The sequence below is a fragment of the Brevundimonas sp. GW821-FHT12C05 genome, from assembly GCF_058807475.1.
This window is the reverse complement of record NZ_JBXAQS010000001.1, coordinates 1,663,471-1,771,389: the sequence shown is the minus strand read 5'-3', so window position 1 is coordinate 1,771,389 and position 107,919 is coordinate 1,663,471. Positions and strand designations below refer to the sequence as shown.

115 protein-coding genes, 1 tRNA gene and 1 riboswitch (2 of these 117 cut by a window edge) are annotated in these 107,919 nt (G+C 68.9%); of the genes, 54 read left to right on the top strand and 62 right to left on the bottom strand.

The window, feature by feature from the left end:
• Positions 1-1,272, top strand: partial view of an acyl-CoA carboxylase subunit beta gene (locus tag AC1RRF_RS08525; RefSeq protein ID WP_492312767.1) — the 3' portion only. It extends 261 nt beyond the left edge of the window; only the last 1,272 of its 1,533 coding nucleotides appear in the window; its start codon lies beyond the left edge, outside the window; it ends in the stop codon at positions 1,270-1,272.
• Positions 1,273-1,274: 2 nt separating this feature from the next.
• Here AC1RRF_RS08525 and AC1RRF_RS08520 read toward each other — a convergent pair whose 3' ends face one another.
• Positions 1,275-1,634, bottom strand: a complete 360-nt coding sequence (locus AC1RRF_RS08520; protein ID WP_492833990.1) for a hypothetical protein — start codon at positions 1,632-1,634, stop codon at positions 1,275-1,277.
• Positions 1,631-2,074: a hypothetical protein gene (locus AC1RRF_RS08515; RefSeq protein ID WP_492833989.1), complete on the bottom strand. Its 444-nt coding sequence runs from the start codon at positions 2,072-2,074 to the stop codon at positions 1,631-1,633. Before AC1RRF_RS08515 ends, AC1RRF_RS08520 begins: the two co-directional genes overlap by 4 nt.
• Before the next feature lie 78 nt (positions 2,075-2,152).
• On the opposite strand from AC1RRF_RS08515, the gene AC1RRF_RS08510 reads away from it, so the two are divergent.
• Positions 2,153-2,476, top strand: coding sequence for a low molecular weight protein tyrosine phosphatase family protein (locus AC1RRF_RS08510; protein WP_492833988.1), 324 nt, complete (start codon positions 2,153-2,155; stop codon positions 2,474-2,476).
• 159 nt (positions 2,477-2,635) lie between these two features.
• Here AC1RRF_RS08510 and AC1RRF_RS08505 read toward each other — a convergent pair whose 3' ends face one another.
• Positions 2,636-3,709: a S41 family peptidase gene (locus AC1RRF_RS08505; RefSeq protein WP_492833987.1), complete on the bottom strand. Its 1,074-nt coding sequence runs from the start codon at positions 3,707-3,709 to the stop codon at positions 2,636-2,638.
• A gap of 108 nt (positions 3,710-3,817) precedes the next feature.
• Here AC1RRF_RS08505 and AC1RRF_RS08500 point away from each other — a divergent pair, with 108 nt between their 5' ends.
• Positions 3,818-4,474 carry a glutathione S-transferase family protein gene (locus AC1RRF_RS08500; protein WP_492833986.1) on the top strand — a complete coding sequence of 219 codons (657 nt, stop codon included), beginning with the start codon at positions 3,818-3,820 and terminating at the stop codon, positions 4,472-4,474.
• A gap of 133 nt (positions 4,475-4,607) precedes the next feature.
• On the top strand, positions 4,608-4,892 hold the full coding sequence (locus tag AC1RRF_RS08495; protein WP_492833985.1) for a hypothetical protein: 285 nt from the start codon (positions 4,608-4,610) through the stop codon (positions 4,890-4,892).
• A 69-nt stretch (positions 4,893-4,961) separates the two neighbouring features.
• On the opposite strand, the gene AC1RRF_RS08490 is transcribed toward AC1RRF_RS08495, so the two are convergent.
• A complete protein-coding gene (locus AC1RRF_RS08490) occupies positions 4,962-5,735 on the bottom strand; it encodes an alpha/beta hydrolase (RefSeq protein WP_492833984.1) in 774 nt (257 codons plus the stop codon).
• A 144-nt stretch (positions 5,736-5,879) separates the two neighbouring features.
• Here AC1RRF_RS08490 and AC1RRF_RS08485 point away from each other — a divergent pair, with 144 nt between their 5' ends.
• A complete protein-coding gene (locus tag AC1RRF_RS08485; protein WP_492833983.1) occupies positions 5,880-6,329 on the top strand; it encodes a MarR family winged helix-turn-helix transcriptional regulator in 450 nt (149 codons plus the stop codon).
• Positions 6,330-6,338: 9 nt separating this feature from the next.
• On the opposite strand, the gene AC1RRF_RS08480 is transcribed toward AC1RRF_RS08485, so the two are convergent.
• Both AC1RRF_RS08480 and AC1RRF_RS08475 read right to left on the bottom strand, forming a co-directional pair.
• Entirely contained in the window at positions 6,339-7,004 is a 666-nt protein-coding gene (locus tag AC1RRF_RS08480) for a hypothetical protein (RefSeq protein WP_492833982.1), read from the bottom strand.
• A gap of 189 nt (positions 7,005-7,193) precedes the next feature.
• Positions 7,194-7,625 carry a MerR family transcriptional regulator gene (locus AC1RRF_RS08475; protein ID WP_492833981.1) on the bottom strand — a complete coding sequence of 144 codons (432 nt, stop codon included), beginning with the start codon at positions 7,623-7,625 and terminating at the stop codon, positions 7,194-7,196.
• Between the two features lie 71 nt (positions 7,626-7,696).
• On the opposite strand from AC1RRF_RS08475, the gene AC1RRF_RS08470 reads away from it, so the two are divergent.
• Together AC1RRF_RS08470 and AC1RRF_RS08465 are read left to right on the top strand one after the other, a co-directional pair.
• Entirely contained in the window at positions 7,697-8,452 is a 756-nt protein-coding gene (locus tag AC1RRF_RS08470) for a MauE/DoxX family redox-associated membrane protein (RefSeq protein ID WP_492833980.1), read from the top strand.
• A gap of 99 nt (positions 8,453-8,551) precedes the next feature.
• Positions 8,552-8,800: a hypothetical protein gene (locus AC1RRF_RS08465; RefSeq protein WP_492833979.1), complete on the top strand. Its 249-nt coding sequence runs from the start codon at positions 8,552-8,554 to the stop codon at positions 8,798-8,800.
• A gap of 4 nt (positions 8,801-8,804) precedes the next feature.
• Here the strand turns inward: AC1RRF_RS08465 and AC1RRF_RS08460 are convergent, their stop codons facing one another.
• Positions 8,805-9,245, bottom strand: coding sequence for a MarR family winged helix-turn-helix transcriptional regulator (locus AC1RRF_RS08460; protein WP_492833978.1), 441 nt, complete (start codon positions 9,243-9,245; stop codon positions 8,805-8,807).
• Between the two features lie 82 nt (positions 9,246-9,327).
• On the opposite strand from AC1RRF_RS08460, the gene AC1RRF_RS08455 reads away from it, so the two are divergent.
• Positions 9,328-10,002: a glutathione S-transferase family protein gene (locus AC1RRF_RS08455; RefSeq protein WP_492833977.1), complete on the top strand. Its 675-nt coding sequence runs from the start codon at positions 9,328-9,330 to the stop codon at positions 10,000-10,002.
• A gap of 1 nt (position 10,003) precedes the next feature.
• Positions 10,004-10,534: a dihydrofolate reductase family protein gene (locus AC1RRF_RS08450; RefSeq protein ID WP_492833976.1), complete on the top strand. Its 531-nt coding sequence runs from the start codon at positions 10,004-10,006 to the stop codon at positions 10,532-10,534.
• 109 nt (positions 10,535-10,643) lie between these two features.
• Here the strand turns inward: AC1RRF_RS08450 and AC1RRF_RS08445 are convergent, their stop codons facing one another.
• Together AC1RRF_RS08445 and AC1RRF_RS08440 are read right to left on the bottom strand one after the other, a co-directional pair.
• Positions 10,644-11,399: a pseudouridine synthase gene (locus tag AC1RRF_RS08445; RefSeq protein WP_492833975.1), complete on the bottom strand. Its 756-nt coding sequence runs from the start codon at positions 11,397-11,399 to the stop codon at positions 10,644-10,646.
• A gap of 1 nt (position 11,400) precedes the next feature.
• Positions 11,401-12,126, bottom strand: coding sequence for a DUF938 domain-containing protein (locus AC1RRF_RS08440; protein WP_492833974.1), 726 nt, complete (start codon positions 12,124-12,126; stop codon positions 11,401-11,403).
• A 118-nt stretch (positions 12,127-12,244) separates the two neighbouring features.
• On the opposite strand from AC1RRF_RS08440, the gene AC1RRF_RS08435 reads away from it, so the two are divergent.
• Both AC1RRF_RS08435 and AC1RRF_RS08430 read left to right on the top strand, forming a co-directional pair.
• A complete protein-coding gene (locus tag AC1RRF_RS08435; protein WP_492833973.1) occupies positions 12,245-14,089 on the top strand; it encodes a phosphoenolpyruvate carboxykinase (GTP) in 1,845 nt (614 codons plus the stop codon).
• Positions 14,090-14,144: 55 nt separating this feature from the next.
• Entirely contained in the window at positions 14,145-15,179 is a 1,035-nt protein-coding gene (locus tag AC1RRF_RS08430; protein ID WP_492833972.1) for an NAD(P)/FAD-dependent oxidoreductase, read from the top strand.
• On the opposite strand, the gene AC1RRF_RS08425 is transcribed toward AC1RRF_RS08430, so the two are convergent.
• Complete coding sequence (locus AC1RRF_RS08425) at positions 15,148-15,891, bottom strand: TonB family protein (protein WP_492833971.1); 744 nt, start codon at positions 15,889-15,891, stop codon at positions 15,148-15,150. The genes AC1RRF_RS08430 and AC1RRF_RS08425 overlap by 32 nt on opposite strands.
• A gap of 172 nt (positions 15,892-16,063) precedes the next feature.
• Between AC1RRF_RS08425 and AC1RRF_RS08420 the strand changes: the two genes are divergently transcribed.
• A complete protein-coding gene (locus tag AC1RRF_RS08420) occupies positions 16,064-16,870 on the top strand; it encodes a transglycosylase SLT domain-containing protein (RefSeq protein WP_492833970.1) in 807 nt (268 codons plus the stop codon).
• A 79-nt stretch (positions 16,871-16,949) separates the two neighbouring features.
• Positions 16,950-18,092, top strand: coding sequence for a SpbR family protein (gene spbR / locus AC1RRF_RS08415; protein WP_492833969.1), 1,143 nt, complete (start codon positions 16,950-16,952; stop codon positions 18,090-18,092).
• A 56-nt stretch (positions 18,093-18,148) separates the two neighbouring features.
• Here the strand turns inward: spbR and AC1RRF_RS08410 are convergent, their stop codons facing one another.
• The 3 genes from AC1RRF_RS08410 to AC1RRF_RS08400 form a co-directional block, all read right to left on the bottom strand.
• Entirely contained in the window at positions 18,149-18,625 is a 477-nt protein-coding gene (locus tag AC1RRF_RS08410) for an Hpt domain-containing protein (protein WP_492833968.1), read from the bottom strand.
• Between the two features lie 78 nt (positions 18,626-18,703).
• Positions 18,704-19,486 (bottom strand): NAD kinase, encoded by a 783-nt coding sequence (locus AC1RRF_RS08405; RefSeq protein ID WP_492833967.1) that lies wholly within the window; start codon positions 19,484-19,486, stop codon positions 18,704-18,706.
• A gap of 31 nt (positions 19,487-19,517) precedes the next feature.
• On the bottom strand, positions 19,518-20,660 hold the full coding sequence (locus AC1RRF_RS08400; RefSeq protein WP_492833966.1) for a DUF2336 domain-containing protein: 1,143 nt from the start codon (positions 20,658-20,660) through the stop codon (positions 19,518-19,520).
• A 146-nt stretch (positions 20,661-20,806) separates the two neighbouring features.
• On the opposite strand from AC1RRF_RS08400, the gene AC1RRF_RS08395 reads away from it, so the two are divergent.
• The 4 genes from AC1RRF_RS08395 to AC1RRF_RS08380 all read left to right on the top strand — a co-directional run bounded on the left by AC1RRF_RS08395 (position 20,807) and on the right by AC1RRF_RS08380 (position 26,850).
• Positions 20,807-21,571 (top strand): class II aldolase/adducin family protein, encoded by a 765-nt coding sequence (locus tag AC1RRF_RS08395; protein WP_492833965.1) that lies wholly within the window; start codon positions 20,807-20,809, stop codon positions 21,569-21,571.
• Complete coding sequence (locus AC1RRF_RS08390; protein ID WP_492833964.1) at positions 21,568-22,350, top strand: hypothetical protein; 783 nt, start codon at positions 21,568-21,570, stop codon at positions 22,348-22,350. The genes AC1RRF_RS08395 and AC1RRF_RS08390 overlap by 4 nt, the downstream gene beginning before the upstream one ends.
• A gap of 103 nt (positions 22,351-22,453) precedes the next feature.
• Entirely contained in the window at positions 22,454-23,617 is a 1,164-nt protein-coding gene (locus AC1RRF_RS08385; protein ID WP_492833963.1) for an efflux RND transporter periplasmic adaptor subunit, read from the top strand.
• Positions 23,617-26,850, top strand: a complete 3,234-nt coding sequence (locus AC1RRF_RS08380; protein WP_492834156.1) for an efflux RND transporter permease subunit — start codon at positions 23,617-23,619, stop codon at positions 26,848-26,850. The genes AC1RRF_RS08385 and AC1RRF_RS08380 overlap by 1 nt, the downstream gene beginning before the upstream one ends.
• A 3-nt stretch (positions 26,851-26,853) precedes the next feature.
• On the opposite strand, the gene AC1RRF_RS08375 is transcribed toward AC1RRF_RS08380, so the two are convergent.
• Positions 26,854-27,591: a metallophosphoesterase family protein gene (locus AC1RRF_RS08375; protein WP_492833962.1), complete on the bottom strand. Its 738-nt coding sequence runs from the start codon at positions 27,589-27,591 to the stop codon at positions 26,854-26,856.
• The gene (locus AC1RRF_RS08370) at positions 27,588-28,103 is read right to left on the bottom strand and encodes a c-type cytochrome (RefSeq protein WP_492833961.1); all 516 of its coding nucleotides are present in this window, start codon (positions 28,101-28,103) and stop codon (positions 27,588-27,590) included. The genes AC1RRF_RS08375 and AC1RRF_RS08370 overlap by 4 nt, the downstream gene beginning before the upstream one ends.
• 155 nt (positions 28,104-28,258) lie before the next feature.
• Here AC1RRF_RS08370 and AC1RRF_RS08365 point away from each other — a divergent pair, with 155 nt between their 5' ends.
• The gene (locus AC1RRF_RS08365; protein WP_492833960.1) at positions 28,259-28,531 is read left to right on the top strand and encodes a FeoA family protein; all 273 of its coding nucleotides are present in this window, start codon (positions 28,259-28,261) and stop codon (positions 28,529-28,531) included.
• The gene (gene feoB, locus AC1RRF_RS08360; RefSeq protein WP_492833959.1) at positions 28,531-30,402 is read left to right on the top strand and encodes a ferrous iron transporter B; all 1,872 of its coding nucleotides are present in this window, start codon (positions 28,531-28,533) and stop codon (positions 30,400-30,402) included. Before AC1RRF_RS08365 ends, feoB begins: the two co-directional genes overlap by 1 nt.
• Here feoB and AC1RRF_RS08355 read toward each other — a convergent pair.
• The 3 genes from AC1RRF_RS08355 to AC1RRF_RS08345 all read right to left on the bottom strand — a co-directional run bounded on the left by AC1RRF_RS08355 (position 30,399) and on the right by AC1RRF_RS08345 (position 31,837).
• Positions 30,399-30,914 carry a hypothetical protein gene (locus tag AC1RRF_RS08355; RefSeq protein ID WP_492833958.1) on the bottom strand — a complete coding sequence of 172 codons (516 nt, stop codon included), beginning with the start codon at positions 30,912-30,914 and terminating at the stop codon, positions 30,399-30,401. The genes feoB and AC1RRF_RS08355 overlap by 4 nt on opposite strands.
• Positions 30,915-31,004: 90 nt before the next feature.
• Entirely contained in the window at positions 31,005-31,634 is a 630-nt protein-coding gene (locus AC1RRF_RS08350; RefSeq protein WP_492833957.1) for a hypothetical protein, read from the bottom strand.
• A gap of 127 nt (positions 31,635-31,761) precedes the next feature.
• Positions 31,762-31,837: transfer RNA gene (locus AC1RRF_RS08345), tRNA-Thr, on the bottom strand.
• A gap of 62 nt (positions 31,838-31,899) precedes the next feature.
• Between AC1RRF_RS08345 and AC1RRF_RS08340 the strand changes: the two genes are divergently transcribed.
• Positions 31,900-32,253 carry a DMT family protein gene (locus tag AC1RRF_RS08340; RefSeq protein ID WP_291840059.1) on the top strand — a complete coding sequence of 118 codons (354 nt, stop codon included), beginning with the start codon at positions 31,900-31,902 and terminating at the stop codon, positions 32,251-32,253.
• On the opposite strand, the gene AC1RRF_RS08335 is transcribed toward AC1RRF_RS08340, so the two are convergent.
• Together AC1RRF_RS08335 and AC1RRF_RS08330 are read right to left on the bottom strand one after the other, a co-directional pair.
• Entirely contained in the window at positions 32,250-32,654 is a 405-nt protein-coding gene (locus tag AC1RRF_RS08335; protein ID WP_492833956.1) for a DUF1761 domain-containing protein, read from the bottom strand. The two genes, AC1RRF_RS08340 and AC1RRF_RS08335, sit on opposite strands and share 4 nt — an antisense overlap.
• An 81-nt stretch (positions 32,655-32,735) precedes the next feature.
• Positions 32,736-33,173, bottom strand: a complete 438-nt coding sequence (locus tag AC1RRF_RS08330; protein ID WP_492833955.1) for an HIT family protein — start codon at positions 33,171-33,173, stop codon at positions 32,736-32,738.
• A 104-nt stretch (positions 33,174-33,277) separates the two neighbouring features.
• Here AC1RRF_RS08330 and AC1RRF_RS08325 point away from each other — a divergent pair, with 104 nt between their 5' ends.
• Positions 33,278-33,640 (top strand): phage holin family protein, encoded by a 363-nt coding sequence (locus AC1RRF_RS08325; protein ID WP_492833954.1) that lies wholly within the window; start codon positions 33,278-33,280, stop codon positions 33,638-33,640.
• A gap of 18 nt (positions 33,641-33,658) precedes the next feature.
• On the opposite strand, the gene AC1RRF_RS08320 is transcribed toward AC1RRF_RS08325, so the two are convergent.
• Genes AC1RRF_RS08320 through AC1RRF_RS08305 form a run of 4 tightly spaced genes read right to left on the bottom strand, consistent with a single transcriptional unit; the run spans position 33,659 to position 36,784 of the window.
• The gene (locus AC1RRF_RS08320; protein WP_492833953.1) at positions 33,659-33,865 is read right to left on the bottom strand and encodes a CcmD family protein; all 207 of its coding nucleotides are present in this window, start codon (positions 33,863-33,865) and stop codon (positions 33,659-33,661) included.
• Between the two features lie 11 nt (positions 33,866-33,876).
• Positions 33,877-35,028: a GNAT family N-acetyltransferase gene (locus AC1RRF_RS08315; protein WP_492833952.1), complete on the bottom strand. Its 1,152-nt coding sequence runs from the start codon at positions 35,026-35,028 to the stop codon at positions 33,877-33,879.
• Complete coding sequence (locus AC1RRF_RS08310) at positions 35,025-35,483, bottom strand: RidA family protein (RefSeq protein ID WP_291838523.1); 459 nt, start codon at positions 35,481-35,483, stop codon at positions 35,025-35,027. The genes AC1RRF_RS08315 and AC1RRF_RS08310 overlap by 4 nt, the downstream gene beginning before the upstream one ends.
• A 53-nt stretch (positions 35,484-35,536) precedes the next feature.
• Positions 35,537-36,784 carry a DNA polymerase IV gene (locus tag AC1RRF_RS08305; protein WP_492833951.1) on the bottom strand — a complete coding sequence of 416 codons (1,248 nt, stop codon included), beginning with the start codon at positions 36,782-36,784 and terminating at the stop codon, positions 35,537-35,539.
• A gap of 212 nt (positions 36,785-36,996) precedes the next feature.
• On the opposite strand from AC1RRF_RS08305, the gene AC1RRF_RS08300 reads away from it, so the two are divergent.
• The 3 genes from AC1RRF_RS08300 (at position 36,997) to AC1RRF_RS08290 (ending at position 39,131) form a co-directional block, all read left to right on the top strand.
• Positions 36,997-37,362 carry a response regulator gene (locus AC1RRF_RS08300; protein WP_291838517.1) on the top strand — a complete coding sequence of 122 codons (366 nt, stop codon included), beginning with the start codon at positions 36,997-36,999 and terminating at the stop codon, positions 37,360-37,362.
• A gap of 6 nt (positions 37,363-37,368) precedes the next feature.
• Positions 37,369-38,733 carry a PleD family two-component system response regulator gene (locus AC1RRF_RS08295; RefSeq protein WP_492833950.1) on the top strand — a complete coding sequence of 455 codons (1,365 nt, stop codon included), beginning with the start codon at positions 37,369-37,371 and terminating at the stop codon, positions 38,731-38,733.
• 146 nt (positions 38,734-38,879) lie between these two features.
• On the top strand, positions 38,880-39,131 hold the full coding sequence (locus AC1RRF_RS08290) for a hypothetical protein (RefSeq protein WP_492833949.1): 252 nt from the start codon (positions 38,880-38,882) through the stop codon (positions 39,129-39,131).
• Between the two features lie 109 nt (positions 39,132-39,240).
• Here the strand turns inward: AC1RRF_RS08290 and AC1RRF_RS08285 are convergent, their stop codons facing one another.
• Positions 39,241-39,426 carry a hypothetical protein gene (locus tag AC1RRF_RS08285; RefSeq protein ID WP_492833948.1) on the bottom strand — a complete coding sequence of 62 codons (186 nt, stop codon included), beginning with the start codon at positions 39,424-39,426 and terminating at the stop codon, positions 39,241-39,243.
• Positions 39,427-39,527: 101 nt separating this feature from the next.
• On the bottom strand, positions 39,528-39,695 hold the full coding sequence (rpmG, locus tag AC1RRF_RS08280) for a 50S ribosomal protein L33 (RefSeq protein ID WP_029417689.1): 168 nt from the start codon (positions 39,693-39,695) through the stop codon (positions 39,528-39,530).
• 128 nt (positions 39,696-39,823) lie between these two features.
• Between rpmG and AC1RRF_RS08275 the strand changes: the two genes are divergently transcribed.
• On the top strand, positions 39,824-40,396 hold the full coding sequence (locus tag AC1RRF_RS08275; protein ID WP_492833947.1) for a hypothetical protein: 573 nt from the start codon (positions 39,824-39,826) through the stop codon (positions 40,394-40,396).
• A gap of 150 nt (positions 40,397-40,546) precedes the next feature.
• Here AC1RRF_RS08275 and AC1RRF_RS08270 read toward each other — a convergent pair whose 3' ends face one another.
• The 4 genes from AC1RRF_RS08270 to AC1RRF_RS08255 all read right to left on the bottom strand — a co-directional run bounded on the left by AC1RRF_RS08270 (position 40,547) and on the right by AC1RRF_RS08255 (position 43,532).
• Positions 40,547-40,957 carry a DUF5990 family protein gene (locus AC1RRF_RS08270; protein ID WP_492833946.1) on the bottom strand — a complete coding sequence of 137 codons (411 nt, stop codon included), beginning with the start codon at positions 40,955-40,957 and terminating at the stop codon, positions 40,547-40,549.
• Position 40,958: 1 nt separating this feature from the next.
• Positions 40,959-41,765, bottom strand: a complete 807-nt coding sequence (locus AC1RRF_RS08265; protein WP_492833945.1) for a hypothetical protein — start codon at positions 41,763-41,765, stop codon at positions 40,959-40,961.
• 80 nt (positions 41,766-41,845) lie between these two features.
• Positions 41,846-42,562 carry an NUDIX hydrolase gene (locus tag AC1RRF_RS08260; protein WP_492833944.1) on the bottom strand — a complete coding sequence of 239 codons (717 nt, stop codon included), beginning with the start codon at positions 42,560-42,562 and terminating at the stop codon, positions 41,846-41,848.
• The gene (locus AC1RRF_RS08255; protein ID WP_492833943.1) at positions 42,546-43,532 is read right to left on the bottom strand and encodes a DUF4424 family protein; all 987 of its coding nucleotides are present in this window, start codon (positions 43,530-43,532) and stop codon (positions 42,546-42,548) included. The genes AC1RRF_RS08260 and AC1RRF_RS08255 overlap by 17 nt, the downstream gene beginning before the upstream one ends.
• Positions 43,533-43,645: 113 nt before the next feature.
• On the opposite strand from AC1RRF_RS08255, the gene AC1RRF_RS08250 reads away from it, so the two are divergent.
• Positions 43,646-44,005 (top strand): VOC family protein, encoded by a 360-nt coding sequence (locus tag AC1RRF_RS08250; RefSeq protein WP_492833942.1) that lies wholly within the window; start codon positions 43,646-43,648, stop codon positions 44,003-44,005.
• On the opposite strand, the gene rnr is transcribed toward AC1RRF_RS08250, so the two are convergent.
• Positions 44,002-46,317: a ribonuclease R gene (gene rnr / locus AC1RRF_RS08245; protein ID WP_492833941.1), complete on the bottom strand. Its 2,316-nt coding sequence runs from the start codon at positions 46,315-46,317 to the stop codon at positions 44,002-44,004. The genes AC1RRF_RS08250 and rnr overlap by 4 nt on opposite strands.
• Before the next feature lie 113 nt (positions 46,318-46,430).
• On the opposite strand from rnr, the gene AC1RRF_RS08240 reads away from it, so the two are divergent.
• Genes AC1RRF_RS08240 through AC1RRF_RS08225 form a run of 4 tightly spaced genes read left to right on the top strand, consistent with a single transcriptional unit; the run spans position 46,431 to position 50,530 of the window.
• Positions 46,431-47,834: a pyridoxal-phosphate dependent enzyme gene (locus AC1RRF_RS08240; protein WP_492833940.1), complete on the top strand. Its 1,404-nt coding sequence runs from the start codon at positions 46,431-46,433 to the stop codon at positions 47,832-47,834.
• Positions 47,831-48,634 (top strand): alpha/beta hydrolase family protein, encoded by an 804-nt coding sequence (locus AC1RRF_RS08235; RefSeq protein WP_492833939.1) that lies wholly within the window; start codon positions 47,831-47,833, stop codon positions 48,632-48,634. Before AC1RRF_RS08240 ends, AC1RRF_RS08235 begins: the two co-directional genes overlap by 4 nt.
• On the top strand, positions 48,621-49,370 hold the full coding sequence (locus AC1RRF_RS08230; RefSeq protein ID WP_492833938.1) for an alpha/beta hydrolase family protein: 750 nt from the start codon (positions 48,621-48,623) through the stop codon (positions 49,368-49,370). The genes AC1RRF_RS08235 and AC1RRF_RS08230 overlap by 14 nt, the downstream gene beginning before the upstream one ends.
• Positions 49,367-50,530: a cystathionine gamma-synthase gene (locus AC1RRF_RS08225; protein WP_492833937.1), complete on the top strand. Its 1,164-nt coding sequence runs from the start codon at positions 49,367-49,369 to the stop codon at positions 50,528-50,530. Before AC1RRF_RS08230 ends, AC1RRF_RS08225 begins: the two co-directional genes overlap by 4 nt.
• A 6-nt stretch (positions 50,531-50,536) precedes the next feature.
• On the opposite strand, the gene AC1RRF_RS08220 is transcribed toward AC1RRF_RS08225, so the two are convergent.
• The 8 genes from AC1RRF_RS08220 to AC1RRF_RS08185 form a co-directional block, all read right to left on the bottom strand.
• Positions 50,537-51,061 carry a hypothetical protein gene (locus tag AC1RRF_RS08220; RefSeq protein ID WP_492833936.1) on the bottom strand — a complete coding sequence of 175 codons (525 nt, stop codon included), beginning with the start codon at positions 51,059-51,061 and terminating at the stop codon, positions 50,537-50,539.
• A gap of 79 nt (positions 51,062-51,140) precedes the next feature.
• Positions 51,141-51,401, bottom strand: coding sequence for a hypothetical protein (locus AC1RRF_RS08215; protein WP_492833935.1), 261 nt, complete (start codon positions 51,399-51,401; stop codon positions 51,141-51,143).
• Positions 51,402-51,477: 76 nt separating this feature from the next.
• A complete protein-coding gene (locus tag AC1RRF_RS08210; protein WP_492312812.1) occupies positions 51,478-51,690 on the bottom strand; it encodes a cold-shock protein in 213 nt (70 codons plus the stop codon).
• Between the two features lie 248 nt (positions 51,691-51,938).
• Entirely contained in the window at positions 51,939-52,151 is a 213-nt protein-coding gene (locus AC1RRF_RS08205) for a cold-shock protein (RefSeq protein WP_291839573.1), read from the bottom strand.
• Between the two features lie 164 nt (positions 52,152-52,315).
• A complete protein-coding gene (locus AC1RRF_RS08200; protein ID WP_492833934.1) occupies positions 52,316-52,528 on the bottom strand; it encodes a hypothetical protein in 213 nt (70 codons plus the stop codon).
• Positions 52,529-52,560: 32 nt separating this feature from the next.
• Entirely contained in the window at positions 52,561-53,283 is a 723-nt protein-coding gene (locus AC1RRF_RS08195; protein WP_492833933.1) for a TorF family putative porin, read from the bottom strand.
• Positions 53,284-53,317: 34 nt separating this feature from the next.
• Positions 53,318-54,250, bottom strand: a complete 933-nt coding sequence (locus AC1RRF_RS08190; protein ID WP_492833932.1) for an NAD(P)H-dependent flavin oxidoreductase — start codon at positions 54,248-54,250, stop codon at positions 53,318-53,320.
• Positions 54,251-54,362: 112 nt separating this feature from the next.
• A complete protein-coding gene (locus AC1RRF_RS08185) occupies positions 54,363-54,998 on the bottom strand; it encodes an energy transducer TonB (RefSeq protein WP_492833931.1) in 636 nt (211 codons plus the stop codon).
• Between the two features lie 87 nt (positions 54,999-55,085).
• Between AC1RRF_RS08185 and AC1RRF_RS08180 the strand changes: the two genes are divergently transcribed.
• Together AC1RRF_RS08180 and queF are read left to right on the top strand one after the other, a co-directional pair.
• Positions 55,086-56,237 carry a M24 family metallopeptidase gene (locus AC1RRF_RS08180; RefSeq protein WP_492833930.1) on the top strand — a complete coding sequence of 384 codons (1,152 nt, stop codon included), beginning with the start codon at positions 55,086-55,088 and terminating at the stop codon, positions 56,235-56,237.
• 31 nt (positions 56,238-56,268) lie between these two features.
• Positions 56,269-56,730, top strand: a complete 462-nt coding sequence (gene queF / locus AC1RRF_RS08175) for a preQ(1) synthase (RefSeq protein ID WP_492833929.1) — start codon at positions 56,269-56,271, stop codon at positions 56,728-56,730.
• A gap of 12 nt (positions 56,731-56,742) precedes the next feature.
• Here queF and AC1RRF_RS08170 read toward each other — a convergent pair whose 3' ends face one another.
• The 3 genes from AC1RRF_RS08170 to AC1RRF_RS08160 all read right to left on the bottom strand — a co-directional run bounded on the left by AC1RRF_RS08170 (position 56,743) and on the right by AC1RRF_RS08160 (position 61,005).
• Positions 56,743-57,804, bottom strand: a complete 1,062-nt coding sequence (locus tag AC1RRF_RS08170; protein ID WP_492833928.1) for an ATP-binding protein — start codon at positions 57,802-57,804, stop codon at positions 56,743-56,745.
• On the bottom strand, positions 57,801-58,487 hold the full coding sequence (locus AC1RRF_RS08165) for a response regulator (protein WP_492833927.1): 687 nt from the start codon (positions 58,485-58,487) through the stop codon (positions 57,801-57,803). Before AC1RRF_RS08165 ends, AC1RRF_RS08170 begins: the two co-directional genes overlap by 4 nt.
• 169 nt (positions 58,488-58,656) lie before the next feature.
• On the bottom strand, positions 58,657-61,005 hold the full coding sequence (locus AC1RRF_RS08160) for a TonB-dependent receptor (protein ID WP_492833926.1): 2,349 nt from the start codon (positions 61,003-61,005) through the stop codon (positions 58,657-58,659).
• Between the two features lie 221 nt (positions 61,006-61,226).
• On the opposite strand from AC1RRF_RS08160, the gene AC1RRF_RS08155 reads away from it, so the two are divergent.
• On the top strand, positions 61,227-62,096 hold the full coding sequence (locus tag AC1RRF_RS08155; protein WP_492833925.1) for a DUF817 domain-containing protein: 870 nt from the start codon (positions 61,227-61,229) through the stop codon (positions 62,094-62,096).
• A gap of 37 nt (positions 62,097-62,133) precedes the next feature.
• Here the strand turns inward: AC1RRF_RS08155 and AC1RRF_RS08150 are convergent, their stop codons facing one another.
• Complete coding sequence (locus AC1RRF_RS08150; protein WP_492833924.1) at positions 62,134-63,030, bottom strand: oxidoreductase; 897 nt, start codon at positions 63,028-63,030, stop codon at positions 62,134-62,136.
• A gap of 142 nt (positions 63,031-63,172) precedes the next feature.
• Between AC1RRF_RS08150 and AC1RRF_RS08145 the strand changes: the two genes are divergently transcribed.
• Genes AC1RRF_RS08145 through AC1RRF_RS08135 form a run of 3 tightly spaced genes read left to right on the top strand, consistent with a single transcriptional unit; the run spans position 63,173 to position 66,423 of the window.
• Positions 63,173-64,069 carry an AraC family transcriptional regulator gene (locus AC1RRF_RS08145; RefSeq protein WP_492833923.1) on the top strand — a complete coding sequence of 299 codons (897 nt, stop codon included), beginning with the start codon at positions 63,173-63,175 and terminating at the stop codon, positions 64,067-64,069.
• On the top strand, positions 64,066-64,782 hold the full coding sequence (locus tag AC1RRF_RS08140) for a class I SAM-dependent methyltransferase (protein ID WP_492833922.1): 717 nt from the start codon (positions 64,066-64,068) through the stop codon (positions 64,780-64,782). Before AC1RRF_RS08145 ends, AC1RRF_RS08140 begins: the two co-directional genes overlap by 4 nt.
• Before the next feature lie 24 nt (positions 64,783-64,806).
• Positions 64,807-66,423: a phytoene desaturase family protein gene (locus AC1RRF_RS08135; protein WP_492834155.1), complete on the top strand. Its 1,617-nt coding sequence runs from the start codon at positions 64,807-64,809 to the stop codon at positions 66,421-66,423.
• A gap of 59 nt (positions 66,424-66,482) precedes the next feature.
• On the opposite strand, the gene AC1RRF_RS08130 is transcribed toward AC1RRF_RS08135, so the two are convergent.
• Both AC1RRF_RS08130 and AC1RRF_RS08125 read right to left on the bottom strand, forming a co-directional pair.
• A complete protein-coding gene (locus AC1RRF_RS08130) occupies positions 66,483-66,860 on the bottom strand; it encodes a response regulator (protein WP_492833921.1) in 378 nt (125 codons plus the stop codon).
• On the bottom strand, positions 66,857-68,362 hold the full coding sequence (locus AC1RRF_RS08125; protein ID WP_492833920.1) for a sensor histidine kinase: 1,506 nt from the start codon (positions 68,360-68,362) through the stop codon (positions 66,857-66,859). The genes AC1RRF_RS08130 and AC1RRF_RS08125 overlap by 4 nt, the downstream gene beginning before the upstream one ends.
• 159 nt (positions 68,363-68,521) lie before the next feature.
• Here AC1RRF_RS08125 and AC1RRF_RS08120 point away from each other — a divergent pair, with 159 nt between their 5' ends.
• The 8 genes from AC1RRF_RS08120 (at position 68,522) to AC1RRF_RS08085 (ending at position 82,412) form a co-directional block, all read left to right on the top strand.
• Complete coding sequence (locus AC1RRF_RS08120; RefSeq protein ID WP_492833919.1) at positions 68,522-70,015, top strand: carboxylesterase/lipase family protein; 1,494 nt, start codon at positions 68,522-68,524, stop codon at positions 70,013-70,015.
• Positions 70,016-70,625: 610 nt separating this feature from the next.
• Positions 70,626-71,705, top strand: coding sequence for a LacI family DNA-binding transcriptional regulator (locus AC1RRF_RS08115; RefSeq protein ID WP_492833918.1), 1,080 nt, complete (start codon positions 70,626-70,628; stop codon positions 71,703-71,705).
• Complete coding sequence (locus tag AC1RRF_RS08110; RefSeq protein ID WP_492833917.1) at positions 71,698-74,655, top strand: TonB-dependent receptor; 2,958 nt, start codon at positions 71,698-71,700, stop codon at positions 74,653-74,655. Before AC1RRF_RS08115 ends, AC1RRF_RS08110 begins: the two co-directional genes overlap by 8 nt.
• An 88-nt stretch (positions 74,656-74,743) precedes the next feature.
• Positions 74,744-76,180 (top strand): glucoamylase family protein, encoded by a 1,437-nt coding sequence (locus AC1RRF_RS08105; protein ID WP_492833916.1) that lies wholly within the window; start codon positions 74,744-74,746, stop codon positions 76,178-76,180.
• Positions 76,181-76,203: 23 nt separating this feature from the next.
• Positions 76,204-77,451, top strand: coding sequence for an extracellular solute-binding protein (locus AC1RRF_RS08100; protein WP_492833915.1), 1,248 nt, complete (start codon positions 76,204-76,206; stop codon positions 77,449-77,451).
• Positions 77,448-78,374 (top strand): carbohydrate ABC transporter permease, encoded by a 927-nt coding sequence (locus tag AC1RRF_RS08095; protein ID WP_492833914.1) that lies wholly within the window; start codon positions 77,448-77,450, stop codon positions 78,372-78,374. Before AC1RRF_RS08100 ends, AC1RRF_RS08095 begins: the two co-directional genes overlap by 4 nt.
• On the top strand, positions 78,371-79,186 hold the full coding sequence (locus AC1RRF_RS08090; protein WP_492833913.1) for a carbohydrate ABC transporter permease: 816 nt from the start codon (positions 78,371-78,373) through the stop codon (positions 79,184-79,186). The genes AC1RRF_RS08095 and AC1RRF_RS08090 overlap by 4 nt, the downstream gene beginning before the upstream one ends.
• Before the next feature lie 13 nt (positions 79,187-79,199).
• Positions 79,200-82,412 (top strand): discoidin domain-containing protein, encoded by a 3,213-nt coding sequence (locus tag AC1RRF_RS08085; RefSeq protein WP_492833912.1) that lies wholly within the window; start codon positions 79,200-79,202, stop codon positions 82,410-82,412.
• Between the two features lie 6 nt (positions 82,413-82,418).
• Here the strand turns inward: AC1RRF_RS08085 and AC1RRF_RS08080 are convergent, their stop codons facing one another.
• From AC1RRF_RS08080 to AC1RRF_RS08035, 10 genes are all read right to left on the bottom strand, one after another.
• Entirely contained in the window at positions 82,419-82,817 is a 399-nt protein-coding gene (locus AC1RRF_RS08080; protein ID WP_492833911.1) for a hypothetical protein, read from the bottom strand.
• Between the two features lie 5 nt (positions 82,818-82,822).
• Positions 82,823-83,950 carry a hypothetical protein gene (locus AC1RRF_RS08075; protein WP_492833910.1) on the bottom strand — a complete coding sequence of 376 codons (1,128 nt, stop codon included), beginning with the start codon at positions 83,948-83,950 and terminating at the stop codon, positions 82,823-82,825.
• Positions 83,951-84,071: 121 nt separating this feature from the next.
• Positions 84,072-85,556 (bottom strand): replicative DNA helicase, encoded by a 1,485-nt coding sequence (locus tag AC1RRF_RS08070; RefSeq protein ID WP_492833909.1) that lies wholly within the window; start codon positions 85,554-85,556, stop codon positions 84,072-84,074.
• A gap of 118 nt (positions 85,557-85,674) precedes the next feature.
• The gene (locus AC1RRF_RS08065) at positions 85,675-86,049 is read right to left on the bottom strand and encodes a hypothetical protein (protein ID WP_492833908.1); all 375 of its coding nucleotides are present in this window, start codon (positions 86,047-86,049) and stop codon (positions 85,675-85,677) included.
• A 95-nt stretch (positions 86,050-86,144) separates the two neighbouring features.
• Positions 86,145-88,619 carry a TonB-dependent receptor plug domain-containing protein gene (locus AC1RRF_RS08060; protein ID WP_492833907.1) on the bottom strand — a complete coding sequence of 825 codons (2,475 nt, stop codon included), beginning with the start codon at positions 88,617-88,619 and terminating at the stop codon, positions 86,145-86,147.
• Positions 88,620-88,912: 293 nt separating this feature from the next.
• A riboswitch (SAM riboswitch) is annotated at positions 88,913-89,023 on the bottom strand.
• 109 nt (positions 89,024-89,132) lie between these two features.
• On the bottom strand, positions 89,133-89,717 hold the full coding sequence (rplI, locus tag AC1RRF_RS08055; RefSeq protein ID WP_492833906.1) for a 50S ribosomal protein L9: 585 nt from the start codon (positions 89,715-89,717) through the stop codon (positions 89,133-89,135).
• A gap of 1 nt (position 89,718) precedes the next feature.
• A complete protein-coding gene (rpsR, locus tag AC1RRF_RS08050) occupies positions 89,719-89,994 on the bottom strand; it encodes a 30S ribosomal protein S18 (protein WP_492312841.1) in 276 nt (91 codons plus the stop codon).
• Between the two features lie 12 nt (positions 89,995-90,006).
• The gene (rpsF, locus tag AC1RRF_RS08045; RefSeq protein ID WP_492833905.1) at positions 90,007-90,399 is read right to left on the bottom strand and encodes a 30S ribosomal protein S6; all 393 of its coding nucleotides are present in this window, start codon (positions 90,397-90,399) and stop codon (positions 90,007-90,009) included.
• Positions 90,400-90,578: 179 nt separating this feature from the next.
• Positions 90,579-91,559: a sensor domain-containing diguanylate cyclase gene (locus AC1RRF_RS08040; protein WP_492834154.1), complete on the bottom strand. Its 981-nt coding sequence runs from the start codon at positions 91,557-91,559 to the stop codon at positions 90,579-90,581.
• A gap of 82 nt (positions 91,560-91,641) precedes the next feature.
• A complete protein-coding gene (locus tag AC1RRF_RS08035) occupies positions 91,642-93,030 on the bottom strand; it encodes a serine hydrolase (RefSeq protein ID WP_492833904.1) in 1,389 nt (462 codons plus the stop codon).
• Positions 93,031-93,347: 317 nt separating this feature from the next.
• On the opposite strand from AC1RRF_RS08035, the gene AC1RRF_RS08030 reads away from it, so the two are divergent.
• On the top strand, positions 93,348-93,839 hold the full coding sequence (locus tag AC1RRF_RS08030) for a phasin family protein (RefSeq protein WP_492833903.1): 492 nt from the start codon (positions 93,348-93,350) through the stop codon (positions 93,837-93,839).
• 69 nt (positions 93,840-93,908) lie between these two features.
• Here the strand turns inward: AC1RRF_RS08030 and AC1RRF_RS08025 are convergent, their stop codons facing one another.
• Positions 93,909-95,078, bottom strand: coding sequence for a helix-turn-helix transcriptional regulator (locus tag AC1RRF_RS08025; protein WP_492833902.1), 1,170 nt, complete (start codon positions 95,076-95,078; stop codon positions 93,909-93,911).
• A gap of 93 nt (positions 95,079-95,171) precedes the next feature.
• Here AC1RRF_RS08025 and AC1RRF_RS08020 point away from each other — a divergent pair, with 93 nt between their 5' ends.
• On the top strand, positions 95,172-96,596 hold the full coding sequence (locus AC1RRF_RS08020; protein WP_492833901.1) for a S41 family peptidase: 1,425 nt from the start codon (positions 95,172-95,174) through the stop codon (positions 96,594-96,596).
• A 15-nt stretch (positions 96,597-96,611) separates the two neighbouring features.
• On the opposite strand, the gene AC1RRF_RS08015 is transcribed toward AC1RRF_RS08020, so the two are convergent.
• Positions 96,612-97,106 carry a nuclear transport factor 2 family protein gene (locus AC1RRF_RS08015; protein WP_492833900.1) on the bottom strand — a complete coding sequence of 165 codons (495 nt, stop codon included), beginning with the start codon at positions 97,104-97,106 and terminating at the stop codon, positions 96,612-96,614.
• A 105-nt stretch (positions 97,107-97,211) separates the two neighbouring features.
• Positions 97,212-97,901, bottom strand: a complete 690-nt coding sequence (locus tag AC1RRF_RS08010) for an alpha/beta hydrolase (protein WP_492833899.1) — start codon at positions 97,899-97,901, stop codon at positions 97,212-97,214.
• Positions 97,902-98,139: 238 nt separating this feature from the next.
• Here AC1RRF_RS08010 and clpS point away from each other — a divergent pair, with 238 nt between their 5' ends.
• The 4 genes from clpS (at position 98,140) to AC1RRF_RS07990 (ending at position 102,353) form a co-directional block, all read left to right on the top strand.
• Positions 98,140-98,472 carry an ATP-dependent Clp protease adapter ClpS gene (clpS, locus tag AC1RRF_RS08005; RefSeq protein ID WP_291840144.1) on the top strand — a complete coding sequence of 111 codons (333 nt, stop codon included), beginning with the start codon at positions 98,140-98,142 and terminating at the stop codon, positions 98,470-98,472.
• 11 nt (positions 98,473-98,483) lie between these two features.
• On the top strand, positions 98,484-100,796 hold the full coding sequence (clpA, locus tag AC1RRF_RS08000; protein WP_492833898.1) for an ATP-dependent Clp protease ATP-binding subunit ClpA: 2,313 nt from the start codon (positions 98,484-98,486) through the stop codon (positions 100,794-100,796).
• Between the two features lie 128 nt (positions 100,797-100,924).
• Positions 100,925-101,770, top strand: a complete 846-nt coding sequence (locus AC1RRF_RS07995; protein ID WP_492833897.1) for a hypothetical protein — start codon at positions 100,925-100,927, stop codon at positions 101,768-101,770.
• A gap of 1 nt (position 101,771) precedes the next feature.
• The gene (locus tag AC1RRF_RS07990; protein WP_492833896.1) at positions 101,772-102,353 is read left to right on the top strand and encodes a DUF4287 domain-containing protein; all 582 of its coding nucleotides are present in this window, start codon (positions 101,772-101,774) and stop codon (positions 102,351-102,353) included.
• On the opposite strand, the gene AC1RRF_RS07985 is transcribed toward AC1RRF_RS07990, so the two are convergent.
• On the bottom strand, positions 102,350-102,658 hold the full coding sequence (locus AC1RRF_RS07985; protein ID WP_492833895.1) for a CsbD family protein: 309 nt from the start codon (positions 102,656-102,658) through the stop codon (positions 102,350-102,352). The two genes, AC1RRF_RS07990 and AC1RRF_RS07985, sit on opposite strands and share 4 nt — an antisense overlap.
• A 191-nt stretch (positions 102,659-102,849) precedes the next feature.
• On the opposite strand from AC1RRF_RS07985, the gene AC1RRF_RS07980 reads away from it, so the two are divergent.
• Positions 102,850-103,428, top strand: a complete 579-nt coding sequence (locus tag AC1RRF_RS07980; RefSeq protein ID WP_492833894.1) for a DUF2239 family protein — start codon at positions 102,850-102,852, stop codon at positions 103,426-103,428.
• Positions 103,429-103,431: 3 nt separating this feature from the next.
• On the opposite strand, the gene AC1RRF_RS07975 is transcribed toward AC1RRF_RS07980, so the two are convergent.
• The 3 genes from AC1RRF_RS07975 to cobS form a co-directional block, all read right to left on the bottom strand.
• Positions 103,432-104,646, bottom strand: a complete 1,215-nt coding sequence (locus AC1RRF_RS07975; protein ID WP_492833893.1) for an erythromycin esterase family protein — start codon at positions 104,644-104,646, stop codon at positions 103,432-103,434.
• 68 nt (positions 104,647-104,714) lie between these two features.
• Positions 104,715-104,972 carry a hypothetical protein gene (locus tag AC1RRF_RS07970; protein WP_492833892.1) on the bottom strand — a complete coding sequence of 86 codons (258 nt, stop codon included), beginning with the start codon at positions 104,970-104,972 and terminating at the stop codon, positions 104,715-104,717.
• A gap of 79 nt (positions 104,973-105,051) precedes the next feature.
• Positions 105,052-106,056, bottom strand: a complete 1,005-nt coding sequence (gene cobS / locus AC1RRF_RS07965; RefSeq protein ID WP_492833891.1) for a cobaltochelatase subunit CobS — start codon at positions 106,054-106,056, stop codon at positions 105,052-105,054.
• Between the two features lie 124 nt (positions 106,057-106,180).
• On the opposite strand from cobS, the gene AC1RRF_RS07960 reads away from it, so the two are divergent.
• The 3 genes in view from AC1RRF_RS07960 to AC1RRF_RS07950 are tightly spaced (each overlapping or abutting the next) and all read left to right on the top strand, a layout consistent with a single transcriptional unit that may run on beyond the window.
• Entirely contained in the window at positions 106,181-106,807 is a 627-nt protein-coding gene (locus AC1RRF_RS07960) for a TetR/AcrR family transcriptional regulator (protein WP_492833890.1), read from the top strand.
• Positions 106,804-107,778 carry an HlyD family secretion protein gene (locus AC1RRF_RS07955; protein WP_492833889.1) on the top strand — a complete coding sequence of 325 codons (975 nt, stop codon included), beginning with the start codon at positions 106,804-106,806 and terminating at the stop codon, positions 107,776-107,778. Before AC1RRF_RS07960 ends, AC1RRF_RS07955 begins: the two co-directional genes overlap by 4 nt.
• A protein-coding gene (locus AC1RRF_RS07950; RefSeq protein WP_492833888.1) for an ABC transporter ATP-binding protein crosses the window boundary here: on the top strand, positions 107,778-107,919 show its start. It continues 791 nt past the right edge of the window; the window shows 142 of its 933 coding nt (coding positions 1-142); its start codon is at positions 107,778-107,780; the stop codon falls past the right edge of the window. The genes AC1RRF_RS07955 and AC1RRF_RS07950 overlap by 1 nt, the downstream gene beginning before the upstream one ends.

The window sequence follows — 107,919 nt, the reverse complement described above, 5'->3', positions numbered from 1 at the left end:
GTCTTCTCCAAGGACTTCACCGTCTTCGGCGGCTCCCTGTCGGGCGCCCACGCGGCCAAGATCGTCAAGCTGCAGAAGATGGCCCTGACCACGGGCGCCCCGATCATCGGCCTGTTCGACGCCGGCGGCGCCCGCATCCAGGAAGGCGTGGAGAGCCTGGCCGGCTACGCCGACATCTTCCTGCAGAACACCCTCGCCTCGGGGGTCATCCCCCAGATCAGCGTCATCATGGGGCCGTGCGCCGGCGGCGACGTCTATTCGCCGGCCATCACCGACTTCATCTTCATGGTGAAGGACACGTCGTACATGTACGTGACCGGCCCCGACGTGGTGAAGACGGTCACTAACGAGGTGGTCACCCACGAGGACCTGGGCGGCGCCCGCGTCCACGCCGGCAAGTCGGGCGTCGCCGACGGCGCCTTCGAGAACGATCTCGAGGCCCTGTCCGAGGTCCGCCGCCTGATCGGCTTCCTGCCCCTGTCGAACCGCGAGAAGCCCCCGGTCCGCGAGAGCTATGACGATCCCGACCGCGACGAGGCCAGTCTGGACACCCTGGTCCCGGCCAACCCGAACCAGCCCTATGACATCAAGGAGCTGATCCTGAAGACGGTCGACGAGGCCGAGTTCTTCGAGATCGGCGCCGATTTCGCCCGCAACATCGTCTGCGGCTTCGGCCGCCTGGACGGCCAGTCGGTCGGCATCGTCGCCAACCAGCCGCAGGTGCTGGCGGGCGTGCTGGACATCGACTCCAGCCGCAAGGCCGCCCGCTTCGTCCGCTTCTGCGACGCCTTCGACATTCCCCTGGTCACCTTCGTCGACGTGCCCGGCTTCATGCCCGGCACGCGACAGGAGTACGGCGCCCTGATCAAGCACGGCGCCAAGCTGCTGTTCGCCTACGCCGAGGCCACCGTGCCCAAGCTGACCGTCATCACCCGCAAGGCCTATGGCGGCGCCTATGACGTGATGAGCAGCAAGCACCTGCGCGGCGACGTCAACTACGCCTGGCCCTCGGCCGAGATCGCGGTGATGGGCGCCAAGGGCGCGGTCGAGATCATCTTCCGCAAGGAGGCCGGCGACCCCGAGGCCCTGGCGGCGCGCGAGGCCGAGTACAAGGAACGCTTCGCCAACCCCTTCGTCGCGGCCGGCCTCGGCTACATCGACGACGTGATCATGCCCCACGGCACGCGCCGCCGCCTGATCAAGGCGCTACGGACGCTGAAGAACAAGGTTCAGGAGAACCCGTGGAAGAAGCACGATAATATTCCGCTTTAGAGCTACAATTCCGAAGCCAATTTGCCTTGCCATTCGGGCGAATAGAGGAGGGTTGCGCTGACTTCCTCGCTCCAAATGGCGCGGTCAATTCCCCAATAGAAGAAATGTGCGGTTTTCCCGGACTCCAAGATTTTCGAGTTCTGCTTTCCGGACTTTGTATAGAGGATAATCAGGTCGCCTTTTTCGACTGCAGTGTAAGGGAACCAGTAGGTGTGATTTACTCCTATCGTTATAGTTCCCCCGTTCACTCCTGTTTGAAGTAATGCGAAGTCTCCTGCGTCACATGCGGTTAAAGCGCGCAAGGTGATGCGTTCTTTGGCGTGGACGCCCCTCTCCAAAATTGATCGCAGTTCAAGGTTCATTTCAGCACCACCTTTGAGGCGATGCCGCCGGCTACGAGTATCAGTCCCAACACGGCGCTTGCAATTCCGGCCAACAGATTTTCCCAAACGGCTGGCGCTAAACCTATCAAAATCGATCCGACGGATACAAAGCCGCCGAAGAATATGTCGGCCTGTACGCGCGGTTTAAGCTTCTCAGTCATAACTTCGCACTTCTTGTCGACCTCGTGATATTTTTCGCGAAATCGTTTCAGTTCAGATATTTCATTTTCAAGGCGGTCTAGATCGTCCATCATTAGTTTTTGGACGGCGGGATTTCCGAGCTCTTCTTCAGTGAGCTCTCTACGCATGCGTGACAGGGCTCGTCGGCCTTTAGGTTTCTCGGCAAGGGTAATGGCCCCTTGGTCAGCGAGTTCCTGATCGGCGGGCTCAATTTCAATGTTCTTTGGTGCGCGAGCCATGGCCCCTCCCGGCGGGCAGCTATCACATTGCAGCGGCTTATCAGGGAACTGCTCTAGCTCCTATCCAAGTGCGGCTTGTTGACCAACCTCCTCTTCCTCTGCTCCCGCAACCGCCTCCGCTCGCCCACGGCCGAGCAGGTGTTCGCGTCCCGACCCGGCGTCGAGACCGCCTCCGCCGGCCTGGCGCCGGACGCGGAGGAGCACTGCTCCGCCGAGCTGGTGGAATGGGCCGACATCATCTTCGTCATGGAGCGCGCCCACCGCGCCCGGCTGCAGCGCCGCTTCAGGGCCCATCTGAAGCGGGCTCGGGTCATCTGCCTCGACATCCCGGACGACTACGCCTTCATGCAGCCGGAGCTGGTGGCCCTGCTGGAGAAGAAGGTGGGGCCGTACCTCAGATAGCTATCGTCATCCCGGGGGCGCGAAGCGAGCCCCGGGACCCAGCGGCGCGCGGGAGCGCGAAGCTGTCGCGGGCACGGCGCGTGGATGCATCGCCTTCGGCGCCGCTGGGTCCCGGCCTTCGCCGGGATGACGATAGCGGAGAGAGATCGCCTGCAGGCCTCAGCCGCCCGTCAGTGACTCCAGGCCTTCCTCGGCGATGGCGCGCCGGACGCCCTGGGCGTCGCGCAGGACGGCTTCCAGCGCCAGCCGGTGCGCGACGGTCAGGGCCTGGTCGGCCGGAGCCTCGACATCGGGCCGGACCCCCACGCCTTCCCAGTTGGCGCCGGTCACGGTGTTGGTGACGATCTGCATCGGGATGAAGGCGGCGAACCCCGCGACCAGGGGGCGGTAACCGCCGGGCGTGGCGCCGCCCCAGGTGGTCTGGCCCACCAGGGTGGCGCGGCCCATGGCCTGCAGGTCATAGGCGAACTCCTCGGCGCCGGACCCGGTCTTGCTGTCGATCAGCACATAGACGGGACGGCCGGTGAAGGCGGGCGTGCGGGGTTCCGCCTGATAGGTGCGGCCTTCGGCCGGCCCGGCGGGATCGAAGACGTGCACCGTGGGCGTGGGCCGGTCGACCAGGTGACCGATGACGTTGGCCACCCCGGCCGGCTCGCCGCCCGGCGCGCCGCGCACGTCGATGATCAGGGCGCCGGTGTCGGCCAGCATGCCCATCGCCGCCGCCAGCTTCTCGGCGATGGGCGGGGCGTCCATGAACCGGTTGATCCGCAGGTAGCCGACATTGCCCGCCAGCCAGCGCACCTCGGGGATCTCTGACCCACGCAGGCGGACTTCCTCGTTGAAGGCGGCGACCTCTTCCGGCGGCGGCGGGCCCTCGCTGAACCCGGCCAGGATCTCGGGCCCCATGTAGCGGATGCGGAAATGCCGGTCGTTCACCACGGGTTTGACGCGGCTGTCGATCAGCGCCAGCAGGTCGGCGGCGGTGCGGGCGCCGCGGAACTCTCCGCGACCTTCCATGGCTTCGATCTCCCGCGCGGCGGCGGCGCCCCGTTCGCGGAAGGCGAAGCGTTCGCGCAGCACCTGGGCCAGCGACAGCAAGACGGCGCTGGTCTCGTCGGCGCTCAGGGTCACGCCGGCCGGATCCGGCGGCGGTCCCGGCTGGGCGCGGGCCACGACGGGCGTGAAGGCCAGGGCGATGACGGCCGCGCAAAGGACCGGAAGGTGTCGGATCATGGAAGGCTCCCCCTTGATGGTTTCCCAAGGCGAAGAGGCCGCGAGCCTGACGTTTGGATGCACGCGGACCGTCTTCTCCCGCACGGGGAGAAGGGGCAATATCGCCCCATGATCATCCTGCACGCCTTCGGCAACATGTTCCCCGGCGGGGTCGGCGAGACCAAGGACATGCGCATCCAGTGGGCGCTGGAGGAGATGGGACTGCCCTATCAGGTCCGCGCCTGGGACTATCTGGCGGGCGAGACCAACGGGCCGGAGTTCTCGGCCCTCAGCCCGTTCAACCAGATTCCGGTGCTGGAGCACGACGGCCTGGTCCTGTCCGAATCCGCCGCCATCCTGATCCACTTGGCCGAGACCTCCAGCCGGCTGACGCCGCCGGACCTCGAGGGCCGCGCCCACGTCATGCAGTGGTGCTTCGCCGCCGTGGCCACCGTCTCGCCCGCCCTGTCGATGATCTCGATGTTCGACGCGGGCTTCATGGGCGCGGACGCCGCGGCCCGCGACTTCCTGGTCATGATCGGCCGCCGCTGGCTGGAGGGGGTGGAGCGCCGGCTGGAGGGCCGGGCGTGGATCATGGGCGAGGACTTCACCATCGCCGACATCCTGATGGCCACCGTGCTGCGCGAGATCCGCGAGGCCGAGCTGCTGGCCGACTACCCCAACGTCGGCGCCTTCTACGCCCGCGCCTTCGCCCGCCCGGCCTGGTTGCGGACGCGCGCGCTCTACGCCGAACGGCTGGGCGTGGATGTGGCCTCCATCACCTGAGGCGGTTTCCGGGTCGAACGCCGGCGGCAACCCAAAGTGCGTCGCCGTTAACGTCACGAAACTTTGAGTTGCGACCGGCTCCTGGCGGTCCTCCCCTGAATTCGCGCGTGAGGCGCATTCTAGGGAGGTCTGCATGTTGAGGAAGATCAGAAGCGTAGCCGTCGTTTCGGCCGTGGCGTTCGCCGCGTTCGGCGCCATGGGCATGAAGGCCCAGGAGTGGCCGCCCGAATGGACCGGCTATCACTACGTCTGGTACGAAGACGCGGCCAAGACCATCGTCGGCGGCGAGGTCTCGGACATCGGCTGCCGCGGCTTCGGCTCCAACATCTGGGTCCAGCGGGCCTATGTGCCGTCCGGCTATTACGACACCACGCCCATCTTCTACTGCGGCGGGTGGGGCCCCGGCCCGATCGAATAGCCGATCGCCGCTGAGACGACGTCGAGGCCGCCCGGAATCCGGGCGGCCTCTTCATTTCCAGGGGAAGGCTTAGTGGGCGACGGCGTGGGCGGCCTGTTCGATCACGTTCGCCACCGCGCGGGGCTGCGAGACATAGACCGAGTGGCTGCCCGTGCTTTCCGACACCGTGGCGCCGGCGCGGGCGGCCATCATGCGCTGGGCCGGGGGCGGGATCATGTGGTCCTCGGTGGCGACCAGGTACCAGCTGGGCTTGACGCGCCAGGCGGGGGCGCTGACCGCGCCGGCCAGGGCTTCGACGCCCCACGGCACCTGCGAGTCCGCCATGAAGGCCGCTTCGGCCGCCGGCAGGTCCGCCGCGAAGGAGGCCGCGAACTTGGAGCGGTCCAGCAGCAGGAAGCCGTCTTGCGGCGGCAGGATCGGCGGCACGGGGGCGCCGGCCGGCGGGTTGGCGATCAGGGTCGAGACCGATTCACCGGCGTCCGGAGCGAAGGCGGCGATATAGACCACGCCCTCGACCTTGGGGTCGGTGCCGGCTTCCGAGATCACGACGCCGCCGTACGAGTGGCCGACCAGGATGACCGGACCGTCCATCGAGGCGATCACGCGGCGGGTGGCGGCCACGTCGTCGGCCAGGGAGGTCGTCGGGTTCTGCACGATGGCGACATTGTAGCCGTCGGCGGTCAGCAGCTCGTAGACGCCCTTCCAGCCCGAGCCGTCGACGAAGCCGCCGTGCACCAGCACGACGTTCTTCATGGAACCGGCCTGTTGGGCCAGGGCGCCGTCAGCGGCGAAAACAGCTCCGGCGAGAGCGGCGGAGGCCATCAGTTTGCGAGCGGTGGTCATGATCGTTTCCTTTTCATGTTTCTGCGATAAACATTATCGCGATAACTGTTGGGTACGCTCACTCCAGATCGTTGTCCAGATATTTTTTATCGCGATATGTATTTTTTCGCGAAAGCCCCATATTCAGGCCTCAAGGAGATTATCATGTCCAAGCCCGCCGTGCCCCTGCAGGGGCAGCTCTGCTTCTCGATCTATGCCGCCGGCATCGCCATCAACCGCGCCTACAAGCCGCTGCTGGACGATCTGGGCCTGACCTATCCCCAGTATCTGGTGCTCAGCACCCTGTGGGAGGGCGGCGCCCATACCGTCGGCGGGATCGCCGAACGGCTCGACCTCGAGCCCAGCACCATCACCCCCCTGGTCAAGCGCATGGAGCAGGCCGGGCTGGTCGACCGTCGCCGCAATCCGGATGACGAGCGTCAGGTGGTGGTCGATCTGACGGAGAAGGGCAGGGACCTGGAATCCCGCGCCGGCTGCCTGCTGGACGAACTGCTGAACCGTTCGGGCCTGACGGTCCCCGATCTCATGGACCTGAACGCCCGGGTCCGGGGGCTGGCCGACGCCGTGGCCCGGCCGAGGGGCGGCGAGGGCTGACGCCCGCGTCTACGACGCCAGCAGGTTGACGGCGGCCATCAGCCCCATCGCCATGCCGAAGGTCCCGATCGACCAGAACCAGGCGCGTCCGCGCCCCACGCCGGCGACCTGCATCAGCCACAGGTGCTGGACGCTCAGGTACCAGACGGTTGCGGCCACGGCGATCGCCACGCCCGCCAGCGTCGTCCACTCCCGCGGGTCGCGCACCCCCAGGGTGGCCAGGCTGATCAGGATGGCGGTGGCGCCGGCCAGGTAGCATTGCGCGAAGAAGGGCGCCCGCAGGGTGTTGCGGTCGATCTTGTGGCCCGACAGCTTCAGGAAGGTCCAGGCGAACAGCAGGGGGCTGAGGCTGAAGACCAGGGCGCGGTAGGCCAGCAGGTTCTGGTCGCTGCCCACCACCAGCCGGCCCAGGGCGGTATGGCCGCCCTCCACCCGGAAGCCGAAGGCCATCTCAAGCCCGTGCGCCAGCAGGATGCTCAGCACCAGGAACAGCGGCGGGCTCAGGGTCTCCAGATATTGCTGGTCCGGCTTGTCGCGCTGTTCGCTGTCCGAATAGCGCATGGTCTTCAGCGGGTGGCGCAGGGTCATGAACAGGGTGCGCGGATAGAACAGCAGCCACGACATGACTTCGTAGAGCAGTTCCTCGACGGACCTCAGGATGGTCAGGACGTTCATGGGGCCGCTCCCGGTCATGACCGTCAGCTTACCCCCGAACGGCGCTGCGTCCATTTCTGACGCTCCGGCGTGTCAGGGTGCGGTTTCCGGTCTTTGACAGCCCAACGCCGCGCGCCCGATCCGGACGCATCGGACGCTTCGGACGGTGTTTTCGATCCGCACCGTTCGCACTGTTCGCACCCTGTTTTTTCAGCGCGCCGCGCCGTCTCCCTCGAACGCCGTGATGATCGGGCAGGGGCCGGTCCGGCCGTCCCCGCAGGCCTCGGCCAGCCGGGTCAGCGCCGCCCGCGCCGTCTCCAGCTCCGCGATCCGCGCGTCCAGCTCGGTCAGCCGCGACTGCGCCAGCTCCCGGGCCCGGGCCCGGTCGTCGCTCGCGTCCAGCGTCAGCAGTTCGCCGATCTGCTCCAGGGTGAAGCCCGCCGCCTGGGCCGAGCGGATGAAGCGCAGCCGCCGGACCGCCGGCGGTCCATAGCGCCTCGTCCCGCCGCCCGATCCGCCGTTATGCGGCCGCTCCGGCGTCTCCAGCAGGCCGCGCCGCTGATAATAGCGCACCGTCTCGACCCCCACGCCGCCGGCCTGCGCCAGCCGGGCGATGGTCATGTCGCGGGACGTTCCCGACATCGCTTGACTCCGTACCATGGTCCGGAACCTACATAGGGCGGGTCCGCTTTGAGGCAAGGAGATTTTCGCCGATGTCAGCCCCCCGATCCGCCGGCCCGAAGACCGCCGTCGTCTATCGCATGGTCATGCCCGACCACGTCTGTCCCTACGGCCGAAAAGCGCTGTGGCTGCTCAAGAGCAAGGGTTTCACGGTCGAGGACCACCACCTGACCACCCGCGCCCAGACCGACGCCTTCAAGGCCGAGCACGGGGTCAAGACCACGCCCCAGACCTTCATCGGCGGCGTCCGCATCGGCGGCTACGACGACCTGCGCCGTCACTTCGGCCAGCGCGTGCCCGAGGCCGGCGCGACCAGCTATGTGCCGGTGCTGGCCGTCTTCGCCGTGGCCCTGTTGATCGCCCTGCCCATCGCCTGGCTGAAGGACGGGCCGGTGCTGGCCAGCCTGCTCCCGGCCTTCATCTCCGTGGCCATGTGTCTGTTGGCGATGCTGAAGCTGCAGGACATCGAGAAATTCTCGACCATGTTCCTGAACTACGACCTGCTGGCCCAGCGCTGGGTTCCCTACGGCTATGTCTATCCGTTCGCGGAACTGGGCGCGGGCGTGCTCATGCTGGCCGGGGTCCTGACCTGGGTCTCGGCCCCCGTGGCCCTTGTCATCGGCGGGATCGGCGCGGCCTCCGTGTTCAAGGCGGTCTACATCGACAAGCGGGAGTTGAAGTGCGCCTGCGTCGGTGGATCTTCCAACGTCCCGCTGGGCTTCGTCTCCCTGACCGAGAACCTGATGATGATCGCCATGGCCGTCTGGATGTTGGCCTTTATGCACTAGGGCGTGAAAAGAAGACGGAAGGCGAGAATCAGCGCATCTCTAATGCACGTATAGCGAGTAATCGCGGTTTCTGGACCCCGCAAGGAGGGGGGCAGGGCCATGTGGATGCGAGGACTGGAAGGGGCGGTGCGCGTGCGTTGCCCGCATTGTTTCGAGGCCGACTGGCGCACCCGGATCGAGCTGGACGGTTGTCGCCCCTTCATCTGCTACATGTGCTTCTGGCGCAGCGACAAGCCGCTGCCCGCCCGGGGCCTGATCGAGGGCTGCACCACCCGGCTGACGCACATGACCGGCGCCGTCCGCGGCTTGTTCAGGCGTCGCGATAGCCAGGATGGCGCCCCGATCTGAGGCCTCAGATCAATCGGCGCAGCCCGACCCTCAGGGCGTCGCCGCCGTCTCCCAACTCGGCCTCGATCGCCCCGTGCTCGGCGATCCAGACGGGTGTCGCCCGGGCCAGCAGGTCGCGCCCGGCCTCGGTCAGGGCGATGCGCCGCCCGCGCCGGTCGTCGGGGTCGACGGTGGTGGCCACCAGGCCGGTCCGCTCCAGCGGCTTCAGATTGGCCGTCACCGTCGACCGGTCCATGGCCAGGGTCTCGGCCACCTGGCCGACGGTCGGCGCGGAGGGGCGGTTCAGGCTGTTCAGCAGGGAGAACTGGCCGCTGGTGATCCCATAGGGGCGGAAGGCCTCGTCGAACCGGCGCGACAGCGCCCGCGCCGCCCGCTGCGCATGCAGGCACAGGCAGTGGTCGCGGATGTGCAGGGTTGTTGAGAAGGGATACACGGCGTTTGACATGGCTTCTGATATGTTGATATCAACCTATTCGTCAATGACGACGGTGCGGACAGCGCCGCGAACGCGTGGAAGGAACGCCCTCATGATCCAGGTCACCGCCTTCAAATGGGTGCCGCCCTTCGCCCAGGGCTCCGTTCGCGACATCCGGGTCCGCTGGGCGCTGGAGGAGGCCGGTCTGGGCTATGACGACCGGCTGATCGGCTTCGAGGACCAGGCCACGCCCGAGTACCGGGCCATGCAGCCCTTCGGTCAGGTGCCGGCCTATCGCGACGACACCGTCGAGATGTTCGAGAGCGGCGCCATCGTGCTGTGGATCGCCCAGAACTCGGATCAGCTGATGCCCGCCGACGACGCGGGCCGGGCCATGGTCATGACCTGGCTGTTCGCCGCCATGAACAGCGTCGAGCCCTTCGTGGCCGAGCTGGCGGGCATCGACCTGTTCAACGCCGACAAGGACTGGGCCAAGGCCCGTCGGCCCGAGGTCGAGGTCTTCGTGCGCAGGCGGCTGGGCGACCTGCAGACCGCTCTTGGCGACCGCCGCTGGTTCGCCAACGACCGCTTCAGCGCCGCCGACATCCTGATGACCCATGTGCTGCGCGACCTGCGTCACACCGACATCCTCGCCGACTTCCCGGCCCTGGCCGACTACGTCGCCCGCGCCGAGGCCCGTCCGGCGTTCAAGCGCGCGCTGGCGGACCAACTGAAGCCGTTCAGGGCGGCGGAAGCCAGAAATCCGGCGCTGGTCGGAGGCGTCTGACGTGGCGCGCCTCGTCTTCGGGATGAACCAGTCGCTGGACGGCTATGTCGATCACGACGCCTTCGGGCCCGACGATACGCTGTTCCGCCACTTCATTGACCAGGTGCGCGGCCAGGCCGGCAGCCTCTACGGTCGTCGCCTGTATGAGGTCATGCGCTATTGGGACCAGGACGATCCCGCCTGGTCGCCGGAGAACCGCGAGTTCGCCGAAGCCTGGCGCGCCCACCCCAAGTGGGTCGTTTCGCGCTCGCTGACCTCGGTCGGCCCCAACGCCACCCTGATCTCGGACGACGTCGAGGCGGGGGTCCGCAAGCTCAAGGCCGAGGTTGATGGCGAGATCGAGGTCGGCGGACCGGAGCTGGCGCGCAGCCTGGGCGACCTGGGTCTGATCGACGCCTACCGGATCTACCTGCACCCGGCCGTCACCGGGGGCGGCAAGCCCTATTTCGCCGGGCCCCGGCCGCCGCTCCGTCTCGTGTCCCACGAGCGGATCGGCGGAGAGGCGATCCTGCTGACCTACGTTCCGACCTAGACCATTTTTGCTTCAGGTCGTTTCGACCTGAATCCAAAAAATGGTCCAGCATCAAACTGGAGCGAAATCTGAGCCGAGTTGGACTGCGTCCAACTCGGCCGATTTCGCTCTAGCTTCCGACCAGCGCCGTCCGCTCTTCGGCGGTCAGCATGCGCCACTTGCCCTCGGGCAGGTTGTCCAGCTTCAGCGGGCCGATGCGGACGCGGATCAGGTCGATGACTTCCAGCTCGACCATCTCGCACATCCGCCGGATCTGGCGGTTGCGGCCTTCGCGCAGGATGAATTTCAGCCGGTGCGATTCCATCCGGCTGACGTAGGCCGGGCGCAGCTGGCGGCCGTCCAGCATCAGGCCGTGCCGCAGGATCTTCAGCTTCTTCTCGGTGATGTCGCCGGCCACCCGGACCAGGTACTCCTTGTCCAGATCGGACTCCGGTCCGATCACCGCCTTGGCCACCACCCCATCGGACGACAGCAGCAGCAGGCCGCGCGAATCCTCGTCCAGCCGCCCGATGGGGGGCAGGGAGATGTCGCCCGGAACCTCGCCCGGACCGACCAGGTTGCCCGCGCTCAGCAGGCGGATGGCCGGCAGCTTGTCCGGCTCCGGCTGGCCCGAGACGTAGCCGACGGGCTTGTGGATGACGACGGTGATGCCCTCGGCCAGCTGCGCCGTGGCCGTGTCGCTGAGGGTCAGGGTCTGGCCCGTCTCCAGTTTGCGGCCCGCGTCCCTCACCACCTCGCCGTCGATGGACACCAGTCCATCGGCGATCAGGGCGTCGGCCTCACGCCGCGAACAGACGCCCGACTGGCCCAGCCACTTGTTGATCCGGACCGGTTCGGCGCCGTCATAGGTCTTGGTCCAGGCCATGTCAGAGCGCCCGGAACAGAAGCATGATGTTGTTGGCCGGCATGGCGATCCTTTGGGTGAGGGAGAGCCCCCCGGCCTTCGCCTCGGCGATGACCGCCTCGCTGTCGCGCAGGCCCCAGTCGGAATTGCGGCGCTTCAGGTCGGCGTCGAAGGCGGCGTTGGACGGGGCCAGCTCCACCCCGTCCTCGCGATAGGGGCCGTACAGGGCCAGCAGGCCGCCGGGGCGGCGCAAGGCGCGGCCCGTCAGCCGCATCAGGCCCTCGGTCGCCGCCCAGGGGCTGATGTGGATCATGTTGATGCAGATGACGGCGTCGGTCTGTTCCGTCGGCCAACCCGCCTCGTCCAGCATGTCCAGCGCCAGCGGGGGCTTCAGGTTGGGCAGCTTCGCCTCACCGGCCCAGGCGGCCATGCTGGCGCGGGCCTCGGGCGACGGATCGCTGGGCGTCCAGGTCAGGCCGGGCAGGGCGCCGGCGAAGGCGACGGAGTGCTGGCCGCTGCCGCCGGCGATCTCCAGCACCCGGCCGCGCGCGGGCAGATGGGCCTTCAGCACCTCCAGAATCGGCCCGGCGTTGCGGACCGAGGCCGGGGAGGCGAGGGCCCCTTCGGGCGTCGGGCTGAGGGCGTCCATCGTCTGCATGGCGCCGGATACCCCGGTCAGGGCCGGATCGCGACCGGAAATATGCAGATCGCCGGAGGCCGCCGCCTCGCGAGAGGTTGAAACGTGCATCGGTTGACGTGCTTCGGCCTTCGATGTCATTCCCCCCGCTGAAACACTGCGTGAACGCACGCAAGGGAAGGCCACGGCGGCATCAGATCGCCGGGCCAGGACGGTTCAGGAGACCCGCGTGACCCAATCGATCCCCGGCCTTTACCCGGCCCCGCCCCGCCATGCCGGCCTCGTCGCCTGGGTGGAGCAGATCGCGGCGCTGACCAAGCCCGCCCGCGTCCACTGGTGCGACGGCTCCGAGGCCGAGAAGGCCGAGATCGTCGCCGACCTGATCGGCAAGGGCACGCTGAAGGCGCTGGACCCGGTCAAGCGCCCGGGCAGCTACTACGCCGCCTCGGACCCCAAGGACGTGGCCCGGGTCGAGAGCCGCACCTTCATCTGTTCGGCCGATGAGATCGACGCCGGCCCGACCAACAACTGGGCCGATCCGGTCGAGATGCGCGCCCGCATGGACGGCCTGTTCGACGGCTGCATGGCCGGCCGCACGATGTATGTCGTGCCCTTCTCCATGGGCCCTCTGGGCTCGCCGATCAGCGCTCTGGGCGTCGAGATCACCGACAGCGGCTACGTCGCCGTCTCGATGGGTATCATGACCCGCATGGGTCAGCCCGCGCTGGACGTGCTGGGCGAAGACGGCGTCTTCGTGCCCGCCGTGCACACCCTCGGCGCTCCGCTGGCGGACGGCCAGGCCGACGTGCCATGGCCCTGCAACGAGGACAAGTGGATCGTCCACTATCCCGAGACCCGCGAAATCTGGTCCTACGGCTCGGGCTACGGCGGCAACGCCCTGCTGGGCAAGAAATGCTACGCCCTGCGCATCGCCTCGGTCATGGCCCGCGACGAGGGATGGCTGGCCGAGCACATGCTCATCCTCAAGCTGACCGATCCGAAGGGGCGCGCCAAATACGTCGCCGCCGCCTTCCCCTCGGCCTGCGGCAAGACCAACCTGGCCATGCTCCAGCCGACTCTGGACGGCTGGAAGGCCGAGACCATCGGCGACGACATCGCCTGGATGCGCTTCGGCGACGACGGCCGCCTGTACGCAGTGAACCCGGAAGCCGGCTTCTTCGGCGTCGCCCCGGGCACCAGCCGCAACACCAACCAGAACGCCCTGGCGACCCTGGCCTCCAACACTGTCTTCACCAACACCGGCCTGACCGACGACGGCGACGTGTGGTGGGAGGGCCTGTCCAAGGACGCCCCCGCCGGCATGACCAACTGGAAGGGCGCGGCCCACGACCCGGCCTCGGGCGAGCCCGCCGCCCACCCGAACGCCCGCTTCGCCGCCCCGGCCCACCAGTGCCCGACCATCGCGCCCGAGTGGGAAGACCCCAAGGGCGTGCCGATCGACGCCATCCTGTTCGGCGGCCGCCGCGCCTCGGCCGTGCCGCTGGTGACGGAAGCCTTCGACTGGGAGCACGGCGTCTTCATGGGCTCGTCGGTCGCCTCGGAGGGCACCGCCGCCGCCGAGAATGCCATCGGCGAGCTGCGCCGCGACCCGTTCGCGATGCTGCCCTTCTGCGGCTACAACATGGGCGACTACTTCGCGCACTGGCTGTCGATGGGCGGCCGGACCGACGCCGCCAAGCTGCCGCGCCTCTACTTCGTCAACTGGTTCCGCAAGAACGAGGACGGCAAGTTCGTCTGGCCGGGCTTCGGCGACAACGCCCGCGTCCTGAAGTGGATCGCCGAACGCCTGGACGGCGAAGCCACCGCCGTGGACACCCCGGTCGGCCGCGTGCCGTCGGCCGAGGCGCTGGACCTGTCGGGCCTCAGCCTGACCGACGCCGACCTGGCCACCCTGCTGGACGTCGACGCCGAGGTCTGGGCCGAGGAAGCGGCGCTGATCCCGGCCTTCTACGAGAAGTTCGGCGACCGCTTGCCCAAGGCCCTGTGGGACCAGCACGCGGCCCTGACCGCCCGCATCGACGCCCACCGCGCCGCCGCCATCGCGGCGGAGTAGCGCTCAGGCGTCAGCGCTCTTGCAAAAGAACCACGAGGGGTCGATCTGACCCCTCGTGTCTTCCCCTGATGTCATCGTCATCGGCGCCGGCGTGCTCGGCCTGTGCAGCGCGGCCGAACTGGCCGCGCGCGGCCATGCGGTGACCGTGCTCGACCCCGGCGGCCCCAACGCCTCCTCGGCGGCGGCGGGGATGATCGCCCCGGCGATGGAAAGCCTGATCGACGGCCTGTCGCCGGCCCACGCGGCTCTGCTGAACCGCGGGCGTGACCTGTGGCCCGCCTTCGCCGGACGGAACGGCCTGACCCTGGTCATGGACGGCGCGGAGTGGCGCGGACCGGATCCGGACGCCGCCGTCGCCCGGCTGCACACCCTCTGCTTCGTGGCGGAGCGGGAGGGCGAGGGCCTGTTCACCCCCGACGACTGGCGGATCGACGCGCAGGCGGCGTTGGCGCAACTGTCCGAAGTCCCCGGCGTCACACGCGCCGAGGCGTCCGTGGCGAACTTGTCCCGCGAGGGCGAGATCTGGACGGCGGTCGCCGACGACGGACGCCGCTGGTCCGCGCCGCAGGTGGTGCTCGCCACCGGCGCGGCGCGGGCGCTGGACGGCCTGCCGGACGCCGTGGTGGGGCTCATCAACACCATCGAGCCGATCCGAGGGCAGCTGACGCCCGTGCGCTGCGCCGCGCCCGGACGGGTGCTGCGGGGGCCGGGCGGCTATGCGGCCCCGTCGCCGGAAGGGGCGCTGTGCGGGGCGACCATGGAGGCGGGCGAACGCGCCGTGGCGCCTGACATGGTCATGGCCGCGCGTCAGGCTGAGATGGGGCTGTCCCTGATCGGCGCCGAGGGACAGGCCGGTGAACCCCGCGTCGGCATCCGCGGCGCCTCGCCCGACGGCCTGCCGATGGCCGGGCCTTCCGGCGCGGACGGTCTCTCTCTGGCCCTGGCGCCGCGCCGCAACGGCTGGCTGCTGGGACCGCTGGTCGCCCATGTGGTCGCAGACGCGCTTGAGGGCCGGACGTCTCTTGCGGACGCCTCGGCCCTCTCGCCCCTCCGGTTCGTCAGTCAGCCGGCGGCACGAAGCGCAGGTTGATGGCGACCCGGGATCCTTCCGGCGCTCCGTCGACGGTGCGCGGACTCACGCGGAAATAACGCGACAGCTGCTGAGCGGAGCGGCCGAAGCCCTGACCCGCCGGAGTCTCGCCCGTGACCGCGCAGCCCGACACCGTGCCGTTGGCCTCGACCATGCAGTTCAGCGAGACAGAGCCGGCGATGCGCCGGTCGATGGCGCGGTTCGGATAGGCCTGCATCATCTGGTCGGCGGTCGGCTGGCGGATCCAGCTGGGGTTGTTGATCACGCGCGCGACGGGCGGTTCGGCGACCGGTTCGCGCGCGGGCTGCGCTTCGGGCACGGGTTCCGTGACCGTGTGTCCGAGGGTGACCGTGGTGCTGGTGGTGGGCGTCGCATCCGGATTGATCGGCACGCTCAGGACTTCCGTGTCCCTCGTCGGCGCGGGGGTCTCATGGATCGGCATGTTCGGCGCCGCCGACTTGTGCTCGACCACCTCCGGCTTGATCACCGGCCGGGGCTCCAGCTTGAGGAAGATCCCCTCGGTCGGAGCTTCGCCGGTATCCATCAGCTTCATCTCGAAGCGTTGATAGTAGAGCGCGACGCCGACCCCGATGTGGGCCGCCGCCACCAGGCCGATCGCGACCCAGGCGGAGCGCGACAGTTTGGGGCCTTTCCGTTCGTGGAAGTCGATGGGGCTCACCAGTCCTGGTCCGCCCGCTGTTCTGATCATCATGGCCGTACTTCCCTGTCTTTATCGCCGTCCCCACAGCGTCCCTGACGGAAATGGAGCGCTGCCGTTGGGGCGGGTTTGCGGCGAGGGTCTGGCCGGATTGGACACATCAAAGAACGTGGCTTTACGGTCACGTTAGGGTTTCGTTAACCAGAGTTCACCAGCATTAACGATTATGACCATCAGGGCGATTCCATCGTCGGGCGGGGTAGAGGCGGCCATTCGGCGTGCGTCCAGCGCGACGGGTGTGGACGCCGACTTCCTCGTGCGCACCGCCCGGCGCGAAAGCGCGATGAACCCGTTGGCGCGGGCGCCGACCTCCTCGGCGTCCGGGCTGTTCCAGTTCATCGAGCAGACCTGGCTGGGCACGGTGAAGGCCCACGGCGCCAAGCATGGCTACGGCCAGTACGCCGACCTGATCTATCGCGGCTCGGACGGGCGCTGGCGGGTCGAGGGCTCGGCGCGCAACGTGGTGCTGGACCTCCGCTTCGACGCCCAGGCGGCCTCGACGATGGCCGGGGAGCTGACGGCCTCGAACGCCGCCTATCTGCGGGGCCGCACGGGGCGCGAGCCGGGGGCGGGCGACCTGTACGCGGCCCACTTCCTCGGCCCGGCCGGCGCGGCGCAGTTGATGGAGGCCATGGACCGGCGTCCGGGCTCCAGCGCCGCGGCCATCTTCCCCGAGGCGGCCGCCGCCAACCGCTCGATCTTCTACCGTGACGGCCGTCCGGCGACGGTGGCCGAGGTGCACGCCAACCTGCAACGCACGGCGGGGCAGGGCGCCCCGGCGGCGGGAGTGGGAGCCGGCGACGGCCCTGGCGCTCCGCCGTCCCTGTCCGAGCGGGATCAGATGCTGGCCGCGCGGCTGGATCGGCTGAAACAGGACCAGAGCCTGCTGGCTCTGCTGCTGGGCCAGGACGGCGACGGCAAGGCGGGCGGCTTCGGCGGCGCCTTCGGACCGGACGAGAAGGCCGACGCCTGACCGCGAATCCGGCCATGGTGAACTGCCCGTTAACGATGCCGGGCCGATGCTGCCCGCCTGATCAGACCTCGAGCGTCCCATGACCGCCTACCGCGCCAGCCTGACCGAGATCGACATCCGTCGGCTGATCCAGTCGAGTGACGAGGATGAGCGCGCCGCCGCGGCTCACAAGCTGTGCCGCAACATGGAAAAGGCCGACCTGGACGAGGACGACCGCGCGGCCGCCCACAAGATTTTGCGCCTGTTGGCTAATGACGCCGCCGAGCTGGTGCGCCGGGCCATGGCGGTGACGCTGAAGGCCTCCGACCTGATCCCGCGCGACGTGGCCCGCCGGCTGGCCGCCGATGTCGACAGCGTGGCTCTGCCGCTGATCAACTTCTCCCCGGTGTTTTCGGACGAGGACCTGATCGAGATCGTGCAGGCCGGCTCGGTCGTGCGCCAGACCGCCGTGGCCGGACGGCCGAAAGTCAGCCGCGACGTCGCCGCCGCCGTGGCCGAAGTGGGCGCCGAACCCGCCGTGCGGGCGCTGGCCGCGAACGACAACGCCGACATCGCCGAAGCCGCCCTGGGCCGCTGCGTCGACCGCTTCGGCGCCTCTCCCGAAATCATCGCGGCCCTGGCTTATCGCCAGGTTCTGCCGCTGTCGGTGACCGAGCGCCTGGTCGAACTGGCCTCCGAGGCCGTGCGCGAGCATCTGGTCACCCGCCATTCGGTCGCGCCCGAGACCGCCATCCGTCTGGCCTCCTTCGCCCGCGAGCGCGCCACGGTCGATCTGGTCGATCAGGCCTCCGGTCACGCGGACCTGTCCCAGTTCGTCGCCACCCTGCATGCGCGGCGAGCCCTGACCGGCTCCCTGCTGCTGCGGGCGCTGGCGCGGGGGCAGATGGCCCTGTTCGAGCACGGGCTGGCCGAGCTGGCCGGCGCGCCGCACCAGCGGGCCTGGCTGATGATCCACGACGCCGGGCCGCTGGGTCTGAAGGCCATCTATGACCGGGCCGGCCTGCCGCCGCGCCTGTTCCAGGCCTTCCGCGCCGGCGTCGACACCTGGCGGTCGCTGCAGGCCGAGGGCGTGGACACCACCGACGACGCCTTCCGCCAGCAGATGCTGGAGCGGTTCCTGACCCAGCGTCCGAACGCCCCGCGCGAGGACCTGGCCTATCTGATGGAACGGCTGGATCAGGATCCCGCGCCGACCCGCGCGGGCGTGAGCGTCGCGGCCTGAAGCAAAACGCCCGCCGGTGAGGGCGGGCGTTCGCTCATCTCTTCAGTCCATCAGGATCAGGCGAAGTGCTGGGCCACCTTGGCTTCCAGCGTCTCGGCCAGCACCTTGCCGGTCGGATGGTCGTCGGTCTGGATCTGGTCGCGGACCACGGCCCGGATCGCGTCGATGTGGGCGTCGATCAGCAGCAGGGGCGCGGCCATGCGCTTGGCCGGATCGTCCATCATCTTGCACAGCGAACCGGCCAGGCGGGTGACCAGCGGATACTGATAGGTCGAGCCCAGACCCTTCAGATCGTGGGCGCGGAAATACAGGCCCTCGGCGGTCTGGGGGGTATAGCCCTGGGCGCGGATGTCGGCCTGGGCCTGGTCCAGCTTGGTGATCTCGTCCTGCAGCCATTGGCCGAATTGGGCCGACATGGCCTTGAGGGCTTCCTCGGCCTTGGCGATCGCATTGGCGTCGATGCCGCCGAATGCGCCACCGACCTTCATGCGAAGGGTGTTGGGCGGGCGAATGACCTGGGCAGAGTTGCTCAACGGGCGCTCCCGAAATTGACTGGCGGTCTTGGTGACACAATCGACCTTAAGAACCCGTGCACGGGGGCGAAGTGACACTCAAGACGCGAATTGTTCAGCCAATACACGCTCTTCGAATGAGCGGCCCTCGTCGAACAGCATGGTCAGGGCGATGTCGCGGCGTTCGCGCACATCGACGCGGGTGACCCGCCGAACCTCGAAATTGTCGGCCGTGGCGCTGACCGGGCGCTTGTCGGCTTCCAGGATCTCGAAACAGACCGTGGCCTGATGGGGCAGCAGGGCGCCGCGCCAACGGCGCGGGCGGAAGGCGCTGATCGGGGTCAGGGCCAGGACCCGCGAGTCCAGCGGGATGATCGGACCGTGGGCCGATAGATTGTAGGCGGTCGAGCCCGCGGCCGTGGCCACCAGGCAGCCGTCGCAGGCCAGTTCCTCCAGCCGCACGCGGCCGTCCACGCTGATGCGCAGCTTGGCGCTCTGCCGCGTCTGGCGCAGCAGGGAGACCTCATTGATCGCCAGCCCGCTGTGGACCTGCCCGGACTCGGTCCAGGCGTCCATCTGCAGGGGGTGGATGACCGCGCGGCCCGCGCCGGACAGCCGCTCCAGCAGGCCGTCCTCCTCATAGTCGTTCATCAGAAAGCCGACCGAGCCGCGGTTCATGCCGAACACCGGGGTGCGGCGCTCCATCACCGTGTGCAGGGTCTCCAGCATGAAGCCGTCGCCGCCCAGGGCCACGATGACGTCGGCCTGGTCCTCGAGCGCCGAGCCGTAGCGCTCGGCCAGCCGCGTGCGGGCGTCCTGCGACTCCGGACGGTCGGAGGCGACGAAGGCGATGCGAAGGGGGCGGTCTGAGGAGGCGGTCACCGTTGCACGCAAGCCGAGCGGACCGGTGAAGTCAAACGGCGATGCGCTGTTCGGTCGGATCCGGGTCGACCAGGGCGCGGAAGGCGCGGGCGGCTGAGGTCGACGACAGGGCGCCGCGTTGCCACACCGGATCGCCCAGATCGCCGGGCAGGCCGTGGTTCAGCTTGCGCAGTTCGGTCAGCAGGGTCGGGAAGACCGCGCGGTCGATGCCGACGACGGAGCAGGCGTAGTAGAGGGCCTCGGGCTTGGACGCGCGCAAGGCCTGGCGGATCTGGTTGACGGTGAAGCCGCTCAACGCGGCCAGGCCGTGGACCAGCAGGCTGAGGCGCTTCTCGCGCACGGCTCGGATCAGCATGGCGGGCTTCAGCTGGCCGGCGGCCTGCAGCTTGGCGACCAGCCGGCGCTCCATCTCCTCGCGCTCGGGCGTGTCCTCGGGGACGTCGTCGGGCCGCGCCTTGCGCATGACGCCCTCGACGGCGTCATAGACGGCGTTTCCGAACTTGCGCTCGTCGACCTGGAAGCGGGCGCCGATCGACTCGCGCAGGGCGGCCCCGACCCAGTGGTACATCTGTTCGGCCAGGGCCTCGGTCAGGCGCGGGTGGCGCGACAGCGGCCCGCGCAGGGCGGCGATGCGGCGCGAATGCTCGACCAGCCGGCGGAAGCCTTCGCCGCTGATCTGGGCCGTGCGGTTGGTGGCCAGGGCGGTCAGCACGGCGGGGACGCCGCGCTCGATGACGGCGTCAGCGACGCGGCCGCTGATCTCCGGGCGGCGGGCCACGGCGATCTGATGGTCCAGCGAGGCCTCGACGAGGATGCGCAGCAGGTCGTCGTCCTGCAGCACGGGGCTGGCGGCCAGGATGGGGGCGGCGATCTCGATCTCATCCAGGGCCAGCACATTGACCAGGGCCGGCGGGGCCCAGTCGGCGTGAGCCAGGCGCGAGGCCAGGGCCTTGCGGATGTCACGTTCGGCCTGACGGGCCAGGAACAGGAAGATCTCGCCAAGGATGGGCGACAGCTGGCCGTCCGGCGGGCTGGCGTCGCACAGGGCCATGACGCCCAGAAGCAGCCGCTGCCGGGCGTCCGGGCTGTTGTTTCGGGCCAGCGCCAGCAGGTCTTCGGCGCGGGGCGCGCGCTCGGGGGACCGGGACGGATTGAGCTGGACGAGAACGGACACACACGCCTCCGGCGCGCCGACAGGGCTTCGGCGACCTTTACCGTAACGCTTCGACACTAAGACGCGGTTAACGGAACCTGAATCTTGACGCGGCCGCGCCCCGGGGCGAGCGTGCCGGCCATAAGAACACGGTGAGGAAGACGGCCATGGCTGACGGTGCAATGACTTCCATGAAGTCCCGGGTGTCCGAGGCGGAGTGGAACACCCGCGTCGAACTGGCGGCCCTGTATCGCCTCGTGGCCCTGCACGGGTGGGACGACATGATCTTCACCCACATCTCGGCCCGCGTGCCGGGACCTGAGCATCATTTCCTGATCAATCCGTACGGCTGGTATTTCGAGGAGATGACGGCCTCGTCCCTGGTGAAGGTCGATCTGGACGGGAACATCGTTCAGGAGACCGAGAACTTCATCAATCCGGCGGGCTTCACCATCCATTCGGCCATCCACGGGGCCCGGGAGGACGCGCATTTCGTCATCCACCTGCACACCGTCGCGGGCGTCGGCGTGGCCGCGCAGCAGGAGGGCCTGTTGCCGATCGGCCAGAACGCCTGCCTGCTGCAGCATCAGGTCGCCTATCACGGCTATGAAGGGCTGGCGCTGAACCATGAGGAGCGCGAGCGGCTGGTGGCGGACCTCGGCGACAAGCCGCTGATGCTGCTGCGCAATCACGGCACCCTGGCGGTCGGCCCGACGGCGGCGGCGGCCTGGATCGGCATGTTCTTCCTCGAGCGCGCCTGCGCCCAGCAGATCGCGGCCCTGTCCGGCGGGCGGGAACACGTCCTTTTCGCCCCCGACGCGGCCCAGGCCGAGACGCGGGAGCAGGGCAAGGGGATCGGTTTCATTTCGGCCCTCGCCTGGCCGGGCGCGTTGCGTATGCTCGACAGGAAGTCGCCCGGCTACGACGTGTGAGGCCGGCCGGGGGGCTGCTGCTGACGCTGGCGGCCCTGGCGGCCGCCGCCCCGGCCACGGCCGGTCCCTGGACCCTGCCCAGGGGCGAAGGGCAGGTGATCGTCAAATTCGAAGGCATGCGGGCCAGCGAAGGGTTCGACCCCGACGGCCATCTCGCCGATCTGCCCGCCGATCGCCGCGACACCGTGGTCTCGGTCTTCGCCGAGTACGGCCTGACGCCGCGCCTGACCGTTCGCTTCAAGGGCGACTGGCAGTCGGGCGAGGACGCCTTCGTCGACTACGAGGGCCGCGGGCCGCTGGAGATCGGCCTCAACTGGCAGGTCTGGCGCGACGACCACACGGCGGTGGCCCTGTACGGCGGCGTGGCCGACGGCGGGGAGGGGCGCAACGCCGGCTATGCCCCACCTGGCGTGGGCGGGCAGGACTGGGAGGTCCGGGCCTCCGCCGGGCGGTCGTTCGGTCGGGCAGGGTGGATGTCCCGCGGGGCCTCTGGCGGCTTCGTGACGCTGGAGGCGGCGCGGCGGATGCGCGGCGGCCTGCCGGACGAGACCCGTGTCGACGCCGCGCTGGGCCTGCATTTCGGCGACGAATGGATGCTGCTCAACCAGGCCTACGGCGGACAGGCGGACGACGGCGGGCCACGCTGGCTGTCGGTCGAAACCTCCGTGGTCCGGCGCTTCGGATCCTGGAGCGTCCAGGCCGGTTGGCGCGAGGCCGTGGCGGGGCGGGAGACGCCGCGTTCGGGCGGTCCGGTCATCGGTCTCTGGCGTCGTTTCTGACCGCGACGGAATGCAGAACACCGCCCGTTACATGAACTTAAGTTGCGTCGACGGCGAGAGCCGCTAAGTCGGCACGTCCCCAAAGTCCCGGAGCGCCCGCCGCGTGGTCAAGCGTCACTTCTTCCTCGTCGCCGCGGCGATCCTCCTGGCCCTGATGGTCGGCGCCGTCGTGCTGCGCATGGCCTTCGCTGACGACGAGAAGGCCGGCGGACCGGGCGGGGGCCGAGGCGGACCCGGCGGCGGACGCGGCCAGGCCGTGTCGGAAGCCGTCGCCGCGCCGCGCGAGTTCAGCGACCGGATCCGTGTCCTCGGCGTCGCCCGCGGCCGGCGTTCGGTCAACATCACCTCCTCGACCAGCGAACTGATCACCCGCGTGATGTTCACGGACGGCCAGCGCGTCGCCGCCGGCACGCCCCTGGTCCAGCTGCAGGCCCGCGAGGAAGACGCCAACATCGCCGACAACCGCGCCCAGGTCGCCCGCGCCGAGACCATGTACGAGCGCTACAAGACCCTGAACGAGCGCGGCTTCGCCTCGGCGGCCATGGTCGAACAGTATGAGACCGAACTGGAATCGGCCCGCGCCTCCCTGGCCGCGTCCGAGGCCCGCGCCGGCGACCGCACCATCCGCGCGCCGTTCGCGGGCGTGCTGGGCCTCAGCACCGTCACCCCCGGCACCCTGGTCAATCCGGGCGCCGTCATCGCGACCCTGGACGACATCGACGTGGTCCGCGTCGACTTCCCCATCCCCGAGCGTTACCTGGCCGTCCTGCGGGCGGGCACGCCGATCACCGCCACCATCGACGCCTATGGCGACGAGGTCTTCAGCGGCCGCATCGCCCTGATCGATACGCGCGTGAACGAGGCGACCCGCTCGGTCACCGCCCGCGCCGAAATCCCCAACCCCGGCGCCCGCATCCGGCCCGGCATGGCCGTCCGCGTCGCCGTCCAGCAGGGCCTGCGCCAGGGCATCGCCGTGCCCGAGGCCGCGGTCCAGTATGAGGGCGACGGCGCCTTCGTCTATCGCATCGCCAACGGCGAGCGCGGCTCCACGGCCCAGCGGGTCGTGGTCGAGACCGGCGCGGTTGAGGGCGGCTTCGTCGAGATCCTGTCCGGCCTGACCAACGGCGACCGCGTGGTCGGCTCCGGCCTGAACCGCATCCAGCCCAACGCGCCGGTGCGCGTCGGCGGTGGCGGCGGCAGGCAAGGCGGCCAGGGCGGCCGCGCCGCCGCTCCGGCCCAGGGCGCAACCCAGGGCGCCGCCCGATGATGCTCTCCGACGTTTCCGTCCGCCGCCCCGTCATGGCGGCGGTGGCGGCGATCGTGCTGTGCGTGATCGGCGCCGCGGCCTTCTTCTTCCTGCCCGTGCGCGAACTGCCGGACGTCGATCCGCCGATCGTCTCGGTCAACACCAGCTACGCCGGGGCCTCCGCCGAGGTCATCGAAAGCCGGATCACCGAGCCCATCGAGCAGCAGATCGCCGGCATCCAGGGCGTCGAGCGCATCACTTCGTCCAGCCGCGACGGCCGCTCGAGCGTGAACATCGAATTCTCGCTGGACCGCAACATCGACGACGCCGCCAACGATGTGCGCGACCGCGTCTCACGCGTGGTCGGCCGCCTGCCGGACCAGGCCGATCCGCCCGAGGTGGCCAAGGCCGACTCGGACAGCCAGCCGATCATCATCCTGTTCCTGCGCTCCACCAGCTTGAACCGGCTGGAGCTGACGGACTATGCCGACCGCTATCTGATCGACCGGCTGGCCACCGTGCCGGGCGCCGCCCAGGTCCAGATCTACGGCGAGCAGCGCTACGCCATGCGCATCTGGCTGGACGCCGCCGCCCTGGCCGCGCGCGGCCTAACCGTCACCGACGTCGAGACCGCCCTGACGGCCCAGAACGTCGAACTGCCCGCCGGTTCGCTGGAATCCGGCCAGAAGGACTACACCGTCCGCGTGGCGCGCACCTACGCCCGCGCCGAGGACTTCCGCCAGCTGCCCATCGGCACGCGCGGCTCGGCGTCCAACGCCGCGGCCTCGAACAACACCAGCGGTCTGGCCTCCAACACCGGCGCCTTGCCCAGCGGCGCCACCGGCGCGATCCAGGGCCAGGCGGCCTACGTCACCCGCCTGGGCGACATCGCCCGCGTCGTGGAAGCCCCCGCCGAGGACCGCCGCCTGTTCCGCGGCAACGGCGTCGACCAGATCGGCCTGGCCGTCACCCGTCAGGCCCAGTCCAACGACCTGGCCATCTCCGACGGCGTGCACAAGATGATCGAGGAGATCCGCCCCAGCCTGCCGCCGGGTACGGAGCTGGTCGTCGGGTCCGACAACTCAGTCTTCACCAGCCACGCCATCGACGAGGTGTGGATCACCATCGGCATCTCCATGGCGCTGGTGGCCCTGGTCAACTTCATCTTCCTGGGCACGTTCCGGGCCGCCCTGATCCCGTCGATCGTGGCGCCCATCTGCCTCTTGGCGACCTTCATCGTCCTGGCCCCGCTGGGCTTCTCGCTGAACCTGCTGACCCTGCTGGCGCTCGTGCTGGCCATCGGTCTGGTCGTCGATGACGCCATCGTGGTGACCGAGAACATCCAGCGCCGCATCGACCACGGCGAGCCGCCGCTGGTCGCCGCCGAGCGCGGCGCCCGCCAGGTGTTCTTCGCCGTCGTCGCCACGACCGTGGTGCTGCTGGCGGTGTTCGCGCCGCTGCTGTTCCTGCCCGGCTATGTCGGCCGCCTGTTCGTCGAGCTGGCGGCGGCCATCGCCGCGGCCGTGGCCTTCTCGGCCTTCCTGGCGCTCAGCCTGTCGCCCATGCTGGCGTCCAAGATCCTGCGTCCGGCGCACAGCGGCGGCTTCGTCGCCAAGCGCGTCGACTGGGCCATGGACAAGCTGCGCGAGTCCTATGGCGCCTCCCTGCGCGCCCTGCTGGGCACCCGGATCGCGGTCGTGGGCGTGATCGGCCTGATCGTGCTGGTCGGGGCCGGCGCGACGGTCATGTTCCTAACCCTTCCGGACGAACTGGTGCCGCCGGAAGACCGGGGGCGGGTGCAGATCCGCGTCCAGGGGCCCGAGGGGGCCGGCTTCGACTACACCCGCCGGATCGTCCTGGGCCTGGAGCCCATCCTGGCCGAGTACAAGGCCAGCGGCGAGGCGGACAGCTATCTGGTTTCGGCGCCCGGCTTCGGCGGCGGCAGCTACAACTCCGGCAACGGCAGTCTGATCTTGGCCGACTGGTCGCTTCGCCACCGCTCGGCCGACGAGATCGCCCAGGAACTGAACGGCAAGCTGCGCGGCCAGACGGACGCCCAGGTCAACGCCTCGGTGCCCGGCGCCTTCCAGCGCGGCGGCGGCAACTCCAACTCGGTCGAGATGATCGTCACGGGGGCGGAGTACGGCGACATCTACAACTGGCTGCAGCCCATGCTGGCGGCCTCGCTGGAGAACCCCGGCTTCTCGCGCCCGCGCCTGAACTATGAGCCGAACGCGCCGCGTCTGCTGGTCGACGTGGACCCCGAGAAGGCCGCGGCCCTGGGCGTTTCGGCCCAGTCCATCGGCCGGACGCTGGAGACCATGTTCGGGTCCCGCCGCGCCACCACCTATCTGAAGGGCGGGCAGGAGTACGATGTCATCCTGCAGACCGAGCGCGACAACCGGCGCAACGTCAGCGACCTGGAGGCCCTCTACGTCAACACGGGCGCCGGCCAGCTGGTGCCGCTGTCGGCGGTGGTCACGACCCAGACCTCGGGCGACACGCCTGATCGTCGCCGTCTGGACCGCCAGCGCGCCATCACCCTCAGCGCGGACCTGAACCCCGGCTACACCATCGCCGACGCCACCGCCTTCCTGACCCAGACCGCCGCCCAGCAGCCGCAGGGCGTGGTCACCACCCAGTGGGGCGGGGCGGCGCGCGACCAGCAGGAGGCGGGCGGCGCCGTCGCCTGGGCCTTCGGCCTGGCCCTGCTGCTGGTCTTCCTGGTGCTGGCGGCCCAGTTCGAGAGCTGGATCACCCCCGCAGTGATCATGCTGACGGTGCCCCTGGCGGCCGCCGGCGGGCTGTTCGGCCTGGTGATGGCGGGCTCCAGCCTGAACATCTACAGCCAGATCGGCCTGATCATCCTGATCGGGGTGGCGGCGAAGAACGGCATCCTGATCGTCGAGTTCGCCAACCAGTTGCGCGACCAGGGCCGCTCGATCCGCGACGCCATCATCGAGTCGTCGACCCTGCGCCTGCGCCCGATCATCATGACCTCGATCGCCACCGCCTTCGGCGCCCTGCCGCTGGTTCTGTGGCACGGGGCGGGGGCGGGCAGCCGCCAGACCATCGGCGTGGTCATCTTCGCCGGAGCGATGTTCGCGACCCTGCTGACCCTGTTCGTGGTGCCCGTGATCTACGGCGTGCTGGCGCGCTTCACCAAGTCGCCGGACTACACCGCCCGCAAGATCGAGGAGTGGGAAGCCCAGGAAACCACCGCCAACGACACCGTCCCGGCGGCGGCGGAGTAGGGTTCAGACCCGGCCCGTGCCCAGCGCACGGGCCCAGTCTTCCCGACCATTGGAGCGGGCGACGCGGGCGGCTTCGTCCCAGTCGTAGGTCACGCTCAACAGCTCGGCCGACCATTGGCCGTCGCGTTGTTCGACGATGGCGTAGCGGGCGTGGGGCGAGCCGGTCTCGACCACATGCGGGAAGGGCCGGTCGTCGTCATAGGCGGGCAGGCCCACGCTGCCTGGATTGACCACCAGCGGGCCGCCCTCGATCTGTACGACGCGTGGGATGTGGGTATGGCCGCACAGGACCACGGCGGCGTCCACGCCGTCCGCGCGCTCGCGGATTTCCGGCTCGGTCGCCGGGCGCAGTCCGGTCGCCCCGACCGTCTCCAGCCAGTATTCGACGTCGCTGCGCGGCGTGCCGTGAACCATCAGCACCTCGGGTGAGAGTCGCAGGTCTACGGGCAGACTTTCGAACCAGGCGATCTGGTCGGGCCGCATCGTATCGGCCGCGTGCCGGTCGGACAGGCCCATGCGCTCACGGGGCAGGGTCAACACCTGCCGTTCGTGGTTGCCGCGAATGGTGGGCAGGTCCAGCGCCATCAGCCGGTCGGCGGTCTCACGCGGGAACAGGGCGCCCGAGCAGATGTCGCCCAGGTTGACGATCCGGTCCGCGCCCCGGCCCTCGATATCGGCCAGCACCGCCTCCAGCGCGGCGAGGTTGCCGTGGATGTCCGAAAGGACCGCGATCCGCGTCATTGCGCTGGGGCGGGCGCCGCCGCCTCGGGCGCGGCGGGCGGAACGTACCCGGTCTCGACCTTCAGCCAGGCGATGACGTCGCGGCGGTCGGTCGCATCCGGCAGGCCGGCGAAGGTCATCTTCGTGCCCTGCAGGAAGGTGCGCGGGTTCTCCAGCCAGTGATCCAGCTTCTCCGCGTCCCAGACGAAGCCGGCGGTCTTCACCGCGTTCGAATAGTTGTACTTGGTCGCGGTCCCGGCCTGACGCCCGAACACGCCGTACAGGTTTGGCCCGGTCATGTTCGGCCCGCCCTCGGTCACCGTGTGGCACGAGCGGCAGCGCGCGAAGACGCGACGGCCATTGTCCAGGTCCCCCTGATTGTAGGGCGCGGGCAGGGCGGCCAGCAGCACGGCCTTCTGCGCCGGGGTCAATTCCGGTTTCGGGGGCGTGGCGGGCGCGGCCGATCCGGACCCGCCGTCGCTACAGGCGGACAGGCCCAGCAGGGCGGTGGCGACAAGGGCGAGACGGGTCATGGCGGGGCTCCGGAATCCGGGAGCAGTGATAGCTCAAACACCGGCCCGGACAACCGCCCTGCGACGCTTGGCCGGGGTGGACGCTGAGGTGTCGCTCCTGATAATCACTGTCAGGAAGGGCGCGCCTTTTTCGCGCCGGCGTTTCCACGAGTTCCATGTCTGACACCCTCAAACTGAGCGAGGCCCGAAAGGGCGCCCGCGGCGTCATCGTTCAGGTCGGCGAGCACTGCCACCACAAGGGCGACGCCGTCGAACTGGAGCGCCGCCTGATCGAGCTGGGCTTCGTCGAGGGCGCGCGCGTGGAACTGCTGCACGAGGGCCTGTTCGGCCGTGATCCCATCGCCATGAAGGTCGACGACATGCGCGTCGCCCTGCGCCGGCACGAGGCCGCCAGCCTGACGATCCGTCTCGACGGGGCGACCGTCTGATGGACATGCAGGTTCGCACGCCCCGCGTCGCCCTGGTCGGCAATCCGAACAGCGGCAAGACCGCCCTGTTCAACGCCCTGACCGGCGCCCACCAGAAGGTCGCCAACTACGCCGGCGTCACCGTCGAGCGGAAGGAAGGCCATATCCGCACCGGCGAGGGCCGCGCCCTGACCGTGCTCGACCTGCCGGGCACCTATTCCCTGCGCGCCCGCAGCCCGGACGAGGAGGTCACCCGCGACGCCGTCCTCGGCAAGCTGGCCGGAGAGGTTCCGCCGGACGTGATCGTGGCCGTCGCCGACGCCACCAACCTGCGCCTGGTCCTGCGTCTGGTGCTGGAGCTGAAGGCCGTCGGGCGGCCGATGGTGCTGGCGCTCAACATGTACGACATCGCCCAGCGTCAGGGCCTGCGCATCGATCTGGAGACGCTGCAGGCCGAACTGGGCGTGCCGGTCATCCCGACCACGGCCACGCGCCGGCGGGGCATCGCCGAACTGATCGCCGCCGTCGACGCCGCCGCCGGGACCCTGTCGGCCGCGGCCGACAGCCAGTGGATCTCGCCCGACGCTGAGGCCCTGCGCGGCAAGGCCCGCGAGGCCGAGCGCATCATGAAGGCCTGCGTCAAGCCGCCCGAGCGGCCGGACACCCTGACCGGCAAGATCGACGGCGTGCTGCTGCATCCGGTCGCGGGCCTGCTGATCCTGGTCGCCCTGCTGTTCGTCATGTTCCAGGCGGTCTTCACCTGGGCGACGCCGCTGATGGACGGCATCGAGGGCGTCCTGGGCGGCTTCGGCGCCTGGATCGCCACCGTCATGCCCGACGGCATCTGGCAGAGCCTGATCGTCGACGGCCTGATCGCGGGCGTCGGCGGGGTGCTGGTCTTCCTGCCGCAGATCCTGATCCTGTTCCTCTTCATCCTCCTGCTGGAGGACTTCGGCTACATGGCCCGGGCCGCCTTCCTGATGGACCGCGTCATGGGCGGGGCGGGGCTGCACGGCCGGGCCTTCATTCCGCTGCTCTCCAGCTTCGCCTGCGCCATTCCGGGCGTGATGGCGGCGCGGGTGATCGATTCCAAGCGCGACCGGCTGACCACCATCATGGTCGCGCCGCTGATGACCTGTTCGGCGCGCATCCCCGTCTATGTCCTGATCATCGGCGCCTTCATCCCCAACGAGAAGGTGTGGGGCCTGCTCAGCCTGCAGGGGCTGGTCATGTTCGGCCTCTACGCCGCCGGCATCGTCAGCGCCCTGATCGTCTCCTTCGTCATCCGCAAGATCTTCTGGAGGGGCGCGGTCGAGCCCTTCATGATGGAGCTGCCCGCCTACAAGCTGCCCGACCCCAAGAGCGTGGCCTTCAACCTGTGGCTCCGCGCCCGCATCTTCCTGGAGCGGGCCGGGCGGATCATCCTGCCGCTGATGGTCATCGTCTGGGCGCTGGCGACCTTCCCCTATCCGCCCGAGGGCGCGACCCAGCCGGCCATCGACTACTCCTTCGCCGGCATGATCGGCCGGGCGCTGGAGCCCATCTTCGCCCCCATCGGCTTCAACTGGCAGATGGTCATCGCCCTGATCCCGGGCATGGCGGCGCGCGAGGTCGCGGTGGCGGCCCTGGGCACCGTCTACGCCGTCGCCGATCCCGAGAGCGCGACCAGCCTGCTGGGCGCGACCCTGGCGTCGCACTGGTCGCTGGCCACGGGCCTGGCCTTCCTGGCCTGGTACATCTTCGCCCCGCAGTGCGTGGCGACGCTGGGCGTGGTCAAGCGCGAGCTGAACTCGTGGAAATGGATGTGGGTGATGGTCGTCTACATGTTCGGCCTGGCCTACCTGGCCGCCTTCGTGACCTATCACCTGTCGGTGGCGCTGGGCGGCGGCTAGAACTCGGTGCGGCAGGCGTGCTTGCCCTCGTCGTTGACGACCCATTTGCAGTCGCCGGGGCCCAGAAGGTAGGCGGCCACGCCGATCGCGGCGATGCCGAGCGCGGTGAGGGCCAGCGACAGAACGTCGAGCACCTCCACGTCCGCGCTCGCCTTCAGGTGGGTGCGCATCGACGATCCCTGAACCAGGGCCCAGTTCTCCTTGATCCAGGCCGAGTGGCCGGTCCGCGTCCAGCCGGCCTTCTTCTTGTTCTCGACCTCTCCGCTTTCGGCCAGGGCGAAGACCTGACCGTCCGGCGAGACGCCCGACAGGGCCACGGCGACGGTATAGTTGTCGCCGAAGAAGGTGCCGCTGTCCGAACTGGCGACATTCCAGAAGAACTCGCCGTTGCTCGCCAGGGTCAGCCGGGTGTCGACCGTCACATCGCCGGCCGTGAGGTGCGCGGTGAAGGTGCGGCTCTCCGGGCTGACCAGGTTCATCAGCTCCCGCAGCGATTTCGGGGAGGCGGTCATCTTCGCCGCCGCGAATTTCTGCTGGACGCTTCCCGTGGCCCCGACCGGGAATCTGAGGGCCGTCCTGACGCTGTTTTCCACTGCGACCCCCTAGTTGATCTTGGCTTTCAGCTCGTCGAGTTCGGCGCGCAGCATGGCCAGTTCCTTGCCGACGTCGCGATTCTCCACCACCAGCCTGTTCGGGACGCGCACCTCGCCTTCGATGACGACGCCGCCGACATAGCCGCCGCCCCGGTTCACGACCAAGGTGTCGCCTTCCATGTGGGACAGGGCGAAATTGCTGCTGGGGTTCTTGTCGTCGGGATGGACGGCGCTGAAATGCTTGGTGGTCGGATCCTGCTTCATGAAGGTCAGCATCAGGTCCTGGGCCAGCATTCGGACTGACGCCGTCCGGCCCAGGAAGTTGGCCCCCAGAATGGTCAGGGGCCGGATGTTGCTGGTCACGAAGGCCGATACCTCGCCGTTCTGCGAGACGCTGAACTTGTCGCTTCCTGACCAGAGCCGGGCGGTCCCGCCCGATGCGTACCAGACCCATCGTTCGCCCGCGGGCGGCATGTTCACGAACGCGCTTTCGCGGTTGGAGAACGAGAATCCGCCTCCGGCGCCGCCCGAATGGATCTCGTTGCCGGTGACGTGGAGGGGACGCTGCGGGTCCGGCTCGTTCACGCCGAGGGCACCCTCGGCCAGGATCGCAGAGTCCGTGAACTTGATATCCGTCATCGTATTCCCTTCCGCTCGCGGCCCAGAGAACACGGGTCTATGAATCCCGCAATGACACCAGTTGGTCACGCAGGTGGTGCGGATAGGATACGCTAGGCGCGAACGATGTGCGGGTTTCTCGGGGCGGTGGTGCCGGCTGCAGGAATCGAACCCGCGACATCCAGTTTACAAAACTGGCGCTCTACCAACTGAGCTAAGCCGGCGTCCCGCTTGACGGGCGGTCCTTATGCTGGCGCATGAGGCGGGACGCAAGCGGGGTCGATACGTGCCGATATCCTTTCCTCACATCGCGCCGGTTCTGATGCTGGTCGCCTCCAACGTCTTCATGACGCTGGCCTGGTACGGCCACCTGAAGTTCGGGTCCAAGCCGCTGTGGATCGTGGTGATCGTCAGCTGGGGCATAGCCTTCTTCGAATACTGCCTGGCCGTCCCCGCCAATCGCATCGGGCATCAGGTCTATTCGGCGGCCGAGCTGAAGACGATGCAGGAGGTCATCACCCTGATCGTCTTCGCCGTCTTCTCGGTGACCTTCCTGGGCGAGAAGCTGACGATGAACCACGCCGTCGGTTTCGCCCTGATCATCGCCGGGGCGTGGTTCATCTTCCGTGGGCCGCTCTAGGCCTTCTTGCCGATCTTCAGCCCGCCGATGATCGCTCCGCCCAGCGCGTAGATGACCAGCAGGTGGCTCCAGTCGATGTGGATCAGGCGGATGTCCGAGGTCTGGTAGATGAAGTTGTAGGCCGAGGTCATCAGCGCGAAGCAGACGCAGGCGACCAGGCTGATCTTCAGTCCGCCCTTCCAGCCCGCCGACCCCTCGCGGGCGATGAACCAGCCCAGGCCGGTCATGGTGATGAAGGTCTGGACCAGGCCGGCCAGCATCCACACCGGATCGCCGCCCTCGCCGGTGACGCCGGTCCATGCCTTCCACTGGGCCTCGAAGATCACGCCGTACCACAGGAAGCCGATGAAGAAGGCGACGACGGTCGCCACCAGGATGCCCGGCCAGTTCAGCTTGCTCATTGGATGCCCCTCCCAAGGCGGCGGATGAGTCCGCCAGCCGGTGAGGCTACGCCCGCGCGGTCCACCGTCAATGAACGGCGTTCACTCCAGCTCGGCGGCGATGCGGTCCGCCAGGGCGCGTAGCGCCTCGGTGTCGGCCATCGGCGCGTGGCCGTGGCCCTTCATCGGGCGGTCGGCCCAGCGCGGCACGATGTGGAAATGCAGGTGGAAGACGGTCTGGCCCCCGGCCTCGCCGTTGAACTGCATGATCTGGAAGCCCTCGGGCTTCAGCGCCTTCTCGACCGCGCGGGCGGTGCGCCGGGTGGCCTCCATGACCTTGGCCAGCGCCTCCGGCTCGATCTCCAGCAGGGTGCGGGCGGTCGAGGTCTTGGACACCACCAGCACATGGCCTTCCGACTGCGGGAAGACGTCCATGAAGACCAGGACGTCGTCGTCCTCCCACACCTTCACCGACGGAATCTGGCCCTTCAGGATCCTGGCGAAGATGTTGTCGGGGTCGTAGGGCGCGTGAAGGGTCATGTCGGGCTCCGGCTCTCGGCGCCCACGCTAGCAATCTGTGCGCGGGCAGGGGAGCCCCAACGGCGTTCAGGTGTTATGGTCAAGGTTCCTATTGGAGATCGGCCATGCTGCGTTTCATCGTCCAGTTCCTCGTCACCTGCCTGGCCCTGTGGCTGGCCGCGCGGATCGTGCCGGGGGTGTCGTTCAGCGACAGCGGCTCGCTGATCCTGGCCGCCATCCTGCTGGGGATCGCCAACGCCATCGTGCGGCCGATCCTGACGGTGCTGACCTTCCCGCTGACCATCGTCACCTTCGGCCTGTTCCTGCTGGTGGTGAACGCGGCGGTGATCGGTCTGGTCGCCTATCTGCTGGGCGGTTTCGCGGTCAACGGCGTGATGGCGGGCATCGGCGCGGCCATCGTCACAGGCATCGTCAGCTGGATCGCCGGCTGGTTCATCGGCGGCCCGGACGCTCGCCGCGCCGACTGACGGCCAGCATCCCCGGTCTTATCGGCGGCGTCGAAATCTTCGCAGGAGATAGCCGCCGATTCCGAGCCATGCAGCCGCCATGCCCAGCGTCAGCCAGTCGGTCGGCGTGAGGAAGAACGCGCCGTTGCTTTCGATGACCGTCGCCCTGAAGGCGAAGAACACCAGCGCCGCGCCGCTCGCCAACCCGAGGACGACAATGGCGATCTGACCGTTGGTGTACTTCATTCCGGCGCTCCTCAGCCCAGGTCCCGGCGGAAGGGCGACAGTTCTTCCGTCATGGCGTGCATCTCGGCCTCCATCGCCGGGCGCTCGCGCTCCAGGTAGTCGGCCACCGGCCCGCGCAGGGCCGGGTCGGCGATGAAGTGGGCCGAATAGACGGGCGAGGGCAGGTAGCCGCGCGCGATCTTGTGGTCGCCCTGCGCCCCCGCCTCGACCCGCGACAGGCCGCGGGCGATGGCGAAGTCGATCGCCTGATAGTAGCAGAGCTCGAAATGGAGGAAGGGGACCTCCTCCAGCGCGCCCCACTGGCGTCCATACAGGGCGTCGCGGCCGATCAGGTTCAGCGCCCCGGCGATCGCCACGCCGTCCCGGAAGGCGATCACCAGCGCGATCCGGTCGGCCATCGTCGCGCCCAGTCGGCTGAAGAAGTCGCGCGTCAGATAGGGTCGTCCCCACTTCCGCTCGCCGGTGTCCTGATAGAAGTCGAAGAAGGCGTCCCAGTGCGCCTCCGTGATCTCCGCCCCGGTCAGCACGCGGATATCCAGCCCGGCCTGGGCCTCGCGGCGCTCGCGGCGCACCGTCTTGCGGCGGCTGGACGACAGGGCCGACAGGAAGTCGTCGAAGGTCCGGTAGCCGCCGTTGCGCCAGACATACTGGATGTCCTGCCGCTTCAGCAGCCCGGCCTGCCCCATCGCGTCCCAGTCCTCGCGGGTCGGGAAGTTCACATGCAGGGACGAGGCGCCCAGCCGCTGCGTCAGGGTCATCGCGCCCTGGATCAGGGCCTGCCGCACCGTCGCGGCGTCGGCGTCCGGATGGGCCAGGAAGCGGGGGCCGGTCACCGGGGTGAAGGGCACGGCGCCCAGCAGCTTGGGATAGTAGCGGCCGCCGGCGCGCTCATAGGCGTCGGCCCAGCTGTGGTCGAAGACGTATTCGCCCTGGCTGTGCCCCTTGAGCCAGAGGGGCATGACGCCGATCACGCGACCGTCCTCGTCCTCCAGCGTCAGGTGACGCCCCGCCCAGCCCTCGCGGGGAACCGCGCTGCCGGAGGCCTCGCAGGCGTCCAGGAAGTCAAAGCTGACGAACGGGTCGCCGGACGGGGCCGCGCAGGCGTCCCACGCCTCCCGGCCGATCTCGGCGACCCGATCGTTGACGCGAATGGTGAAACTCACCGCACCTCGACAATGGCGTCGACTTCAACCGCGAAGCCGAGGGGCAGTTTGTAGACGCCGACGGCCGAACGGGCGTGGCGGCCCTTGTCGCCGAACACCTCGACCATCAGGTCCGAGCAGCCGTTGATCACGGCCGGAATGGCTTCGAAATCGCCGGCGACCTGGACGAAGCCGCCCAGCTTCACCACGCGCACGACGCGCTCCAGATCGCCGTCCAGCGCGGCTGAGATCTGGGCCAGCAGGTTGACGCCGCACATGCGCGCGCCCTTGACCGCGTCATCCTGAGACACGTCGGCGCCGACGGTGCCCTTCAGCCCGCCCGCGGCGTCGTTCGACAGCTGGCCCGAGATGTGGAGCAGGTTTCCGGTCTGGACGTAGGGCACATAGTTGGCGACCGCCTTGGCGGGTTCCGGCAGGTTGATGCCGAGTTCGGCGAGACGGGCGGCGACGGTCATGGGACTCTCCAGAAGGGGATTTGGGGGCGGTTTAGCCTGAGGGAAGGGCGGCGTCAGCCCTTCAACGCCCGTCCGGCCACGACGGCGCTCTTCCCGAACTTGTCGCGCAACGCATCGATGGCCTTTTCGGTCTTCAACGTCCGGGCTTCGGTGCTCTCGAACAAGGCGGCGGGAGCGTCGACGGCGTCGACCACCTCGCCCATGCCGATGCCGATCAGCCGGTAGGGCAGGCCCAGTTCGGGGGCCAGCAGGTCACGTCCGGCGGCGAACAGGGCGCGCGCCGTCTGCACCGGCTCGGGCAGGCTGGTCCGCCGCGTCACGATCTTGAAGTCGGTCCGGCGCAGCTTCAGTACGATGACCCGGCTGGCCACGCCGTCGCGGCGCGCCTTGGAGGCCAGCTTCTCGCACAGGGGCCAGAGTTCGTTCTCCAGGTCCTGGGCCGAGGTCAGATCGTCGTTGAAGGTCGTCTCGGCGCTCATCCCCTTGCGGTCGTGCTCGGGCCGGACGGCGCGGGCGTCGCGGCCGTGGGCCAGGTCGTGCAGGCGCAGGCCGGTCTCGCCGTAGCGTTTGACCAGGTCCCGCACCTCGGCGGCGGCCAGGTCGCCGACGGTGGCGTAGCCGTCGCTCTGCAGGGTCTTGCCGAACACCGGCCCCACGCCCGGCAGGATGCGCACTGACTTGGCGGCCAGCAGGGCCTTCGATTCCGCCCCGATGACCGAGAAGCCGCGCGGCTTGTCCAACTCCGACGCGATCTTGGCCAGGAAGCGGTTGGGGGCCAGGCCGATGGAGACGCTGAGGCCGATCTCGTCCTCGATCCGTTTCTGCAGGCGGACCAGCTGGAAGGCGGGCGGTCCGCCGTTCAGCCGTTCGGTGCCGGCCAGGTCGATCCACGCCTCGTCCAGCGACAGGGTCTGCACCAGCGGGGTCAGCTCGCGGACCAGGCCGAAGATGCGTTCGCTCTCGGGCACGTATTTGCGGAAGTCGGGCTTCAGCACCACGGCCTCGGGGCAGGCCTTCAGCGCCTTGAACATCGGCATGGCCGAATGCACGCCGTACATCCGGGCGATATAGCAGCAGGTCGAGACCACGCCCCGCTTGCCGCCGCCGACGATGACCGGCACGTCGCGCAGTTCGGGCCGGTCGCGCTTCTCCACCGAGGCGTAGAAGGCGTCGCAGTCCAGGTGGGCGATGGTCAGGCCGTCCAGCTCGTCATGCGCGACGACCCGCCGCGACCCGCACGCGCCGCAGCGCTCGGCCTTGCGGTCGCTGGTCCAGAGGCAGTCGCGGCAGATGGACTTCATGAAGGGGAGATTGTGCCTGAGCCGTCGTCGGCAAGCCATCGTGCTCACCTGCCCATTCGCCTTCGCGAATCGAAGGGCGAGGAGAGCGTTCGTATCAGGACGCGAAAAACCGGCGCTTCACGTCAACTTAAGAGAACCGTGGTGAGACTGTCTCGGAAGAGCACAAGCCCCCGCGCAATCGCGTCTGAGAGGGGTGAACAGGCCGGGTGGTGATGTCGAAGAAGGTCCTCATCGTCGAGGATAACGAGCTGAACATGAAGCTGTTTCATGATCTGCTCGACTCGCAGGGCTACGAAACCCTTCAGACCCGCGAGGGGCTGCAGGCGCTCGCCCTGGCGCGCCAGTATCGTCCCGATCTGATCCTCATGGACATCCAGCTGCCCGAGATCTCGGGGCTGGAGGTCACCAAATGGCTCAAGGACGACGAAGAGCTGAACCATATCCCGGTGGTCGCCGTGACCGCCTTCGCCATGAAGGGCGACGAGGAGCGGATCCGTCAGGGCGGCTGCGAGGCCTATATCTCCAAGCCCATCTCGGTGATGCATTTCCTCGAGGTCGTCCGGAAGCACCTGGGGTAGGGCGGCATGACGGCGCGCATCCTTGTCGTGGACGACGTCGAGCCGAACGTCCGCCTGCTCGAAGCCAAGCTGACCCTCGAATACTATGAGGTCATGACGGCGATGGACGGCCATACGGCCATCGAGATCGCTTCGGCCGAACGACCCGACATCATTCTGCTGGACGTCATGATGCCCGGCATGGACGGGTTCGAGACCTGCCGCCGGCTGAAGGCCGATCCGGTCACCCGCCACATCCCGATCGTGCTCGTCACGGCGCTGGACGGGCGCGAGGACAAGATCCGTGGCCTCGAGGCCGGCGCCGACGACTTCATCACCAAGCCCATCGACGACGTCATCCTGTTCGCGCGCGTGAAGTCGCTGGTGCGGCTCAAGGCGGTCATGGACGAGCTGCGCGAGCGCGAGGAAAGCGGCCGCCGCTTCGGCGTCGACACCGACGGCGCGGGCCGTTTGCGCGGCTCGGGCGGGCGCGTCCTGGTCGTGGACGACAGCGCCCTGCAGGCCGGCAAGATCGTGACCCAGCTGTCCGATGAGCACCGCCCGGTGCACGAGCCCGATCCGGCGGCGGCCCTGATCGCCGCGCGCGGTCCGGTCGACCTGATGATCGTCAACGTCTCGGCTTCCGAGTTCGACGGCCTGCGCTTCGTGGCCCAGGCGCGCTCGAACGAGGCGTCCCGGCGCGTGCCCATCCTGGCGGTGGTCGATCCGGCCGACCGGCCCCGGCTGATCAAGGCGCTGGAGCTGGGCGTCAACGACATCCTGCCGCGCCCCGTGGACGCCGAGGAGCTGGACGCCCGCGCGCGCAGCCAGATCAAGCGCAAGCGCTACGCTGACTTCCTGAAGCAGAAGCTGGACTACAGCCTCGAGATGGCGGTCACCGACGCGCTCACCGGGCTGCACAACCGCCGCTACATGGCCGGCCAGCTGCAGGCCCTGCTCGGCCGGGCCGGGCAGGGAGGCGACACCGTCGCCGTGCTGGTGCTGGACATCGACCACTTCAAGGCGGTCAACGACGGCTTCGGCCACGACGCCGGGGATGAGGTGCTGCGCGAGTTCGCGGTGCGCCTGGCCACCAACGTCCGCGCCATCGACCTGCCATGCCGTCTGGGCGGCGAGGAGTTCGTGGTGGTCATGCCCGGCGCCTCGCTGGAGGACGCCACCCGCGTGGCCGACCGCATCCGCCGCGACGTGGGCTCCCTGCCGTTCCCGATCATGGGCGGGGCCGAGAGCCTGACCATCACGGTCTCGGTCGGCGTGGCCGCGTTCAACGGCGTGACCGACACGCCCGACGCCCTGCTCAAGCGCGCCGACGAAGGCGTCTACGAGGCCAAGGCCCGCGGGCGCAACCAGGTGATCGCCAGGGCGGCCTGATGACCGTCGTTCTGTAACTTCTGAAACACGTTGATACTGGACAGAAATCGCGAATAGCGACAGCTTCACCATAGACGAACAGCCGTCAGGACCGCCGTCCATCGACCCGGCCTGCACCGCCTGAGCTTCGTCGGAAAGGCGCTACAATGGGCCGGGCATCCTTCTCCCAAGCCATAGAGCAGTTTTCCAACCTCAGCGTATCAGCGGACGAGGCCGCCTACAGGGCGGTCGAGAGTCTCGAGCGCGTCATCCTCGACCATGTCCCCAAGACGCTCGCCGAAGCCGTGGCGATGCTGGACGTGATCATCCCCGAGGTCTCCCTCGGCGGTCGCGCGGACGGACGGGATGTGAAGGCCCTGCAGAGCATTCGCTCCCTGCTGGGCGGTCATCCGGCCTAGACCATTCTGGCTTCAGGTCACGGCGACCTGAAGCCAAAAGATGGTCCAGCATCGAACTGGAGCGAAATCCGAGCCGAGTCGGACTGCGTCCAACTCAATCGATTTCGCTCTAGCGGCTCATCCAGGGCTTGGACTTGCCGGTGGCGATGCGGGCGGCCTGTTCACGCTGGAACTTGCCGCCACGCGGGGGTTTGGGCAGAGCCGCGATCCTGGCGTTCTTCAGGCGCAGGGCGCGCTGGACGGGGGTCTCGCCCTCGGGCGGGGCGTCGGTCTGGCCGTCTTCAGGATCGCTCATAGGGCACCCTAGCACGCCTCGCCGCGCATGAGGGGCGGACAACGAAAAACGCCCGGTCATCGCTGACCGGGCGCTTCGAAAGTCGTTAGCAAATCAAGTGCTTACTTGATTTTGCCTTCCTTGAATTCGACGTGCTTCTTGACGACCGGGTCGTACTTCTTGACGACCATCTTCTCGGTCATCGTACGGGCGTTCTTCTTGGTGACGTAGAAGAAGCCGGTGTCGGCGGTCGAGTTCAGGCGGATCTTGATGGAAGCCGGCTTGGCCATCGGAAATTACCTTTGCGGACGGCGAAAGCCGCTAAATGAGAGGCGCGGAACATACTCAGGCGCGCCCGGAAGTCAACGGGCGCGACGCCGCATTGAGCATCGGCCGTTCAAAGGCCACGGTGGCGGGCATGAAAGCGCTTCTTCTCGCCGCCGCGGCGGCCGCCCTGTCCCTGTCCCTGTCCGCTCCCGCCCTGGCGCAGGAGGCGGCGGACCCCCAGGACGCCTTCCTGGCCCGGCTGAACGCCCTGTGCGGCCAGCGCTTCGAGGGGCGGGTGGTCTCGACCGACGCCGCCGACGCCGACTTCCGGGGCAAGCGGCTGGTCATGCATGTGCGCGACTGCGCCGCGGACGAGGTCGGCATCCCCTTCGCCGTGGGCGAGGACCGCTCGCGGCGCTGGGTCATCACCCGCACCGGCGAGGGCCTGCGCCTGAAGCATGACCACCGCGATCCGCAGGGCGAGATCCACGGCTATCACCTGTACGGCGGCGACACCGCCGAGGCGGGCACGGCCGGGCGGCAGCAGTTCCCGGTCGATCAGGAGTCGATCGACCAGTTCCTGGCCGGCGGAGCCCAGGTCTCGACCACCAACGTCTGGGCGGTCGAGGTGCATCCCGGCCAGACCTTCGCCTATGAGCTGAGCCGTCCGGGCGGGCGCTTCTTCCGCGTCGAGTTCGACCTGACCCGCCCGCTGGCGGATTGACAGGGTTGATAGCGCCCGGCCGAATTCCGTTTTCAAAGTCGGCCAGACCGTAAAATACGATATCGCGCGCGGGGCGACGGGACGCGATGAACGGTGGGAAAGACCGCCGTCAGTCTGGCATGGGCGTCCGTCAGAATTGGACGGACGCGGTCAGGGGGCGGTCCAGCCCTTCACGGGGCGGACGGTGGCGCAGGCGGGCGAGCCGTCCTTGCCTTTGCCGGGCAGGACCACCTCCAGAACGGCGCCGGCGCGGGCCTTGTCCAGCAGGGCGGGCGGAATGTCGTGGATGTCGATCTTGGCCCGGCGGTTCCATTCCGTCGCATGGTCGCCCGCCGACTGGCCGATGCGGATGTAGACGAAGCGGCGCGTCGGCCCTTCCCGGCGCACGAAGGGGCCCAGGACGCGGTTGTCGGCGGACAGGCGGATCGGTACCTCGAAAGACAGGGGCGCGTCGGTGGCCGTGACGGGTTCGAACGGCGCGTCGTCCTTCTGCAAGCTGTAGCGGACGCCGGGGACGGGGTCGGCGATGGTCAGGCGCAGGGTGATGGGCGTGTCGGCCATGTCAGCGCGCGTCCTTGAAGGTATCCAGCATCGTCTCGGCCTGCTCTAGCCGCTGGAAGACGTCGGCGGCGTCGCCGCTGACGCAACCGGCGTCGAAGTTCAGCGACTGGTCCGCATGGCCGGGCTGGGACCAGACCACGCTGCCGTAGGCGCCGTCGGTGAGGACGCGCCGGCATTCGAAGCGCCCGCCCTCATAGGGGGCGAACAGGGCGCGGAAGCGGTCGAACTGCTCCTCCGACACCGGGAAGGTCACCGGCTCGGCGTCGCGGTTCACGTATCGCCCCTCACCGCCGCGCGGCAGGGTCCACTCGACCAGCCGGTTGCCCCACGAGCGCCAGACCAGGGTCATGGTCGTCGGCGCGGGCAGGCCGGGCGGCGGCGTCCACCGGGCGCGGCCCCAGTCGCTCATCTGACGGTAGGCCCGGTCAAGATTCTGGCCCTGTGTGGAGAACGTCGGCGTGTAGCAGAAGCTGTCGTTGGGACGCCGAAGCTCGCCTCGACCATCGCGCCAGAGCAGGTAGCCGTCGCGATAGACGCCGGTCGCCTTGGGATCATCGCAGGCATGCCCCTCGGCCCTGTAGGGCTCCAGAAGCTCACGGATCCGGATGTATTCCTCATGGGTGACGGTGAAGGTCCAGTCCTCGCGGTCGCCGCTGCGGAATCGGGCCTGTCCGCCGTCCTCAAGGCTGTAGAAGAGCACGCCGGGGCGATCGACGACCTCGATCCTGTCCCGCGTCTGGGCCGTGACAGGCAGGGCGAGCAGGAGGGCCCCGGCGAGGGCGGCGATCAGGGCTGCGTAAAGGCGCATGGGGTCCTCCCGCGTCGAGAGAACCCCAGTCTCCGGAAACAGGCAACCGCCGAGCCTTTCCGGTCAGGGACCGTCAGACCTCAGTCCTGATGATCCACGACATGCTGTCCGCGCACCATGCGGACGAAGGGGAGGGGGCGGTCCGGGGTCGCCAGCCGCTCGGCCACCTCGCCCAGCACGAAGCGGGTGATGGCGGGCAGGTCCAGCGCGCGGGCCTCGGTCAGGGGCAGCCAGGCGATCTCGTCCAGTTCGCCCGAGCCGGCGGTCGGCTCCGGGTGCAGCAGAGCCGAGACGTCGGCCATGAAGAAGCGGGCGTCGAAGCGGCGGGTGCGGCCCGGCGGGGTGATGGCCCGCGCGACATAGGACAGGGCGGCCAGGTCGGGCAGAGCGCCGACGGCGCGGAACTCACGCCAGCCCCCGGCGACGGAGGCGGGCGGGGCGGGCTCGGCCAGCAGCAGGCCGGTCTCCTCGTAGGTCTCGCGCACGGCGGCCAGGGCGAGGGCGCGGGCGCGGCGGGCCGGGACCTCGCGGGCCAGGCGCGCGGCGTCGGCGGGCTTCAGGTCGGTGGCGAAGGCGGCGGCGGCGTCCGACCGCTCCACCTTGCCGCCCGGGAAGACCCATTTTGAGGCCATGAAGACGTGCCCGGGCGCGCGGCGGCCCATCAGCACCTCCGGCCCGGAAGCGCCGGGACGGGTCAGGATCAGGGTCGCCGCATCCTTGGGCCGGCCGGTCGCCGCGGTGCGCGGGGCGTCGGCCAGATCCTGGCGGGCGTCGAAGGGTTCACTCGGGTCGGACACCCGAGACGATTACCACCGACAGATCGCGCGTGGGGGTGAAATTGGTCCGGCGGATCTCGAAACGGGTCGAGCTGATCCGGCGCACGTCCTCGCCGCAGAAGCTGACCAGATTGCGCGACGAGCCCTTGTCGACGACCAGCCGGAACTCACCGATCGGCTCGGCCCAGTTGGCGCCGGTGGTGAGGATGTAGTCGACCCAGGTCTCGGTCAGATACTGGCCCCGGCGGCGCATCCGGGCGGCCCCGGCCTGGAAGGCGGCGTCGGCGCAGTATCGCGCCGCATGCTCGGCGGCGTAGTCGCTGCTCGCCGCGTCCGGATCGCCGAAGACGCTGCCCGCCGAGCCGCCGACGGCGGGCGTGTAGCGGTGGTCCACCGCCAGTTCCTTCCCGGCGGGGAAGACCTGGGTCCAGTAGTGGGTGGTCTTCAGCGTCCACAGCGGCGCGAAGTCGGGCACCCGGCGGGCGCCGTCGACGTAGCCGCGATCCTCGATCAGCCTCATCTCGAGCAGCATGTCGATCTGCGGACGGGGCAGGGCGGCGATGGCGGCGCGGACGGCCGGATCATAGGGCGACAGCGGCAGCTCCAGCCCGCGCAGCAGGTCGGTGCGGTCGACGCCGTCCAGCATGGCCTTCTGCTCGACATTGGTGGCTACGCGCCGTCCCTGGACGGCGGTGACGAAGGTCAGGGCGCCCGGGTCGGACAGGGCGACGTCGCCCTCCTCGCCGCCGACGATGTCGGGCAGGGGGAAGGCGACGATGGTGGAGATGTCGCGGTCGGTCCGGTTGAAGAACCGGTACTTCACGCGGATCTCGCGGGCCGAGACGAACAGGTCCTCGGACCGCATGACGATGCCGTCGGTGCGCTGCAGGATCAGCCCGCCCGCGCCCATGGACGCGACGCTGTCATTGGCCGTCGCCGGCGCGGCGAGACATAGGGCGGCCAGCGCCGCCAGGACCGTTTTGCGGATCATCATCGTCACTCCCCCGGGACAGCTTAGCCGCTGAGGAATGGCGGAACCATGACGGTCGCGCCGGGCGGGTCTAGGGTGGGCGTCGGCGGCGACCGCCAGGAGGAGCCGGTGCGATGAAGCTGCAGGCCGAACCCCAGTTGTACGTCACCGACATGGCGGCGGCGATCGATCACTATACGGGCCGGCTCGGCTTCCGGCTGGCCATCGCGCACGGCGAGCCGCTGTTCTGGGCGCAGGTCGAGCGCGACGGGGCGCGGCTGAACCTGCGCCATGTGGACCGGCCGGTGTTCGCTCCGGGCGGGGAAGCGGACCTGCTGGCGGCCACCCTGACCTGCGACGAGGTGGAGGGCCTGTATCAGGCCTTCGACGCCGCCGGAGTCGCGTTCCACCAGCCGCTGAGGACCGAGCCCTGGGGCGCCCGGACCTTCATCGTCGCCGATCCGGACGGAAACCTGATCCTGTTCGCGGGTTAGCGCCGCTTGCCCTTGCGGACGCCCTTCAGGCCGCCCGAGGGCTTCTTGCCGTCGCGGGGCTTGTTCCCGGGGCCGCCGCGCTTGGGATAGCCGCCGCCGGGAGCGCCGCGGGCGCGCATGCCCAGCCGCGCCGAGGGGGCGTTGGGGTCGCGCGGGCCGGGCTCCGAGAGCATTTCGAACAGCAGGCCGCCGGTGACCGGCGTGGCCTCCTTCAGCTTGACCTCGACCTTGCGACCCAGGACCCAGCGCAGGCCGGAGCGCTCGCCGACCAGAGCGTGGCTACGATCGTCGTGGGTGAAGTATTCGCTGCCCAGAGTAGAGACAGGCACCAGGCCGTCCGCGCCGGTCTCGTCCAGCCGGATGAACAGGCCGAAGCGGGTGACGCCGGTGATGCGGCCGGTGAAGGTCGCGCCGACCCGGTCCTCCAGATAGGCGGCGATATAGCGGTCCATGGCGTCGCGCTCGGCGGCCATGGAGCGGCGCTCGGTCATGACCACGTGCTCGGCGATGGACGGCAGTTCGGCGATCTCGCGGTCCGTCAGCCCGTCCTTGCCCAGGCCCAGCGCCCGGATCAGGCCGCGGTGGACGATCAGGTCGGAGTAGCGCCGGATCGGCGAGGTGAAGTGGGCGTAGCGGTCCAGGTTGAGGCCGAAGTGGCCGACGTTCTCGGCCGAATAGATGGCCTGCATCTGGGTGCGCAGGACGACCTCGTTGACGACCTCGGCGTGCTCGGTCTCGCGGGTCTCGTCCAGCAGCTTGTTGAAGCGCTTGGTGGTGGCCGGCTCGCCCTTGGTCCACGGCTTGCCGATGGTCGACAGGAAGTCGCCGAGGTTGAACAGCTTCTCCTGACTGGGCGCGTCGTGGACGCGGTAGAGCAGGGGCGTCTTCTTCTGCTCCAGCGTTTCGGCGGCGCAGACGTTGGCCTGGATCATCATCTCCTCGATCAGCCGGTGGGCTTCGAGGGAGACGCGGGCCTCGATCGAGGTGATCTCGCCTTGGGTATTCATGCGGATGCGGCGCTCGGCGCTCTCGATCTGCAGGGGCGCGCGCTTCAGCCGGCCCTTCAGCATGGCGCGATAGGCGTTCCACAGCGGATAGAGGATGGCCTCCATGATCGGGCCGGTGGTGTCGTCGGGCGCGCCGTCGATGGCCGCCTGGGCCTGCTCGTAGGAGAGCTTGGCGTGGCTGCGCATCAGGCCGCGCACGAACTTGTGGCCGGTCTTTCGGCCATCCTTGTCGAAGACCATGCGCACGGCCATGCAGGCGCGGTTGTCGCCCTGGGTCAGGCTGCACAGGCCGTTGGACAGGCGTTCGGGCAGCATCGGCTCGACGCGGTCGGGGAAGTAGGTGGAGTTGCCCTTCTCGCGGGCCTCGCGGTCCAGCGCCGTGCCGGGGCGGACATAGGCGGCGACATCGGCGATGGCGACCCAGACGATCCAGCCGTCCGCGTTCTTCGGATCGTCGTCGCGCATGGCGTAGACGGCGTCGTCATGGTCGCGGGCGTCGGCGGGATCGATGGTGATCAGGGGCAGATCGCGCAGGTCCTCGCGGCCCTTCAGCGACGGCAGTTCCTGATGCTCGGCCTCCTGTTCGACGGCCTCGGAGAAGCCGGTCGGGACGCCGTGGCTGTGGATGGCGATCAGGGAGGCGGCGCGGGCGTCGTCCTCGCGGCCGATGGTCTCCAGGATCTTGCCGCGTTTGGGGCCGTAGCGCTGGTCGCCCTTCTCGATGGCGGCCAGGACCAGGTCGCCGTCCTTCAGGCCCTCGGCCTGGGCGTGGGGGACCAGCAGCACGTCCTTGGAGCGGCGGTCGACGGGCTCGACCCGGACCTCGCGGTTGGACTTGCGGATGACGCCGAGGACGCGGGTGCGCTCGCTGTCCAGCTTCTTGACCAGCCGGGCTTCCCAGCCGTTCGCGCCACGGCTGAACTTGACCAGCAGGCGGTCGCCCATGCCGGGGGCGGGGCCGGTGCGGCCGGTGTTGTCGGGCACGAGCATGGCCTGCGGGGCGTCGGGCGAGGCCTCGACCAGACGGACGTACATTTCGCCGTCCACGTCGCGCTCGACCACGTCGACGACGCCGACGGGGGGCAGGGCGCCGGAGGGCGAGAAGCCCTTCTTGCCGCGCTTGCCCAGGGCGCCTTCGGCTTCGAGTTCGCGGATCATTTCGCGCAGGGCGCGGCGGTCGCCGCCCTTCAGCCCGAAGTGGCGGGCGATGTCGGTCTTCTCGGCCGATCCGGCGTCACGCAGGAAGGCGAGCAGGGTTTGTTTGTCGGGAAGGCCGGCGGGCGGCCTCTTGGGAGTGTTTGTCATTTGAATCCTTTGATACCGCGCTTCGGCGCTCTTCGAGAGGCGAAATCTTGCGCGGCTTGTGATGAGAGAGGGGCGCGCTTAGCTTCCGGCGCGAACGTCCCCTGGAGTTTCTGATGTCTCTCGCCCCCACCCCGGTCCTGTCCGGTCCTACCGGCTCGTTGCTGGACCTGATCGGCAAGACGCCGATGGTGGAGGTGACGAAGATCGATACCGGCAAATGCCGTCTGTTCCTGAAGCTGGAGGCGCAGAACCCTGGGGGATCGATCAAGGACCGCATCGCCCTGTCGATGATCGACGCGGCGGAGCGGGAGGGGTTCCTGAAACCCGGCGGCGTCATCGTCGAAGCGACGGCCGGCAACACGGGTCTGGCGCTGACCCTGGTGGGGCAGGCCAAGGGCTATAAGGTGCTTCTGGTCATCCCGGACAAGATGTCCAAGGAAAAAATCCAGCATTTGAGGGCGATGGGCGCGGATGTTCGCCTGACGCGATCGGACGTGCCGCACGGGCATCCCGAGTATTACACCGACATGGCCGAGCGGCTGGCGCAGCAGATTCCGGGCGGCTTCTACGTCAACCAGTTCGCCAACGACGCCAACTCCGAGGCCCACTTCAAGACCACCGGCCCCGAGATCTGGGAGCAGCTGGACGGCAAGATCGACGCCCTGGTCGCCGGTATCGGCTCGGGCGGGACGATCACCGGCACGGCCCAGTATCTGAAGAGCGTCGGCTCCAAGGCCGAGATCATCCTGGCCGACCCGGTCGGCTCGACCCTGGCGGGGATCGTCAACGAGGGCGTCCCGGGACCGGAGGGCAGCTACACCGTCGAGGGCATCGGCCAGAATTTCGTGCCGGACACCGCCGACATCGACCTGATCGACAAGGCCTATTCCATCCCCGACGCCGAGGCGATCGCCACCGTGCGCGAGCTGCTGCTGAAGGAAGGCGTGCTGGCCGGGTCGTCGTCGGGCACCCTGATCGCCACGGCCCTGCGCTGGTGCCGCGAGCAGACCGAGCCGAAGGTCTGCGTGACCTTCGTCTGCGACACCGGGGCCAAGTACCTGTCCAAGGTCTACAACGACGCCTGGCTGGCCGATCAGGGTCTGGGCGAGCGCGAGCTGCACGGCGACCTGTCCGACCTGATCACGCGCAAATACGCCAACGGCGACGTCGTCGTGGCCGGGCCGGAGGACACCCTGGACACCGCCTTCAAGCGGATGAAGGGCGCCGATGTGTCCCAGCTTCCGATCATCCAGGACGGCCGTCTGGTCGGCATCCTGGACGAGAGCGACCTGGTGCATGTGATGAACACCGATGAGATCACCCGCAAGGAGCGGTTCGCCAAGCCGGTGTCCTCGGCCATGACGCGCGACCTGGACACGGTGCAGGTCTCGGAGCCGTTGGACGCCCTGATCCCCCTGTTCGACCGGGACCGGGTCGCCATCGTGCTGGACGGCGAGGCTTTCGTGGGCCTGATCACCCGCACGGACCTGATCAATCACCTGAGCCTGAATCGATGAGAAAAGGCTGGCCCTGGCTTGCCTGCATCGCGCTGACCGGCCTGGTCGCGGCGCTCGCGGGCGGCCCGGGCGCCGTGGCCCAAAGCCAGATCCAGGTGGGCATCCCGGGATGCGCCGACGACGTGGCGGTGCGGGCGTCGAGAGAGGCGATCACCTTCGAAAGCCGGGGACGTCAGATCAGGGCCTACCTCTATACGCCGCGGGGCGAGAGGAACGGCGCCGGGATCGTCCTGCTGCACGGCGGCACGGGGTTCGAGATGAACTCCATCCTGTTCGACGCCCATGCGATCCAGCTGGCGTCGCGCGGCTACCAGGTCATCCTGCCCGCCTATTTCGACGCCGCCGAGCCCGATCGGACCCGCCCGGTGGTGACCGCCCGGGCCTGGCGTCAGGCGGCGCTGGCCGCCGCGCGGCGCCTGGCGGACACGGCGGGCGTCTCGGCCGACCAGGTGGCCCTGTGGGGATATTCGCGCGGGGCCGGCGTCGCCGTTGATGCGGCCACGGCTTCCGACAGCCCGATCCGGTCCGCCGTCCTTGTGGCGGGCGGCGGCAAGATCGAGGAGAGGGGCGGCGCAAGCGACCTCTCCGTCCTGCTGCTGCACGCCCGCCGCGACGAGGCCGTGCCGGTTCGCGCGACCCTGCGGCTGGCGGATGACCTGCGTGACGCCGGAGCGGCGGTGGAGGTTCAGGAACTGGCCTTCGACGGGCATCAGTACGACCTGCCGACCTGGTGCGATGCCTTCGCCAAGACGCGGACCTTCCTCGAGAACCGGAGGGAGACGACCGATGGACCGTCGTAGCCTGCTGGCGGGCGCGGTCGCGACGGCCGGGCTGGCGAGCGCCGTACGGGCGCAGGATGCGGCGCCGGCGCCCGCCTACGAGGGGATGACCTTCGACAGTCACGGCAAGCCGATCCGGGCCATCCACTACAGCCCGGTGGGCGAGGGGCGCGGAGCGGCGATCGTGATGATGCACGGGTCGGGCGCGCGGATCGCCAACCGGGGGCCCTGGCACCAGCTGGCCCTGCGGTTCGCCGGCGACGGCTACCAGGTCCTGACCCCGCTGTTCACCGACGCCTTCGCCGACGACGGCGTCCGGCCCGAGCGGATGATGAACGCCTGGCGCTATGTGGGCGAGGACGCCATCGACTGGTTCATCGCGCGCGGGATCGACCGGCGGCGCACGGCCATGTTCGGCTATTCGCTGGGCTCCTACGTCGCGGTGGACGGCGCCCTGGGCAACAGCCGGGCCGCGGCGGCGATCGGGCTGGCGGGGGGCGTCGACGTCTACACGCCCCGCACGCCCCGGCGACGGATCCCGGTCATGATCCTTCGCGCCGAGAACGACACCCACGTCTTGCCCCAGAACACCGCGGCCTGGATCACCTTCCTGCGTGACAAGGGCGTCAGCGTCCGCGAGGAAGTGCTGCCGGGCGCGGGCCATATTTTCACGCCTCCGCAGTGGCTCGACATCTTCGAGCGCTCCGCGGCGTTTTACGGCGGCAACATCGGCCGCATCGACCAGGACGCTTCATGAGCTCGCTTAAGAACAGCCAGGGTTTCTCGACCCGCGCCATCCACGCCGGCCAGCGCCCCGACCCGACGACCGGGGCGGTGATGACGCCGATCTACGCCACCTCGACCTACGCCCAGGAAAGCCCGGGCGTGAACAAGGGCTATGAATACGCCCGCGGCAAGAACCCGACGCGCGAGGCCTTCGAGGCCTGCCTGGCGGACCTGGAGGGCGGCATCCAGGGCTTCGGCTTCGCCTCGGGCATGGCGGCGACGTCGACGGCGCTGGAGCTGCTGGACGCCGGGTCGCACATCGTCACCGGCGACGACCTGTACGGCGGCTCCTGGCGGCTGTTCGAGCGGGTGCGGCGCCGTTCGATGGGGCTGGACTTCAGCTATGTCGACTTCAGCGACCTGAATGCCGTCGAGGCGGCGATCACGCCCAAGACGAAGATGATCTGGGCCGAGACGCCGACCAATCCGCTGATGAAGCTGACCGACATCGCGGGTCTGTCCAAGATCGCCAAGGCGCGCGGCCTGCTGCTGATCGTCGACAACACCTTCGCCACGCCGTGGAGCCAGCAGCCGCTGAAGCTGGGCGCCGACGTGGTCATGCATTCGGCCACCAAATACCTGAACGGCCACTCGGACATCATCGGCGGGGCTCTGGTGACGGCCGATCCCGATCTGGCGAAGGAGATCAAGTTCCTGCAGAACTCCGTGGGCGGAGTGATGGGCCCGTTCGACGCCTTCCTGGCCAACCGGGGCCTCAAGACCCTGGGCCTGCGCATGAAGGCGCACAACGAGAACGCCCTGGCCGTGGCGCGCTGGCTGGAGGCCCGCAACGGGATCGCCAAGGTGATCTATCCGGGCCTGATCAGCCATCCGCAGCACGATCTGGCGTCGCGCCAGATGAACGGCCGCTACGGCGGCATGGTCACGGCGATCATCGACGGCGACCTGTCGCGCACCAAACAGGTGCTGGAGCGGGTGCAGGTGTTCACCTTGGCGGAGTCGCTGGGCGGGGTCGAAAGTCTGGTGAACCACCCGGCCATCATGACCCACGCCAGCGTGCCGAAAGAGGTGCGCGAGGCCGGCGGGGTGACCGACAACCTGATCCGCCTGTCGGTCGGGGTCGAGGACCTGGACGACCTGATCGGCGATCTGGATCAGGCGTTGGGGTGAGGCGCGTCAGTTCGCCGGCAGGGCGATGGTCCAGCCGGCGTCGGGCTCGATCCACAGGACGGTGCTTTCGAACTCGGGACGGGCGACGCCGTCGACCGTGACGGCCGCGCGCATCGAACCGTCCGGGTTCGGATGATAGGTGCTGCAGAACTCGCCGTCGCCCAGCATGGCCGAGATGTTGGCGGCGATCTGCTGGCGGAAGGAGACGAGCTGGTCGCCCTGGAGCGGGATCCCGTCCATGTCGATGCCGGTGATTTCCTCGGCCCGGTTTTCGGGGTGGGCGCACTCGGCGCCGTCCTTCACATAGACCTTGCCGGTGGCGTGCAGGATCACGGCGGGCGAGGCGTTGATCTGGTTGCGGGCGATGTTCCAGATCGTGCCGTCGGCATCGAACCGGTAGCCGCCGATGGCGGTGCAGGTCCTGGCCGCGACGTTCGGGCCGTAGCATTGCAGCTTGCCGGCGCGGCCGGGCTCCAGCGGTCCTGCGTCCTGGGGGGCGCCGGCCAGCGCCAGCAGGGCCATAAGCAGCATGATCTCGTCCCTGGGATGTCACCCGCCGGACCGGTTCCGGCGGGACATCATCGCACAACGCCGGAGACCGGAAAAAGGCTCAGGCGGCTTTCGACGGAAGGGCGGTCTGGTGGCCGGTGGCGGGCGGCGCCTTCTTCTTGGCGGGCGCGCGGGGCTTCTTCACCGCGGTCGAGGGCAGGGCGGCGCGGCGGGCCGTCTCGGCGTCGATCAGCGGCAGGATGTCGGCGGCGGTCGCGGCCTGGACCGGCGAACCGCTGGCGGACAGGCGTTCGGCGTTGGCGCGCAGGGCCTTGAGGTCGGGATCGCTCATGGTGGGGATCATGTCGGCGAGCGGGGTCATGGGACTCTCCTGGTGCTCTGAAAGGCGAAAGGGCCGGCGCTCTTCAGCGGCCGGCCCCCCCGATGGGTTCTAGAACCTACTCAGCGGCCTTCAGGCGGCCGGCGGATTCCTTGCCCGAGCGCTGGTCGCGCTCGATCTCGTACGAGATCTTCTGGTTTTCGCTGAGGATGCCCAGGTCCGAGACTTCAACGGCCGAGGCGTGGACGAAGACGTCCTTGCCGCCGTCATCGGGAGCGATGAAGCCGTAACCCTTGGTGGAGTTGTACCATTTTACAGTGCCGGTAGCCATTTTCAGGACCTCCGCAAGCATTGGCCGCGGGAAGGATGTCCCGGTCGGCCTGTCGGGTCTGATTGGGATCGGCTTTGGACCTCGGTGCGCGATGCAAAGGGGCAGCAGCGTTTCGCAGAGAGATCGACGCGCCTCAGGTGGGCGCTTTCCATCGGAATAGCAAGGACCGTGTCCGGAAACGAAAACGGCGGCGGGGGCTTTCGCCACCGCCGCCGTCGAAATCATGCACCCGATGAGGGCGCCGGAATTCAGCCTTCGGTCTTCAGCTGACCAGCCGATTCCTTGCCCGAGCGACGGTCGCGCTCGAGTTCGTAGGAAACCTTCTGGTTTTCATCCAGGCCGCGCAGGCCGGCGGCCTCGACGGCCGAGATGTGGACGAAGACGTCCTTGCCGCCGTCGTCCGGCTGGATGAAGCCGTAGCCTTTGGTCGGGTTGAACCACTTAACGGTGCCGGTAGCCATTGTAGACCTCCTTTTGGCGTTGGCCGCAGGCAAGAGCGCCTGGAGGCCTGTCGGGTCTGAATGGAGCGGCTGGACCTCGGGCGAAAGCAGAGGGGTGGCGTTTCGCAGAGAGATCGACGTCCACCCTTTTGAACCGGACGGAGGGCGAAAGCAAGGCGGGGGCGTCAGCCTTCGGCGGTCTCGTCAGGCGGCGCGACGTAGTGCGCCTGGCACAGCTTGCGCAGGTCGGCGCTCAGGGTGGGGCCGTAGAGGGAGTCCTGGATGCGGTCGAAACCTTCGGCGGACAGGGCTTGTTTGATGTCGCTGACGGTGCGGCACCGCCCCTCCCGCGCCAGTTCATAGGCGCGTTCCAGGGTCGTCGGTCGGTGGGAGCTCATCCCCCCGATATGGGCCCTGTGGGCCGGAATTCCTAGAAGGAGAAGCTCAATCCGGCCACGACGGCGTCGGCGTACTGCGGATTGGCCGGGTCGGCGTCCGTGTCGTAGTAGCGGACCTCGGCCTCGATGTTGCGCGTCAGGGCGTAGGTGAAGCCCGCGTTCCAGCCCGTGTAATCGACACTGCTGTCCTGCTCGCGACGGCCGATCTCGGCGGTGGCGGTCAGCTTGTCGTTGAAGTCCCAGCCGCCGCGCAGCGCGACCCAGGTCCAGGCTTCGGTCGAGCCCATGCCGTCCGGCGAGTACTGCAGGCGCACGCGGGCGCTGGCCGGGCCGATGGAGCGTTTGACGTCGGCGGTCAGCTCCCAGGCGGTATTGTCCGCACCCGGATCGGCGTCGACCTGGTATTTGTAGGTCGCGTTGAGATCCAGGTCGAAGCCCGCGATCTCGGGCCGCATGCCGACGCCGGCCTCGAGTTCCAACTCCGAACCCGTCGAGCTCTTGACGGTCTCGAAGCCGGGCCCCGCATAGAACAGGCCGGACGCGCTTTCCCACTCGGCCGCGCCCCAGGCGAAGGCGTCGCCCCGCGACTTGGAGGCGTCCTTGGACCGGTTGTCGGTCGCCGCCCCGAAGGAGAAGGACCAGCTTCCGGCGCCCTGAGACGCGGTCTCAGGCGTGCTCTGGGGGCCGCTCTGGGCCTGGGCCGTCCCGGCGAGAACGAGGAAGGCGAGGGCGGCGAACGTCGCTGTACGGATCATGGAACTCCCTGACGCGCGAAGGCGCGGGAGGTTCCTAAACGAAAGCGGTCGCTTTTGCGAACCGGTCCGTGGCCTGAGCGAATTCCTGTCGCAGTCGCCCGACCAGCTCCCCGGCCGGCAGGATGTCGTGGATGGCGCCGGCGCCCTGGCCGGCGGACCAGACGGTCTTCCAGGCCTTGGCCTCGTCGGCCATGTCCAGCTTGTGCTCGGGCAGGGTCTTGGGGTCGATGCCGTTCTCGACCAGCGACTTGACCATGAAGTTGGCCGGGATGCCCGAGACCGCCGGCGTGTGGACGATGTCCGCCGAGCCCGAATCCAGGATCATGTCCTTGTAGTGCGACTGGGCCTCGCTCTCGGTCGTGGCGATGAAGCGGGTGCCCATATAGGCGAAGTCGGCGCCCATCATCAGGGCGGCCGCCACGTCCGAGCCCGTGGACAGGCAGCCTGACAGAATGATGGTCCCGTCGAAGAAGCCGCGCACCTCTTCCACCAGGGCGAAGGGGTTCACGATCCCGGCGTGGCCGCCGGCGCCGTTGGCGACCAGGATCAGGCCGTCGACGCCGGCTTCCGCCGCCTTGCGGGCGTGACGGACGTTGGCGATGTCGTGGAAGACCAGACCGCCGTAGCCGTGCACCGCATCGACCACGTCACGCACCGCGCCCAGAGAGGTGATGATCAGCGGCACCTTCTCCTCGACCGAGACCATCATGTCGGCCATCAGGCGGGGGTTGGTGGGGTGGACGATGTGGTTGACGCCGAAGGCCGCCGCGTCGGGGTTCAGCCGCCCCTTGATCTCGTGCAGCCACTCCCGATAGCCCTCGCTGGTGCGCTGGTTCAGCGACGGGAAGGTGCCGACGGCCCCGGCGTTGCAGGTCTCGACCACCAGATCCGGTCCGGAGACCAGGAACATGGGCGCCGCGATCACCGGCAGCTTGAGACCTTTTTGCAGCGAAGCCGGAATGGCCATGGCGTTTCCCCGAGTTGTCTTTCGCTACGGATAGCGGGCTGTCCCCGGGTAAGGCAAACCGGAAAAACAAGGTGCGAACAGCGCGAAGCGCCCGGGAGGACGAACGCGCATCCTAAGGCGCCGATACGCCAGAAGCGGAAGTGGGGGGCGGGATCGGCGTGATGGTGGTGATGGTCATGGCCGACCCCTGCGTGGCCTGAGGAGCCGGCGCGGGCTCGACGACTTCCGGCGCGACGAAGCGGATGGTGAATTGCACCTTGGCGCCCGCGGCGGCGCGGTCCACGGTGCGGGGCGACAGCCGCGCCCGCGCGGCGGCGGCGATGACAGATGCCGCGAACCCCTGGCCCGCCGGCGTCTCCTCGATGACCTCGCAGCCGGAAAGCGCCCCGCTCGGATGCGCCAGGCAGCGCAGGGTGACGCGGCCCGCAATGACTCCGTTGGCGAGAGCCGTCGCCGGGTAGTCAGGCACGGGCTGACGCGCCCAGGACGGATTGGTGATGAGCGAGGGGTTCGCCCGCGCCGGCGGCGGCCCGGGACGCGGACTCGGAACGATGACGGGCGGGGCCGTCCCGCCATTCTGCCGCGGCGTCGGCAAGATGATGACCGGCGGAGGCGGCGATGGTTGCGTCGCGCCGGGTTTGGGCTTCGGCTTGGCCTGTTGAGCCGGCGCGGGGGCGGCCATGATCAGCGACAGGGCCGCGACCGAAAGGGCGCATCGGCCCCACTGGCTTTGAAAACGTCCGCCCATGTCTCTATCTCCCCGACAGACCCTTCCTGCTTCATGCCCCGGTGCGCCGGGGACAGGCAAGCCGTTCCGTTCCTCGCGAGACCGCCCATGAACCCGCCGCCGATCACCCTGCAGGAACGCCGTCAGCGGCTGGCCCGACTGGAGGCCGCGATGGAGGCCCAAGGCGTGGCCGCGGTGCTGATCGATGCGACGACCAGCCTGCGCTATTTCACCGGCCTGGTCTGGCGGCGGTCCGAGCGGATGATCGCGGCGCTGGTGCGCCCCGGAAAGCCGCTGACCTACATCTGTCCCCGGTTCGAACTGGACAAGGTGGCCGGTTCGGTCGGCGTGCCCGGCGAGTATCTGACCTGGGAAGAGCATGAGAGCCCCTATGCCCTGGTGGCCGATGCGGTCCCGACCGGGGTCCTGGCGGTGGACGAACAGGCGCCGGTGTTCGCCTGGCTGGGGCTGGCCGAGGCGTTCGGCGTCGAGCGGCTGCGCGGCGCAGACCCGCTGATCACGCCGCTGAGGGCGCGCAAGTCCGAGGCCGAGATCGCACTGATGACGCGGGCCAAGGCGCTGACGCTGGAGGCGCAACGGCGGGCGCACGGGAGCCTGCAGGCAGGCATGCGCGGCTCGGAGGTCGCGGCCTTCATCGACCGCCAGCACCGGGCGCTGGGCGCCGACGGCGGCAACACCTTCTGCATCGCCTCGTTCGGGGCCGACACGTCTCTGCCGCATGGCGGGGAGGGCGATCCGGAGCTGCGCGAGGGCGACGTCGTCCTGATCGACACCGGCTGCGCGCTGGACGGCTACAACGCCGACATCACCCGGACCTATGTGTTCGGCGAGCCGACGCCCGAGGTGCGGCGCATCTGGGAGCTGGAGCACGCGGCGCAGGCGGCGGCCTTCGCGGCGGCGCGGTTGGGCGAGCCGTGCGAGGCGGTGGACGCGGCGGTGCGCGTGTTCCTGGCGTCCGAGGGGCTGGGCCCGGACTATCAGACGCCGGGCACGCCGCACCGCACCGGCCACGGCATCGGCCTGGACATCCACGAGGCGCCCAATCTGGTGCGCGGCGACCGCACGGCGCTGGATGTCGGCATGTGCTTCTCCAACGAGCCGATGATCGTGGTGCCGGGCCGCTTCGGCATCCGGCTGGAGGACCATTTCCACATGACCGCGGCGGGGGCGAACTGGTTCACCCTGCCGCAGCCGAGCCTGGACGAGCCGTTCCGGGGCGTGGCGCCGCTGGCGGCGTGACGAAAGAGATCGAAATCGGTAGAGCGAGGCCATGACCACTGACACCTCGGGCCTGCACCAGCTGGGCCAAATGACCGCCGCGCCGACCAGCCCGGAGACCGCCGTGCTGGAGCGGGTGCCCAACCCGCACGCGGACACCCTGTATCTGGCCCGCTTCACGGCGCCGGAGTTCACCAGCCTGTGCCCGGTCACCGGCCAGCCGGACTTCGCCCACATCGTCATCGACTACGCCCCCGGCCCGTGGCTGGTGGAGAGCAAGTCGCTGAAACTCTACCTGACCAGCTTCCGCAACCACGGCGCCTTCCACGAGGACTGCACCGTCGCCATCGGCAAGAAGCTGGCCGATCTGCTGGAGCCGACGTGGCTGCGCATCGGCGGCTACTGGTATCCGCGCGGCGGCATTCCGATCGACGTCTTCTGGCAGACCGGTCCGGCGCCGGAAGGCCTGTGGCTGCCCGACCAGGGCGTGCCGACCTATCGCGGACGGGGCTGACGTCCCGGCCTGTCAGTCCGCCGCGGCGGCGAGGGGCAGGCGGATCTCGAAGGTCGAGCCCTTGTCGTTCGGCCGGTAGTCGACGCGCCCGCCGTGAGCCTCGGCGACCGCGCGGACGACCGCGAGCCCCAGTCCGCTGCCCTGGGCCTTGGCGCGGTTGCGCTGGAACGGCTCGAAGGCCGTGGTCCGCATCGCCTCCGGCAGGCCGGGGCCGTCGTCGTCCACGGCGATGATCGCGTCGGCGCCGCGGATCTCGGTGCGGATCACCAGGCCGCCCGGATCGGCGTGCACGCGGGCGTTCTCGATCAGAGCCAGCACGGCCTGCCGCAGGCGGGTCGGGTCGGCCACGATGGTCGTGGGCTGAAGCCGCCACTGACAGGCGAAACCCGCGGCGACCAGCCCTTCGGCCACCGCCGGCTGCAGCTCATCGACGATGGCGGCCAGATCGATCAGTTCCAGCCGCAGGTCTAGGCGCCCGCCGTCCGCCAGGCTGACCACCCGCAGGTCCTCGACCAGGCGGGCCAGACCGTCGACCTGACGCAGCAGGCTGGTCAGCGTCCGCTCGTCCAGGGCGAAGACCCCGTCGGACACCCCCTGCAGCCGCCCCCGCAGGATGGTGACCGGCGTGCGCAGTTCGTGGGCGATGGACGCGTTCCAGTCGACCATGCCCCGGTTGAGGCTCTCGAGGCGTTCGGCCATGTGGTTGAAGTCGCTGGCCAGGTCGGCGATCTCGCCGCCGGTGCGGTCCTCGATCCGGGCGCGAGCGGTCAGGTCGTCGTTGGCGATGCGGCGGGCGGCGTCCGCGATGGCGTCGAGTGGAATGACGATGCGCCGGGCCAGTTGCGCGCCGCTGGCGATCGCGATCAGCAGGGCCGCCGCGACCAGGGCCGCGATGATCAGCCAGTCGGAGGTCTGGGGCACCCACTCGTTCGCCGGCGGCACGGCGTCGGGGTGGTTCCGGAACACCCAGCTGTAGACGAAGAAGGCGCACAGGACCGCCAGCGCGAACCCGCACAGGGTCATCAGCGCCATGCGGACGGCGATGCGCCCTCTCAGTCCTCCGAGGCCTGTCACGCGTCGGGCTCCAGCCGGTAGCCGACGCTGCGCACATTGGTCAGGATCGGTCCGGACCCCGCCGCCTCCAGTTTGCGGCGGAGATGGCTGACGTGGCTGTCGACCGTCCGGGCCTGGATTTCCGTCAGGCCGGCCGCCTCGGCCAGCTCCAGCCGGGTGAAGACGCGCAGCGGAATGCGCGCCATGTGGGCCAGGATGCGGAACTCGGTCAGGGTCAGGTCCAGACGGCGGCGGCCCTCCAGCGTCACGACCGCGGCCATGTAGTTCTCGATATTCACCTCGACCGGACCGACCCGCAGGGCGCCGCGTTCCGCCGCGCCGGTTCCGCGGCGCAGGATGGCGCGGGCGCGGGCGACCACCTCGACCGGGTTGAACGGTTTGACGATGTAGTCGTCGGCGCCGATGCGCAGGGCCTGCAGCTTGTCGAAGTCCTGATCCAGGGCGGTGACCATGATGACCGGCGTCTCGCCGCGCCGCCGCAACTCACCCAGAACATCCCAGCCGTCGCGCACCGGCATCCGCACGTCGAGCAGAACCAGGTCCGGCCGCAGCGAGGCGTGCAGGTCCAGAGCCTCCTGACCGTTCCCGGCGCAGGCGGTGCGGAAGCCTTCGCGGCGAAGGTAGGCGTCGAGGATCTCGGCGATCTCGGGTTCGTCGTCGGCGATCAGGATCAGGTGGTTCATGAGGCGCTCCTGACGCGGCCATCTCTCCAGACCGGCCCGACGTCCAGTGGAAGGAGGTATCTTCGGACAAAATTCACATGATCTCCACCGATCCGAAAGGGGGAAGGGCGGACGAAAAAGGCCCCTCCCGCGAGGGGAGGGGCCCTGATCGATCTGCCTGAAGGCAGGCTCAGTAGGTGGCGCGCAGCTCGATGCCGAAGGTGCGCGGGGCGTTGAAGTTGCCGTAGTCGCCGATCGTGCCGCGGTTGGCCGGGTCACGACGGTAGACGTGGGCTTCGTCCAGCAGGTTGCGCGACCACAGGGCCACTTCCAGCGTCGGACCGCCGGCGCTGGTCTGGATGTCGGCCAGCGACAGGCGGCCGTTGACGATGAACGAGGAGTCGTTCTTCACCGGCGTCTGGTCGAAGGTCTGGGTCGCATCGGCGTAGTTGCCGTCGATGTGGGCCTTGAAGGTCGAGCCCAGCATCGGGGTTTCGTAGTCGGCGGCCACGCTGAAGGCGTTCTTCGGCGTGAAGACGATGAACACCGGCTGGACGATGCCGGTGAACGGGTTCTGGGTCGGCGGGATCTCGGTCTCGGTATAGGCATACGAGGCCGACAGGGTCAGACCGTCGGTCACCAGCGCCGAACCTTCCAGCTCGATGCCCTTGATCTTGGTCGTGCCCGGGGCGTTGATCGTCTCCAGGGTGTTCCGGGTCGAGGCGCCGATGACGGTGACCAGGCTGAAGTCGATCTGGCTGTTCTCCCGTTCCGAGTAGAAGGCGGCCGCGTTCAGGCGGACGCGACGGTCGAACAGGTCGGTCTTGGCGCCCAGTTCCCAGGACTTGATCTCTTCCGGACCGAACGAGCGGTAGGTCAGCGAGCGCGAGGAGGCGCCGCCGGCGCGGTAGCCGGTGGCGTAGCGGGCGTACAGGTTCACGCCGTCGGCCGCGTCCCAGGCCACGGTGATCATCGGGTCGAAGCGGTCGGTCTTCTCCGAGAAGGTGAAGTTGGTCGCCGCGTTGTTGACGATGTTCAGGATGCCGTCCTTCTCATCCCAGGTGTACCGACCGCCCGCGGTGATGTGCAGGGTCTCGTTCATCACCATCGGGGTCCAGGTGCCCTGGCCGTAGATGGCCTTGGATTCCGAGTGGGCGGTCGAGGCGCGGTCCAGCGAACGGAAGCCGCGGATGGTCGGCGTCGGATCCAGGATGGTGTAGCCGGTGCCGTCTGCGTTCCAGCGGTTGGTCGACGGCGTCGCCGCGTCGTCCGAGGCGGTTTCCTTGAAGTAGTACAGGCCGGCGACGTAGTCGAAGTTGTCGCCCAGCGAACCGACGGCCTGGAGTTCCTGGCTGAACTGGTGCTGCCACAGGCCGGCCAGCGAGTAGCGGCTGAAGTTGGCGTTCGGGCCGACGACCGGCGGACGGTGGGCGCCGGCGATGTTGTCGTACTGTTCGACGTCGACTTCGCGGTAGGCGGTGATCGAGCGCAGCTCCAGGCTGTCGTTCGGACGATACGACAGGTGCAGGTCGGCGCCCTGGGTCTCGTCGACGCTCCACTGCTGCGGCACGCCGATGTCGGAGACGGTCATGCGGTCATTGCCCTCGACCCGCACGATCGGGGCCAGGTCGCGGATGCTGCCGGCGGGCACCGAGCCCGCGGTGAAGGGCACCACGGTCAGGCCGTTCGGGTTGAAGTTCAGCAGCTGGCTGTAGAAGGGCGTGTTCTTGTCCGTGCCGGTGTCCAGCGCCAGGTCGGCGGTGAAGTTCGCCGTGGGCGTCCAGCGGGTCTGGAAGCGCAGGCCGCGGCGGTCGTACTGGCCGAAGCCTTCCTCGCCCGGCAGGCTGTTGCGGGTCACCGGGCCCTGGACCTGGATGACGCCGTCGACCTTGAAGGCGAAGTCGCCCAGCGCCGGGAAGTCGACGTGCAGCTCGCTGTTGTAGGAGTTCAAGTTGCCGACGCCGGCCACGGCGCGCATGCCGAACTCGCCGGTGGGCTTGCGGGTGACCAGCGACAGGGCGCCGCCTTCGGTGTTGCGGCCGAACAGGGTGCCTTGCGGGCCCTTCAGGACCTCGATGCGCTCGACGTCGAGCAGGGCGGCGCCGAGGCCGTGCTGGCGGCCCAGGTAGACGCCGTCAACGTAGACGCCGACGCCCTGTTCGCGGGCGGGTTGGTTGGCGTCCAGCGGGACGATGCCCCGGATGCCGATGGTCAGAGCCGACTGGCGGGCTTCGAAGGTGGCGACGCGCAGGCCGGGGACCGCGCCGTCGGCCAGGTCCATCAGGCTCTGGATGTGGCGGTTCTCGAGCGCTTCGCTGTTCACGACCGAGATCGAGATCGGCGTCTCTTGAAGGTTGGTTTCGCGCTTGGTCGCGGTGACGACCACATCGGCCAGGCCGGACGGTTCGGAATCCGGCGCGGTGGCCAGGCCCGACGGCTCAGGGTCCGGCGCGACGGTGTTCTGAGCGAAGGCCGGCATCGGCGCGACGATCATCGCGGCGCCGGCCAGAAGGGTCAGACGAAGGGTATGTTTTTTCATTTTGGATCCCCGAGAGAGGGGGCCACGCCTAAGATGCGTACATGCCGCCCGCATTACATGCGGGAGAATGTTTCTTATGTTTTTCAATAAGATGTGGCTGGAAATCTCTCCCGATCAGGTCCGCCGGGTCTCCATGATTTCTCCACACTCCGTCACATTCTCCGGGGCGCTGCACCAAATCTCCACGCGCCACCGCCGTTTCTCCGGCCTAGCCTGCGCGCATGACATCCGCGCGTCTCCCGCTAGAAGCCCGTGGCCGCCTGTGGCTGGCGCGGGCCGAGGCATGGGCCGACCGGTCGCCGTTGCGGCGAGGCGGCTATGAGTTCCTGTGGTTCGGGCTGAAGCAGGGGTGGGCCTGCCTGTTCGGCGGACTGATGTTGGCGCTGATCGTCGGCACCTTCCTGTTCTGGCCCGAGGCCGCGCCGGTCTCGCGCTACGACTTCCTAGTTGTCGGGGCGGTGGTCATCCAGGCGGGGATGCTGGCGCTGAAGCTGGAGACCTGGGAGGAGGCGCGGGTCATCCTGCTGTTCCATATCGCCGGGACGGTGATGGAGCTGTTCAAGACCGCCCACGGGTCGTGGATCTATCCCGAGGACTCGCTGCTGCGGATCGGGGCGGTGCCGCTGTTCTCGGGCTTCATGTATGCGGCGGTCGGCAGCTACATCGCGCGGGTGCAGCGCATCTTCCACATCACGGTGCGGGGCTATCCGCCGTTGTGGACGACCTGGGTGCTGGCGGCGGCGATCTACGTCAACTTCTTCGCCCATCACTGGCTGCCGGATGTGCGGATCGTGCTGTTCGCGGCGACGGTGCTGATCTTCGGGCGCGGCTGGTTCTGGTTCACCACCGACCGGCGGCGGCGGGCCATGCCGTTGCTGCTCGGCTTCTTCCTCGTCGCCCTGTTCATCTGGTTCGCCGAGAACCTGGCCACCTTCGGCCGGGCCTGGGCCTATCCCGGCCAGGAGGACGGCTGGGAGATGGTGGGGCTGGAGAAGCTGGGCAGCTGGTTCCTGCTGATGATCATCTCGGTCGTGCTGGTGTCGATCGTGCATCGGCCGGAAGAAGAGCAGGCAGTAGGGAGTAGGCAGTAGGGTTGTGTCGCCCTGCCGCCTACTGCCCCCTTTCACCTCACCCCCAGGCGCTCACGCCCGACTCGTCCCGGAAGGCGAAGTCGCCGTCGGTGCTCAGCGACAGGGCGCGCCAGGCGTCGAGTTCGGCCTGCAGGCCGGCGATCTTGGCCTCGATCATGCCGACGGCGTCCGTGCCCGCGGCCCAGCGGACCGGCGGCTGGTCGGCGTCGGCCAGGGCGATCAGGGCCAGGCCCAGCTTGGCCGGATCGCCGGCCTGGTTGCGGCTGCGGCCGTCATAGAAGGTCTTCAGCGCCTCAGAGACGGCGGCGTAGTCGGCGATCGGCTGCGAGCCGTGGCGGACCGAGGTCGGCTCCAGGAAGTCGGTGCGGAAGAAGCCCGGCTCGACCACGGTGGCGTGGATGCCGAAGTCGCGGACTTCGCCGGCGAGGGATTCGGTGAAGCCCTCCACGGCGAATTTCGAGGCGCAGTACAGGGTTCCGCTGGCGCCGCCGACGATGCCGCCGACCGACGAGATGTTGAAGATGCGGCCCGAGCGCTGGGCGCGCATCGTCGGCAGGACGGCGCGGGTGACGTGCATCAGGCCGAAGACATTGGTGTCGTACTGGGTCCGGGCGTCATCCGCCGTCGACTCCTCGAACAGCGACAGGTGGCCGTAGCCGGCGTTGTTGACCAGCACGTCGATGCGGCCGAAAGCGGTCAGCGCCGCATCGACGGCGGCCCGGGCGGCGGCGGGGTCGGTCACGTCCAGCGAGACCGACAGCAGGCGGTCGCTGTCGGGGCCAAAAGTCTCGACCAGGCTGTCGCGGTTGCGGGCGGTGGCGACGACGCGGTCGCCGGCGTCCAGAACCGTGCGGACGATGGCGGCGCCGAGGCCGCGCGAGGCGCCGGTGACGAACCAGGTGCGGGGCCCGATCTGGGGAATGGGGGAGGTCATGGGAAGTCTCCTTGTTGGGAGCCCCGATATGGGCCGCGGGACCGGGCAGGCCGTAGACGGATCGCGCCACTCTCTTGCACAATCCCGCCATCCAATGCCTCGCGTGCTTGTATTGTGTTTCCGTCAGGGCTTGGATGTCGCCATGAGCCGATTGCACGAACTCGTCGCCCTGGTGCACCGCCATCTGGGGGAGGCCTCGCCCGAGGGCGTGGGGCCCATGACCCTGCCGGGGTTGCAGATCATCGCCAGTCGCGCCGTCACCGAGGCGCAGCAGCTGGTCTATGAGCCGATGCTGTGCCTGATCCTTGAGGGCGCCAAGAACACCACCCTGGGGACCGAGACCCATCCCTACCGCGCGGGACAGTATCTGGTGGTGTCGGCGGACCTGCCGGTCAGCGGACAGGTGATCGCGGCGCCCTATCTGGCGGTGGGCATACCGCTGGACCCGGCGGTGATCGCGGACCTGATGATGGAGGCGGGCGACGCCCTGCCGGAGGCGCCGCCGGTGCGGGCGCTGGCGGTCAGCGACATGGACGACGACCTGACCGATGTGGTGATCCGGCTGGTCCGCCTGCTGGATCGCCCGCGGGAAGCCCAGGTGCTGGCGCCGCTGATCCGGCGCGAACTGATGTGGCGGCTGCTGGCCGGCGAACGGGCCGACATGATGCGCCAGATCGGGGCCGAGGGCGGACGGCTGTCGCAGGTGCGCCGCGCGATCCGCTGGCTGCGCGTCCACTATGCCGAGCCGATGCGGATCGAGCGGCTGGCCGAGGTGGCGGGCATGAGCGAGACCTCGCTGCACCGCCACTTCAAGGCCGTCACGGCGATGAGCCCGCTGCAGTACCAGAAGCAGATCCGGCTGCAGGAGGCGCGCAACCTGCTGCTCAGCCGGGGCCGGGATGTGGCCGGCATCGGCTTCACGGTCGGCTACGACAGTCCCTCCCAATTCAGCCGCGAATACGCCCGCCTGTTCGGCCGCCCGCCGGGCCGCGACCTGGAGCGGCTGAGGGCCCATCCGTCGCTGGCGGTGGCGGTATGAGCGATGGATGGAACGAGTCCGCCCAGGCCTGGATCGCCGACATGGGCAAGGACGGCGACTATGGCCGCCGGTTCGTCATGGATGCGCCGATGCTGGCCAGGGTGCGCGCGGGCGCCTTCGCCGAGGCGCTGGACGTCGGCTGCGGCGAAGGCCGGTTCTGCCGGATGCTCCAGCGCGAGGGCGTCCGCACGGTCGGGATCGATCCGACGCCGGAGCTGATCGCGCGGGCCCGGGAGCTGGACGGCAAGGGCGAGTATCACCTCGGCCGCGCCGAGGCGCTGGAGTTCGAGGACGGCCGGTTCGACCTGGTGGTCAGCTATCTGTCGCTGATCGACATTCCCGATATCGCCGCCGCGATCGCGGAGATGGCGCGGGTGCTGAAGCCCGGCGGAACGCTGCTGATCGCCAACCTGACCGGGTTCAACACGGCCGGAGCGGCCCATGACATGGGCTGGACCAAGCTGGCCGATGGGCGGCCGGGCTTCGCGATGGACGGCTATCTGGAGGAGCGGGCGGCCTGGGTCGAGTGGCGGGGCATCCGGATCGTGAACTGGCACCGCCCGCTTAGCACCTACATGACCCTGCTGCTGGAGCAGGGGCTGACGCTCACCCGGTTCGAGGAGCCCGCGCCGGTGGGAGGCGATCCGGCGCGCGGGGCCCGCTATGTCCGGGCGCCCTGGTTCATGCTGATGGAATGGACCCGACCGGCCTGAGGCGGGGTGACCGGTTCGCCGGACATGCTAGAGCGGCATGAGGGAGGGACCATGACCACAACCGCCACCGACGTCGTCATCCTGGGCGGAGGCCACAACGGCCTCGTCTGCGCCTTCTATCTGGCGAGGGCCGGGCTGAAGGTGACGGTGCTGGAGCGGCGCCATGTCGTCGGCGGGGCGGCGGTGACCGAGGAATTCCATCCTGGTTTCCGCAACTCGACCGCCAGCTACACCGTCAGCCTGCTGAATCCGAAGGTCATCGCCGACATGGATCTGGCCCGGCACGGGCTGACCGTGGTCGAGCGCAAGGCAGCCAACTTCCTGCCCTTCGACGACGGCCGCTACCTGCTGGCGGGGGAGGGGCGCACCCAGGGCGAGGTGGCGAAGTTCTCGGCCAAGGACGCGGCGCGGCTGCCCGAGTACGAGCGGCGGCTGGAGGTCGTGGCGGCCATCCTGCGCGACTGGATCCTGAAGAGCCCGCCCAATGTGGTCGACGGGGGCTGGGCGGCGATGCTGCCCGAACTGCTGAAGGGCGCGTCGCTGGGCAGGCAGGCGGCGGGGCTGGACGTGCAGGGGCGGCGCGACCTGCTGGACCTGTTCGCCAAGTCGGCGGGCGACTGGCTGGACGGCTGGTTCGAGAGCGATCCGATCAAGGCCCTGTTCGGCTTTGACAGCATCGTGGGGAACTACGGCAGCCCGTACACGCCGGGCTCGGCCTATGTGCTGCTGCATCATGTGTTCGGCGAGGTGAACGGGAGGAAGGGCGTCTGGGGCCACGCCCTGGGCGGCATGGGCGCGATCACCCAAAGCATGGCGAAGGCCTGCGCCGAACTGGGCGTCGAGGTGCGGCTGGACACCGCCGTGGCCGAGGTTCTGACCGAGAAGGGCCGGGCCGTCGGCGCGGTGACCGAGGGCGGCGATACGGTGCGGGCGCGGGCCGTGGTCTCCAACCTGCATCCCCGGCTGCTGTTCGAGACGCTGGTGGACGAGGCGGTGGTTCCGGCGGACTTCCGCGAGCGGATCGGGAACTACCAGTCGGGCTCGGGGACGTTCCGGATGAACGTGGCCCTGTCGGAGCTGCCGAACTTCACCGTCCTGCCCGGGCAGGGCGACCATCTGACGGCGGGCATCATCATCGCGCCGACGCTGGCCTACATGGATCGGGCGCATGCGAGCGCGCGGCTGAATGGATGGTCGAGCGAGCCGATCGTCGAAATGCTGATCCCCTCGACCCTGGACGACAGCCTGGCTCCGCCTGGACAGCATGTGGCCAGCCTGTTCTGCCAGCACGTCGATCCGACGCTGGCCGATGAACACCGCGATACGGTGGCGGACCTGATGATCGAGACGGTCGACCGCCACGCGCCGGGCTTCAAGGCCTCGGTGGTCGGGCGGCTTGCGTTGGGGCCGCGCGATCTGGAACGCCGCTTCGGCCTGGTCGGCGGCGACATCTTCCACGGGCGGCTGACGCTGGACCAGCTGTTCAGCGCCCGGCCGGTGCTGGGTCATGCCGATCACCGGATGCCCGTGCCGGGGCTCTACCTCTGCGGCTCCGGGGCCCACCCGGGCGGCGGCGTGACGGGGGCGCCGGGGCACAATGCGGCGCGGGCGGTGCTGAAGGACCTGAAGGTCAGGCAGTAGGCAGCAGGATCGCAGGTCGTCGGCGGAAGGCGCAGATCCTCCTACTGCCTACTGCCTCTTCAGACCTTCGCCACTCCCACCGCCGCCATCAGCGCATCGCGGACCGCCGCCTCGGTGAACGGCTTTTGGATGGTCGGCTGGCCGCGCCAGGCGTCGGGCAGGCCGCTTTCGCCGTAACCGGTCGAGAAGATGAACGGCACGCCGCGCGCCTTCAGCGCCTCGGCGACCGGGAAGACCTGGCGACCCGCAACGTTGACGTCCAGCAGGGCGGCGTCCAGCGGCGTCTCTTCCACGGCCAGCCTCAGGCCGTCGTCGATATTGGCGGCCGGCCCCACGGGCGTGCAGCCCATGTCCTCGAGAATGGTCTCGAGCAGCATGGCGACGAGGGACTCGTCCTCGACGATCAGGACGCGTCGGCCCGAAAGGGGTGCGGTCATTCACTCTTCTCCCGGTCCAGCGGGACCATAAACTCCGCAGTGAAGCCGGAGGTTGCGTATTCAAGCTTCACTTCGCCCGCCAGGTCGTGGCGGACGTTGCGTTCGATCAGGCGGCTGCCGAAGCCCCGGCGCGTGGGTTCGACGACGGGCGGGCCGTCGATCTCGCGCCAGGTCAGGTGCAGAACCGGGTTCATCTGGTCGGCGACGGCCCAATCGATCAGCACCCGGCCCTCGGGTCCCGACAGGGCGCCGTATTTGGCGGCGTTGGTGGCCAGTTCGTGCAGGATCATGCCCAGCGACAGGGCCGCCGCGGCGCCCAGGGCGACGGGCTGGCCGTTCAGGCTGATCCGTTGGGGCCCATGGGCCTCGGTTTCGTGCTGGAGGATGGCGCGCAGGTCGGCGCCCTCCCAGTGGCTGCGGGTCAACAGGTCGTGGGTGTGCGACAGGGCCAGCAGCCGGGCCTGGAAGCCCTCGGCGAAGGTCCGGGGATCGGCGTGCGACCGCGCCGTCTGCATGGCGATCGACTGGACCGTGGCCAGGGTGTTCTTCACCCGGTGGTTCAGCTCGTCGATCATCAGCTTCTGCCGCTCGGCGGCGACGATGGTGTCCGTGACGTCGTGGCCCTGCACGAAGATGCCGGCGACCTTGCCCGTGGCGTCACGGATCGGCTGGTAGATGAAGTTCAGATAGACGGTCTCCAGCGGCCCCTCGGGCGAGCGCTGCAGCTGCACCCGGCTGGCTCGGCCCTCGTGGGGTTCGCCGGTCTCGTAGACGGTGTCCAGAAGCTCGTAGAAGCCCTGACCGGTCAGCTCGGGCAGGGCCTCGCGGATCGTCTTGCCGGCGATGACGCGGTGGCCGATCAACTGGGCGTAGGCCGGATTGTGCATCTGGAACACGTGCTGCGGTCCGCTCAGGATCGTGACGAATCCCGGGGCCTGCATGAACATCTCGACCAGCTGGTTGCGCTCGGTCTGGAGGCGCTGGTTGTCCTCCTGCACCGCCTGCGCCCGGCCCAGCACCGCGCCGCCCAGGAGATCCACCGCATTGGCGTCTCCGAGGCCGGCCGTCATCGCGCGCAGGCGCTGAAGCTCGGTGATGTCGGTGGTGTGCTGCAGCAGAAAGACAACCTCGCCCGCCTCGTCGAGGATCGGGGTGTGGGTGGCGCTCCAGAACCGATCCTCGAACAGGGCGTCGCCGTTCGGACCGGGGCGGGAGATGGCGAATTTGACCACGGCCAGATGGTCGGGCTGGCGCGTGTCGCGGGCCTTCTCCAGCGAGGCCCGGACCTGGCGGACGTTCTCGGGCGCCTCCGCGCCGGGACCGGAGTCGAAGGCGGCGAACAGCGGACGGCCGATGGTCGTCTCGCGCGTGCTGCTGGTGACGTCGAGATAGGCCTGGTTGAGACCCGCGATGCGCAGGTCGGGGGTGACCAGCACATAGGGATTGGGCGAGGCGTCGAACGCGCTCGCCAGATCGACCGGCAGGCCGCCTGTTTTAGCCAATTCCCTCAAGCCTATCCCCACGCTCCGGATACTGTAACGCTTTGACCTCGCACCGGTTCCTGAAACCTTAGCAAGAAATACAAACGTCATTTGAGCCTTCCGGCGGGCGGACGCTAGTGTGGGCGGATGTTAGCTTCACTTTTCGCGGCGGCGGCCCTGATGGCGACTCCCACCGATGCTTCGCAGGCCCGTCCGACGGTGGCGATCGCCCAGGGGAATCTGATCGGCCGGGAGGCCGACGGGATCGACAGTTTCAAGGCCATTCCCTACGCCGCGCCGCCGGTGGAGGCGTTGCGCTGGCGTCCGCCCCAACCGGCTCCGACCTGGACCGATGCGCTGGATGCGGGGCAGGTGGGGGCGATCTGCATCCAGCCGCCCGCCAACGGCGACCCGGGCGTCGGCCCCCTGCCGATGAGCGAGGACTGTCTGACCCTGAACGTCTGGACGCCGCGCGAGCGGAACGGGCCCCTGCCTGTGATGGTCTGGATTCACGGCGGCGGGTACAACAACGGCTCGGGCACGGCCGACCTGTATGATGGGACCCACCTGGCCGAGCGCGGCGCGGTGGTGGTCACGATCAACTACCGGCTTGGGCGGCTGGGCTTCTTCGACCATCCGGCGCTGGCCGCCGACCGCCTGCCGGGCGAGCGCGCCGGCAACTATGGCGTCATGGACCAGATCGCGGCGCTGGAGTGGGTGCGCGACAATATCGGCGCCTTCGGGGGCGATGCGGGCAATGTGACCGTCTTCGGCGAGTCGGCCGGCGCCGTGGCCGTGACCCAGCTGATGATCGCGCCCGCCGCGCGCGGCCTGTTCCACAAGGCGGTGGTGCAGTCCGGTCTGGGCCGCCAGAGATCCGCGGAACTGGCGCTGGACCGGCCCGGCCGGCCGTCGGCGCAGTCGCTGGGGGTCCGCTGGGCGCGGGGCGCGGGCATGCCGATTGATGTGACGGCGGCGGATCTGCGGGCGGCGCCGCCTGAAACGCTGCTCAGCCCCATGCCGGCCTTCTACAGCGACAACCTGATCGTCGACGGCCAGGTCCTGACCGAGGACGTGATCGAGGCCTTCGAAGCCGGACGGCAGGCGCCCGTGCCGATGGTGCTGGGGACCAACAGCGCCGAATTCTGGTGGATCCGGCCGACCGACGCCGGCGCCTACGGGCGGATTGACGACGCCCTGACGGACGCCCAGCATGACGCCCTGCTGAACGCCTATGGCGGGGCCGCGGGCTACGACGCCCACGTGGTCAGCGACCTGATCTTCAACGAACCCGCCCGGCGGCTGGCGCGGCTGCACGCGCGGGCGGGGCATCCGATGTACCTGTACCGCTTCGACGTGGTGCCGGACTCCAATCCCGAGCCCAGCGGCGGGGCGACCCACGCGTCGGAACGGCCCTACGTCTTCGACAATCTGCATACGGTCGGACGGCCGATGGGCGAGCGGGACGCGCGCGCCGCCGCCGCCATGGCCGACTACTGGGCGCGGTTCGCGGCGGTCGGCGACCCCAACGGCGAGACACGGCCGCCGTGGCCCGAGTTCGGGGCCCAACCCGAACAGCTGCTGGAGTTCACCAACGACGGGCCGGTGGCCAAGCCGATCCCGTTCGCCGAGCGGCTGAACCTGATCGAGGCGTATTACGACCGAATGCGCTGATTGATCTCAGGGAGCGGCGAACGGCTCAGACCGTGTCTGGCCGGTCGTGGACGACCCGTCGCTCGCATCGATGGGCCTCCCCGGCGTGACCCGGCTTCCGTTGACCGAGAATCGGTCGGCCGGGGGTTCAACCAGGTCGTTGGGTCGATGTCGTCGCGCCACCGATGGTGGTGGTCGCAAGCCGCGCCGTCGGTGTCGCTGTCGGCCATCATGCCCGGAGTGTGGCTGAATCCGCACCCGGCGAAGCGCCCCGCGCCGTCAGCCCTTCAAGGGGATTTCGTCGGGTGGAAAGCGACCGTTCCCGAAATTATAAAATCACTTAATAATAAATAGTTATATTAAAAGCCTGACGCGACAGGTTTGCTCCTTCAAGCGACCGGGTTCGGAGGATTTAGCGGCGCGCGACCCCGTCCAGCGTCGGGGTGTCCCCCCGGCCACAACCCGGATGTGGCCAAATCGGGGCCTTGCGGGCCGCATGACTCCTGTGTCATGTAATCGGTTACACGGTAAATGGACGGACCCGCGGGAAGCGGGCCGGGACCTGTGACCGACCTGGGAGAATCACCTTGTTCCATTCGATGACGCAGCCTCACGGCGCGGGTGGTCGGGCTTGAAACCGGCCACCATTCGCGATGTCGCCGAGCGCGCGGACGTGTCGGTGGCGTCGGTTTCGCGGGTCCTGAACGGCGCCGGTCCGGTGACCGAGGCGACCCGCCAGCGCGTGCTCGAGGCGGTCGAGGCCCTGCAGTACGTGCCGCATTCCGGCGCCCGCAGCCTGTCGACCAGCAAGACCAACACCGTCGGCGTGATCCTGCCTGACCTGTACGGCGAATTCTTCTCGGAGCTGATCCGCGGCATGGATGTCGCGGCCCGGGCTCTGGGCTACCACCTGATCGTCTCGTCCTCGCACGACGACGCCGACGAAGCGTCGTCGGCCATCCGCTCGATGCGCGGGCGGGTCGATGGGCTGATCGTCCTGTCGCCCCATCTGGGCGCCGCCAACCTGGCCTCCGGCCTTGCCGGTCGCATGCCGGTGCTGCTGATGAACGGCGGCGGCGTGGACACCGGCCGGCCTTCGATCATCGTCGACAATCACGGCGGCGCCGTCGCCGCGGTCGAGCATCTGGTCGCCCTGGGGCGTCGCCGGATCGCCCACATCGCCGGCCCCGCCGGCAACCTCGAAGCCGAGGCCCGGATGGCGGGCTACATGGAGGCGATGGCCGCGGCCGGCCTGCCGACCTGGGTGGTCGACGGGGCGTTCACCAAGGCGTCGGGACATGAGGCGGGCGCGGCTCTGGCGGCGCTGACCGACCGGCCGGACGCGGTGTTCGCCGCCAACGACAACATGGCCGTCGGCGCGATGCTGGCGCTGCAGGACGCCGGCCTGAGAGTGCCGGAAGACATCGCGCTGGTCGGGTTCGACGACATTCCCCTGGCCAGTCTGGTGCGCCCCGCGCTCACCACGCTGAAGATCAACATCGCCGAAACCGGCAGGCGCGCCCTGCATCGGCTGGTCGATTCCATGGAAGCCACCGGCGAGGTCGCGGCTGACTGCGAGGTCATCAGACCCGAGTTGGTCGTTCGGCCCTCCAGCGTGACGCTGACAATTTCCGAAACTCGATCCGCCGACGACCGGTCGCTCGCGACCGCAGGCGAAACCATTTCCAAGGGGGAGAACCTAGATGTCTAAATTCAACATGCGCGGTGTCGGAGCGGCCTCCGTTCTGGCGCTGGCGATCGCCGTCGGCGCGCCGGGGATCGTCGCGGCCCAGACCTCGACCGCGACGCTTCGCGGCGTGGTCACCGACGGCGGCGTGGCTGAAGCCGCCGCCCAGGTCACCGCCCGCGAAACCAGCACCGGCTTCGTGAACCGCGCGACGGCGACGGCGAACGGCGCCTACGCCCTGCCGAACCTGCGTCCGGGCACCTACGAGATCACGGTCCAGACCGCCGACGGCCAGACCTCCACCGAGATCCTCACCCTGCAGATCGGTCAGCAGGCCTATCTGCCGTTCGAGGTTTCGACGCCCGCCGTCGATGCGAACGCGACCGAACTGGGCGAAGTCGTCGTCACCGGGTCGCGCAACGCGATCGAGGTGCGGACGTCGGAGATCGCCACCCAGGTCACGGCCCAGCAGATCGAAACCCTGCCGCAGAGCAACCGCAACTTCCTGAACTTCGCCGCCCTGGCTCCGGGGATCCGCCTCAACCCGGACGAGTTCCGCCGCGATTTCGCCGCGGGCGGCAATACGGGCGGCAGCCTGGGATCGAGCCAGGTCAACGTCTTCATCGACGGCGTCAGCCTGAAGTCGAACGTCAACCAGGGCGGCCTGATCGGCCAGGATTCCAGCCGCGGCAACCCGTTCAGCCAGCTGGCGGTGCAGGAATTCCGCGTCTCGACCTCGAACTTCAAGGCTGAGTACGAGAACGCCGGCACTTCGGTCATCACCGCCATCTCGCGGTCGGGCACCAATGAGCTGCACGGCGAAGTCTTCGGCGTCTACTACAACGACGACATGACCCGCCGGAACATCTTCCAGCGGCGCAACGGCACGGCCAAGCCCTCGGTCGAGCGCTCGCAGTACGGCGCCTCGCTGGGCGGCCCGATCATCCGCGACCGCCTGTTCTTCTTCGGGGCCTACGAGGTCAATGACCAGGTCCGCAACAACGACGTCATCGCCGGCGGTTCTGCCGCCCAGCGCGCCACCCTGCCGTCGCGGGTGAACCTGGCGAACTATGAAGGCAGCTTCGCCAGCCCGTTCCGTCAGGACATCTATTTCGGCAAGCTGACCTACCGTCATGACGACTCGTCCACGTTCGACCTGCAGGTCAGCTATCGCGACGAAGACGACATCCGGAGCTTCGGCGGGCAGAACTCGTTCGAGCGCGCCGAGCGGGCCGTCAACGAGATCCTGAGCATCAAGGGGCAATGGGAATACGTCGGCTCGGGCCTCTTCAACGAGATGGCGGTCGACTACCGCGAGTCTTCCTTCCGTCCCGAAATCATGAACCCGGATCTGGTCGGCGAGACCTTCTCGGGCATCATCGCCATCGGCGGGCGTTCGACGGCGCAGGAGGTTCGCGAAGAAATCCTGACGTTCCGCAACAACACGACGCTGGATCCCATCGATTTCGGCGGCACGCACCTGGTCAAGTTCGGCATCAAGATGTCGCTCATGGATTTCACGGTGTTCAGCGGCCAGAACATCAACCCGACCTTCACCTACAACCTGAATCCGTCGCAGGGTCTGGACTACAGCTTCCCGAGCCAGGCCACGTACGGCGTCGGCGCGCCGACGGTGACCGCCAGCAACCACCAGTTCGGCATCTTCATCCAGGACGACTGGGAGGTGAACGACCACCTGACCCTGAACCTGGGCATCCGCTGGGATCTGGAAAGCAACGCCAACAACAACAACTACGTCACGCCGGCCAACGCCGCCGCGGCGCTGCGTTTCGCCGAAACCACCCTGCGGGGTCAGGGCGGCAGCTTCGACGCCGAGCGCTACATCTCGACCGGCGATAACCGCGACGCCTACAAGAACGCCTTCGGGCCGCGCGTCGGCTTCTCGTACGATGTGTTCGCGGACCAGCGGACGGTCATCTTCGGCGGCGCCGGCCGCTTCTTCGACCGCACCCTGTTCCGCAACGCGGCGGAAGAGAGCCTCTTCCGTCAGTTCGTGAACCGCACCTTCCGCTTCTCGCGCGACGGCCTGCCGCGGAACGGCGAGTCCACCATCCTGTGGAACGAGTCCTATCGCAGCCGGGCCGGCCTGGATGGTCTGATCGCTTCCGGTCAGGCGCCGAACGGCGAACTGCGGGTCATCCCGAACGATCTGGAACCGCCGTACACCGATCAGTTCTCGATCGGCCTGCGCCAGAAGATCGGCGACTGGCAGACCTCGGTGTCGCTCGTTCACCAGATCGGCAAGAACGAGATCGCCTACTTCCCGATCAACCGGAATGTGACGCTGAACGCGCAAGGCCGGATGGTGGCGTTCACCGTTCCCGGCTTCGGCTCCATCGTGGCGGCGGACAATGCCCGCGAGACCCGCTACACCGCCATCTACGTGCAGGCCGACAAGCCTTACACCCGCGCCAGCGGCTGGGGCGCGACGTTCGCCTACACCGGCGCCGACTCCGAAGCGAAGTGGAACGAGTTCAACTTCGACTTCCCGCGGGCCGCGGGTCGTCCGTTCGTGCCCAACGGCGGCGACGTCGAGCACCAGATCGTCGCGACCGGCATCGTCGATCTGCCGTGGGAGATGCAGCTGTCGGGCATTCTGTCGCTGTCCTCCGGCAACCCGTACAACGTCAACGACAACAGCCGGATCGACGAAGCGCCCGAGTTCTTCCAGAACTTCCGCCAGGGCTTCTACGGTCGGCCGGATCGTCACAGCTTCATCATTCCGGACGCCTTCGCCTACCGGAACCTGGATCTGCGTCTGACCAAGGAACTGGATGTGCCCGGCGGCAAGCTTCAGCTGATTGGTGAAGTGTTCAACGTCTTCAACTTCGACAACTACAGCGGCTTCGACGGCTTCATTCCGGAGACGGGCACGAACGCGAACTTCGGCAAGCCGAACTCGACGCTCGGCCTGCAGCGCACCTTCCAGTTCGGAGCCCGCTACCGCTTCTGATCGACTCCTGAGCCTGACGGCCGCCCCCGGGCCAACCCCGGGGGCGGTCGATTTTTTGACTGAGTATTTTCGAGTAAGGATGGACCCCATGGATCGCAGACGGTTTCTGATGGGCTCCGCCGTCGCCGGCGCGGCCCTCGCGGCGGCGGGGTGCACGACCATGGCTCAGCCTGCCGTTTCGCCGATCCGGACCCGCGTCGATCCCGCCGTCAATGACCTGCAGCACCGGACCTTCGACTGGTTCGTCCATGTCACCGACCGTTCGACGGGCCTGACGCCCGACCGCTGGCCGACCCCGTCCTTCAGCTCCGTCGCCGCCGTCGGCTTCGCCCTGACCTGCTGGCCCGTCGGCGTCGAGCGTGGCTGGATGAGCCGCGCCGAGGCGCGCGAGCGCACCCTGACCACCATCCGCTTCTTCCACGACCTGCCGCAGGGGCCTGAGCCCACCGGCGTGGGCGGGTACAAGGGCTTCTTCTACCACTTCCTCGACATGAAGACCGGCCACCGCTTCGACCGCACCGAGCTGTCGACCGTGGACACCACCTTCCTGGTCGCGGGCATGCTGTTCGCCGCCCGCTGGTTCGACGGTGAGCACCCCGCCGAGGCCGAGATCCGGCGCCTGGCCCAGGCCGTCTACGACCGGGTCGAATGGGACTGGGCCGTGGTCCGCCCGAACCGCATCACCATGGGCTGGCACCCCGAGAGCGGCTACATCCCGGCCGACTGGAACGTCTACAACGAGGGCATGCTGGTCCTGCTGCTGGCCATCGGCAGCCAGACCCACCCCGTGCCGACGACCGTCTGGGACGAGTGGTGCAGCGTCTACGACCACAGCTGGACCGACCGATGGGGTCCCAAACACCTGCATTTCGCGCCCCTGTTCGGGCACGAGTTCAGCCATATGTACGTCGACTTCCGCGGCATTCAGGACCCGTGGCTGCGCCAGCAGCAGGCCGAGATTCCGGGCTTCGACTATTTCCAGAACAGCGTCCGCGCCGTCGACGCCCAGCGCAAATACGCCATCGACAATCCGATGGGCTGGGCCGGCTATTCGGAGAACGTCTGGGGCCTGACGGCCTGCGACGGGCCGGGCGACTTCCGTCAGGTCGTTGACGGACGCGAGCGTGAATTCTTCAGCTATTCGGCGCGCGGTCCGGGCGAGCGGGATGACGGCACCATCGCGCCGACGGCGGCCATGGCCTCGCTCCCCTTCGCTCCGGACCACGTCACCGCCTGCCTGAAGGCCATGAAGGCCCGCTACGGCGCGGGGATCTACACCCGCTACGGCTTCCTGGACTCGTTCAACCCGACCCTGACCCGGAGCGACGCCGAACTGCGCCACGGCAAGATCCTGCCGGGCATCGGCTGGGTCGCGGACGACTACCTGGGCATCGACCAGGGCCCCATCGTCATCCAGATCGAGAACCATCGCTCGGACCTGGTGTGGAAGCATATGCGCGGCGAGCCGAACCTGACGCGCGGCCTGCGGAAGGCCGGCTTCACCGGCGGCTGGCTGGACGCATGAGCCTGACCCGGCCGGATCGACGCATGACGCTCGGCCTCCTGGCCGGGGCGGCCGCGTCCGGCCTGACGGCCTGCGGCCCTCGCAATGACGGCCGGACCCATCTGCGCTTCTGGGCCATGGGCAATGAGGCGACCAACGTCGGCCAGATCCTGCCCGAGTTCGAGCGGTTGAACCCGGGCATCCGGGTCGAGGTCCAGGCCCTGCCGTGGACGGCGGCCCACTCCAAGCTGCTGACCGCCTATGCGGGCGACTCGCTGCCGGATCTCAGCCAGGTGGGCAACACCTGGGTGTCCGAGATGACGGCCATCGGCGCGATCAGCCCGACGCCCGACTTCGCCGCCGACCTGCTGACGGACCAGTTCCCGGCGGTGCTGGACACCAACCGCATCAACGGCCGCCCGATGGCGACGCCCTGGTATGTGGACACCCGGCTGATCTTCTACCGCTCCGACATCCTTGCGCAGGCCGGCTATGACGCCGTGCCCCAGACCTGGGCGGAGTGGAAACGGTCGATGCATGCGATCAAGCGCGTGGTCGGGCCGGACAAGTACGCGGTGCTGCTGCCGGTCAATGAGTTCGAGCAGCTGCTGACCTTCGGCCTGCAAGGCGACGAGGCCCTGCTGCGCGACCGGGACACCCGCGGCAACTTCTCCAACCCGTCCTTCATCGCGGCCCTGGCCTTCTACAAGAGCCTGTTCGACGAGGGGCTCGCCCCGCTGGCCTCGGCGGCGCAGATCTCCAATGTCTGGACGGAGTTCGAGCGTGGTTGGTTCAGCTTCTACTTCTCCGGCCCGTGGACCATCGGCGACTTCAAGACGCGTCTGGCGCCGGGCACGCGCTGGATGACCTCGGGCGTGCCGGGGCCGACCGGGCCGGGCGCCTCCGCGCCGGGTGGATCGTCGCTGGTCGTCTATCGCTCGTCGCCGCATCAGGAGGCGGCGTGGAAACTGGTCCGCTACCTGTCCGAGCCGCGCGTGCAGGCGATCTTCAACGGCATCACCGGCAATCTGCCGGCGCGCGAAAGCGCCTGGGCCGCGCCGACGGTGGCCGGCGACCCCTATATCGCGGCCTTCAAGGGTCAGCTGTCGCGGGCGAAGGCGGTGCCCAAGGTGCCGGAGTGGGAGCGGATCGTGACCGAGATGCAGATCGTGGCCGAACGCATGGTGCGGGGCCAGTACACCCCTGAAACCGCCGCGGCCGAGATCGACCGCCGCGCCGATCGCCTGCTAGAGAAACGCCGCTGGATGATCGAGCAGGGGAGGGCGGAATGACCGTCCAGCCCGTCCCGCACGCCGGCGGCGCGCCCATGACCCGCAAGCGCGAGCGCGCGGCCTGGGGCTTCGTCGCTCCGGCCCTGATCGCCATCGGCGTCTTCTTCGCCATTCCGGTGTTCGCGGCCCTGCTGCTCAGCCTGACCGATTTCGACATCTATGCGCTGGCCGACATCGGCAACATGCGCTTCGTCGGCCTGCAGAACTACGAGCGGTTGTTCACCAATCCGCTGTTCTGGGGCGCGATGAAGAACACCGGCCTGTTCGCCGTTCTGGGCGTGCCGCTGTCCATCGCCACCTCCCTGGGCGCCGCCGTGATCCTGAACGCCCGGGTGGTGAAGTGGCGGCCCCTGTGGCGGGTGATGTTCTTCGCCCCCTATGTGACCACCCTGGTCGCCACCGCGGTGCTGTGGAACTACCTGCTGCACACCCGCTACGGCGTGATCAACTGGGCCATCTCGAGCATCGGCCTGCCGCCGGTGGACTGGCTGGGCGATCCCTCGACCTCCATCCCGGCCATCCTGATGTTCGTGGTGTGGAAGATCTTCGGCTACAACATGCTGATCTTCCTGGCGGTTCTTCAGACCGTGCCCGACGACCTCTACGAGGCCGCGCGCATCGACGGGGCCGGGCCGTGGAAGCAGTTCCGGCACGTGACCCTTCCGGCCATCGCCCCGACCCTGCTGCTGGTCTCGATCATCTCGGTGGCGGGCTTCTTCCAGCTGTTCGCTGAGCCCTATGTGATGACCCAGGGCGGGCCCGCCCAGTCGACCGTGACGGTGCTCTACTTCATGTACGAAGAGGGCTTCAAATGGTGGAACCTGGGCTCCGCCAGCGCCGTGGCCTTCGTCCTGTTCCTCTGCATCCTGGCCGTGACTCTGGTGCAGCTGGCCGTGGCCAGGCGGGTGGGAGCCTACGAATGAAGCCGCGCGCCATCCTGCTCAATGTCGCGGTCGCCATCATCGCCCTGCTGGTGCTGTTCCCGCTGGCCTGGATGCTGTCGGTCAGCTTCATGTCGACCGGCGAGGCATCGGCCTTCCCGCCGCCTCTGCTGCCCAAGGTCTGGACGTTGGACCACTATCGCGACCTGTTCCTGAACCAGGGCATGGGCCGCTATCTGTGGAACAGCTTCGCCCTGGCGACCCTGGGCACCGTGCTGGCCTTGGCCTTCACCGTTCCGGCCGGCTACGCCTTCGCCAAGCTCCGGTTCCGGGGCCGCGAGCGCATCTTCCAGATCCTGGTCGGGGCGCTGGTGGTGCCGGCCCAGATCGGCACCTTGCCGCTGTTCCTGATGCTGAAGTCGATGGGCCTGGTGAACACCTACGCCGGGGCGCTGGTGCCGTGGCTGGCCTCGATCTTCGGCCTGTTCCTGGTGCGCCAGTATGCGCTGAGCATTCCCGACGAGATGCTGGAGGCCGCCCGCATCGACGGCGCCAGCGAGGGGCAGATCTTCCGCCGCGTGGTGCTGCCGACGCTGCAGCCGATCGTGGTGACCCTGGCGCTGTTCGTCTTCCTGGGCAGCTGGAACGACTTCCTGTGGCCGCTGATCATCCTGACGGACCAGTCCAACTACACCCTGCCGGTGGCGTTGGCGGCGCTGTCGCGCGAGCATGTGCAGGACGTCGAGCTGATGATGGCCAGCGCCGTCATCACCGTCGCCCCGGTGCTGATCCTCTTCCTGGCCCTGCAACGCTACTACATCCGCGGCATGCTCGCGGGCAGCGTGAAGGGCTGAGCGGAGTAAAGGTATGCGCACGCTTCTGCTGGCTCTGGCCGCCGCGGTCCTCGCGCTCCCGGCTCACGCCCAGACCTCCCGCGCGCTCGACACGTTCGAGACCCTGACCCCGTGGAAGGCCGACGCCTCCACCGACGTGTCCTCGGCCATTTCCGCGGTCCCCGGCCACGACGGCCGGGCGATGCGGCTCGACTATGATTTCAACGGCCGATCCGGCTACGCCTTCGCGGCGCGGTCGCTCGATCTGGCGGTCCCCGACAACTACGAGATCAACTTCTGGGCGCGCGGCGAGATGCGGCCCAATACGCTGGAGATCAAATTCACCGACGCCTCGGGCGAGAATGTCCACTGGCGCCAGGTGCGCGGCTTCCAGGCCGCCAACGGCTGGACCCGCTACACGATCAAGAAGCGCCAGATCCTCTGGGCCTGGGGGCCGAACCCCGACCGCACCTTCCGCGGCGCGGCGCGGATCGAGTTCGTCGTTACCGCCGGGGAAGGAGGGCGAGGCTGGCTGGAGATCGACCAGTTGGAGCTGCGCGACCTGCCGCCTGAGCCGTCCGTGCCGCCGCGTCCAGTGGCGAGCGCGACCAGCGAGGATGGCGTCAATTTCGCCGCCCGCGCGGTGGACGACGACCCGCTGACCTTCTGGCGCACCACCGGGGCCGGCGAACAGAGCCTGACGCTGGACCTCGGCTATGAGCGGGAGTTCGGCGGTCTGACCCTGCGCTGGGCCGATCGGATGGCGGCGTCGCGCTATCGGTTGATGGCGTCATCGGACGGGCGCGGCTGGCGCGAACTGGCGGCGGTGAACGGCGGTGACGGCGGCGTCGACTGGCTGCGCACGCCGGAGGCTTCGGCCCGCTGGCTGCGGCTCGACCTCGAGGCGCCCCGTGACGAAAGCGGGGTCGTCGGTCAGGCGGGGGCGGGTCAGCGGCTGGGGCAGGCGGCGGCGAACGCCTATGCGCTGAACAGCCTCGAGATCGAACCCCTGTCGTTCGGCGAGACGCCGACGACCTTCATGCTGGCCGTGGCCAGGGAGAGCCGCCGCGGCCTCTATCCGCGCGGCTTCGCCGGCGAGCAGCCCTACTGGACCCTGGTCGGCGTCGACGGCGGCGGCGAAAGCGGCCTGATGGGCGAGGACGGCGCCATCGAGCTGCGCCGGGGCGGGCCGTCGGTCGAGCCCTTCGTTCTGGACAACGGGCGGCTGGTGACCTGGGCCGACGTGAATGTCACCCAGTCGCTGCAGGACGGCTATCTGCCCATCCCGTCGGTCACCTGGACGGCGGACGATTGGACGCTGAAGATCACGTCCTTCGCCCGTGGATCGTCCAACCTCGGCTGGCTTTTCGGGCGCTATGACCTGACCAACCACTCTGACCGGCCGTTGCGTCTGTCGCTGGCCCTCGCTGTTCGGCCTTTCCAGGTGAACGGTCCCAGCCAGTTCCTGACGACCCCGGGAGGCGTGGCGCCGATTGGCGGGATTACGCTCCATGATCATCAGTCCCTGGTTGTGCCGGGCGCCGGAACGATCATTCCATTCGTACCCGCCGACCGGTATGTCGCCTCCAGCTTTGACGCCGGCGCCGACCCACAGAGTCTGGTCGCCTCTGCCGGGCGCCAAGGTCCTCGCGGCGTCATGGACCGCGCCGGGCTCGCCTCGGCGGCCTATGTCTATGACGTCGAGCTGGCTCCGGGGGAGACGCGGACCTTCGGGTTCCAGCAACAGCTGTCCAGAAACCATCTGGCCCTCTTCGATCGCAGCGAATGGGCCGATCCGGCGGTCTATCTGGATCGCGAGCAATCGGAAGCCGCCGCCGCCTGGCGCGAGAAGCTGGACCGGTTCGACATCACCCTGCCGCCCTCCGCGGGGCCGGTGGAGGCGGTGATGAAGTCCTCGCTCGCCCATATGCTGATGTCGCGGCAGGGGCCGATCCTGCAGCCGGGCACGCGCAGCTATAACCGCAGTTGGATCCGTGACGGGGCCATGATGGCCGAGGGCCTGAACCGGCTGGGTCACGCCGACCTGTCGGCCGACTATCTGCGCTGGTTCGCGCCGCTGGTGTTCGACAACGGCAAGGTGCCGTGCTGCGCCGACAGCCGGGGCGCCGATCCGGTGCCCGAGAACGACAGCCACGGCGAGTTCGTCTTCCTGGCCGCCGAGGCCTACCGCTACACCGGCGACACGGCCCTGCTGCGTTCGGTCTGGCCGCAGGTGCAGGGCGCGATCCGCTACATGGACGAACTGCGCGCCTCGACCCGAACGGCGGCGTTCGAGGCGGCCGACAAGCGCCACCTCTACGGCCTGCTGCCCCCGACCATCAGCCACGAGGGCTATTCCGACCGTCCGGCCTATTCCTACTGGGACGACTTCTGGGGCCTGCGCGGCTACGGCGACGCCGTTTTCATCGCGCAGACGCTGGGGGATGCGGAGGCCGCCGCGCGCTTCCGGGCGTCAGAGGTCCAGTTCAAGGCCGACATCATGGCCTCGATCACCGCCACGGCGCGTGTTCACGGCATCGACTGGATCGCCGGCGCCGCCGACCGGGGCGACTTCGACGCGACCTCGACCACCATCGCCCTGTCGCCGGGCGGGCTGGTCGATGAGTTGCCGCAGGATCTGCTGACCGGCACCTTCGACAAATGGTGGGACAACTTCACCGCCCGGCAGGAGAACCGTCAGGCCTGGAAGGACTACACGCCGTACGAACTGCGCAACGTCGGGGCCATGGTGCGGCTGGGACGGCGGGATGAGGCGCTGCGGGCGCTGGACTTCTACTTCGCCGACATGCGCCCCCGGGCCTGGAACGGCTGGGCCGAGGTGGTGGGCCGCGACGCGCGCGAGCCGCGCTTCATCGGCGACATGCCGCATGCCTGGATCAGCTCGGACTACATCCGCTCGGCCCTGGACCTGCTGGTCTATGAGCGCGACAGCGACAACGCCCTGGTGTTGGCCGCGGGCGCGCCGACCGCCTGGTTGGAAGGCGAGGGCGTCGGGGTCAGAAATGTACGAACAGCATACGGAGCCCTGACCTACCGCCTGCGCCGGGACGGAGGCGGCTATGTGCTGGCGCTCGGGCCGGGCGTGACGCCGCCCGGCGGGTTCGTCCTCCAATGGCCGAAGGGCGAAACGCCGCCGGCCCATGTGCGGATCGATGGGCGCGCGGCGGCGTGGACGGGATCGGAACTCAACATCCCACCCGGCGCGCGCCGGGTGGAGATGCGATAGTTGGGCTTATTGAGCCGCCGCCGGCGCCTCGAGCGGCGCCGGGGCGGGCTCGGTCCGCAGGACCGAGGGATCGTTGCAATAGGCGTCGCCCATGACGTCGTAGCTGAAGGCTGTGGGCGTATAGCCCGGCATCATCATCAGGTTGCGGCGGGCGGTATGCAGCTGCTTGCGATAGCCGGCGGGGCCGCAAAGCTCCGCCGCCCGGCGCTCCCAGTGGGCGAAGGCCGTCGATGGATCCCGCACCCCCTGCGGCAGGCTCACGCGTATGGTGTAGCCCCCCGCACCGTTCAGGGTGTCGGTGTAGCCGTAGTATTTATGCGCCGCGACATCGATCGGGGTGTAACCCGGATCGGTCACGCAGGCCGCGAGAAGGGTCAGCCCCAGCACCGCGGCCCCGGTCCGCACGGCCCTCATCGAGCCGAGCGGGCGGCCCGCGCCTGTTCCTGGATGTTGCGGGTGCGGGTCTCGTTCACCTCGGCGATGGCGGCCGCATTTCCGTAGGTCACGAAGTCGGTGACATTGCCCGGCAGCGAAACATAGGAGCCCGCCATGACGCCGGGGCCGACGCGACGGACGGTGCGGCCGTCCGGCAGGGTCTCGACCAGTTCATCGACGCCGGTCAGGCTGGGAATGGCGGTCTGGTTCATGTCCAGGACGGCGTACCGGGCGACGAAGGCGTGGGCGCCTTCGATCTCGGCGCGCAGCAGGGCGCCGTTGTTCTTGGTCCACTCGCGGGCCAGGAAGATCGAGATTTCGGGCTTCGTCAGCGTATCGTTGGCCGCTTCCTCCAACTCCTTGTTCATCGCCTTGAAGGCGTCGGTGCCCTCGGCCGGTGGGGCGCCATGCTCGTCCAGGGCGTTTTCCCGGATGGAGGCGACCAGTCGCTCGCGAAGCGCGGGCGTCAGGATCGGGATCGGCAGCTGGTTGGAGCTGTAGGTGAAGGTGTTCCGGTACAGCGGGCCGCTGAGCTCGGTCTCCGGGACCTTCTCGAAGGCGTAGGGCGTGGCGTAGGGGACGGCGGCGTTCTCATAGGTCAGGGTGACCGAGACCTGCAGCGTCGTGGCGTCCTCCGACAGAAGGTAGGAGGTGGTGACTTCCAGAGCGTCGTCGACGACGCCGGGGGTGGTCACCTTCTGCACCGTGCGCACGTCCGAGACGACCACGCCGCCCTGATCCGCGGCGGCGATCTGCCGGGTGAAGTGCTGGACCAGCGACTCGTTCAGCGCCTCGGCGGGCATCACCTCGGCCAGTTCATTGGCGGCGGCCCGGGCCCGGCGCGACGGGGTGTAGTTCATGATGCCGTCGATGGCGGCGCCGACCAGCACGCCCAGCAGCCCCTGCGAGGCGGCGGCGGCCGAGGAGTCCTGCCGGACCCAGCTCTTCATCACGCCGCTGTTGTTCTCGGCGACCACCACGGAGGTGGGGCCGACTGTCTCGATATGCTGCGCGTTCAGCGGACGCGCCAGCGGCGACGGCTCAACCGTGGCGCAGGCGGCCAGAGACGACGCGACAAGCGCGCTGATGACAAGATTTCGCATGTTAGCCCCCAAGTCGTCTCCCCAGACGACACTTTGGTTAACCTATCTCCGGCTGGAGGTGAGTCAACCGCGGCGCGTGCGGCGCGCGGACGCGCCCGTCAGGGGAACCGCGTCCGCCCGGTCACTCGTAGTTGCTGCTGTAGCCCTGGCCGTGGGCCAGGTTGCCGAACTTGGTAGTGTCGGCGTCGAAGCTCAGCTTGACGATGCCGATGGGGCCGTGGCGCTGCTTGCCGATGACCACTTCGGCCTGGTGCTCGAGGCGGTCCATGTCCTGCTGCCATTGCAGGTGTTCCTCGGTGCCTTCCTTGGGCTCGGCCCGGCCCAGGTAGTAGCTCTCGCGGTACACGAACATGACGCAGTCGGCGTCCTGCTCGATCGAGCCCGACTCCCGAAGGTCGGACAGCTGTGGCCGCTTGTCCTCGCGCTGCTCGACCTGACGCGACAACTGCGACAGGGCGATGATCGGCACCGACAGTTCCTTGGCCAGGGCCTTCAGGCCGCCGGTGATCTCGGACACTTCCTGCACCCGGTTCTTCTGGCTGTTCTCGCCGGTGGTGATGAGCTGCAGGTAGTCGACGATGATCAGGTCCAGCCCGTGCTCCATCCGCTTCAGGCGGCGCGCGCGGGCGGCCAGCTTGGAGATGGACAGGCCGCCGGTGGCGTCGATGTAGAGCGGGCTTTCGCCGATCTCGACCGCCGCGTCGCGGATCTTGCCGAAGTCCGAGGCGTCGATCTCGCCCTTGCGCAGCTTGTCGGACGACACGCCCGAGGCGTCGGCCAGGATACGCATGGCCAGCTGTTCGGCGCTCATTTCCAGCGAGTAGAAGGCGACCACCCCGCCATTGACCGTCTTGCGGCCCTCCGGGGTCGGCTCCCAGCGATAGCTGCGCGCCACGTTGAACGCGATGTTGGTCGCCAGCGCCGTCTTGCCCATCGATGGACGGCCCGCGAGGATCAGCAGGTCGGACGGGTGCAGCCCGCCCAGCTTGGAGTCCAGGTCGTCCAGGTGGGTCGCCAGCCCGGCCAGCTTGCCATCGCGCTGATAGGCTTCGGCCGCCATCTGCACGGCGCCGGACAGGGCGGTGGAGAAGCTGACGAAGCCCGAGGACGGCTTGCCCGTCTCGGCCAGCGAATACAGGGTCTGTTCGGCCTGTTCGATCTGTTCGTCGGCGGGCGTCTCGGGGTTCGGCGCCTCCTTGATGATCTCGCCGCCGATGCGGATCAGATCGCGGCGCAGCGCCAGGTCATAGACCACGCGGGCGTAGTCGGGGGCGTTGGCGCCGGGCGGGGCGCGGTCGACCAGATCGGCCAGGTAGCGCAGTCCGCCGAACTCCTGGAAGGCGGGGTCCTGCTTGAACCGCTCCATCAGGATGGTGGGCTCGGCCAGCATGCCCTGGCGGATGTGGTCCTCGACCGCCTCATAGAGCCGCTGGTGGAAGGGCTCGTAGAAATGGCTGCCGCGCAGCCGGTCGCTCAGCCGCTCGAACACCCCGTTGTCGAACATCAGGGAGCCGAGCAGCGCCTGCTCCGCCTCAAGGTTGTGCGGCAGCGAGGTGATGGAGCCGGAATCCATGGACGGGAAGGCGGCGGGAGCGAAGGCGTTCATCGTCATGCTCATGCCCTTAGCAGGCTGGCTCGTCATGCGCGCAGGGATCGTTCCCGGGGGACAGAATCGGGCGGCTGTGGATGCGGTGGAAATTCCGCAATCGGATCAGTTAACGCCGTTAGCCCGCGCAGGGGTAGCGCGCGCCCATCCAGGACCGGATGCCGTCCGTCACGCTCATGCGCTGGCGGCGAGCCTGGGGGATGGCGTTCAGGTGGGCCAGCAGTTCGCGGACGTTCAGGTTGATCTGCGAAGGCGGGCAGGCGGGCGGCGTCCGGCCGGCGGCGCGGGCGGTCTCGATTTCGGTCCCGACGGTGCGGAATCCCCGCTCGGCCTCGCCCTTCAACCGGTGGGCGTCGGGTCGCAGCATGGCCGTGGGATTAAGCGGGATGCGGTTGGCGCGCGTGACGAAGTCGTCCAGCGTCATGCCGGACTGGGCCGACGCCGACCCGACGAAAAGACAGGCGGCCAGAACCGCCATCAGGACTGCGCGCATGAACCGCTCCCTCAGAACGGCTCAGCTTGTCAGCAGAGTTTATGGCGAAACGACGGTCGATGGCGCGGACGGCGAGACCGCCCGCGCCGCCGCCGTCACCAGCTCAGGGCGACCCGCGCATAGACGAAGCGGCCGTTGAAGCCGAACGGGGAGAAGTTGGAGAAGGGGAAAGCCCCCGAGGTGTTGTTCGCCGGCTGGATCTGGGCCGCGTACTCATCGAAGGCGTTGTCGGCGCCGACGGCCAGGGTGACCCGATCGGTCAGGCTGTAGCGGGCCTCCAGATCGACGACGACGGACTCGCCCAGCTGCAGGTCGGTCGCCGCCGTCGCGCCGGGGGCCAGCACATCGCCGAAGCCGGTGACGCGGATCGTTCCGCCGAACTTGTCCTTGCTCCAGTCGGTCTGGGCCACGACCTTCCACGGCGGCGTGCCTTCCTCGAACCGCAGGGTGGCCTGACGGGCGAACAGGGACACCGGCGTCGGCAGGATGCCCGAGGCCGTGGTCGGGGTCTTGGTCACCTTGAAGTCGTTGACGTTGGCCGCCAGCGTGAAGTCCAGGCGGCCGTAGCCCTCGTCGATCCGGTAGCGCGCCACCACGTCCAGGCCGGTCGTCTCTGTGTTCACCCCGTTGATGAAGAAGCGGGCGGCGGAGGCGCCGTAGGGTTGAAGCAGGTCGAAGATGGCCCGGGCGTTGGTGCCGACCGCCGCCGTGGCGCTGCCGGTCAGGGTCTCCGACAGGACGATGCGGTCATCGACGTCGATGCGGTAGGCGTCGGCCGTCAGTTCGAACGCGCCCTTGCGATAGACGACGCCCAGCGAATAGTTGGTCGAGGTCTCGGCCTCCAGCGGCGTGCCGCCCAGCGCCAGCCCCACCGGGCTGACCGACGGGAAGGTGCCGGTCTCGTACGGGACGTTGGAGATGTAGAGGATGGCGGTCTGGGTGAAGTACTGCTGCTGCAGGCTGGGCGCCCGGAAGCCGGTCGAGACCGCGCCGCGGATCGCGAAGCTCGGCGTGAAGTCGTAGCGCGCGGCCAGCTTGCCCGAGATGTTGTCGCCGAAGTCGGAATAATCCTCGTACCGGGCGGCGGCCGAGACGGTGAAGTTCTCGAACAGCTCGCCTTCCAGGTCGACATAGACGCCGACATTGTGCCGGTCCTCGTCGACTTCGTTGGCGGGGGTGAAGCCGGTGAAGCCGCGCGAGCCCCAGCTCAGGTCCGTGCCGCCGATGTTGAGGAAGGTCCCGCGCTGGTAGGAGCCCGGCTCGCCCGCGCCGATCTGATAGCTTTCCTGACGCGCCTCCAGGCCGAAGGCGACGTTCAGCGGGCCATACAGTCCGACCTCGTACTGACGCACGGCGTCGATGCCGAGCACCAGCTGGTCGTAGGTCAGGGAGCCCGCGTCGAAGCGGGTGGGGGAGGTCGGCCCCAGGGACGGGTTCAGGGTGTTCTCGACGCCGAACTCGATCTCGTTGCGGCCGTAGCCGACGTTGATGTCCACATCGAAGCCGCTCGCCTGACCGCGCACGCCGGCGGCGGCGGTCCAGTCGGTGCTGTCGGTCAGGATGTAGGGCAGGTAGCCGTCCGGATAGATCCGGCCCGGGCCCGGATAGACGGGGTTCTGGGCGTTGTCGTCGGGCGTGCGGTAGAAGGCGGCGGCCGAGGCGTCGCGCGTCTGGTAGCCCGCCCAGCCGTAGGCCTCCCAGCCCGCCGCCAGCGGCTTGCCGGCGTTCAGATAGATGGCCAGGTCCTCGGACTGGGGGTCGCCCTGGCCGCCGCGAACGCGGGCCGGGGCGTAGCGCGGATCGATGTCGCTGCGGTTGGTGCGTTCGCGGTCGCGATACTCGATCGAGGCGGTGATGAAGCCGTCGGAGCCCAGGCCGAAGCCCTGCCAGCCCGAAACGGTCAGGCTTTCACCGTCCGAGATGTTGTCGTTCCGGCCGTAGTAGCCGCTGAAGTCGGTCAGATAGCTGCCGTAGGTGACGGTCGCGCCGCCGCCGCTGGAGGCCTCGCGCAGGCGCAGGTTCAGGACGCCGGCGATGGCGTCCGATCCGTACTGGGCCGCGGCGCCGTCACGCAGCACCTCGATCCGTTCGATGGCTGAACTGGGGATGGCGTTCAGGTCGACGGCGGCCGAACCGCGGCCGACCGAGCCGTTGGTGTTGACCAGGGCGGTCGCGTGCCGCCGCACGCCGTTGACCAGCACCAGGGTCTGGTCCGGCCCCTGGCCCCGCAGGGTGGCCGGTCGGATGGAGTCGGTGCCGTCCGTGGCGGACGGACGGGGGAAGTTCAGCGCCGGGACGCTGGCGGCCAGCTGCGTCGCCAGCTCGGTCGAGCCGCGCTGCTGCAGGGTCTCGGCGGTGACGACATCCACCGGCGCGACGGTGTCCAGGCGCGAGCGTCCGACCACCCGGGTGCCGGTCACGACGACGTCGTCGATCTGGGTGGCTTCGGTTTCCGGCGCGGTCTGGGAGGAACTTTGGGGGGCGGTCTGGGCCTGGGCGGCGCCCGCCAGCAGGGCGGTGGCCGAGGCGGCGGCGAACAAGGTCAGGCGGAAGCGGGTGGTGGCGGTCATGGGAGGCTCTCTTCTCGATGGGGCGCAGGTCTCCGGTCAGCGTCGCGCGCAGCGATCGCCGGGGGGCCGGGCTTGCGTTCTGGGTGTTCAGGTCCGGTGTGAAACCGGGTGGTCAGCCGATTACAGCGAACGGCGACATCGCATCGGACCCGCGCGGCGCATGAGGTCGCGCGGCGCAAAATGGCCGGGGGCGTGGACGGTCGGGAACTGAGCCTGGATGGCGCGCATGATCGTCTCCTGCTCTTTCGGGAACGCCTGCGGTGACAGATGGAGGGAGTCCGGCTGTGGCCGGGCTCTCATCTGCCGTGACCCGGAGAGGGGTCCCGAAGGAGTTGGCACCTTACGGAGGTCCGCAGGTTGCCCCGACGTCAAAGGGCCTATCCCTCAGCCGGTCTCGATGAGCAGATGCGATATTGCGATGCGTCATAAACCCGTCAAGGACGGGGCCGAAAAAAGTTCGGCGGCGCAGGATTGCTCCTGCGCCGCCGTGTCTTTTCAGTATCAGGACTGAACTCAGGCTTCGGAGCCGAGACCATCCTGTTGGCCGGCGCCGCCGGCGACCATGTCCGCGGCCTGTTCGGCGGCGGCTTCACGGTCTTCGTCGTAGGCCGACTTGATCACGTCCTCGCCCTTGGCTTGACGCTCGGCTTCGTCGGCCGAACGGGCGATGTTGATCTTGACGGTGGCCGAGACCTCGGCGTGCAGGCGAACCAGCACTTCGTGGACGCCCAGCGTCTTGATCGGAACGTTCAGCACGACTTGCGAACGCTCGACCTTGCCGCCTTCGGCCTGAACGGCCTCGGAGACGTCGCGACCGGCGACCGATCCGTACAGCTGACCGGTTTCACCGGCTTGACGGATCATGACGTAGGTCTGGCCGTCGATCTTGTCGGCGACCTTCTGAGCGTCGGCCTTGTTCTTCTCGTTGCGCTGCTCGATGGCGGCGCGGTCGAGTTCGAACGCCTTCAGGTTCGCGGCGGTGGCCCGACGGGCCTTGTCGCGCGGCAGAAGGAAGTTGCGGGCGAAGCCGTCCTTGACAGTGACGACGTCGCCGATGGCGCCGAGGTTATCGACGCGTTCCAGCAGAACGACCTTCATCTTACTTCACCACGTAGGGCAGGAGGGCCAGATAGCGGGCGCGCTTGATGGCCTTGGCCAGTTCGCGTTGCTTCTTCTGGGAGACGGCGGTGATGCGCGAAGGAACGATCTTGCCGCGCTCGCTAATGTAGCGTTGCAGCAGCTTCACGTCCTTGTAGTCGATCTTCGGCGCGTTCGGGCCGGAGAACGGGCACACCTTGCGGCGGCGGAAGAACGGGCGACGGGCCGGGCCGGAGCCGGCCGGCGCGCCCGGGGAGGGGGCGGTGGTGTCGGTCATGTTCCGAACTCCTTAGAAGGTCGCTTCGGCGGCGGGGGCGTCGTCACGGGGACCACGCTCACGTTCGCGTTCACGCTCACGTTCACGACGGGCCAGCAGCGGCGACAGTTCCAGGTCGAGTTCCTCGACGCGGACGGTCAGCCAGCGCAGCACGTCTTCGTTGATCGACAGCTGGCGCTCGACTTCGGCCATGGCGGCCGGAGGGGCGTCGACGGCGAGCAGCGAATAGTGAGCCTTGCGGTTCTTCTTCACGCGATAGGTCAGGTTGCGCAGACCCCAGTACTCGATCTTGGCGACGGAGCCGCCGGCTTCCTCGATCAGAGCCTTGATGGTGTCGTTCAGCGCTTCGGCCTGCTGCGCCGAGATATCCTGGCGCGTCATGACCGTGTGCTCGTAAAGAGCCATGCGGTTAGTCTCCCTTGTGGACATCGGCGTGGGCGGACCGGGTAAGTCCGTTCCACGATGGTTCCCGAGGCGGCGGCCGGGATGACTTCCCGAACCCTTTGGAATTCCGCACCGGGACCGAGGTCCTGGAAAGGCGGGGCGTATAGGGGAAAAGCGGCGATGCGGCAAGGCGCAAGGGGTCACGCCGCCCGGCGGTCGCCCTTGGGGGCCAGCAGCACCACGGTCTCGACCCGGTTCCGGCCGTTGGCCTTGGCCCGATACAGCGCGCCGTCGGCGCCGATCAACAGGCCCTCGGGCATGGAGATGGTCTGCCCCACCGCCGCCTCGGCCGTGGCCGCCCCGACGCTGGCGGTCAGGACGCCGAAGGCGCTGTCCGCATGCGGGACGGCCAATGTCTCGATGGCCTCGCGCAGGGTGTGGGCCACGCGGGACGCGCCCGCGGCCGGGGTGCGGGGCAGGATGACCGCCATCTCCTCGCCGCCGTAGCGCACGGCCAGGTCGCCCGGGCGGCGGATCACGCCCTGCATGGCGGCCGCGACCCGGCGCAGGGCGTCGTCGCCCGCGGCGTGGCCATAGCGGTCGTTGAAGGCCTTGAAGCAGTCGACGTCCAGCAGGATCAGCGACATCTCGGAGCCGTCGCGGACAGCGCGCGCCCATTCGCGCTCGACCGCGCTGTCGAAGGCCCGGCGGTTGGCCAAGCCGGTGAGGGGATCGGTCACCGCCTCCTGCTCCAGCCGCAAGCGAAGGGCGTGACGTTCGGTGACGTCGCGCATGACCAGGATGAACTCGCGGGGGCGGCCGTCGTCGTCGCGGACGGTGCGGGTGGTGGTCTCGACCCAGACCATGTCGCCGTCGGGCCGCAGCACGCGGACCGTGATCGGCTCGGGCTCCTCGCCGCGCTCCACCCGGGCGACGGCGTCGGCGATGACGGCGCGGTCCTCCGCCAGCACGAAGGTGGAGGGCAACCGGCCGATCAGGTCTTTCGGGGCCCAGCCCAGCACAGGGGCGCAGGACGGAGAGCAGTAGCGGATGCGCAGGTCGGGCCCGAGGCGGCACAGGACGTCGCGGCTATTCTCGACGAGGCTGCGCAGGTCGTTGTGGGTCGCGTCAGACCGGCGGAACAGCCGGGACAGTCCATGGGGAACCCAGGACGGAAACATCACGCCTCCAACTCCCCCTGGGGAGCAGGATCACGCCGGCGGCTTAATCCGCGCCTTACACGGATGGTAAACGCCGGAGCCCTTAGTCCGGGCGCACGACCATGCAGGTGACCCGGCGCTCGGCCAAGGCGGAGCAGGCGGCCTGGGCGCCCGCCTCGGTCATGCCGGTGAAGCGCGACCGGTACCAGCCCGAGGCGTTCTGCACCGTGCGTTCGGCGCTGGTGAACTGGGCGCGGAAGCGGCGGTTGACCTCGGTCAGCCAGTCGCGGGCCACGGCTTCTTCGCGGAAGGCGCCGACCTGCACGGCCCAGCGCCCGGCGGGCTCGCGGACTGGTTCGCGCGCCGGGCGGGCCGGGGCGCGGGGCGGGGTGCGCGCGGGCGGCGAGGCCACCGGCACGCCGCCGTTCAGGATGGTGGTCACATCGGCCGGCCGGGCCTCGGCGCGTTGCATCGGGGCGGGCGCGCGTTCCGCAGCGCGCTCGGACGGGGCGGGGGTGACGCGGGTCGGCTGCGGCGGCGCGGCGGCCAGGGCGGTGTAGGCGACGCCGCTGTCCTCGCTGTCCTCCGAGGCGCCGGCCGAGGCGTACTGGATCGGACCGGAGGCCTCCGGGCTGATCCCGAAGCCGCGCTGTTCGAAGAATGTCTGGGCCACCTGGATGGTCTGGCCGCCGGCGCGGGCGCGTTCGACCTCGAAGCCGGTGTCCATCAAGGCGGCGACGTGGGCGTTGCGGCTGGCCGTCGAGCGGCCGCCCAGGACCACGGTAATCAGCCGGCGGCCGTCGCGCACCGACGAGGCCGCCAGATTGTAGCCCGAGGCGTTGGTGTAGCCGGTCTTCATGCCGTCATAGCCGTTGCCGGAGTGCAGCAGGCCGTTGGTGTTGCGGTAGTCACGGCCGTTGTAGGCCCAGTCGTGCAGGCCGAAATAGCGGTAGTACTGCGGATAGTCGCGCATGATGGCGCGGGCCAGGATGGCCAGGTCGCGGGCCGAGGTCAGCTGGCGCGCGTCAGGCAGGCCGTTGGCGTTGACGTAGCGCGTCTGGGTCATGCCCAGCTCCTGCGCCTTCAGGGTCATCTGGGCGGTGAAGCGGGCCTCCGAGCCGCCGATGTGCTCGGCGATGGCCACGGCCATGTCGTTGGCGCTGCGCACCGCCGTGGCCTTCATGGCGTCGTCCAGGGTGATGGTCTGGCCGGCGGCGAGGCCCAGCTTGGACGGCGGCTGGCTGGCGGCGTGGGGCGAAACCGTCAGGACGTCGTCCGGCTTGACCCGACCCTCGGCCAGCGCCTCGAACGTCAGATACAGGGTCATCACCTTGGTGATGGAGGCCGGGTAGCGGCGGCTGTCGGCGTGGCGCGCGAACAGCACCTCGCCCGACTGGGCGTCCACGACGATGGCGGCGTAGCGCGCATTGTCGGCGGATTGGGCGACGAGGGGCGTGGCGGCGGGCGTCATCGCGATCGCGACGACCAGCATCAACGAGAGCCATCCCCGGCGGAGCAATGCAGTCAACGGCAAGCGGCAAGCCTCATCACTGTAGCGCGACGACGGCCCCCCGGCGTGACGCTGACATGGAGGCTAACATGGGCGCGGGGGGTTTCATGAGGGTAAACAGGCCGTCAACAACTTTGTGAACCGTAGCAGGAACGCCGGTTCATGAAAGTTTTGTGCAGTGCACAATCTCTCTTGACCCTTCTTCGCACTTGCACCATATGAGCCTCGTCGCGACGGCTCCCCCGACGCGAGAAAAATAATCAGCGGCCCCCGCCGCCCAAGGTTCAGGAGAGACTTCCATGGCCGACAGCGCCGAAACCGTGAAGAAGACCGTCGAAACCGCCACCGCCAACGTCAAGGCTTCGGCCGAGAAGGCTACGGCTCAAGCCGAGAAGATCCAGGCTGCCGGCGCCAAGGCCTTCCGTGAAGCCGCCGACAAGTCGGCCGCGGGCCTCGCCGAGCTGAACGCCGAAGGCAAGAAGAACCTCGAAGCCATCGTCGCCTCGGCCACGGCCGCCCAAAAGGGCGCCGAGACCCTGTCGGCCGCTTCGCTGGCCTACGGCAAGAAGTCCTGGGAAGACGGCGTCGCCGCCGCCCAGTCGCTGACCGCCGCCCGTTCGATCCAGGAACTGCTCGAGCTGCAGACCGCCTGGGCCAAGACGGCGACCGAAGCCTATCTGGCTGAAGTCACCAAGGCGACGGACGTTCTGACCGCCTCGGTCAAGGACAGTTTCAAGCCGATCAACGAGCGCGTCACCGCCTCGGTCGAAAAGTTCCAGGCCGCCCGCTAAGGCGAACCTGTCTTTTAGTAAGCGTACGGAGGGCCCCGGCGGAAACGCCGGGGCCTTTTTCGTTGCGGATCAGTCGCCGCCGGCCCGTGGTCCGTGGCTCTGCCGATAGGCTGAGGGCGCAACGCCCTGAAGCTTCTGGAACGCGGCGTTGAAGGTCGAGCGGGACTGGAAGCCGACCTCGTCGCTGATCTCCAGGATGGACAGGTCCGTCGTCTCCAGAAGGCCGCAGGCTTCCCGGATCCGCCAGCCGTTGACGAAGTCAAAGAAGGTCTGACCGAGGAAGACGTTGAGCGTCTGGGAGATGTGGTTCGACGGCGTTCGGATCGCCGTCTGAAGGTCGACCAGGGTCAGCCCGGCGTTCCGATACAGACGCCCGTCGCGCATCGCCTTGTCCAGTTTCGATGCGATGCGTTTCATGCCCTCGGGGCCGAGAGCTGACCGGGCATAGCGGCGCCTGTCGGCGACCGCGCGGATCGCGGGCTCCGTCTTTGCTCCGGACGGCGCCGACATCCACCGCTGGCGCAGGGCCATGAAGGTCAGCGGATAGACCCAGGCCGCCTCGATCAGATCCGCGGCCAGCGCATTCAACAAGGCATGGCCGAGCAGGATGTCGCAAAGCGTGTCGGCCAGGTCGATCAGCCAGGCGGCGGCCAGCATCAGCAGAATCCAGCGCAGCCACGACAGCGTTTGGTCCTCGATGTTCGAGAACAGGGCCTTCAGCCCGGCCAGATGGGTCCGCAGCAGCCGCAGCACCGCCAGAAGGTAGAAGGCGCCGCTGGCCGAGAAGATCAGCAGGGCCGCCATGACGCCGATCGTCGCCGCCTGGGCAAGGGGATCCTGTCCGGACAGGGCGCGATCGTGGGGGAGGCTAGTCAGCGCCAGGAACGGCGTCAGGCAGAGCCCGGCCAGCCCCGCCGGCGCCAGGCGCTTGAGCCATAGCCGGCGATCCGGCGCGGGCGGCGTCGCGGTCATGGCGCGCGCATAGGCCAGCAGCGCCGGGCCGAACCCGAACAGGCAGATCACCCGCGCGGCCGACCAGACCGGCGGGGCGCCCAGCGCCTGGGCGACGACGGTCAGGTCGGCGAAGACGTTGAGGCCCAGGAACAGGACAATGCCGGCCTGCCGCCGGGCGTCGCCGTCCCGTCCCGCCGCCAGCAAGGCGGCCACGAAGACCTGATGCCCGACCAGCAGGCACAGGATGATGAGGTGAAGCGTGGGGCCGCTGGGCAGGGCCATCATCGCGGATGGATGTCCGAGCCTGTTGGATCGGACGACAGCTGGGCCCGAAGGCGGCAGGGGCGGGATGGACATCCGCCGTCATGGAACGCCGCCGTGCTGAAGCCTGCCGTCATGCTCACCTTCCTTCTCAGCGCGACGATCGCGCATCCGGCGTCCGCAGACCCCGCGCCGCTTCAGCGGTCGGTGATCGAAGGCCGGCCCAATCCCGCCACCATCGGTGTTTGGAGAAGTCGTGGCTACGGCTATGTCGCCGACGTCGCGCCCGGCGGGATCACGATCTACGACGAGGCGGGCGGTCTGTGCTGGGCGGATCCCGACGCCAGCGCCCGGTTCCCGTCGGCCATGCCGCATGTCCGCGTGGAGGTCGATCGGATCGCCTATGCGCCGGCGGCGGAAGAGACCGCGATCGTCCTGGATCGGCTGTCCGAACTGCCGGCCGCCTGCCGGACCCCGTTCCCGACCACATCCGCGGCCGTGTTCGATGCCTTCTGGGCGACGATGCGGGACCACTACGCCTTCTTCGACCTGCATGGCGTCGACTGGGCGGCGCGCGGCGAGGCGGGGCGCGCGGCGGCGAGGGCGGCGGACGGCGATCGCGCCCTGTTCGAGGTGCTGGCCGGGGCGTTGGAAGGCTTGGACGACCCGCACCTGACGCTGAACGCCCGCGTGGATGGCGAGCCGGTCCGCCGGGTCTTCAACCGCCCGCAAACCTTCACCTATCTGCGTCAGGCGCTCGACGCCCAGCCCACGGCGCGCCTGCGGGCGCAGACGCCGGGGGCCTTCTACAAGGCCTGGGTCGAGGCGGACAGCCAGGACGTCTGGCGCGCGCTGGGCGCCGGGCGCCGTCAGGCGTTCGAGGGGCGCATGATGTGGGGCATGCTGGACGGCGGCGTGGGCTACATCGGGCTGACGGCGATGAGCGGCTTCGGCGCGTCCGGGGGGCTGGACGACGACCTGGCCGCGCTCGGCGCCGAACTGGATCGGGCCATCGCCGCGATGCAGGGCGCGCGGGGCATGATCGTCGATGTGACCCAGAACCTCGGCGGAACCGACGCCGCGGCGCGGCTGGTCGCCAGCCGGTTCGCGGACCAGAGACGGATCGTCTACGCCAAGTCGGTCCACAACGCGCCGGAACTCGGCCTCGAACAGGTCCATGTCGCGCCGGCGGGGCCACGACAATATCTCAAGCCGACCGCCGTCCTGACCAGCGACGTGACCCTCAGCGCCGCCGAGGTGCTGGTGCTCTCGATGCGGGCGTTTCCCCAGGTCGTGCAGATGGGACAGAGGACGCGCGGCGGCTTTTCGGACGTCCTGGACAAGACCCTGCCCAACGGCTGGCGTCTGGGCCTGTCGAACGAGGTCTATGTCACGCCGGAAGGGCGGCCCGTCGAAGGCGTGGGGTTGGAGCCGACGGTGAGGCTGGAGGTGTTTCCCGCTGATCGTGTCGAGCGGAGCCGGCTGGCGGCGGTCCGGCGAGCGGCGGCCTGGCTCATCGACCAGGGCGGCGCCCGGCCCTGATCGGCGGGGGCGCCTTCATTCGGAAGCGGCGGCGTGGTCGAGACTGAGGGCGCGGGACATGCGCCATTGGCCGTCCGCCTCCAGCTTCCACAGGATCGCGAAGCGGGCGCGGCCGACGAGGCGCTGGGGGCCTTCGCCCTGCCGTTCGTAGAACAGGTGATCACCCTCCGCGACGGCGCCATAGCCGGGGATGGCCTGGACCTTGAAGCTGTCGGGGACCAGCACCCGGCGCGATCGCCAGGCGTCCGGCGCGCGTTTCGCCTCACAGCTCTTGCGGTAGTCCTCCACGAACGCAGCCCGCCCGATCATCGCTCCGCCCTTGTCGTGGTAGAATTCGACATCGCCGGTCACGAGGTCCGACAGGGCCGCGGGGTCGCATTCGTCGAACATGACGTGGAACAGGGCCTGGTCGCGCGCGGCGAGGGCCTGGGTCAGCGCGGGCTGGTCCGGGACTGCAGGGGCGGCGGCCTGGGTCAGGGCGAGGGCGGCGAACAGGGCGGGCAGCAGCATCGGCGATCTCCGCCGTCCCAACTGACGGCGCGCCAAAGCTGCGCCGCGCGCGCGCCGGTGTCCCGTGAAACTTCAGTCATGCGGGACGGGCGGAGGGGGGCCGCTTCAGACCCCGGAAGCCGCCTCAAGGATCAGGTCCGAGACCTCTTTCGGGTGGGAGGCCAGCGAGGCGTGACCGGCGTCCAGGGTGATGATCTTGCGGGCGTTCAGGCGCGACGACATCCATTCCTGATTGGCCGGGGCGATCATCCGGTCCTGGCTGGAGATCTGGTACCAGGACGGCTTGGCGCGCCAGGCGGGGGCCGTGATCGCGTCGCCGAAGGCGCTGGCCAGGGGCGCCTTCTGGGTGACGGCCATCACCAGCGCCTCGTCGGCCGGCAGGTCCTGACAGAAGCTCTCATGGAACTTGTCCGGCTTGATCCACAGATAGCCGTCGCTGTCCGGCGCCAGGTTGGCCGCCGCGGCCGGCGGCTTCTGCTGGGTGATTCCGCCGGGGCTCTCGCCCGCGTCGGGCGCGAAGGCGGCGATGTAGACCAGCCCGGCCACATTCGGCTGATTCCCGGCCTGGGTGATCACGGCGCCGCCGTAGGAATGGCCGACCAGAAGCACCGGCCCGTCCTGCTGCGCCACCATCTTGCGGACGCGTTCGGCGTCATCGGCCAGGGAGGTCAGGGGCAGTTCCACCGCCTGAAGCGACGTCTGCCCCCGCCGGGACAGTTCCAGGATGACCTTGCTCCAGTGGGCGGCTCCGCCCCAGAAGCCGTGGACGAGAACGATAGAGGGGGAGCCGGTCATGCGAGGTGTCCTTTCGGGAACGGAAGCATTGCTCGCTCACCGAAATGATCTGGCCCTCGAAACGTTGCAGTGGGCCCGGCCGCGTCGCGAACGACCTGTCGGGCGGCCGTCAGGCCGGGGGCGGCGCTCTGGTCAGCAAGTCGTGTAGTCGAAGGCGCGCAAGACCTACTGGACGCATCTACAAAAGCGGCGGACAGTCCCTATCTGTCCATCCGACTCCCCCAAAATCGGACAACGAATGCCGCCGTCACGCAAGATCGGCGATCAGGGCGAGGGCTCCGGCTCCGCGACGATCACCGAAACAAGGCCGAAACTTCAGAAGCCCTCGCTGTATCGGGTGCTGATCCTGAATGACGACTACACGCCGATGGAGTTCGTTATCTACGTGCTGGAGCGGTTCTTCCAGAAGAGCCGCGAGGACGCGACCCGCATCATGCTGCATGTGCACCAGCATGGCGTCGGGGTCTGCGGTGTCTTCACCTATGAGGTGGCCGAAACCAAGGTCGCCCAGGTGATCGAGACCGCCCGCCGCCACCAGCACCCGCTTCAATGCACGATGGAAAAGGACTGAGAGGAACCTCCATGCCTTCGTTTTCCCGTCCTCTCGAAGAGACCCTGCACCGCGCGGTGCACTACGCCAACGAGCGCCGGCACGAGTACGCCACGCTCGAGCATCTCCTGCTGGCCCTCGTGGATGATCCCGACGCCGCCAATGTGATGACGGCCTGCAACGTCGACCTGACGGCGCTGAAGACCGCCCTGACCCTGTACGTCGACACCGACCTGGCCGCCCTGGCGACCTCGGACGGCGACGACGCCAAGCCGACCGCCGGCTTCCAGCGCGTGATCCAGCGCGCGGTGATCCATGTCCAGTCCTCGGGCCGCGAGGAAGTCACCGGCGCGAACGTGCTGGTGGCCATCTTCAGCGAGCGCGAGAGCCATGCCGCCTACTTCCTGCAGGAGCAGGACATGACGCGGTACGACGCGGTCAACTTCATCGCCCACGGCATCGCCAAGAAGTCGGGGGCGGGCGAGACCCGTCCGGCCAAGACCGGCGGCGCCAGCCCCGAGGACGCCGAGGACGCCGCCGCCGCCAAGACCGGCGGAGAGGCGCTCGAGGCCTATTGCGTCGACCTCAACGAGAAGGCCCGCAAGGGCAAGATCGACCCGCTTATCGGCCGCCATGCCGAGGTTGATCGGGCGATCCAGATCCTGTGCCGCCGGACCAAGAACAACCCGCTGCTGGTCGGCGACCCCGGCGTCGGCAAGACCGCCATCGCCGAAGGCCTGGCCCGCAAGATCGTCAACCACGAGGTCCCCGACGTTCTGGAGGGCGCCACCATCTACTCGCTCGACATGGGCGCGCTGCTGGCCGGCACCCGCTACCGCGGCGACTTCGAGGAACGCCTCAAGCAGGTGGTCAAGGAGCTGGAGACACACGACAACGCCGTGCTCTTCATCGACGAGATTCACACCGTCATCGGCGCCGGCGCGACCAGCGGCGGGGCGATGGACGCGTCCAACCTGCTGAAGCCGGCGCTCGCCTCGGGCAGCCTGCGCTGCATGGGCTCGACCACCTACAAGGAGTACCGCCAGCACTTTGAAAAGGACCGGGCGCTGGCCCGCCGCTTCCAGAAGATCGACGTCAACGAGCCGACCATCGATGACACGATCAAGATTCTGAAGGGGTTGAAGACCAGCTACGAAGGTCACCACAAGCTGCGCTACACCGACGCCGCCATCCGTTCGGCGGTCGAGCTGTCGGCCCGCTACATGACCGACCGCAAGCTGCCCGACAAAGCCATCGACGTGATCGACGAGGCGGGGGCGTCGCAGATGCTGCTGCCCGAGTCGAAGCGGAAGAAGGTCATCGGCCAGAAGGAGGTCGAGGCCGTCATCGCCAAGATGGCCCGCATCCCGGCCAAGTCGGTGTCCAAGTCCGACACCGAGAGCCTGCGCGAGCTTCAGACCGATCTGAACCGCGTGGTCTTCGGTCAGGAAGCGGCGATCGAACAGGTCTCGGCGGCCATGAAGCTGGCCCGCGCGGGTCTGCGCGATCCGCAGAAGCCCATCGGCGCCTTCCTGTTCTCCGGCCCGACGGGCGTGGGCAAGACCGAGGTGGCCAAGCAACTGGCGTCCACCCTGGGCATCGAACTCCAGCGCTTCGACATGTCGGAGTATATGGAGCGGCACACGGTCAGCCGCTTGATCGGCGCCCCTCCGGGCTATGTCGGCCATGACCAGGGCGGCCTGCTGACCGACGCCGTCGACCAGCATCCGCACTCGGTGGTGTTGCTCGATGAGATCGAGAAGGCGCACCCGGACGTCTACAACATCCTGCTGCAGGTGATGGACAACGGCATGCTGACCGACGCGGTCGGCAAGAAGGTCGATTTCAGGAACACCATCCTGATCATGACCACCAACGCCGGGGCCGCCGACAACGCCCGCGCCTCCATCGGCTTCGGCCGGGGCAAGGTCGAGGGTGAGGACGACAAGGCCATCCAACGCCTGTTCGCGCCGGAGTTCCGCAACCGTCTGGACGCCATCGTGGCGTTCAAGGCGCTGGATTCCAACACGATCAAGTCGGTGGTGTCCAAGTTCGTCATGCAGCTGGAACACCAGCTGGGCGATCGGAACATCACCATCGAGCTGACCGACGAAGCCGCCGACTGGCTGGCCAAGAACGGCTTCGACGAACTCTACGGCGCCCGGCCGCTGGCCCGGACGATCCAGGAGCACATCAAGAAGCCGCTGGCCGACGACATCCTGTTCGGCCGCCTGACCCGCGGCGGACATGTGAAGGTCGAGCTGAAGGACGGCAAGATCGCCTTCGACGTGACGCCGGCCACCGGCGCCGCGGCCAAGGTGAAGGAAGACGAAGCGGCGGACTGAGGTCTGTCGCGGACGGAATGAGGAGGGCCGTCGGTCGCAGGACCGGCGGCCCTTCGTCTGTCCGGCGGCGGACGGCGTGGATTGCGCAGGCCGCCGCCGGAAGGTTCACTGCGATCAGGGAGAGCGCCATGACGAAGATCCTGCTGCAGACCACCATCCCCTTCACCGAGGACGACTGGCATGCTGGGCGGTTCTCACGGCTGAGCGATCATCTCGCCTCGCTGGAGGGGGCGGAGGTGACGGCCCGGGATCGCGCCACGCCGGGCGGTCAGACGGACCCCGTCATTGGCGGGCTGGCCGACAGCGACTACGATCAGCTGTGGCTGTTCGCGGTCGACACCGGCGACGGGCTGAACGCCGAGGAGTGCGCCGCCATCGCCGCCTTCCGGGCGCGGGGCGGCGGGCTGATGATCACCCGCGACCACATGGACCTGGGGTCATCCGTCTGCACCCTGGGCGGGGTCGGCGACGCCCACTATTTCCACTCCAGCAGCCTGGATCCCGATCCGGCCCGCAACGCCCGCGACGATGTCGAGACGGGCTATATCGACTTCCCCAACTACCACTCGGGCGCCAACGGCGACTGGCAGGCGATCCGCCCGGTCGGCGAGATCCATCCGCTGCTGCGCGACGCCGGCGGCGGGGTGCTGGACCGGCTGCCGGCCCACCCGCACGAGGGCGGCGTCGGCGCGCCGGAGGGCGTGGCCGAGGCGCGGGTGATCGCCACGGGCGCCAGCAAAGTCACCGGCCGTCCGTTCAACATCGCCGTTGCCTTCGAAGGTGGAAACGGCAAGGGCAGGGGCCTGGCCCAGAGCACCTTCCACCACTTCGCCGACTACAATTGGGACCCGCGCGCGGGCTGCCCCAGCTTCGTCAGCGAGGCGCCGGGCGACGCCATGATCCGGGATCCGGAGGCCTTGCGTCAGACCCGGCGGTACATGACAAACCTCGCCGGCTGGCTGTCAGGAGGCTGAGATGGGCGATGCGGTGCTGACCGAGCGTCAGAAGAAGTGGTTCGCCACGGTCGAGGCCAATTTCGAGGCGCAGACCGGCCGTCCGGTCGCCGTCTGGGTCGATATCCTGAAGAAGGGTTGTCCCGAGACCCGGCCCAAGGCCCAGGCGGCCTGGTTGAAGGCGACCTATGGCATCGGCCAGAACCATGCGGCCCACATCCTGAGCGCCGCCCGCCCGGACGACGCCATGGGCTGGGACGACGCCGAGGCGTTGCGCGCCGCCCTGTGGGCCGAGCCACGCTCGCTGGCCATCCTCGAGGCGCTGGAGCGCAAGGTCGCCGGGGTCGAGGGCGTCATCTCCGGCCAGCGCAAGGGTTACACCAGTTTCTCGCGGGCGGTGCAGTTCGCCGCGATCCGGCCGATCAAGGGCGGCAAGGCTCTGCTGGGCCTGAAGCTGGACCCCGCGCTCTCGCCGCGCTTGAGCGAGGCCGTGCGCAAGGAGAGCTGGTCCGAGCGCCTGAGCGCCGTCGTCGAGCTGGACGGCCCCGGCGCGGTCAATGACGAGATCGGCCGCCTGTTCGCACAGGCGGCCGAGAACGGTTAGCGGCGGCGGCCGCCGAGGCTGCCCAGCAGGACCAGGACGCCGGCCACGATGCCGGTGGTCAGCAGAGGCTTGCGGCGGGCGAAGTCCAGACCCTTGCGGGCGTTGTCCTGGTACTCGGCCGGGGCCTTGTCGACGAGGCCGTCCAGGCCGTCGATGACGCGGCCATAGGCGTCCAGCGCCTTGCCCTTCACCTCGTTCAGGGCGCCGTCGACCTGGAGCTTGCTGTCGCCGGTCAGGCGGCCGAGGCCGGACTGGACCTTGCCCTTGATCTCGGTGGCGGCGCCTTCGATGCGTTGGTCGGTCATGGTCTTCATTCTCTGTGATGCGGGAGCCGGGGAGGCGTTCCGGAACAGCGCGGAAGCGGGGGCGGGGTTCCGCCCGGCGCGGGCCTTATTACGCGAGTGCGGCGCCGTGTCCTCGATGATTATATCCGGGCGATATTGATCTTCCAGTTTGATCCGGGTAAATCCTTGAGGCCATCCTGAGAAGAGAAATCATGACCCTGCCCGCCGACACGCCCGTCCTCGCCTTCGCCGGCGACACCCTGATCGCCCGCGGGCCGCTGGGCGAGGCGATGGCGGCGATCCATGCGGCCAGTGGGGCAGGGGAGGCGGTGCTGGTCTTCGAGGCTGCCACGGGCCGGGTCATCGACCTGGACCTGCGCGGCTCGGCCGCCGACGCCCTGGCCCGGCTGGCGCCCGCGCCTGAGCCCGAGAAGCGCGGCCCGGGCCGCCCCAAACTGGGCGTCACTCCGCGCGAGGTCACCCTGCTGCCGCGCCACTGGGACTGGCTGGCGGCCCAGCCCGGCGGCGCCTCGGTGGCCCTGCGCAAACTGGTCGAGGCGGCGCTGAAGGAGGCCGAGGGGCCGGACCGGGCGCGCAAGGCCAAGGACGCGACCTATCGCTTCATGACCGCCCTGGCGGGCGACAAGCCCGGCTACGAGGAGGCCACGCGCATGCTGTTCGCGGGCGACTGGACCGCCTTCGACGCGGCGGTGGCCGGCTGGCCGGCGGATGTGCGCGAGGCGGTGCGGGGGATGGCCGAGGCCGGCTGGCGCAACGGCGAGGGGCGCTAAACCCTACTCGTCCAGGCGATAGGGCGGCCGCTCGGCGCGGAAGACCACCAGGCCGTCGAAGACATGGCCCCATTCCGCGGTCACCGGTCGGTTGTGGTCGAAGGCCGCGCCCGCCACGGGCGGCAGGGCCGACAGGGCCTCCGATCCGACCCAGACCACCTCGGCCGAAGAGCCGGCGAGGGCCGTGGCCTCCAGCGACCCGGGCGCGGCGGCCGGGATCGGGCGGGCCTCCCGGACCGTGTAGCGATACGATCCGCCCGCCGCCGTGACGCCGACGGCGAACAGGTCGGTCCCGAACCGGATGTCCAGCAGGTGGCCCATGTTGGACTGGTCGCCGAACAGCTCATGAGTACTGGCGTCGCGGGCGGCGTGGCTGTTAGCGGTCCAGACCACGACCCTGGCGTCGGCGGGCAGGGCGTCGACCAGGGCCTCGACGTTGCGGGCCATGTCGCGGTCGCGGGCGTGGATGCGCCCGGGGTGGCCGAGGGTGTCGTGGTCCAGCGCGCGGCCGAACGCGGCGATCAGGCTCCGGTACTCCGCCCGGTCCTTCGGATCGTCGAGACGGGCGGTCGCGACCACGGCGTCGATTTCGGACAGGCAGGCGCGCAGAGCCGCGCGGCTGGCGTCGTCATAGGGATCCGCCGCCGTGTAGCGGGACCAGATGCGCTGCTTCAGGCGGACGGCGCAGTCCTCGCGGCGGCCCAGCGGCAGGAAGGCGGCCAACTCCAGCGGCATGGTCTCCAGCGAGTAGAAGGCGCCGCGCGAGCCCAGCTGGTCATCCATGCCCGCCAGCAGCACGCGGCCGTCGCGGGCCTGGGCGAACAGGAAGCCGATCAGGTCCTGGACCTCGCGGTTCTGGTTCCACAGCCCGCCCATGGCCGAGACCAGCATCTGGGGCGTGGCGTCGCCCCGGCGGACGGCGCGGTTCAGGGCGGTGAAGTCATACAGGCTGGCCTCGAACACCACGGCGTCGAAGCCGCATTCGGCAACCAGGTTGCGCACCAGATCGGCCTTGAAGGCGCCGGTCTTGCCGTCGCCATGGGAGCCGTTCTCGCCCAGCAGCACGATCCGCTGGCCGCACAGGTCCCGCGTGGCGGCGGCCAGCGCCGTCGCCGCCTGCGCGGCCTCGGCGGTGCGGATAGGGGCGTAATCGGGCGTCTGCGCGGCGGCGGGCGCGGCACAGAGGAGGAGGGCGGCGATGGCGGCGCGGAGGGTCAAGGAGGCGCTCTCTACGGCTGGGACGCGCCGAGGTTCACCCGGTGCGGTCGCAACGGCAAGGCTTCCGTTTACGGGCGACCGTCGAAGAGGGCCTGAATCTCCTGGACGGTGACGGCCATGCCCAGGAGGGCCTGGCGCCGTTGTTCCGAGGGAGCTGGTGCGTCGGCCATCGCGGCTTGCAGCATGGCGAGGAACGGGCCGGATTCCAGCACGTGAAGCAGGGCGGCGTTCATCGCGGCGGCCCGGGGCGCGGTCGCGGGATCTTGGGCCAGGATCTCGATGAGCGCGAGGAAATCGGACAGGCTGTCGATCGGATGGTCGCTCATGGGGGGCTCCCTCAGGTGGAGCGTGACCATAGCGAATTTCGAGGGTCCGTGCTCGGCGGGGTCGTGCGGCGAGAGCGGCCTAGCCTACCTTCACCCGCGTCGCGGCCTCCGGCAGGTCTTCGCCGAACGCCCGCTGGTAGAACTCGGCGATGGTCGGGCGTTCCAGCTCGTCGCACTTGTTCAGGAAGGTCAGGCGGAAGGCCAGGCCGATGTCGCCGCCGAAGATGGCGGTGTTCTGGGCCCAGGTGATGACGGTGCGGGGGCTCATGACGGTGGAGATGTCGCCGTTCATGAAGGCGTTGCGGGTCATGTCGGCGACGCGGACCATGGCGGCGATGGTGCGACGGCCCTCGGCCGTGGCGTATTCCGGCGCCTTGGCGACCACGATCTCGGTCTCGACGTCGTGGTCGAGGTAGTTGAGCGTGGTGACGATGTTCCAGCGGTCCATCTGACCCTGATTGATCTGCTGGGTGCCGTGGTACAGGCCCGAGGTGTCGCCCAGGCCGATGGTGTTGGTGGTCGAGAAGAGGCGGAACCAGCGGTTCGGGCGGATGACGCGGTTCTGGTCCAGCAGAGTCAGGCGGCCCTGCGCCTCCAGCACGCGCTGGATCACGAACATCACGTCGGGGCGGCCCGCGTCGTATTCGTCGAACACCAGGGCGATGGGGCGCTGCAGGGCCCAGGGCAGCATGCCCTCGCGGAACTCGGTGATCTGCTTGCCGTCCTTCAGGACGATGGCGTCCTTGCCGACCAGGTCGATGCGGCTGACGTGGCTGTCCAGGTTCACGCGCACCAGCGGCCAGTTCAGACGGGCGGCGACCTGCTCGATGTGCGTCGACTTGCCGGTGCCGTGGTAGCCCTGGACCATGACGCGGCGGTCGAAGCTGAAGCCGGCGCAGATGGCCAGGGTCGTTTGCGGATCGAAGCGGTAGGCGTCGTCGATCTCGGGCACATGGCTGTCGCGCTCGGCGAAGACCGGCACGGACATGTCGCTGTCGATGCCGAAGATCTCGCGGACCGTCGCGTTGCGGTGCGGTTCTAGCGTCAGCAGGGGATCGGGCGTCGAGTCGAGGGGGGAGGTCATGCGCCACCCTTAGAAGCCCCGCGCAGCATGGTCCAGTCCGCCGGGGCAGGCGTTGGAATAACGATGCTTTACAGTCCGTGTCGGCAAGACTAATAACTGACCGGTCAGTTACCAAGGTGTCGCCATGCTGCCCCTGGGCGAGCCCAAATTCCGTCGCCGTCCGGCCGACCGCCCAGCCGAGATCCTGGCCGCGGCGCTGGAAGTCTTCGCCGAGCGCGGCTTCCATTCCGCCCGGCTGGAGGAGGTGGCGAAGCGCGCGGGCGTGTCGAAGGGCGCGCTGTATCTGTATTTCGAGACCAAGGCGGACCTGTTCCGGGCCGTGGTCAGCGACGCCATCTCGCCCAATATCGAACGGGTGAAGGCGATGGCGACCGGGGCGGTCGGCTTCGAACAGGCGGCGCGGACGGGCATCGGCATGCTGGCCCGGACCGTGGTCACCGACCGGCGCATCACCGGCGTGGTCAAGCTGGTCATCGCCGAGAGCCGCAACCATCCCGAACTGGCGACCATCTGGCACGAGACCGTGGTTGAGCCCGGCATCCAGATGATGAGCGCCCAGATCACCGAGGCGCAGAAGCGGGGCGAGGTCCGACCGGGCGATCCGCGCCTGTACGCCTTCAGCCTGATGGGGCCGATGGTCCTGTCGATGGTCTGGCGCGAGACCTTCGAGCCGATCGGCGCGGCGCCGGTCGATGTGGTGAAGCTGGCGGACCAGCACCTGGACACGATCCTGAGAGGAATGCGGCCATGAAGCGTCTGCGCCCGGTCCTGATCATTCTGGCCCTCGTCGCCCTGGCGGCGCTGGGCTGGCAGCTGTTCCTGCGGCCGTCGCCGGCGCGGACCCTGACCGGCTATGTCGAGGGCGAGCGGCTGTATCTGTCGGCCCCGGTCTCGGGCGCGGTGGCGCAGCTGTATGTCCGCGAGGGCGGGCGAGTGGAGGCCGGCGGCCGGACCTTCCTGATCGATCCGCAGGTGCAGCGGGCCCAGGCCGACAGCGCGGCGGCCGGGGTCGGCGCCGCTCAGGCGCGGGTCGAGGACCTGACCAAGGGCCAGCGGACCGAGGAGCTGTCGGTCTTTGACGCCGAGCTGCAGGCGGCGTTGGCCAGCGAGCGGCAGGCGGACGCCGACTACAACCGGATCGCGCCGCTGGTGCGCCAGGGCATCTACGCCCCCGCCCGGCTGGATCAGGTGCGGGCGGCCCGCGACGCGGCCCGGGCCCAGACCGCTGCCGTCCGCCGCCGCCGCGAGGTGGCGACCCTGGGGGCCCGCCAGGACGCGGTGGCGCAGGCGCGCCAGCAGGCGGTGCAGGCCGAGGGCGGCCTGGCCGAGGCCAATGCGCGGCTGGGCCAGCTGTCGCCGGTCGCGCCCGCCCCGGCGCGGGTGGAGGAGGTCTTCTACCGCACCGGCGAATGGGCCCCGGCCAACCAGCCGATCCTGGCGCTGCTGCCGGACCGGGAGGTCAAGCTGGTCTTCTTCGTGCCGGAAGCCGAGATGGCCCGCTATCGCACGGGGCGGACGGTGCGCTTCGGCTGCGACGGCTGCGCCGGGGAAGGGCAGGCGCGGATCACCTGGATCAGCGCCCGGCCCGAGTTCACCCCGCCGATCCTGTACAACCGCGGCAGCCGCGACCGGCTGGTCTATCGGGTGGAGGCCCTGCCGACGAACGCGGCGACGCTGAACCCCGGCCTGCCGGTGGATGTGACGCCGTTGGAGGCGGACTGATGGCGGACCCCGTGATCGACGTGCGGGGGCTGAACAAGTCCTTCGGAGCCCTGCACGCGGTGAGGGACTTCGGCATCACGGTCGAGCGCGGGCGCATCTGCGGCTTCCTGGGGCCGAACGGCGCGGGCAAGACGACGACGC

Bases quoted from the DNA above. Each gene is read 5' to 3' on its own strand.
- AC1RRF_RS08075 (WP_492833910.1), bottom strand. From the start codon at position 83,950: ATGCGAAATCTTGTCATCAGCGCGCTTGTCGCGTCGTCTCTGGCCGCC.
- AC1RRF_RS08375 (WP_492833962.1), bottom strand. From the start codon at position 27,591: ATGACGCGGATCGCGGTCCTTTCGGACATCCACGGCAACCTCGCCGCG.
- rpsR (WP_492312841.1), bottom strand. From the start codon at position 89,994: ATGACCGACACCACCGCCCCCTCCCCGGGCGCGCCGGCCGGCTCCGGC.
- AC1RRF_RS08110 (WP_492833917.1), top strand. From the start codon at position 71,698: ATGTCTAAATTCAACATGCGCGGTGTCGGAGCGGCCTCCGTTCTGGCG.
- AC1RRF_RS08095 (WP_492833914.1), top strand. From the start codon at position 77,448: ATGACCGTCCAGCCCGTCCCGCACGCCGGCGGCGCGCCCATGACCCGC.
- AC1RRF_RS08065 (WP_492833908.1), bottom strand. From the start codon at position 86,049: ATGCGCGCAGTCCTGATGGCGGTTCTGGCCGCCTGTCTTTTCGTCGGG.
- AC1RRF_RS08225 (WP_492833937.1), top strand. From the start codon at position 49,367: ATGAGCTCGCTTAAGAACAGCCAGGGTTTCTCGACCCGCGCCATCCAC.
- AC1RRF_RS08325 (WP_492833954.1), top strand. From the start codon at position 33,278: ATGCTGCGTTTCATCGTCCAGTTCCTCGTCACCTGCCTGGCCCTGTGG.
- AC1RRF_RS08235 (WP_492833939.1), top strand. From the start codon at position 47,831: ATGAGAAAAGGCTGGCCCTGGCTTGCCTGCATCGCGCTGACCGGCCTG.
- rplI (WP_492833906.1), bottom strand. From the start codon at position 89,717: ATGAAGGTCGTTCTGCTGGAACGCGTCGATAACCTCGGCGCCATCGGC.
- AC1RRF_RS08420 (WP_492833970.1), top strand. From the start codon at position 16,064: ATGACCATCAGGGCGATTCCATCGTCGGGCGGGGTAGAGGCGGCCATT.
- clpA (WP_492833898.1), top strand. From the start codon at position 98,484: ATGCCTTCGTTTTCCCGTCCTCTCGAAGAGACCCTGCACCGCGCGGTG.
- AC1RRF_RS08310 (WP_291838523.1), bottom strand. From the start codon at position 35,483: ATGACCGTCGCCGCCCGTCTCGCCGAACTCGGCATCAACCTGCCGGAA.
- AC1RRF_RS08255 (WP_492833943.1), bottom strand. From the start codon at position 43,532: ATGATCCGCAAAACGGTCCTGGCGGCGCTGGCCGCCCTATGTCTCGCC.
- AC1RRF_RS08380 (WP_492834156.1), top strand. From the start codon at position 23,617: ATGCTCTCCGACGTTTCCGTCCGCCGCCCCGTCATGGCGGCGGTGGCG.
- rpsF (WP_492833905.1), bottom strand. From the start codon at position 90,399: ATGGCTCTTTACGAGCACACGGTCATGACGCGCCAGGATATCTCGGCG.
- AC1RRF_RS07985 (WP_492833895.1), bottom strand. From the start codon at position 102,658: ATGACCGACCAACGCATCGAAGGCGCCGCCACCGAGATCAAGGGCAAG.
- AC1RRF_RS08270 (WP_492833946.1), bottom strand. From the start codon at position 40,957: ATGGCCGACACGCCCATCACCCTGCGCCTGACCATCGCCGACCCCGTC.
- AC1RRF_RS08155 (WP_492833925.1), top strand. From the start codon at position 61,227: ATGACATCCGCGCGTCTCCCGCTAGAAGCCCGTGGCCGCCTGTGGCTG.
- AC1RRF_RS08495 (WP_492833985.1), top strand. From the start codon at position 4,608: ATGTTGAGGAAGATCAGAAGCGTAGCCGTCGTTTCGGCCGTGGCGTTC.
- AC1RRF_RS08100 (WP_492833915.1), top strand. From the start codon at position 76,204: ATGACGCTCGGCCTCCTGGCCGGGGCGGCCGCGTCCGGCCTGACGGCC.
- AC1RRF_RS08460 (WP_492833978.1), bottom strand. From the start codon at position 9,245: ATGTCAAACGCCGTGTATCCCTTCTCAACAACCCTGCACATCCGCGAC.
- rpmG (WP_029417689.1), bottom strand. From the start codon at position 39,695: ATGGCCAAGCCGGCTTCCATCAAGATCCGCCTGAACTCGACCGCCGAC.
- AC1RRF_RS08240 (WP_492833940.1), top strand. From the start codon at position 46,431: ATGTCTCTCGCCCCCACCCCGGTCCTGTCCGGTCCTACCGGCTCGTTG.
- AC1RRF_RS08230 (WP_492833938.1), top strand. From the start codon at position 48,621: ATGGACCGTCGTAGCCTGCTGGCGGGCGCGGTCGCGACGGCCGGGCTG.
- AC1RRF_RS08120 (WP_492833919.1), top strand. From the start codon at position 68,522: ATGGCGACTCCCACCGATGCTTCGCAGGCCCGTCCGACGGTGGCGATC.
- AC1RRF_RS08445 (WP_492833975.1), bottom strand. From the start codon at position 11,399: ATGGCCTGGACCAAGACCTATGACGGCGCCGAACCGGTCCGGATCAAC.
- AC1RRF_RS08470 (WP_492833980.1), top strand. From the start codon at position 7,697: ATGTCAGCCCCCCGATCCGCCGGCCCGAAGACCGCCGTCGTCTATCGC.
- AC1RRF_RS07970 (WP_492833892.1), bottom strand. From the start codon at position 104,972: ATGAGCGACCATCCGATCGACAGCCTGTCCGATTTCCTCGCGCTCATC.
- AC1RRF_RS08480 (WP_492833982.1), bottom strand. From the start codon at position 7,004: ATGAACGTCCTGACCATCCTGAGGTCCGTCGAGGAACTGCTCTACGAA.
- AC1RRF_RS08180 (WP_492833930.1), top strand. From the start codon at position 55,086: ATGAACCCGCCGCCGATCACCCTGCAGGAACGCCGTCAGCGGCTGGCC.
- AC1RRF_RS08215 (WP_492833935.1), bottom strand. From the start codon at position 51,401: ATGACCCCGCTCGCCGACATGATCCCCACCATGAGCGATCCCGACCTC.
- AC1RRF_RS07960 (WP_492833890.1), top strand. From the start codon at position 106,181: ATGCTGCCCCTGGGCGAGCCCAAATTCCGTCGCCGTCCGGCCGACCGC.
- AC1RRF_RS08220 (WP_492833936.1), bottom strand. From the start codon at position 51,061: ATGCTGCTTATGGCCCTGCTGGCGCTGGCCGGCGCCCCCCAGGACGCA.
- AC1RRF_RS08190 (WP_492833932.1), bottom strand. From the start codon at position 54,250: ATGGCCATTCCGGCTTCGCTGCAAAAAGGTCTCAAGCTGCCGGTGATC.
- AC1RRF_RS08070 (WP_492833909.1), bottom strand. From the start codon at position 85,556: ATGAACGCCTTCGCTCCCGCCGCCTTCCCGTCCATGGATTCCGGCTCC.
- AC1RRF_RS08150 (WP_492833924.1), bottom strand. From the start codon at position 63,030: ATGACCTCCCCCATTCCCCAGATCGGGCCCCGCACCTGGTTCGTCACC.
- AC1RRF_RS08140 (WP_492833922.1), top strand. From the start codon at position 64,066: ATGAGCGATGGATGGAACGAGTCCGCCCAGGCCTGGATCGCCGACATG.
- rnr (WP_492833941.1), bottom strand. From the start codon at position 46,317: ATGACAAACACTCCCAAGAGGCCGCCCGCCGGCCTTCCCGACAAACAA.
- feoB (WP_492833959.1), top strand. From the start codon at position 28,531: ATGGACATGCAGGTTCGCACGCCCCGCGTCGCCCTGGTCGGCAATCCG.
- AC1RRF_RS08025 (WP_492833902.1), bottom strand. From the start codon at position 95,078: ATGATGGCCCTGCCCAGCGGCCCCACGCTTCACCTCATCATCCTGTGC.
- AC1RRF_RS08185 (WP_492833931.1), bottom strand. From the start codon at position 54,998: ATGGGCGGACGTTTTCAAAGCCAGTGGGGCCGATGCGCCCTTTCGGTC.
- AC1RRF_RS08365 (WP_492833960.1), top strand. From the start codon at position 28,259: ATGTCTGACACCCTCAAACTGAGCGAGGCCCGAAAGGGCGCCCGCGGC.
- AC1RRF_RS08060 (WP_492833907.1), bottom strand. From the start codon at position 88,619: ATGACCGCCACCACCCGCTTCCGCCTGACCTTGTTCGCCGCCGCCTCG.
- AC1RRF_RS08285 (WP_492833948.1), bottom strand. From the start codon at position 39,426: ATGAGCGATCCTGAAGACGGCCAGACCGACGCCCCGCCCGAGGGCGAG.
- AC1RRF_RS08290 (WP_492833949.1), top strand. From the start codon at position 38,880: ATGGGCCGGGCATCCTTCTCCCAAGCCATAGAGCAGTTTTCCAACCTC.
- AC1RRF_RS08355 (WP_492833958.1), bottom strand. From the start codon at position 30,914: ATGACCGCCTCCCCGAAATCGCTGCGGGAGCTGATGAACCTGGTCAGC.
- AC1RRF_RS08425 (WP_492833971.1), bottom strand. From the start codon at position 15,891: ATGATGATCAGAACAGCGGGCGGACCAGGACTGGTGAGCCCCATCGAC.
- AC1RRF_RS08350 (WP_492833957.1), bottom strand. From the start codon at position 31,634: ATGACGGATATCAAGTTCACGGACTCTGCGATCCTGGCCGAGGGTGCC.
- AC1RRF_RS08455 (WP_492833977.1), top strand. From the start codon at position 9,328: ATGATCCAGGTCACCGCCTTCAAATGGGTGCCGCCCTTCGCCCAGGGC.
- AC1RRF_RS08030 (WP_492833903.1), top strand. From the start codon at position 93,348: ATGGCCGACAGCGCCGAAACCGTGAAGAAGACCGTCGAAACCGCCACC.
- AC1RRF_RS08130 (WP_492833921.1), bottom strand. From the start codon at position 66,860: ATGACCGCACCCCTTTCGGGCCGACGCGTCCTGATCGTCGAGGACGAG.
- AC1RRF_RS08505 (WP_492833987.1), bottom strand. From the start codon at position 3,709: ATGATCCGACACCTTCCGGTCCTTTGCGCGGCCGTCATCGCCCTGGCC.
- AC1RRF_RS08465 (WP_492833979.1), top strand. From the start codon at position 8,552: ATGTGGATGCGAGGACTGGAAGGGGCGGTGCGCGTGCGTTGCCCGCAT.
- AC1RRF_RS08205 (WP_291839573.1), bottom strand. From the start codon at position 52,151: ATGGCTACCGGCACCGTTAAGTGGTTCAACCCGACCAAAGGCTACGGC.
- AC1RRF_RS08195 (WP_492833933.1), bottom strand. From the start codon at position 53,283: ATGATCCGTACAGCGACGTTCGCCGCCCTCGCCTTCCTCGTTCTCGCC.
- AC1RRF_RS07990 (WP_492833896.1), top strand. From the start codon at position 101,772: ATGGGCGATGCGGTGCTGACCGAGCGTCAGAAGAAGTGGTTCGCCACG.
- AC1RRF_RS08135 (WP_492834155.1), top strand. From the start codon at position 64,807: ATGCTAGAGCGGCATGAGGGAGGGACCATGACCACAACCGCCACCGAC.
- AC1RRF_RS08160 (WP_492833926.1), bottom strand. From the start codon at position 61,005: ATGAAAAAACATACCCTTCGTCTGACCCTTCTGGCCGGCGCCGCGATG.
- AC1RRF_RS08395 (WP_492833965.1), top strand. From the start codon at position 20,807: ATGGCTGACGGTGCAATGACTTCCATGAAGTCCCGGGTGTCCGAGGCG.
- cobS (WP_492833891.1), bottom strand. From the start codon at position 106,056: ATGACCTCCCCCCTCGACTCGACGCCCGATCCCCTGCTGACGCTAGAA.
- AC1RRF_RS08485 (WP_492833983.1), top strand. From the start codon at position 5,880: ATGTCCAAGCCCGCCGTGCCCCTGCAGGGGCAGCTCTGCTTCTCGATC.
- AC1RRF_RS08200 (WP_492833934.1), bottom strand. From the start codon at position 52,528: ATGAGCTCCCACCGACCGACGACCCTGGAACGCGCCTATGAACTGGCG.
- AC1RRF_RS07995 (WP_492833897.1), top strand. From the start codon at position 100,925: ATGACGAAGATCCTGCTGCAGACCACCATCCCCTTCACCGAGGACGAC.
- AC1RRF_RS08085 (WP_492833912.1), top strand. From the start codon at position 79,200: ATGCGCACGCTTCTGCTGGCTCTGGCCGCCGCGGTCCTCGCGCTCCCG.
- AC1RRF_RS07955 (WP_492833889.1), top strand. From the start codon at position 106,804: ATGAAGCGTCTGCGCCCGGTCCTGATCATTCTGGCCCTCGTCGCCCTG.
- AC1RRF_RS07980 (WP_492833894.1), top strand. From the start codon at position 102,850: ATGACCCTGCCCGCCGACACGCCCGTCCTCGCCTTCGCCGGCGACACC.
- spbR (WP_492833969.1), top strand. From the start codon at position 16,950: ATGACCGCCTACCGCGCCAGCCTGACCGAGATCGACATCCGTCGGCTG.
- AC1RRF_RS08490 (WP_492833984.1), bottom strand. From the start codon at position 5,735: ATGACCACCGCTCGCAAACTGATGGCCTCCGCCGCTCTCGCCGGAGCT.
- AC1RRF_RS08265 (WP_492833945.1), bottom strand. From the start codon at position 41,765: ATGCGCCTTTACGCAGCCCTGATCGCCGCCCTCGCCGGGGCCCTCCTG.
- AC1RRF_RS08090 (WP_492833913.1), top strand. From the start codon at position 78,371: ATGAAGCCGCGCGCCATCCTGCTCAATGTCGCGGTCGCCATCATCGCC.
- AC1RRF_RS08250 (WP_492833942.1), top strand. From the start codon at position 43,646: ATGAAGCTGCAGGCCGAACCCCAGTTGTACGTCACCGACATGGCGGCG.
- AC1RRF_RS08335 (WP_492833956.1), bottom strand. From the start codon at position 32,654: ATGAGCAAGCTGAACTGGCCGGGCATCCTGGTGGCGACCGTCGTCGCC.
- AC1RRF_RS08300 (WP_291838517.1), top strand. From the start codon at position 36,997: ATGTCGAAGAAGGTCCTCATCGTCGAGGATAACGAGCTGAACATGAAG.
- AC1RRF_RS08040 (WP_492834154.1), bottom strand. From the start codon at position 91,559: ATGTTTCCGTCCTGGGTTCCCCATGGACTGTCCCGGCTGTTCCGCCGG.
- AC1RRF_RS08520 (WP_492833990.1), bottom strand. From the start codon at position 1,634: ATGAACCTTGAACTGCGATCAATTTTGGAGAGGGGCGTCCACGCCAAA.
- queF (WP_492833929.1), top strand. From the start codon at position 56,269: ATGACCACTGACACCTCGGGCCTGCACCAGCTGGGCCAAATGACCGCC.
- AC1RRF_RS08475 (WP_492833981.1), bottom strand. From the start codon at position 7,625: ATGTCGGGAACGTCCCGCGACATGACCATCGCCCGGCTGGCGCAGGCC.
- AC1RRF_RS08145 (WP_492833923.1), top strand. From the start codon at position 63,173: ATGAGCCGATTGCACGAACTCGTCGCCCTGGTGCACCGCCATCTGGGG.
- AC1RRF_RS08210 (WP_492312812.1), bottom strand. From the start codon at position 51,690: ATGGCTACCGGCACTGTAAAATGGTACAACTCCACCAAGGGTTACGGC.
- AC1RRF_RS08370 (WP_492833961.1), bottom strand. From the start codon at position 28,103: ATGACCCGTCTCGCCCTTGTCGCCACCGCCCTGCTGGGCCTGTCCGCC.
- AC1RRF_RS08010 (WP_492833899.1), bottom strand. From the start codon at position 97,901: ATGACCGGCTCCCCCTCTATCGTTCTCGTCCACGGCTTCTGGGGCGGA.
- AC1RRF_RS08330 (WP_492833955.1), bottom strand. From the start codon at position 33,173: ATGACCCTTCACGCGCCCTACGACCCCGACAACATCTTCGCCAGGATC.
- AC1RRF_RS08295 (WP_492833950.1), top strand. From the start codon at position 37,369: ATGACGGCGCGCATCCTTGTCGTGGACGACGTCGAGCCGAACGTCCGC.
- AC1RRF_RS08165 (WP_492833927.1), bottom strand. From the start codon at position 58,487: ATGAACCACCTGATCCTGATCGCCGACGACGAACCCGAGATCGCCGAG.
- AC1RRF_RS08275 (WP_492833947.1), top strand. From the start codon at position 39,824: ATGAAAGCGCTTCTTCTCGCCGCCGCGGCGGCCGCCCTGTCCCTGTCC.
- AC1RRF_RS08320 (WP_492833953.1), bottom strand. From the start codon at position 33,865: ATGAAGTACACCAACGGTCAGATCGCCATTGTCGTCCTCGGGTTGGCG.
- AC1RRF_RS08440 (WP_492833974.1), bottom strand. From the start codon at position 12,126: ATGCACGTTTCAACCTCTCGCGAGGCGGCGGCCTCCGGCGATCTGCAT.
- clpS (WP_291840144.1), top strand. From the start codon at position 98,140: ATGCCGCCGTCACGCAAGATCGGCGATCAGGGCGAGGGCTCCGGCTCC.
- AC1RRF_RS08500 (WP_492833986.1), top strand. From the start codon at position 3,818: ATGATCATCCTGCACGCCTTCGGCAACATGTTCCCCGGCGGGGTCGGC.
- AC1RRF_RS08515 (WP_492833989.1), bottom strand. From the start codon at position 2,074: ATGGCTCGCGCACCAAAGAACATTGAAATTGAGCCCGCCGATCAGGAA.
- AC1RRF_RS08035 (WP_492833904.1), bottom strand. From the start codon at position 93,030: ATGCTGGTCGTCGCGATCGCGATGACGCCCGCCGCCACGCCCCTCGTC.
- AC1RRF_RS08105 (WP_492833916.1), top strand. From the start codon at position 74,744: ATGGATCGCAGACGGTTTCTGATGGGCTCCGCCGTCGCCGGCGCGGCC.
- AC1RRF_RS08305 (WP_492833951.1), bottom strand. From the start codon at position 36,784: ATGAAGTCCATCTGCCGCGACTGCCTCTGGACCAGCGACCGCAAGGCC.
- AC1RRF_RS08015 (WP_492833900.1), bottom strand. From the start codon at position 97,106: ATGCTGCTGCCCGCCCTGTTCGCCGCCCTCGCCCTGACCCAGGCCGCC.